Source organism: Nitrospira sp. MA-1, from assembly GCA_032139905.1.
Taxonomy (GTDB): Bacteria; Nitrospirota; Nitrospiria; order Nitrospirales; family UBA8639; genus Nitrospira_E.
Genome location: JAQJDB010000006.1, coordinates 519043 through 634385, shown reverse-complemented (window position 1 = coordinate 634385; position 115343 = coordinate 519043). Strand labels below are relative to the sequence as shown.

Genomic DNA, 115343 nt, shown 5'->3' with positions numbered 1-115343 from the left:
ACAACCCCTTGTTGCCTCATCCGTTGCACATGCCCGATTTCAAAGGCATCCCGGGTGACAGACGTGCATGAAATGATGGTTGCCATCATGGCTGGACCTTCCGGATGGAGCAAAAAATCATAGGCCACAAAAACTTGAAGAATCGCCAAAACCAAAAGGGATAATTGAATCCCATAGACTAGACCAATCCATCCCACCAACCAGACCCACTGCTTTACCCCGTCTTCGCGCCAGGATTCCATGAGAGAGACTCCACGTCCCTGTCGATAGGACCAGATGGCGGTAAGCATACAAATACAGCCGGTGAATGCCAGAAGCACCAACGGATCGGCAAACGGCAAGACAGGCTTGAGAAGGTGATAGATCCCAAAGGCCACTAAGCCGGGAGCCAGCATCACCAAACGTTTCCGCTTGCGAACGGGTTGATCCGTTACTAAGGCATTCAATTGCGGAAGAACACGAAGGGAAAGTCGATGCAACATATCGTTACTCGCTTTAAAGAGATTTCCAGAGATTAATCGTTTTCGCTAATTCGCTCACAAGGCGTTTCATCCGCGCCCTGCCGCCATACCAAAATAACGGGCTTTCACCTCTTCCATGAGTGCAACCGTGACCGCAGGCATCCCGCGATCCAAAGCTGTACGCTCCAATTCAATTCTCGCCATTGCCCGAATTCCTGACGGAACATTATTGATACGGCGCTCTGCGTCCGGGCTCCACTCTACCATCCCCTTATTCCGCGCCGACCCAACTCGGGAAACCGTCACAACCCTTTGCCCCCTGGTAGAGGCAAACTCCTCCACCTCTTCCCGAACAAGGGGAAGTAAATAGGGAGGAAGCCGGCTCAACTGATATAAAGCCTCATCTGACCATAAAGTGTGAGGGACCATAGAATCCAATTCCTTGGCACTTCCTTCGGCCCCGAGAGAAAATTCACACCGATCGCAATGAAATTTGGCAAACACAGAATCGGAGGGCAACTCTTCAATATCCATGAGCCGCAAGAAATAATCACAACCGCATTGCATGAACAGCCTACCCAATTTTTCCTGGATAGAGGATGTAGAGCATCGTGTAGGTGAACGTTCCCGTTACGAACAAGACACAGTAAATCACCATGGTGAATCGTCCAAGCACTCGATGCCGTCTGGCCCCATTTGGCCAAATCCGCTGGATAGATATTTCAATGCCAAACACCAATGCAATGAGAAGAATAAGACCAAGATACACACTGAATTTTCCCATGGAAAATCCAGAGGTCATGACCCGTGACAGGAAAAATAGGAGGACAATGGTGGTCACCCCTCCCAGGATCATCGCAATACGTCTCCCGGAAGTCTTTAATATCGCATCCTTCAAAACCCGCTTCCCTTCCACGAAAGTCTGTGACCGGAACCCCAACACCATCATATAAATGGCCATCACGAGGCCGATCACGACCAGGAGAATATGAAGGGTCAAGACAGGGACAAACACCTGGTCATATAACCATTGAGGTCCGCCAAAGCCTTCCTTTCCCTCAAAAGCCAGGACACCCAGACTGCGAAACAAATAATAGCTGATAAAGAAGGCGAGCATGGCAATCATCCCACCGAACATCAGCCAATGGTGCCGATCATTGTTGTGCTGCCTCGCCTGAATCCATCCGACAATAAACAATGCCGTAAAGAACGTCGCCATGAGTTGGCTCACATCCGCTCCAACCGTGGCATGGGTGCCGAAAAATCCGGGTTCTCTCAGCCATACCGCCATTTCATCCATAATTTTGTGCCATGCCCTTCTGTTATTTGGTGCCTTGAATCATGGCACGCGGTTCTAATTCTTCCACGATTCGAAACCCGGCTTGATCCATCCATTGGCGACTTTCCTGAATCGTAAAGCATTCGCCACATTCGGTATTCACCAGGATATGAACAGCAAAGGCTGTCGTCCAAGCAGGACTCGTTTTGGTCTGATCCAAAAACCGGTCTTTAATGATCAGTCTTCCACCCTCACTCAGACAGGCATAGACTTTTTTCACCAATTCCGCATTGGTTTTGCCATCCTGATAATGAAGAATATCCGACATGAGGGCAAGATCATACGATCCCTGAAATGCATCAACATGAAAGTTGCCGCTTTGCAAGTGAATACGATCCGCTAATCCCGCACGCTCGACATGTTGTTTAGTTACCTTCAGTGTTTGTGGAAGATCGAAAACCGTGGCGGACAATCCGGGATGTTCCAGGCAAAAGGCAATGGCATTGGTTCCTGCCCCACCGCCAACATCCAGCATTCGCACCGCTCCATGAATGGGGACACTTTTCGCCAATCCCTGCCCGCTTCCCTGCCCGATCCGATCCAAGACGGTAAGCACATGGGCCCCCAATTCCGGGTTGGTTTCAAACACATGTTGGGTTACCGGTGACCGTCCGGTTCTTACTGTCTGTTCTAGCTGTCCCCAATGACTCCACTCCGCATCATGCAACAGTAATAAATGCCCTACATACTCTGAGCTTGATTGCACCAAATGTCGTTCAGCCACAGGAGTATTGGCATACAACTTCTCTTCTTTCGTTAACACACGCATCGCCACTAAGGCGTTCATCACCAACTCCAAGGCCCGTGGATTGAGCTTCAGAGAATCGGCAACCTCATTAACCGTGAGCGACTGTCCCTTGAGTGCGGTAAAAAGATCCAGCTTCACAGCGGTAAGGAGAATTTTGGTTTCCCAGTAGTAGCCTATCTGAAAAATATCTGCGAGAGATGATTCACGAATCACATGGGGCCTCAAACTCAACTGGCAACATGAAAAATCATTTTCGATGTCGATCTTAACGGGGTCATTTTGCGAGGTCAAATGCTGCACGATCAGAAAAATCGTCTAAGGTTCTCACAAAAAACAAGGGCAACTAGCCCGTGGCTAGTTGCCCTTGACAGAAGAGCTATGCCTCAATCGAAAGAGACTTATTTAATCTCGAAATTCGCTTCGACGGTTCCCCCGTCCTTCACATCCACATCGGCTTCCACTTCCCCGGCAATAGGATGCCAGGCCTTCACTTTGTGCTTACCAGCAGGCACGTCCTTGATTTCAAAGGTTCCGTCGGCACCGGCCACACTATAATGCGCATTGGTCACCGGCAAATACCAGCCCTGCATAAATTCATGTTGGTCACATTGCAACCGCAACACAGACCCCTTTTTCGACATTTTTAATTTGACGCTTTTTTCTAAAGAATCACCTTTTTTGGCCAGACCGATATTGAACTCGGTGCTGGACTTGGCACCTAATTGATCAAAGCTATGAGGATTGTGCAACACACCTTCCGCCGACTTAGGGTCGCTGGGATCGGCATCATTATTGACTACCTTAAACAGTCCTTTACTGACGGCCACACCGGTATATGGCTTAAACTCACACAATTCAGCCTCCACCAATTGCGGAGCTTCCTTGTCGGCTTTGCCTAAGAATGCTTTGTCTTGAATATCCGTAACCGCCACCACCGCATTCTTTAAACCCTTGCTTCCATCTACTTCTACTTCCTTCAGCAATCGAGTCTCTCCATCCGCACTTTTGCTCTCATTTTTTTTGCAAAACTCCACATTGGGAAATTTTGAGAAGGCAAATTCTTTCGGTGGGGGTACTTCTCCGGCAAACGTGACTTTCCCTTTAATAGTTCCCCCCGCCTGGGCGACTAATGGGGCAGCAATAAGCATGCAGCCCACTAAAAAAGACATAGTTAAAGACTGACGGTTCCTCATGATTCTTCCTCCTAGTTAAGAATGAAATTGAGTTGACGTGGGAAAACAACCTAACTTGATGAGATCAACCCCTTTTACCCCGGCCAGGTATAAAAAAGCTGATCTTGAAATGGATCGTCCGACAGCACCCACTTCCGTATATATCAGGAATAAAAAAAACGTGTCAAGAAACCCAACAAGAACTAGGTCCTTTGTGCTAACCATTAGGCCTTTTAGTTCGCGGAAACTTGAAAAGTTTGAACAGACAATATTTTCCCTAAAAATCAATGGTATGGTAACCGGGCACCTGAACACACTCGCATCATTTTTGTACAGGGTCCCTGAGTAGGGCCACCATGTCGGCCACACTCTTTTTCATGTCCTCTGCATGAAAGACCGGAGCCGAACACATCCGGTCAGTACAGACAAACGCGACAGGTCGTTCCTCATAGGGAAAAATAATGTCACCCCATTTCGGCGGTCCCTCCTTGGAGTCAAAACTTTTCACAATTTTTCCAGGGCAAAACATTCGCTGACCTTCCACCAATAGGGTTTTGGTCATGGCATCGTCAAAATCTCCTACCACCGCAATATGAATAGGGATCCGAAACCATTGATCGATAGCCAATCCGGACAATGCGAGGGGGAGTGGCTCCCGGGACATGACCATGGCCTGCAAGGCATTCTCAGCCAGAAAACGATATGGTTGCTTCCCCGTCAGATGAAAAAGATCGAGGTACCAAATGGCGGCTTGAAGATTTCCCTTCACCGGTTTAGCTGGGAACTTCAGAAGACCTAATTTACCAGACGTCTGTGGATGATCAAAAAATCCCCCATTCTCCGAATCGTGCAATAACCGCCGGCTTACATCGGCGAGGGCTTCAGCCTTTTGTAAATACTGAGATTGCCCTGTCACTTTAAAGGCCTCAAGTAACGCTTGACCAAAGAGCACATGATCAGACAATAAACCGTAAAGGCTTGGAACCCCTCCCGTCTCAACATGAGCAAGCCCCTTTTCCATGTCAAAACGCTTCTCATACAATCGGCTCAACATCTGAAGAGCCATGTTCCCTATTTCGAATTTTTCCAATACCAATGAGGCATGCAAATAGGCCCAAGCCATCAATGCATTACTCCCCGTAAAAACTCGTTGGTCCACATATGGGATACCGACGGCCAATCGTTTGCTCTCATTGAGAGAATAGTACTCGGCTCCAGGCATGAAAGCTTCCCCTTCAGTTCCCAGAACGTCGGCATCTTGGCTTTCATACAATAACCCCGTTTGCGAATCGGTTAAAAACCGCGAAACATATTCAATGAGCGCCAGGGCGACGCGTTTAAATTGAAGATCCCCGGTGAGTTGGAAGGCTTCAACATAGTTGCGAAGATTCAGAGCTTGAATCGACAACATCTTTTCAAAATGCGGTTGACTCCAATCTGCTTGTTCGGCATAGCGGTAAAATCCTCCCCAAACCGGATCAAGTAAGCGCACTTGTCTTTTTAAGGTATCCAATCCTATCTTGAGTAGCTCAGGATCCTCCTCAAAGAAGCCATAGGCAAAAACCATTTGGATGGCTTCCGGTTCGAAGAATTTAGGGGCATCCCGAAACCCTCCATTGACAGCGTCAAATTGAGCTCTCATCATAGCCACACTTTGCTTTGCCATAGACGCCTGAAGCTCATTCCCTCTGGAAGAATCGTTCTTCACCTTCTCGTTTACCCGCTCCCATAAATGAGAGGCCTGCTTGAGCAACTCACCTTTGTCGGCGACATAAATAGACTGCACCTCAAGGAGCATGGTTTCCATTTCCTCAGAACCCAAGGCGTTCGCCTGAAAAAGAATTTCTCCGGTCGGCAGAAGGACGTTGGTCGTCGGCCACCCTCCCGCTCGATAACGAGCATCCAAATCTGGGCGCTGATCCGTATCGACCCGAACAGGAATAAATTTGGTGTTGAGCAACTGTACGATACGAGGGTTAGCGTAAGTCGTCTGATCCATCACATGGCAGGCATGACACCATACGGCGGTTAGATCCAAAATAATTAATTTGTCTTCGGCTTGCGCACGTTCGAACGCTTCATTTCCCCATTCATGCCATTGAATAATTGGATGGTCGATAGACTCACTATGAGGCCGTATTTCAGCATGAACGGGACTGACGAGAAGCCATGCACCGAATCCGGCCAGCATCCATAATCTGCAACCTCCCTGGATACGGCATAAGTCATTCCGCACCTCAGTCACCGAGACGAATGCGAACTTGATGATCGTGCGCCAGAATTGGCCCAAAGGGGTGCATTTCCCAATGAACCGCACAAGTTGGAGGAACATGTGAACACCCTTTATCTGGTCGTACCTGTCCATCTTCAGGAAGACCGCTTATAGGGCAACAACCAAACTGGTTAAATACCGATCTCCTTATCCAAAATCCTCACAATGGCGGCGGCGGCGGTCACCCGCACCGCTTCATCAGTATCTCGAAGTGTGCGCTTCAAAGTCGGTAAGAGAGTGCGGTCGCCAATACGACCCAGTGCGCGCGAAGCCCCAATTCTGGGACGAGGCAACGGATCATTGAGAGCCAACATGAGAGCATTGAGGACATCCTGACCTTTCCCATTTCCAAGCGCCTTGACTGCACCGGACCGTATGGCCGGATTTTGGTCATTGAGAAGATGCTGGACGGTATTCCTAACTACTGAATAAGGCGCTCCTGACTTTAGCAATGACGCCACGGCCGCCGCCTGCACACCGGAATTGGAATCGGCCAAGGCTCTGGTTAACGGTGTTAACACTTGATGTTGTTCGTAATACCCCATGCTAAAAGCCGCCACACTCCGTACCGCAGGAATACGATCAAACAACATTGCTTTCAAAGTCGGTAGGGATTCAGGAGCCTTCAATTTCCCTAGGGATGCAATAGCCGCGGCACGGATCGAAGGCTGTGAGTCAGAAATAGTTTTTTCCAATATTGGTATTGCCCGACGATCCCCTAATTCGCCAAAGGCACGGATAGCTGCCCCCCGTTCATACCCTTCCTCGCTTTTCGCACCTTGCTCCAAACGAGCCCAATATTGCTTGTGACCTAACTGATATAATGCTCTTGCTGCGGCAATTTGGACAAGATGCTGCTCATCGTTTAACGATGGTTCAATCAATGGCACCAGACTCACGTCTCCAGATTGTCCAAGTCCACCCAGAACGGTTGCCCGTACCAAACCGGCCTCGTCGTTCAATGCCTCACGAAACACCTTGGAACGCAGTCCGGCTTTTCTTTGCCCTAAAGCTTCTGCCACCAATGTTCTCACCATGCCGTTTTCATCAGTTAAGCCTTTTTCCAAATATTCCACGGCATTATCAGATTCGATTTCCTTTAACGCGGTATAGGCGGCCCCTCGCATTTGCTCCCGCATATCGGAACGGAGAGGCAATATACTGGCAATGGCCATCTGCCGTAGCAAAGGCTCATCTTCCCGCTTGGTTACGCCAACCTCTTTATCATAGGTTTCAATGGCTTCAGGAGTTTTTCCCAGGTTAGCCAAGGCAAGAATGTACAGGCGAGAAACTTGCGAGGGGGAAGAGAACTCTTTTTCTAATGGCTTAACGAGGTCAACGACCTGCTGAAAAAGACCCTGCTCATAGGCTTTTTGCACCTGAACAACCGTTTCCTCCTGTGCCTCTTCCGCCCAAACCGAACCTGAGAAAATCCACAGGACTCCCAGAAAAAACATTGCATTATAACGATTCATCCTTTTTTATTTACCCCCATCTGCTAGCCACATCATATGTCTACCCCCTCGGAATCGGGGCTTCCTGAGCCTCAATAATTCGATAGCCTAATGGTGCTTCAAAGTAATAATCTGGTTGCGAAGAAAGCACCACATGATGATATTCCACAAACCAGTCCCGATCCTGGCTTAAGAGTTTCAAGAGAACCTCCCGTTGAAGATCCACCCATTCGAAAAATCGTTCGAGTTGGCCAAAACGATCTTTGACCTCCACGTCATAGAGCAGGGCAGGTTGATCCCCTACCACGGATTCCCCAATAACCGTTCGATTCGTCTCTCCCTCCAACCGGATAGAAAATGGTAACAAATAATCCAAAATTAAGGGAACGCTTAAGATCATTCGCCGTTGCGACAACATATACCAGGTTTTTTGTTTATCCAATCGAATAATGAGAACGCCCGCATAGCCTAACCCTGTTCGTATTCCCCCTGCCGGCTCAATGCGATAGCGATCCTTTTTCGCAAACAACTGGGCTTTGGCGATATGGCCTCCCGTCTTCCAGATGAGTCTTGCGGAGAATTCCCTGGGTATGTGGTCAGAGATGTTGGGAGAGTCGGCGAAGGCCCAACCGGGCGGGAACCAAGCCACCATTCCAAAAATGGCACAACCCACCACGCCCGCCAATTTCTTATCACAAATTCGGGAGAAAAGAAGGAAAACGTCTATCCATTTCATGGTCTTTGGTGTTCAACCAAAGGCTCTATTAGAACAGGGTGGCCCAGAGCAGCGGCAGAAAATCGAGGCGGGGTCCTGATGGTATGTGCCGTCCAACGGCCTACGGGAGATTCCAAGGAAAAATCCCTTCTCACGGTTTGATTCGGTTCCACGGAAAATTCATAAACCTGCTCATGCTTCACACTTGGATGCCATGCACGAATGCGATAACTTCCAGGCGGGAGTGATGAAATAACATACTCTCCCCTTTCATTGGTAAAGTTGAAATAGGGATTATCCACCGCAATCCCCCAGCTTTCCATGTAGGCATGAAACCCGCACTGCATCACAAAGGTTTTACGTCCCTTGCTCAGTTGAAATTGATGGACCAAGGATTTCCCCGGCAGATGCTCATGTGTCGCATGAATATCTTCACGTTGATGCCGGGGATTAAAGGGCAGAGGAGAATTAAATAACACCCGTGTACCTTGGCTCAACGACGTCTCATAGGCTTGAATATCATGCATGACCGGATCCATATTCACCACTTCAATCCCATGCTCATCACGAACAACCGTCGTAAATGGGAGAAATTGACAGTCGCGAGCTTCCACCTTCGGAATAGAAAGGGAAAACGGTTTCCCGGCATTTACACCTTCAATTACAATCACGACCCCTTGAAGTTGATTGTGATCATTCACCACAAAGTCCTTAAGGAGTCGCCAACCCTGGCCATCAGAAATGCGGCCGCAATACTCTGGATCAGGGAACGTCACCAGGTTGTACGCTTTAGGAGAAGGCGGAATGCCCTTGAGAGTCACCGTGCCGACAATGGTGGCCCCATCCGTTACGTCAATCACTTCATAACCGAAAGCGGTCGAACTGGTGATCCAGAGCAAGCCTATTATCACGACAATTTCCATCACTCGCTTCTGTTTCATGCTCACCCCTTCTCTCAGGGAACTTGTCGTCGTAACGACGGGATAATCTCAACGCCCTCTCCAAGCATCTCCAGCCCAAAATGCGGATTTTCCTGCATTTCATGCACGCTTCGCCGTCCCTGGGGAGACTCATATTGAAAGTCTAATGTCAGCGTTTTTCCCGATTCCACCCGGACTGTTTTTTCTAAATAGGTTTTCATACCAGGATGCCAAACAGCCACCTCATATTCTCCTGCTGGAATATCGCTAATTTCGTAGGCTCCATCCTCTTTGGAAATCGAATAATAGGGATTTTCCACCACTAATCCCCAAGAAAACATATAGGGATGAAATCCACATTGCATAACAAACACATCACGGCCCTTTCGCAAATGAATTTTTTCAATCATCGGTTTTCCGGGAAGATGGGTATGGACATTTTCCCCAAACATACCAACTACATTGTGAAAGGGGTTCATGGGCAACGGACGATTAAACAAGACCCTGGCCCCTCGTTCTCTTGCCGTTTCATATCCCTGGATATCATGTTCTACCGGATCCATATTAATCACGGTGATTTCATCCTGGTCCTTTAAGACATTGACAAATGGCAAAAAATCGCAATCAATCGCCTCAACCTCGACCTTTGGCAAAGAAAACGGTTTGCCTTTGTCTACCCCTTTTACCATCACCACCGCATCCTTAAGCGATCCCTGAGGCCCAATAATAAAATCCTCAACAATGCGCCACCCAGTTCCGGTAGAAATTCTTCCACAATATACGGCATCCGGGATCGTGACGAGATTAAACGCCATCGGTCTTGGGGGTTCACCAAGTAAACGGACATGCCCTTGAATTGCCCCTCCATTGCTGACCTGGCTCTCTTGATAGGCCCACCCCATGGATGACACCATCATCAGGAAGATCACGACCACCAAAACTCTCATCATCATTCCAACGCCCTCCTTCTCATCACTGCCGGCCCAAAAATATCAATGTGTTATATCTGCCTTCTTCCCAAAAACCCAATAATCAGGAAGTACTCCCGGTCACATACGACAAGACACTCGAGCATTAAAATATCCTTGCGAGCATCTCATAGTGATTGGTAACTTTCTTTGGTGAGCCACTCCTCTCATATCACCCTATCACATTCGAATCACCAGAAATTCAGATTTAAACCTTTTGCGAACTCAAACCCTCTGAAATTAGGACCGTCCCCTGCGTTTAGTAAGAAGTATTGAAAAATACATCAATAATCTTTATGAGATGAAATGGAGAGCAACTCAGCAACGAGAACGCATCCATTTCTCACCATTAGGGAGTGGAAATCGAATGAGTGAGGTCATTCTTCAATCCAGCAGCACACCGAAAGCCCAGCCAGTTGGCCTGTGCCTCAGGAGCTTTTCCATTGCGCTGGGCTGTCCGCACAGTCGGAGTACTATCCATCCAGCCACCGCCACGAAATACCCGATGTTCACCGGTCGACGGGCCTTGCGGATTCCGGTCAGGAGCCGTCTGATAATATTCCGGATCGTACCAATCGTTCACCCATTCTGCGACATTCCCTGCCATTTGAAAAACGTTATAAGGACTGACCCCGATTTCATACTTATCAACGGAGATTATAGGTGGATAAAGAAGCAGCCGTTCAGGTCGATCACGAACTGGGCCGGAAATGCCCGATCTCCCAAAATTTGCTCGCGTAAGCCCTGCCGGGGTATTTCCCCATGGATAAATTCGTGCGTCCGTTCCTCTGGCAGCTTTTTCCCACTCCGCTTCCGTAGGCAGCCGCTTTCCTGCCCACCGGCAATAGGCATCGGCTTCAAACCACGAGACATGCATCACGGGATGATGGGCCATACTCTCCTGAAAGTTTCCTCCGTCGAACTTCCAATCCGGTAATGGCGGACGACCCGTGTCCACGACAAAACGCAAATACTCCAAAGCCGTGACTTCATAGGCATCAATCTCAAAGGCATCCAGGTACACCTGGCGTTGGGGCATCTCAGGCCGGTAGGCCTTCCGATCAATTTTTTTATTACTCCCCATCGTAAACCATCCGGCTGGAATTACCACTCTCTTTTCTTTAGTCGGCCATTGGGCTCGCTGTAAAGCCAATTTCTTACCAGCTTCAGTCCATTCCGGTCGTATGTCTGACACGTCCAACGCCCATGTCATCATCACCGATATCAAAGTAAACCCGATCACCAACAAACCGGTCGCAACAAGACGTTTCTTACTTTGTCTTCCACGCATAAACCCCTCCAAATTAATCCGATGACTAAGACGCCACTGATGGAAAAATTGGAGAATTCACCACCCCAAGGCCGAATTCGGATGACTTCATTTCGCCCGGAAAAGAAGGCATTCGCTGGGAACCCCAATATTTTTATGTCAGTATGGTCATTTAATTGAGCAAATCGTAGCTTCACCTTTCGACGAGGTCAAGGCATTTGCCAAAAGCCATAATTGGCTTAAAAAAAACCATTAGAATTAATAATCCGAGATTCGCTTAAATGAGGGATACTTCTTGTAGAAATATCATAACAGCTTACCTAACGGCATTTTCAATTTGGCTTAAATTAAAACTTTGATCCGTTTCGTTTCACAACCGATAAAAGAAATCCAATACAAATATAAAAAAATGGGGGATCCTTGCGAATCCCCCATTCTTAAAACCTTAATGATGAAGTTGGTTATTTGGCTGCCACCGGCAACACCCTTCCAGTCTCCACCGCGTCGATCGAAGCTTGCTTGATCTCACTCGCTCCTCTTTCCAGAGGCAGGATCCGTTGGTCATTTTTCGGGAGTACCCTTAAATAGCCCCACTGACCTGATTGCGAGTAAGGGAGCCGCTGATTATTCCAGACATAATCCGCGGGAAGCATATCACGTCCACCAGCGGACGGGATAAATACATCGATCGTTTCTGAACCGGCGAACTCCACCACACTGATTTCGTCGGCTCCCGGCATGAATGGTTCGATCGGCCATTCATGTTTTTCCACACTAAACATCCCGTTTTGCTCACTGCTGGCACCGAACACATGAATCCTCACGGGGTCGCCAGCATGCGCCTGGATAAGCGGTGTAACCGGATCTTGTGGATTTTCAACCTCACAAGGCTGAAACATGCGTCCAAGCGTACAACCAGCCTCTTCTCTGTGAAGATAAGGTTCGGATCGATAATTGACACCGGTGAGACCGGCTACATTCTGAACATATGGCATAAAGCTGGTGCCGATAATGTTGTCTTCATCTTGAAAGAGTAAAGCCACATCACGGTAATTTTTGCGGTTTTCTTGACCTGGAATGGTCTTATCGACAATCACATCCGCTTCCCAGCTATTTTTTAAGGAAATGTCCGCACCAGTCTTCGGATCACGGTATTGCGACCCTTTAGGCCCGATGATGACCGCCCCGAACAAACCGTTTCGTGGGTTTAACATCACATTTCCCCAGTCCCATACCAGGGAAGAAATCTCTCCGTTAAAAGGATCTGCATAATAGGTATAGGTCTTTGACTCTCCTGGGGCAATCGTTTGATCCCCTTTGTTATTACCGACATTTGCCCCCAATGAATCTTGGGGATTAAAGGCCAATGATATTGCCGAGAAGGAAGCCCGGCTCTCCTTCATTTTATTTTTGAGATTAACTTTAATGCAATCTCCCACGTTTGCTCGAATAGTCAATGGCATCGGGTGATAATCCCCTGCCACTTTAGTGACCTCATCCTCAAGGACGTAGATCTTGCCCTCAGGATTTCTCAGCTCAATGGTCCTCTCAAAGTCAATCTCAATGGATTCCGGAGCACTGGGATTAAAACTCATCCCTGGAAAGTCCATCGCGACCACATTAAATGATTTCACCGGAGCCTCTTCAGGACAAACAGGAAGGGGCTTGGGAATCTCATTTCGACCTGAATACCCGGCTGGGAGCGGCTTCAGGTCTGGCGTCTCCTTATCCAAGACCCTCAGGATTCCCCAACCTCCCTCGGAAAACTTTGAAGACCGTCCATTAAAATGAATATAGTCCCCAGGCTGCAGACGAGGACCCCCTGCCTTTGGAACCACTAAATCATATCGCTCAGCGATCCCAATATGCATGGAATTTTTCCTATTGGCATCACCGGCATATCGCTCACTCAAAAACGTATGCCCTGATATTGTCCAGGTCATCGTTTCATTCATGAGGGTATGCAAAAGACGGATCACCACAGTATCACCCAGGTACGCACGCAATAATGGCGTATCCGGATCACCATGCTCGGCACTACTGAATATTTTTGAGGCATCTGGATTAACGGCTAAACGTTGAGCGATAGGTTCCGCCCTGAAATTCAGACCGCTTCCCGTTGTATGTGTCCCTCCGTTGAGGAAGGGCATTGGGGTCATAAGAATTTTTTCCGGCATCATAAATGACACTGTTTTACCGGCTTCCAACGCTACCTCGACCGGCTGCCCTGGCGGGTTGCCAGCGGTCACAATATTGACCGTATGAGGAACCGTATCATGAACTTGGACCACCATTTCCCGGAAGCTATTATCTACACCATAGCCAACCGGTTCAACGGTATGGATATCCGCAATTGGACCGCTCCTGACCAGTTTCCCGGTCTTAGGATCATGATAGGTTGATCCAACTGGTTCCACGACTAAGGTGCCGAATCCACCATGAGGCCAAGTAGTGGCCCCGAAGGCATGATCATGCCAAAACACGGTTCCCACGTCAGCATCAGCCCAAAGGCGTGACCGCACAAATTCCACCGTCACGATATCCCCGACGGGATGATCATGCTTCAGGGGTCGAACAAAGGTAATGGTGTCGCCCTTAATAGATTTGATGCGACGAATCTCGTTGCCCTTGACATTATCGGCACCAACCAACAATTCCGTATTGACATGGTATTGCGCCGCATTTTTGACCTTAATGCTGGAATCGCCTTTTTTTGCCTTTGCCGTAAAGACTGTATTCATCGGCACAGGAAGACCCTTCTTGGTCTTTTTCTCCAGCATTGTAAACGGACGGACAGACTGTTCATATGAAAAACCGGTGATCACTCCATCCGATGCCTGGTTGTCGAATTGGAGAAAATGAGGATGAATATTAATTTTGGAGGATTGGAAGTTTGTAAAGTCGTCATCCAACCATTCGCTGGTCAACGTATAGTCAATACAATCATAAATGTTGGCACGAAACACCAACGGTAATTTTTTGTCGTTATTTTTTCGTGTTTCCTCCTCCTCTTCATGGAGGACATAAATTAACCCGTAGGGGTCAATGACAGGAGCTTCCTTACCCTGAGGGCCGGCCATTTCAATTGGAGTATTGATGAAATGAATATTGTAATACTTTCGTCCGGCATTCTCCGGACACAAACTCCATCGGCCGTTTTCTCCCGGTTGGGCTGGCTCAGAAGTTCGTAGACCATTTTCATCCTGATGAATCATTTCCAACCATGGGGCTGGATTGTGATTTGGTGGGAACATGACCCGTTTTCCGAAATGTGGCGTCAGATGCGGCCATGACACCTTTCCGGTTCTCGACTCAAACAGAATTGGTCGACGTTTCCCAGGTGTTGGAGAATGGTACTTGGGATTCTCAATTGTGCTTTCTTTCTCAGACATGGCTTTATTACCATCCCATGCCCAATCCAGTACCGTCGCATCATAAGAAATAATCTGACCCTTTTCGTCATCTTTATGACCAGGCTTCCCTTGGGCCGGCAACTGAATTTCCACCCATTCTTTAATATTGATGACCGCTGGGTTCGATTTCCAATCGCTCTTTCCTTTTTCCACGATGGTGAATTTTTTCCCAAACCAATCGACCGTTTTTCCAATCAATTGATCAGAAGTGACACCCGCCTTCATCCGACCTTTTCTATCGGGCAACTCTCTGAGGTTTGGCATGACATCCGTGCGGTTGTCATCTGTCTGCATGGTGTTATATACACGCCAATACCCCCACATTCCCGCAACGTAATGATGGGCCACATGGCAATGAAACAGAAAGTCCCCTGCCAATTGTTGGCATAAGCCTGACCCACATTCCGTCTCCAAATCCAAAGCTTCTGATGGTCCGATTACTTCCACATCAACCCTGTCGGTTTTAGTCCTGATGACCGGATATTTGACGGGACCGTTTTTCGCGGCATGCCATAGTGGCATTTCGTCAATGGCCCGCGGGCTTCTCGGCCATCGGATCGTCCCACCATGTGGATGGTGGGAATGGAATACCTCAGACCCTCCGTGAACTAGTCTGAACTTGGCAGGATCGCCGAGATAGGATCGAGGAATCGTCGTTGGTGCATCACCAAAAGTGTAAGAACTATAGCCCATCGATTCATCTTCAAAACCGAAATATTCGTGCTGCACATGCATGTTGTTAATGCCAAACGGCTCACTTCGATAATTGAGAGCTCGAGCCCCTGGCCGATAGGCATCGGTAAGAGGATCCCGTTGTGGCAAGAAATCACCATGTTTATTTACCGGACGAAACGCTTCGTCACCAACCTCATGGTAAATCAACACAAACTCACGAAAATCAGGCCCCGTTCCATTTTTGATAATGGCCTGCCATCCGCTGGCCATAGGTGTTGGGTCCCCGTTTCCTAACGGATCCAAATATTCGGAACCGTGTGGTTCAACCACAAAGGTCCCCATGAGACCCATAACCGTTAATTCGCGATCATTACTAAATGTATGAAATTGTCGGCCACCCTCCTGGGTGTCTGGATGGATATACCATTCCATCTCTACGACTTGCCCTTCTTCAGCCACGGTGTCACGATTGGTTGTCGTAGCAGGCTGTCCGGTTTTGCTGATAACCATATTCGAGCCATGAATGTGGAGACTGGCCTCCTCACCAAACTCGAGTTGATTCCGGAGAGTGAATTTCACACAATCGCCTTGATTTCCTCTGATCACAAGAGGTTGAATCCATTGGTTCTGAAGACCGTTTGTCACCGCGCCGGGGTCACCATGACCATCCACCTCTCTCGCTTCCGCATTCTTGGTTTCCTCTTCGCGTACCTTATCGATATTCTCCGTCAGGACATACATGTAGCCCGGATAGTAATCAAGCCATTGGTTGAGGGTAATCTCGGCATTGATGGCGGAAATGTCATATTCCCTGACAGGGGCAGTTGATGGACAATTTCCACCACTCGCCGCAACAGGTTCCACATTCCGATCGGATGCCAAAAGTAAATCCTGGCCTCCTGCGCCATATTGATGCATGTTGGTCATCGTATTATAAAAACCGGTCGCTGTATGGTCGGCATGTTGGGCACCGGATTCGTTTTCCATTCTCAACATGATCCGATCATGTTGGCGTTCTACCATGGCGGCCCGGTTCGGACGACCTTCCTGGGTGTCCTCCATGATTGTCTGCCCCTTTAACCGCTCTGCCCATCCAGGTGATTCTTGATGAACCATTCCCGTGCTGTGCATAACTTTATCCTGGATTTCTTCGGCCAGGAGCGTTCCCCCTGACAAAAAACTTGTTCCCCCGACTAACAATCCAATGGAAAGTGTGGTGATGGCTTTCCTAGATTTCACGTGAAACATGGACCGGCCTCCTTAATGTGAAATAAACTGACAAACCAAAGACTTTTCTTACAAATCAAACAGTCGATAATATTCCATCAAAATGTTGGGAAGGGCCAAAGGTAATCCAATCGATTCAGGCTGTCAAGTCCGAAAGATTTAAGTTTGATTTCATTCGCATTTATCATCAGAAATATTAAAATGGCATACCCGAAATGAAAATGTAAATCTAGGCAAACGGTCGCCGAATGGCTGCCAGTTTAATTCCCCTTCAGATTAAAAATTCTGACTTTTAGAAACTACGACATCGTGAGGCGGGAAACATGGGCAGTAAACTGCTGTTGCAGAATTGTGGTAATGGGACCAGGCTTTCCATCCCGTAGCGTTTCCCCATTAACTTGAATGACTGGCAGAATTTCAATTGTGGTACCCACAAGAAAGGCTTCGTCGGATTGCAGGAACTCTGAAATAGGAATAGGTCGAAATTGGACGTTTAAACCTTTTGCCTGAGCTAAGGTCACCACCTGCTGTTGCGTCACACCGGCGAGAACCAAATGATTGCGTTCCGGAGTGATAATTGTGCCATTTTTCACAGCAAAGATATTACTGGTAGCCCCTTCGGTCACCTGTCCGTCTCTCACAAAAATTCCCTCAAAGGCATTGGCCTCCCGGGCCTTTTGCTTAGCCAATACATTCGGAAGCAAATTCAGGCTTTTTATATCACAGCGGTGCCAACGTGTATCAGGTAGGGTAATGACATTGACTCCCCGTTGGCAGACTTCTGTCGGCAAGGCAACCATTTTCCGAAATGCCAAAAAGACCGTTGGTTCTCCAATTGGGGGGAAGATATGCTCCCGTGGAGCCACCCCTCTGGTCACCTGAATATAGATTTTCCCTTCCTGATACCCACTCTGCTGAAGGCCGTGAAGTAGGAGACGCTGAAATTCGGCTTGTTCTAAAGAAAAAGGGAGCTGGATTTCTTTGGCACTCCTAACGAGCCTCTTGAAATGCTCACCCAAAAAGGCGGGAACCCCATGATAAGCACGAATAACCTCATAGACACCATCCCCAAATAAGAACCCACGATCATCCGGAGAGATCTTCACCTCTCCTAATGGAGAAAAGTGTCCATTGAGATACCCGATATCCGGCATGATGAAAATTTATTCAGGAAGGTGACTGCAGGACAATGACCTTAAAAATCCGTCGATCCTCTGCTGTAAACTTCCAAGCCATCCTTTTACTAAATTCCAAATGATGGGTCCCTGGTTCCAACGCTTGAAATTCAAATGATCGCCGACCGGAATCTACCGCATTATTACTAACAGTTCGAAGAAATTCATCTCCCACCAATCCCAGCGCTTTAGGGTCATAACTTGGCACCCATTGTTCCCCGCGGGTCCGATCTTCCCATAAATGCACCATAAAGGTGGCCGATTTGAACACCTGAATAGTTTTTGTCTGCACCTGCTCTATGTTCATGCTTTCACCTTGACGAAACCTTGACTCCTTGTTACGCCTGTAAAATCTATCATTCTCCTGTCAGCCAATCACGTTTTTTCAGACAGACAAAAACATTTCCCTTATCAACCACCACATCATAATTGACCACACAATAACCTCCGCCATCTGGCCCGAATCCCGATCGAATGTCAAATTGTTGATGATGCCACGGACAAGAAACCACAAAACCTTTCAATCGGCCTTTCCCCAATGAGGCTCCCTGGTGCGGACAAATATCATTAATAGCAAAGCACCGATCATCAATGCGAAATACAGCCACACTTTTCCCGCCGACCTTGAATACACGCCCTTTTCCTTTGGGGATATCCTCCAGCTTCCCGACAAACACAAATCCCTCTTTGGGACTCAATGGTTCATGTATCCTGCAGTCCATATCACGCTCGGAACTGGAATCATTCATCATCCGTTCATCTTTACGAGACAAGCAATGTAAAGGTTACCTGCGCACCTATCTTAATTTTGGCTTGGTCCACAAACCCAGCATTGGCTTCAACAATATAACGCGCATCTTGAGGCGGGGGACCATACCAGGGACATTGCCTTTCACGGCATGGAAGAGCCCCTTCGACTATGTGCACGACAATTTTACTCTCATCGACCCAAATCACATCAACAGGAAATTGAAACTCTTTTGTCCAGACCCGATGGAGACCGGAATCTTCAAAAATATAAATCATTCCCTCATTGGGAGGAAGAGCATTTCTAAATGCCAATCCGAATAAAAGTTTTTCCGGTGTATCCGCAACCTCCGCTTTCAATACACCACCCTCGGGAAAATTTATATTGATAACCTGTGTCTGTTCCGGAGCATTAAACAATAATGCGCCGGAAATCAGGAACAAGGCCATTACCAGAAGAAAGATAATTCGCTTTTTACTTGGAGCCCCTTTACCTTTGAGAAAAGACAACATGATTTTACATATTTCCTTATTTTTCTTCCCTTGCCTCGGTCCATGGAAATTTCCCCAGGCAAGCTCAATTCAATCATTTCCCGATTTGCTCAAACAACAGACGAGGGATAAGATATTAAGATATCATGTAGATTGTTAATATTTCAGCCACAATGAAATATGGATAAAAAGCCCTCTCTCGACATTCAACACAAAGTAAACCTTTACCTCATACCATGGAGGCCTCGTATGCGCTACCTCCCAACTCTCCTGCTCGGAATCTCTTTGGTATTCATTTCCTTTACCAGCACCTCAGCTCACCCTTCGATTTCAACCGCCATCGACCGGTTTGTCTCTACCCTGTACCCAAAGGGTAGCCATTACTTCTGGGTGATTAATAACACCACAACCGAATCCCCCGAAGAAATAATTGTCGACCTCAACACCAGCGTCAGAAATTTACCTGATGAGGCACCGACAGAGAGTCGTTTTTTATTATTGGTTGTAGAAGGAGAACTGTTTGCGGCTCAGAAAATTCCGTTGAATGCTAATGTGGATTGTCGTAGCGATGAGGAAGTGTAGTTGATAAAGGCATTCATATATTAAATAAGCCCCATCCCTTATGAAAAGGATGGGGCTTATCTTTACAAAACTCTACGTCTGAATAATTTCTACTTGGTCAACACTAATAATTGTCCACCAAGGTGGGCTGAATGTAGTTGACACTTATAATTCAACAAACTGTTCGAAGTCACATAGGTGAGATCACTGATGGGTATCCCAATATACTTGGTCTCACCTGGAGCCAACTCAAGGTTGATTTCCATCGTAGTTGGACCAGTCTGTGTGGAAGCCGCGGAAAGAGAAAAACCGTGCGCCTCCTTCATAGTATTGGTGACCTTGACCAAAACCGGCCTTCCGGCTCTACCACCTGTCGCACTGGAAATAAGACTCAAAATTGATACCGGAGGATACCAGACTTTCTTGCCACCAATTTCCATGGCATTTAACTCAATATCCACATCCAACTTTTGGAATGGCTGGCCCACGACAGATCCTGTTTCAAGGTCGCCAATTTCCACACCACCGGACTGTAACGCAAATGCTGCTGAACTTCCGGCCACAACGAACACTACACTTAAAAGGACGGATAGAAGCACTCTGTGCATCGCCTACCTCCTCATTGAGAAGCTGTTGATAATGAAAGTTTTACCTGAAAAACGCAAGCCAAATTTCTTATTTATACCGTCTTAGTTTTCAACAAGAGGGTTGGTTATAGCATATGACATTCTTCGACGCAAGATGGTATTTATAATTGCAATTCTTGGAGATTAAAATAGGAAAGTGTGCCCTATTAAATCAATAAGAGTACTAAGAAATACTCAACCCTTTTTCATTTTTTTTAGGATTAAGATTCCTTTCCTCAATGAAGAATGGGTTTTTATAACGGGGCAATTATTTTTTTAAGACTATTTTTCTCTTATTTCTCAACATACCTAATAGCCAATCCCAAAAGTCCCATTATCTTTCAAACATTAATCCTCAATGCTTATCCATGCACAAACATATTATGCTCTCGTTCCCATCCAATGGATGATTCAGGCCCATGCCCTGGGATCACAAGCGTGCTTTCCTTGAGGGTGTACAAGCGTTCTCGAATAGATCGCTCGATTATCTGACCATCTCCACCCCAAAGATCAGTTCGGCCAATTCCGCCACGAAACAAGGTATCCCCTGAAAACACCAAACTTTGGCTTTCAAAGAAAAAACAAACCGAGCCAGGAGTGTGGCCAGGAGTATGGATCACGGTTCCCGTATAGGGACCAACTTGCACTTCTGACTCATCTTTAATCCATTTGTCCGGCGGAGGGACAGGCACATAAGGAATATTAAACATTCGACATTGAATTTCCAGCATGCCCCAAAGATCCTGATCTTGCGGATGCAAAAACAGGGAAGCCCCGGTCGCCTCCTTAATATGACCGGAGGCTAGGAAATGGTCAAAATGGGCATGCGTATGCAAAACGGCAGTGACCGTGAATCCCATGGCATCAATTTCCCCGAGTATGCGCTCAGGGTTTCCCCCTGGGTCCACCACAATGGCCTGTTTAGTTTCGTTATCACCGATGATCGAACAATTACATGAAAGTGGAGGGACGGGGAAAGTTATTCTAATAAACTGATCCATTCCAGATTCCTCATAATGTTTCAACACGACCTACCTTCCACCCTTAAGATGTCTTCAGATTTTCACGATTTCTCAAAGGAATAACAGATTATTCCCCATTCTTTATACCCCCCTCAATATGGAAGTTTGAAATAAGAACTGATTAGGAATAAAATACCTAATAAAAGGTACCCATTTGATCAAATCACAACACTATCCTCCATTCACGGATGCGCTGAGCCGGTGAAAACTCAAGCATTCTTCCAGCGCCCGCGAACATCCCGGCAGAGGCAAGATATACTCCCCTGCAGTGTGAGCAAGGCCTTTTACCTTTTGGCAGCCATACTCCTACTCTTTCTCACCGGGTGTCCCGAAGATCATTCTGCTTTTCAAGAAGAAAATAAAAAGCTGACCAAAAAGATCGACAAATTGGAGTCATTTATTCAATCTCTGCAGGAAGGCAATAAAGTCCTACAACAACAAATCGACCGGCTGAACCAAGATGCTAGAACAGCCGAAGCGACACACAAAGAACAACTTCGGGATGCACAGGCTCAAATGGCGGAACTGGCAAACAGCCCCAAAAAAGATGGAGCCAAAATTAAAATATTGGAAGAAGAACATCGAAAGTTGGAAGGAGAAAACAAATGGCTCAGGAGCCAAAGGGACCAGATGAGGAAGACCCTTACCCTTCATCAAATTGGTGGTCAAAGCCAGGAGTTGCCGTTTCCCTTTTCCTTAGCTTCAGAAATCATAGAAGGCGCACTCACAAAAAACGGCTATTCAATACTTTCCAGCATGCAAACAGATCAAAAAGCCGTCTATATTACTGATCGCAAAACGTCACTTCCTCCCTCACTGGAACTATCAGGTTTTCGGAACCAATACCTCCTCTCGATTGAGAAAGGGCCTTCCGATCATACCATCATTTGGGTCCGTGCCGAATTCGAAAAAATTTCCAAAAACGGCCAGATGTTCTCAGCTCAGCAATCTGAAGTCACCGATATTGAACTGCGCCTCATTCAGGAAATTCATCAAGCCCTGTCTACCGGAGCAGCAGCCCAGGCCAAGAACTTTTAAATCCCTGCCAAGCAGAAGTTCCCAATCCACTATTCACCTGATCAGGTCACTGACAGACAGAACCGATTTTCCTAGGAACCGTCGTGGTTACGTCGATGCCCCCTGAGATGCGAGGAGGTAGCCCTGAATAAGAAGTTCGGCTTCCTGTTTGACAAGGGAACTTGCCTCAGGAAACATCTGCCCAATAAATTTCACAAATAAATCAATTTTGAGCAAAAAGAAATCATACTCAATCCCACACTCAGATGTTCGAGGATGGGCAAACCAAAATTCCACAAATTGTTTCAATGAAATCCCGTATTGGGCCAAAAGATCACACGCATTGGGAAACATCACCCTCACATCTCCACCCCATGTGAGAATTTCATATGGTAAATACTGAGTCGCATACACATGAAGCCCCATATTCATTTCAGCATCCAAAGAACCAGGTACATCCAGCCGACCACTCAGGACTTCTCTGACCAGTGCCATGTACTCCCTGTATTGGAGGGTTAATCCATCACGGGTTTCCCTAGAAGGCTCGACGTTTTCCACTGGAAAGTTTGATTCCCTTTGCAATTCTGTGGCAGACGAACGCACCTGAGCAATCAAATGCCCCGGAGGCTCTACCATCTCCATCACCATTTTCATTTCCCGGCAGATAAGCGGTATGGGCTTATTGTCTACTTCTAAGGCGATTCCTTTGAGATTGAGAAGACGAGAATCCCCTAAAACCCGAGTCAGGAGCATAAGTAATTCGTCTGGGATGGGAGCCTCATGGGCATCAATCCAATTTTGGGGTCCGTGTGGCTCTGCATCAAGTCCGGTGTGGATGTTCGGATGGCAATCCAGACCGGCGATATGAATTTCAATGACTCTCTCCAGGGGAAATTGCTCAAGAAAGGCTTCGAAAAACGATTCCAGCCCCTGTTTTCGCCAAGCGCCGGAATATCGATAGGCCGTCCAGACGTGGCCCAGATCCAATACCAACCCGCAGGGTGACTTGGCTGAAATGTTCGCGAAAAATTCTGCATAAGGCATCTCACCCATCGAAAAATAGGTTAAGGGCGGAACCTCCAAAAGCAGCAATGGCGAGCTGACCTGCTGTCCCCAATCAAATTGATCGAGCTGCAGCTGAGCATTCCACGTCTGGTAAGCCGTAATTTCTGCAGAAGCTCTGGTAAATACGGGAGGCAAGTAGGTCCCGAACGAAAAGCCGCCTATTTCTTTGGCCGCACATTCTTGATTAACCCAATGAGGCTGTAACATTCGAAGATTGAAGGCAGTAGCCTGTAATCGCTCTTGAGAATTGTACGCGGTGTCCCAATCAGGTTGTGTGACCCAAATCCCCTCGGCATGGTAGGCCAGAGGAATGTCAGAAAGTCGGGCTCGAACCATCGCCAAAGCCTCCGAAGCCGCATGAAAGATTTCAAGATAGGCCATCGGGATTTGCTGACTTCGAAGTTCCTCGTATAGGTCAAATATATCAGGTGAATACACATCCACCGATAAACCAAGGCCCAGAAATGGAATCCTGCCTGCCCGCCGAAGGAACTCTTCGTAAATAGCCTCCCCACGTGACAAATCTGTATAGCGCAAAGGTTTCCTCATTCAGTGACTTAAGAAGCTAAGGGGATAATAATCCAGAGGAAAGACGTTCAAAAAATGCGCGTCAGCAAGCTCAATATTACCGGGACGAACAGAGCAGGGGAAGGAGGCATAGTCACAGCCACGTGACGGACGGACTGCTGTTGGTAGGACTCAACACCTTCTTGATGATCTGTGATGGACACACACCCACTTTACATTTCACAAGAGCTTTTGAAAAACCGACCTAAGCGGAAAACATCCAGGAATGGAAAGAAATCAGGACACCCGAAAGGATCGTCCAGCTTGTAGATACCGGTGAATCCCGGCCGCAGACTTTCTACCTTCTGCAATAGCCCAGACAATCAAAGACGCGCCACGCTTAGTGTCCCCTGTGGCAAACACCCCATCCATATTAGTCATGAAGTGTTCATCAACAGCCACATTCCCACGAGAATCATATTGAAGCCCAAGAGAATCCAGCAGGCCCCCTTTAACCGGCCCGACAAACCCCATCGCCAACAAGACCAGCTCAACATCCATCTTGATCTCGGCCCCGGGAACAGGAACCACCTTTCCATTCTCAAAATTCACACGGGTCGCATGCAATCTGGTGAGGTGCCCATTTTCCCCTGAAAACTTTGTGGTGGAGATACTCCATTCGCGATCACACCCTTCTTCGTGGGCATGCGACGTTCGTAATTGCATGGGCCATAAAGGCCATGGTGTCGATTGAGCCCGATTCGGTGGAGGTTCGGGTAACAACTCAAATTGATGAGCTTCAACACACCCTTGACGATGAGCCGTACCAAGACAATCCGATCCCGTATCACCACCACCGATAATCACCACCCGTTTGCCTTTAGCCGATATGTGCTCTCCCAGAAGGGTATCCCCGGCCACTTGCTTATTCTGTTGAGTAAGATAATCCATGGCGAGATGAACGCCCTTAAGATCTCTTCCTGGAACGGGCAATTCTCTTGGTTGCTCGGCCCCCATCGCCAGCAACACCGCATCATAGTCACGACGGAGTGCCTCGACAGTGGTGTCCACACCAACGCACACGCTAGTCTGAAAGGTCACCCCCTCTTTCCGCATCTGCTCCAATCGACGGTCTAATACCCACTTCTCCATTTTAAAATCTGGAATACCATAGCGAAGCAAGCCTCCAATCCGATCAGCCTTTTCCAAAACTGTCACTTCATGACCAGTCCGGGCTAATTGTTGGGCCGCCGCCAACCCTGCTGGACCCGACCCGACAATGGCAACCCGTTTCCCGGATGAGACAACCGGTAGCACCGGTTCAACCCACCCTTCTTCAAACCCTTTATCAATAATATTCCATTCAATGACTCGGATAGAGACCGGATCGCTATTAATGCCTAACACACATGCTGACTCGCATGGAGCCGGACAGAGACGTCCGGTAAACTCAGGAAAGTTATTGGTGGCATGAAGCGCCTTGAGGGCATCTTTCCATCGTCCCTTATGTACCAGATCGTTCCATTCCGGGATCAAATTCACCACAGGACAGCCAGAGGGGCTTTGACAAAATGGCACCCCGCAATCCATACAGCGTGCACCCTGCGTTTTGAGTTTGTCGTCGGAAAAGGGTTCATAAATTTCTTTCCAATCGAGAACCCGTAGCTCAACCGGCCGTCGTTGAGGTCCTTCCCGTTTATATTTCAAAAAACCACGAGGATCAGCCACGGCTCACCGCCTCCCGCTCCCGTTGAGCATGTTCTTTGGCCAAGGCCGTTTTCCTTTCCTGCAGCACTCGCTTGTAATCACTGGGCATGACTTTGACAAATTTCGGCAACATCATATCCCACGATTCAAGAACCCTCCTGGCATTGGCACTTTGGGTGTAACGAAGATGGGCCTCTATCATCCCACGAAGGGTCTGTTTATCTTCCGATGACACAACAGGTTCTAATTCCACCATGCCCATATTGCAACGTGCGGGGAATTGCCCATCCTCATCCAACACATAGGCATCGCCTCCGGACATCCCGGCCGCAAAATTACGTCCCGTTTTCCCAAGAACCACCACCACACCCCCGGTCATATATTCACACCCATGATCACCGGTTCCATCAATGACGGCCCGTGCGCCACTATTCCGGACAGCAAACCGTTCTCCCGCAATGCCATAAAAATACCCTTCACCACCTGTCGCCCCATAGAGGGACGTGTTCCCGATCAGAATCGTGTCTTCCGGCGAATACGTCACTCCCTTCGGTGGAATCACAATAATTTTCCCTCCAGAGAGACCTTTCCCCAAATAGTCATTCGACTCGCCTTCCAGAATGAGCGTAATACCCTTCGACAAAAAGGCACCAAAGGATTGTCCAGCCGATCCGGTAAACTTAATCCGAATCGTGTCAGAAGGGAGTCCATCCGGCCCGTACCTACGGGCAATATGGCTTGACAGAACAGTCCCGGTGGTCCGGTTTACATTTCGTATAGGCAGATCCAAGGAAACCGACTCTCCCCGCTCAATGGCTGGTTGACACCATTCCGCCAATTGATTATCCAAAATCTCCTTCAGACCGTGATCTTGTTTTTGCACACACGATGTGGCCACTTCAGGACCGACATCCGGCTTGATCAATAACGGAGACAAATCCAGCCCTTTGGCTTTCCAATGATCAACAGCTTTATGCACTTTGAGCTTATCCACACGTCCGATCATCTCCCGAATGGTCCTGAATCCGAGCTTTGCCATCAGAGAGCGAATTTCTTCCGCCACAAACATAAAGAAGTTCACAACATGCTCTGGTTTCCCCGTAAATTGTTTTCGCAACTCCCCATCTTGGGTGGCCACTCCTACCGGACAGGTATTGAGGTGGCATTTCCTCATCATGATGCACCCCTCAACGATCAATGGCGCCGTAGAAAAACCGAATTCTTCCGCCCCCAAGAGCGTGGCAATCACCACATCACGGCCCGTTTTAAGTTGGCCGTCGGTTTCCACTCGAATACGTCCACGCAGATCATTGAGCACGAGCGTCTGGTGCGTTTCGGCCAGACCCAATTCCCAGGGTACTCCCGCATACTTGATGGAGGATAAGGGAGAAGCCCCGGTTCCACCGGAATCACCGCTGATAAGGACTTTATCGGCATGAGCCTTTGCCACTCCTGCCGCCACGGTTCCGACCCCGACTTCGGCCACGAGTTTCACGGAAATCGCGGCTTCGGGATTGGAATTCTTCAGGTCAAAAATGAGTTGTTTGAGATCCTCGATAGAATAAATATCATGATGAGGAGGGGGCGAGATCAGTTGCACTCCTGGCGTGGAATACCGAAGCCTGGCAATAATTTCATCCACCTTGTGTCCCGGCAACTGTCCTCCTTCACCAGGCTTAGCCCCCTGGGCCATTTTGATCTGCAATTCCCGGGCATTCACCAGATAATGTGCCGTCACCCCAAAACGACCGGACGCCACCTGCTTTATATAGGAATTTTTGGAATCCCCGTTTGGCAAGGGGTTAAATCGTTCCGGGTCCTCGCCGCCCTCTCCGGTATTACTTTTGGCACCGATGCGATTCATGGCGATGGCCAATGTTTCATGCGCTTCTTTACTGATTGCCCCAAATGACATGGCACCCGTGGTAAATCGCTTCACAATTTCACTGGCAGGTTCCACGTCCTCAAGGGGGATGGGTTCGGCTGCCCAGTTAAACTCAAACAACCCACGAAGATTCGAGCGCCGTTGGTCTTCCTTATTCACGAGGGCTGAAAAATCGGCATAGGCTTTGGCATCATTCGCACGCGACGCATGCTGAAGTTTGTAAATCGTTTCAGGATTCCAATTATGATGCTCTCCCTGAATCCGATAATGGATTTCGCCACCAAAATCTAATTGGCGCATGGGGACGGGACGATAGGCCAGAGCATGCCGGCGCAAGGTCTCTTCACCCACCTCACTGAGACCAATGCCTTCGATCCGTGAAGCCGTTCCGGTAAAAAACCGATCAATCAACTGGTTATTCAGGCCAATAGCCTCAAAAATTTGAGCGCCACAATAGGACTGGACCGTAGAAATCCCCATCTTTGAGAAAATTTTCAGCAATCCTTTGTTAACTGCCTTGATAAACTTGGATTCGGCCGTCGCCGCATCGACACTTTCAGGAAAATACCCTTCCCGTTCCATATCCACGAGGGACTCAAACACCAAATACGGATTGATGGCCCCGACTCCGTATCCAATGAGGCAGGCAAAATGATGCACATCACGCGGTTCCCCTGTTTCCAGAATCAACCCGACCTCTGTTCGGGTTTCTTCTCGAACCAGATGATGATGAACGGCTGAGACCCCCAATAAACTGGGAATAGGTGCCCACTCGGCATTAATGCCTCGATCGCTCAGAATCAGAAACTTTTCCCCATCCTTAATTGCTCTCGAAGCTTGCTGACATAATTGATCAAGAGCTGCAGCCATGCCCTCAGGTCCCTCAGCCACGTTAAAGAGCAATGAAAGGGTCTTACTTTTAAAGTGAGGATCTCCAATCATGCGAATCTTTTGCAGGTCAAGATTGCTAAGGATCGGTTGCTGCAATTTAATCCTTCGACAGGCCTCAGGAATCTCCGCAATAACGTTCGGCTTAGGCCCTATGTTGGTGAAAAGGGACATCACCAGATGCTCCCGGATCGGATCGATAGGAGGATTCGTGACTTGAGCAAACAATTGTTTGAAATATTTGAAAAGAAGTTGCGGCCGTTCGGACAACACGGCTAAAGGCGTATCGGTTCCCATTGAAGAAATAGGCTCTTCACCGGTTACCGCCATAGGAATCAACACCATTTTCAATTCTTCCACCGTATACCCAAAGGCTTGCTGGCGTTGGCGCAACGTCGGATGATCGGGTTGCGGCACATTGAGTGGCTCAGGCAGTTCATCTAAAGACACCCGATATTGCGTTAACCATTGTCGATAGGGCTTCCGTTTGGTGATATCGGCTTTAATTTCTTCGTCGTCAAGAATACGCCCTTGGACGGTATCCACGACAAACATCCGACCCGGTTGCAGGCGTCCCTTCATGCGAATGGTCTTAGGATCTACCGGAAGCACTCCTGCTTCTGAAGCCAACACCACGACATCATCCTTGGTAATTTGATACCGGCAGGGACGCAGACCATTCCGATCCAAGGTCGCACCGACAAGTTTCCCATCGGTAAAGCACACGGCCGCTGGTCCATCCCACGGTTCCATCACGGCCGCGTGATATTCATAAAACCCTCGTCGGTCAAAATCCATTTGAGGATTTCCCACCCACGGTTCCGGAATCAACATCATCATGGCATGAGGCAGGGACCGGCCGGCCATCACCAAAAACTCAATGGCATTATCCAAACAGGCTGAATCGCTTTGCGTGGAATCATCGATAATCGGAAAGAGTTTTTTCAGATCCTCTCCAAATAGTTCAGAGGCCAGCCGCCCCTGTCGGGCCCGCATCCAATTGACATTCCCCTTCAGCGTATTAATTTCGCCATTATGGACCGAATAGCGATAGGGATGGGCTAAGGCCCAGGTTGGAAACGTGTTTGTACTAAAGCGGGAATGCACAAGGGCCAACGCCGAGGTAAATGTGGGATCCGCAAGATCGGGATAAAACAGTGAAACCTGTTCAGGCAACAACATTCCCTTATAGACAATCGTGTTGCCGGATAGACTGGATATATACACCCATTCTTTCCCCGGGAGAGCTGATTCCCGAACGGCCCGGGTTATGCGTTTACGAATGACATACAGTTTTCGTTCAAACTGCATCGGATTCAGTAATTCACGTGCGACAAAAAACTGTCGAATGGCGGGCATCGTTTTTCGAGCCTGTTCCCCGATTTGATCCTCTTTGGCTGGAACATCACGCCACCCTAAAAATCTTTGACCCTCTTCCCCTATGATCGCTTCAAAGACGGCTTCGCACTGTTGCCTGGTCTTGGCATCCTGGGGCAAAAACACCATGCCTACCCCATAGGCCCCGGCTACCGGAAGGTCGATACCAGATTCAGTGGCAACCCGATGAAAAAAATCATGGGGTATCTGGGAGAGAATTCCTGCCCCATCGCCGGTACATGGGTCAGATCCTTGTGCTCCCCGATGAGTCAGATTTTTGTTGACCTCCAGGCCCTTTTCTATGATGTCGTGTGATTTTTGCCCCTTTATATGGGCAACAAACCCGATTCCACAGCCATCATGCTCATTTCCAGGATGGTAGAGGCCTTGGGCTGAAGGCAATCCCGGGAGATTCCACACTGGTTGGTTATGCACCTGTTTCACGTTTCACCTAAAAAATGTTGTTGGCCATCGTCACGAGGGAGACACGCCACCCCTTAGCAGAGACTCAATGGGCCATGTATGCCTTTGTGTGGTCCCGGAGAGCGACGGAAGAATAAGGGAAGAACGAATCAAAATTAAGGAACAACATTAATGGATGGTCAAAAAATCTGTCAAGACGATCCCCTTTTCCCTATGGAAATTTTTCCATACAGCCATTTGGTTTTTAAAAATATGTTGATCGATTTCCAGCATGTGGTTCAGCTTGACAATCCACAGGCTACCCCCTAGTATCGCCGCCATGCATCAGGAACCAGCCCTCAGAGACCTGGAATCCATGGAGGATGTGTGGGAAGCCTTTCGGCCGGACCTAATTGAGGTTGAAAGCCAGATTACCAAACACCTTGAATCGCATGCCCCGCTCATAAATACCGTCGCTGGTCACATCTTTGCCAGTGGAGGGAAACGTATCCGTCCGCTGCTTCTGATTCTCTGCGCTCGTCTCTGTGGATATCTCCAAAAAGACTTTTTGTTGCTGGGCAGTCTCGTCGAGTTTATTCATACGGCCACGTTATTACATGATGACGTCTTAGACGAAGCCGACCTCCGACGGGGACAACCTACCGCAAGGAAACTCTGGGGAAACCAGGCCAGCATCCTTGTGGGCGATTATTTGTATTCTCAGGCCATGGCCCTGATTGCCACCTTCCACAATCATGGCATCAACGAAGCCTTAGCGGATGCCTGCCGAAAGATGGCTGAAGGGGAGGTTCTTCAACTCTGCGCCAATAGTCAACCACACCTATCGGAGGCCGCCTACCTCAAAATTGTTGAATATAAAACAGCAGCCCTTGTTGCTGCCTCCTGTAAGGTTGGGGCGATCGTTGGAGGTGCCTCAATCGAAGAACAAGCCGCTCTTTATCGGTTTGGCTATCATCTTGGCATGGCCTTTCAATTGGCTGATGATCGCTTGGATTATGCGGCAGACCGTGCAAAACTCGGTAAAGCCCTTGGTCAGGATATTCGCCAGGGCATGATTACCATCCCATTACTCCACCTTCTCCAGACTTGCTCTTCTCAAGACAACCAATGGATCACCGAAAAGATTTTGGCCCATGCCATTGAAGATGAGGACGTCACGAAAATCATCCAATTAATGCAGAAACAAGGATCACTGGCCTATTCCACCGCTCGAGCACGGGAGTTCGTCGAAGCCGCGGCCCTTGACCTTGAACCGTTCTCCGCCTGCACCGCCAAACGATCCCTCTCCATCACCGCCTGCTACATGGTCAACCGCGACCAATAACACTCCAAAATTCTTCGTAGTTCCTTTTTCGAAGTATAAGAATCGAGCATTGGCTCATTCTTCGCCTAAGCCCATCCTCCACCCCCTGTCATTCCCGCCAGTTTTTGGCGGAAATCCATCTTCGCTTTTGAAAGTCCCCAAAACGGTGTTTTAAGACAATGCGTCTTACTCGTTTATCAAATGACCATGTCTGAGCGATGTTCAATGTTGCCGGGTCTTGCCCCGGCAGGCAAGGTCCTTTTCTTTCGGGAAAAGGACCCAAAACCATTGACGCTCAGTCCGACCTCATTAGATAGGACGGCCGCGGAATACAAGAGGGCGGTCCAACTCGCGGAGGCTGTCCTGAGTCGGGGCGAAGGGCTCAAACAAGGCCCGCCAAGAAAAAAGAGCGCCCGTCCCCATGATCGGACAGCAGGCGTCGTAAGCAAATGAACAACACACCATGAAAAAAGTGGCTGACAGGCGCTGTACCGAAGGCGCGGCGAAAATGGAGAAATCGATTTTTTGCTTAACACATAGGCAGGAGTCATTTGTAACACAGGAGTTAAAGCCTAAAAACCGGAACGGGTGAATTGAAAGGTCAGGGGACTGCCTAATTACCCTGCCAACATGGGCACGTGCTAGACCAGCCCGCCGACGCGAGCGCTTCGGAGTTAGGCTCAGATACGACTATCGTAAACCGACTCAAACGCAAATGTTCGAAATTTCGCCCCATATGACGTAAGATTAAGAATGGCTGAACACTATCTAATTTCTCGCCGCCTAAGCCTGGCTTTCCCCTCGCTAAAAAAAATCGTGTGGAAAATTGAAGCATGGCTATTCGCTGGAGTTTTTCTGGTATTAAGGGCATTACCTATGCAGTTTTCGGGGGCGCTTAGTGGCGGGATTTTCAAAACATTCGCAGGTTTCACTCCAAGGATTAATACAGCCAAAAAAAATTTGCGACTGACCTTTCCCGATAAAACCGAACAAGAGATCCAGCAACTTAGCCGAGAAACCTTTCACAGCCTGGGGCTTGCTCTTTCAGAATTGATTCATATGCTTACAGTGTGGGAACAGCGTGACCAACGCCTTGAATTTTCCGTTGCCCCAGAGAGCGAAGAAGTTTTGTGCGGTGATCGACCCATCGTTTTTGTTACTGCACACACCCAAGCCTGGCAATTCACGAATTTTTTGGCAGCACAATTTAGTTTGCGTGTCTCTATCATCTATGCACCGGAGTCCAACCCCTATCTTAGAGAGTTTTTTTTCAAATTACGCAACGCCTTCCCCGTACGCCTGGTATCCCGTGATGGTGGTATTCGAACGCTGGCTCGCGAACTCAAGAATGGCCATTCCATTGGTTTGGCCATAGATACGCGGCTGGACGGTGCCGAAATGATCCCCTTCTTTGGTATTGAGGCACCCACGAATACCACGCCGGCTCGCCTTGCCTTGCGCAACCAATGCGCTTTTATCCCGGTTCATGTGGTGCGACTGCCGGACTATCGTTACCGAATCTGTGTGGACAAACCAATACTCCCCGACAACCCTTCAGCATCTTCCTCGGAACAGGCTATCGATATGACGTGTCAATTGAATCGAAAATTTGAACAGTGGATTAGAGAAGCACCGGGACAATGGATATGCCTGAAACGTCGCTGGCCTAAAAAGTCAAAGGTAGATAGAGTAGAAGTAGAGCACTAGCCCTCCCCTGTGACTACTCTCGAACCCTTCGACGCACGAGAATACGCCAAAACCGCCGTCTCGACCTCGAACCGTTCTCCGCCTGCATAGCCAAACGATTCCTCTCCATCACCGCCTTCTACATAGTCAACCGCGATCAATAGCCTCTCCTTCCAACAATAAATCCGGTATTGAATGTCCTAAGGAATAGCCTTCTTCCTTACACACCTACAAAGCCTGCATGTATTTTTTCCCGTCATTCCCCCAAGTTTTAGCGGAAATCCATCCTGTCATCAATCCGTGTGACCGCTTGAACGGTGGAAGCTCACGCCCTTGAGTTATATCCAAGCGATTTTTGATGTTGCCGGGTCTCGCCCCGGCAGGCGAGTTCCTTTTTTTCGGGAAAAGGACCCAAAACCATTGACGCCCAGTCCGACCTCCTTAAATAGGACGGCCGCGGAATACAGGAGGGCGGTTCAACTCGCTCTGCTCAGACAAGGCCCACCGAGAAATAAGAGCGCCCGTCCCCATGGTAGGACAGCAGGCGTCGGAAACAAATCCCCATCACACCAAGGGAGTAGGTGCCATCCGTTATACCGAAGGAGCGGAACAAAGGAGGTTCCGTTCTTGCTTAAAAAAGTGGTCAGGAAGGTTTCCAATTACCAATCCATGTAACAGAACTGCCTAGTCGGTTACACTTTCCTTCAACACCATGCATTAGGGGTGGCTTTGGACCAGAACCGAAGCCATAGAGAAAAAGGCGTTCCTTTCATACGTTTGTTGGGCGTCATCTGCCACTACGCTCGATGGTTCGACCATTTGGCATTCCGAAAGTATTTTAGTTCAGCCTGAATGTCGCAAACTTGCTGCTCATTTTCAGCCGTCCATTCGGGCATGTGCAGATTTACGATATCTTCAGAATAACCATTTTCGGAAGTGCCAGGGCGGTCAGTTGCTATACCTACTACAGTAGTGACATCAGGCGCTCTGCCTCTTATGACCAAACATCTTAGTTTCAACTCTTGAGCGCGATACTCTCTCATGCTGCTTTTCCCAATCAGGAAGACGAAGGCTGTGTTCGCATGTCCTAATGCGGCACGTGAAGTGATTTTTAGCTCGGAGTTCTTTAGAAATGCCATGAAAGCTTTGGTCTTCCCCCGAATTTACGGACACATCTAAAAAGCCTCATACTAGGCAAGGAGGTGTGTCATGGAGCAACGGAGAAAGTACAGCCAAGAGTTTAAGCAGGAAGCCGTTCAACTGACCAAACAGGCCGGTGGGGCGATTACCCAAGTGGCGAAGGCTTTAGGCCTTAATGCGGCCATGTTGGGGCGGTGGTGTCGGGAGGCCGGACGGCGAGGGGCGAAAGCTTTTCCAGGCACTGGGATGCCTCACGATCAAGAGTTGGCTCGCCTCAAACGTGAATTGGCCCTGGTCACTCGCGAGCGGGATTTTTTAAAAGAGGCGGCAGCGTTCTTCGCCAAGACCTCCCGATAAGGGATGCCATGATTCAACGTTGTCGCACCATGTTTCCTCTGCGTCTGATGTGTCGTCTCCTCCACGTCTCCCCGAGTGGGTTTTATGCCCGGCAGCGCCGCTCTCCGAGTCCCTGGGCTCAAGACTGTCAGCGCCTGACGGCCGCCATTCGCATCATCCATGCAGACAGTGATGGGGTCTATGGGAGCCCGAAGATCTGGCAGGTGTTACGCAGGCAAGGCGAGGGCTGTGGGAAACATCGTGTTGCCCGTTTAATGCAACGGGAGCGGTTGCGAGGGATTCCTGCTCCCACGCGTTGGAAACGGCGGAGATCTGGAGACCGACCGGCTGGAATCACGAATCAGTTGGCCCGGGATTTTTCAGCCCCAGGTCCGAATGCCAAATGGGTGACGGATATCACCTATATTCCCACGCAAGAAGGCTGGCTGTACTTGGCGGTGGTGCTCGATTTGTTCTCTCGGCAAGTGATTGGGTGGTCGATGCAGCCACAACTGGGACGGGACCTGGTCCTCCAAGCCGTGCTGATGGCCGTGTGGCAGCGGACGAGTGCGGCCCCTGTCATCCTGCATTCCGACCGAGGCACCCAGTATACCTCACAGGAGTTTCAAGCCTTTCTCCAGGCTCATGGGATTGTCAGCAGTATGAGTGGCGTGGGAAGTTGTTATGACAATGCCGTGGCAGAGAGTTTCTTTGGCCTCCTCAAACGAGAGCGAGTCCATCGGCGGCAGTACCAAACCCGGGCAGAGGCCCGCGCCGATATTTTTGACTACATTGAGCGGTTTTACAATCATCAGCGGAGCCACTCCTTTACTCAGGGACTGGCCCCGAAGAATTTTAGGGAGCAACACGATCCACAGTCTTCTTTAACCCGTCCGTGAAACTGGGGGAAGACCACTTCTGCAAGATTAGCTCGGTGCCCCCGTGGTTGTAACGCCATAGCCACGAGAGCCAACTCGTTGTCTGTGACTTTTTTACTGTGCATATCGAACATGCAGTTCGTGAGAAGGTCGGCCGTAAAATTCTCAATTAGCTGATCCCAATAGTATGAATTTTCCAATTCTTTCCGTTTAGCGTCGAATTTTGGGGAATTGGAGTAATACTCCCACAAATTATCATCCAGAATAAGCATATCGGGTTGCTGTGGTAAATCTACTGGCGCTTCAAAGGAATTACCCCAAGATAAATATAGGGCGACAAGGTCCTCTAATCCCCCACCGTCAAACATTAGGTAAACACCATCGTTAATGAGCTTTTCGCTCTTTGTTAGAAATTCAACAAGGTCTGTGATGGTATCTAACGCGCCTAACAGTACGTCGACGCTTTTCTCATTACAAACATGAACAAATCCATTCCCCAAATCACCCCATTTGAACGGGACTTTACCTGCTCCGCCTAGCGACACCGAGCCTCGGTGGACGATGCGTTCTTCCTTTGCGGGTAGCCTAACCATACGCCCATCGTTGCGTTCAAATTCGACAGTCGTTTCAAGCCACCGTTCAGCGCCCCAGATTTGTGCTGCGGATTTTTTAACTGCGTTTTTCATCCAACGATCCAAGCCGGTTTTGTCACCAGTATCTTTATAATTACATTCCTTTACAGAGATGATGACGATATGAGGGCCGCAAACAATGAGGCAATCGCAAAGCTCTTTATTCTTTTTGCCCTTTGGATTGGGATGTGTCCACAGCTTAAGAAATGATTGTTCGCACAGAGCGGTTACGAATCGTTCTGACGGAGTAAACCCATCATGCATTTCAAGTCCTTTTATAATGACGCCCTTTGTTTTGACAAACTCATGTAACACTATAAGGTATTCTGTTACATTTTCAGGCTATCCAGACTATGGTTGGTGGCTAAATTCTTCCTGTTTCAAAACCTTATTAAAACCCTCTGCTTATAGGGTATAGTCAAAAATGTAACAGTTCTTTAGTGGAAGTGTTAAATTTTTAGTATTTTTTGTCATCCCAGATGCTCATCCTTTTTAACCAATTCTTTCCTATCGCAAATCTCCCGCAACGGCTTAAACTTTTCTTGGCAACATTTGACCACAAGCACTAAAGAACAACGACGCCTGCTGTCCGGCTTTTGGAGGGACTCATTGTTTCAGGAGTCTCCCTGGCCTGGTGGTGTGGCTGAGCAGTGTAGCCGACACCGGGGAAAGGCGCGCACTGTTTGAGCGCAGCGAGTTTGCGCGCCGCCGGAGTCGCCGAACCGCGCAGGGGACCCGAAGGGCCACACCACGGCCAACATGGTTTTGGCTACTTTTGCCGAAACAAAAGTGGCTCGTCCGCCGGGGCGAAACCCGGCATCATTAATAACCACTTGAACATTCCCTTTGATTTAACAGAGACGTGTTCCACTTACCAACATTTTTTGAATAGGAAAAACTAAGATGGGTTCCCGATAAAAACTGTCGGGAATGAGCGCGTGGAAGAGAAGTTCTCGACAACCAATGTCAGACCGGCATCCAAATAGTAATACCAAGCATTTTGGGAAAGCAAGGAGTGTGGGTGCCATCATCTGGCCCATCATTTACTTACCGGAAGGCCCCTTTGCGATAGAGGCGCCAGAATGTCGTAAGTCCGGCCCAAATGGGATGCCGACGCTGGGTGGGGGTCAATTCGATTTTCACTCCGGAATGCCGCTCGATTTTCCAGATGAGGTAGTCCGCCCCTCCCTGAAACGTAAAGGCCGCTTTCATCAACCGCAAAATAGATAACACCTTCCCCTGCACTTTCCGAACAATCCAGGCTATGCGATTCTTCATGTGGTCCCACCTGGAATATTCCATCTCATACATGATTATGTCATTCCCCTGAATGACCTTGATCTTTGGGAAATTGGCTGAAAACGCCGCATGTGCGACTTGTTCATAATAGGCTTGGTTACTGTCCCACAATGTGGCGATTCGCCCTTTTGATTCGGCACGTAATTCGGCGCTATAACTGAGGGCCAACCCAATACTCCATGCATCTTTGGCAGAAAATTGTTGCGGCATTTGAGGAACAACATTCCCCAAAAATGTCAGGACCGCCCGTCCCAAGCCTGAAATAATCCGTTGACTTATCGTGTGGCTCGGACTGGCCATCACGGCCGTCGGTTGCGCAAAGCGTCCCCAAAAGTATGAATGAAACCATTTTGAAGTCACACTTCGCTCAAAATCCCCTAACGAGAGCACGGCATACTTCATTCGAACAATCCGTCCTTCCAGGTTCACTTCTCCATAGAACACGTTTGGTGGAAGCCAACGATTGAGGAGGGCCAACCAAACAGACTGGTAGACCGAAGCATACTGATCCACAATGACATAACAATCCACTAATCCGTCTTGATCCGTTCCCGCCCGCAGGCAGGAGCCATACAATAAGATTCCTTGGACAGCATTCCCGTATTTTTTAGCCAGGAAATTTCCCGCTGCTTGAATAGGCACAGGAATGGGTCGAGCGCTCGGCTGGCTCACGACCTCGAGGACTGTTGGGGAGCCATCCATCACAGTTATTCAGTCTTTAACCGCACAAATGACAACTCGCCAGGAGAATCCAGGGTTAAAGGCTCTTCAGGCAGGGAAGACGCATACACTTCACCATCCAAGACAAATCCGCTGTTAAACACTAAACGAAGCCTTGAGAGATTTTCACTGACATAGCCATGTTCTGTCGTGGCTAAAGGGTGGGTCTTCCCACGAAACAATGTTGGCAAGGCACGCCATAAATAGCGATACGGCACTCGAAGACTCGTGTATCGCAGAGGCTGGGATTGCTTGCCCCAGAACGGTTTCATCCCTAAAAATAAGCGATCCAGGGTGGTGACCAACAAGACTAAATACTCATGCTGGAGAGGTGCTGATTCTCCAGTTGCCACACGCACCGTGATCGGATTCAACCCTTTTCGGGACCCGGAGGCCAACGCCAATAAAAATTTCAGCAGAATCAGCCCGGCTCCCCATTCCCCTAACCGGCCTATCGATTGTTTGGTTTCAATGCCGAGTTGCGTGCCATGATAAATAGCCCCAGCCCCGAAAAACATCCCATGCAGGGGTTCGCGGCTTTCTGGAAATTGAATACGAAGAACTGGTCGTGTTTCAAAACATAATCCCGGAGTCATGGCTTCGGCTTGAACCAATAACTGTTCAAGCGTGTGTGACTCAAATCTCCCTAAACCCACATCTCCCGCAATCAGATTGGCCGTCCCTGCTGGCAACACAGCCAACCGGGGCATGAGGGCAAACGGACGATGATGAAACAAAGCCCCAATGGTGGCTTGAATGGTCCCATCCCCTCCATTGACGACCACACAATTCACCTGACGGTGGGCAAACGTCTTCAGAGCTTCCAGGATATCCGCAGGCGTGCTGACCTCAGCCCGTTGCACTTCGGGATATTTGAGGTAAATTCCCTGGAAAAGAGCTGGCTTCCGCCTATTACGACCACTCAGCGAATTATGAAGGATCCCCACATGCATCTTAGACCCGGTGCGACCGAGCTCAAGCGACGGCAAAGATGAGATAGGAAGCATTTACATTGGGGAGTTCGGGTAGACGTACAAATATGTCATATCTACATGAACGATCATTTGATGGTGACCGGAGGATTGGTAAACATTCTCACTGCCAAAGAATTTCGATTCACTGGATCGATCTCAGCCAACCAGGAAGTGAGGGAACCTACCCGAGCTTTTCCCCAGCCCGCCATTAGGAGTCTGCCCAGAAGAATCAAAGTCGAGCCCACCGTCCAAATGGCCACAGCCTCCAAACCCAAATCGGGACGTCCAACAAGAAGGCTAGCCGTTAAGAAGATGAGATTAGGATTACGCCGAGCCGTGACAAGCCTGAAATAGGAGTCCAACGGTTTCCAACAAAAGATGACAAATCCCCCCAACCACCATTGAAAAATTCCTTCAACCATGCGTCCCAACACATATCCGAGCAAAATGATTCCAAAGGTGATTTCCAGAGTTAACCAAGAGAGAAAAGGGGAAAACGCGGTGAGACCCAACCCCCAAGCTAAATACCAAAGAGGAGGGTGGATTAAATCAATGCCATGATCAAAAATATTGCCCCATTTACTGGAGGTCACCGTTACTCGAGCTAATTTTCCGTCCACCGTATCGAGGAACGTCATTATCCAGCCCAGGACAAGTCCCCAGAAAAACTGCCCAAACGCGAACAACACTCCCGCGGCAATCACAAGTAATAAGCTCAGCGAGGTCACCTGATTAGGCGAAATCCCCCAACCCGCACAAAGCCGAGTGGCCCATTTGGCCGGAACAGGCCAAAGAAACTTCGTCACCAGATCAGTGACGCCTTTATATGATCCCGTAAATAAATGTTCTTCCAAAGCCACCCGGTTATTTTCGCGAATGGGGAACACGTAGGGATGATCAGTTTTTCGCAATTCGTTTGAAAAAGAAATTGAAAGATCTTGCAATGTCACAGATTGTAAGTTTGCAACATCTCTGGTGTGTTCTCGTTGCATCCCTTCACACGTTGCGGAAGCTAAAGTGGAATCGACATGAGCCATAACCGGGCGCAACCCAGCTTGAACCTCAACTTCCAGGACAACATTGGTTTGTTTCAGGAGGAAGGAGAATATGCGCGCATCAAATAAAAAATCTCCTCTAATAACAAGAAGCGAATGATCGGATGGAAGATCGCTGAGATTATTGAGAAAATTCCCAACCCCCAATCGACTTAACATTCGTTCATACCGGATACGGGAGGTCAAATTCCACAAACGGACATTCGGATCATTGATAATATATGCAGACACAGTCATTGAACTACCACGCCTTATTTCCCTTACACATTAAATATTAATAGAGTCGACTGACTTTCCCTTACTAACTGACGGAGATAAATCTGATTGCGGTCTTAATCCGGTCTATGACTGCCATCGGAATTCATTCCAACAAATCCCTAGAGCATACGCCTGAATTCGCAAACAACATGGCTTATACCTCATCAATGGGATGCCGATAAATATCCCCCATGCCCCATCGACCGGGACCAGACACCCACATGGAACCAAAGAGTCGTTGATCATGCATGATCTCTATGTCCACTTTCCACTACTTTTCAATTGAGATAACGCCGCCACAAAACAAACGTGACAAGGGACAACAGTAGGAAGGGAGCGGCCGTCGTCAATAACGGAGAGGCTCCGAACAAAATTCCAACATGTTTAGAAATTTCCGTCATCAAATAATATGCCAGACCGACCAGGGATCCAATGAATACCCTCTTCCCAGCTGGAGACATTCGCAAGGGACCGAAGACAAACGGTATGGCCACTAAGATCATGAGACCGGTATTCAAGGGCATAAATATTTTGTCCCAAAAGCTTAACTCATATCTCAGAAAATTTTGTTTTTTACGTTTTAAGAATTCCATGTATTGGTAGAGCTCCGAAGGGGCCAATGTGGAAGAAGGAAGAGTCAATAACCGGACTTCATTCTGTTTGAGCGGAGAGTCCCATTCCAGGCTCGCCAACTGCTCCTGAGAAACACGATATCCGTGAATGACCTGCTTTTTAATATTTTTCAGAGTCCACTTCTGAGGATTGACAATTTCTGCCTCTTGAGCATGCATATAGAAGTCCAATTGGCCGCCATCATTAAATTCAAAAATATCAAGGCCTTGCGGACTCTCTCCGTAGCGAATTTGATGAATTCTGATGAAGCGCCTTCCTTCACGAAACCAGAAACCCTGCTTTCCCTTATAGGCCCCAGAATCCGACAGGGCCATTGATCGCTTAAAATACGCCTCCTGGTCCAGGGGAGGATTGACAACCTCTTCCAGAATTCCCACGAGTACAATAAAACATGCCCCAACCTTCATCACCGACCAGGCTATTTGATAGGGAGAAACTCCCCCGGCCTGCATTGCGATGAGTTCACAACCATTGGCAAGCCCCCCTAAGGCCATAATACTCCCTAATAAGGCTACAAACGGAGCCAAAAACACCAGTCGGCTTGGCATGGTCAGCAACAAATACTCACTCGCGCTCCAAAATGTATAACGGCCTTTGCCTACCTCATCCAGTTCTTCAACAAAAACAATTAAACTAAAAACCGCCAAAAAGATCGCCAGGACCGGAAGATATCCCTTTAGTAAACTACCCGCCAGGTACCGATTGAGAGTTTTCATGAAAATATCGTGAAGCCCATTGACGGGGGTTTATCTCTTACCAGGCATCCCGTCAGAATACCTGAGAATATTGGAAAACCATGGACTACTGCTTCTACGATAAAGACCTGGTGAAACGTTTGGGGGCCAGCCAATAGGCTAGTAAGGCTCCTAACCCAAGAATAATCCACCAAAGACCGGGAATGATGGGGAGGTTGCCTTGCTCCACCAACGTCTTCACCATCAACTGGGCAAAGTAATAGACTGAAAAAATTACGGTGGCTGTGAAGGTTTTGGCATATTTGCCTTGTCTTGGAGAAGCACGACTCAAGGGAACTCCTAGCAGACCCATGAGAATAGCCGAAAAAGGAGCGATAAACCTCCATTGAAGTTCTGCGATATCCTTGCGAGCATCAGATTTTAATAAATTTTGTGTGGATTCGGCCTTGCGTTTATACTCCGCTACAAGCTCCTGAGGATAAATTGCTAACCGTGAAAAACCAGAAATGTGCTTGATCTCCCCCTCCCTTGTCAGTTTATATTCGAATCCATCAAAGAGAACTGGAATCGAGATACCACTTTGGGGATCAATCTCCTCTTGAGCGGTCTTTGCCGAAAAGACTTGCAAATTATCTCCGTTTTCACTTTGAACAAAGACCCCACTTAATTTTTGATGGTCTTGATCGACACCCTCTGCAAAAAACACCAGGGATCCATTTCGTCGTTCATAAAAATGCCCGGCATCTAAATTGCTCAAACGAAATCCAGCCTCTCCTTCAGCCTTTAATCGATAACTTTCCTCATAGGCCAATGGACGAAGATACAAAGAAAAGATGCTGACAATCACGCCCACAAAACAGCTAAGAACAAAAATCGCCAAAAGGATCCGATACGGATTGACACCACACGCCATAAAGGCTTTCATTTCAGAATCGGTATACAAACGGCCAAAACCTAAAATAACCCCGAAATACAACGAAATAGGAATGAGGACCTCAAGCGCAATTCCCACTTTTAACGCAATGAGCGTGAGAATCATATTTGCCGGCAAAAGTGCATTGACGGCCTTGGCTAAAAATGTGACCCAACTGTATCCGGCAAACAAGGCCACCAAAAGGCCACAGACGACAGCTGTTGGCTTCAGGACCTCTCGAACTAGATATCTGACTAACATCGACCATACCTCAACACAGCAATAGACAGTGAACATCTCATGATAGGAGGCTTACCACGATGAAAGCCGTGATCTTAAGTGCTGGACAGGGAAAACGGTTACTCCCGCATACAGTCGACAAACCCAAATGTACCGTTCCGGTCAATGGACAACCAATTGTGAAATGGCAAATCCAGGAACTTCTTCGCCTGGGAATTGATTCCATTCACATTGTGGTAGGGTTCGGGGCCGAGAAGGTCGAAGCTCTTCTGGCTGACGATATCGCCTCCGGTTCTGTCCGTACGATCTATAATCCATTTTTTGCCATGGCAGATAATTTGATGAGTTGTTGGGCGGCCCGAAACGACATGACCCAGGATTTTATATTAATTAATGGGGACACCCTATTTGAATCGGCGGTGCTACAAGGTCTGCTGCAGGCCCCCCCTACGCCCATTACCTTAGTAACCGATGAGAAAGCTTGCTACGATGCTGACGACATGAAAGTCATCGTCCGTGGCACACAATTGGATCGAATCGGCAAAACCCTGCCAATCGAACAGGTGAACGGAGAGTCCATCGGCATGATCCGTTTTCAGGGCAATGGACCTAAAATCTTTCTATCAACACTAGACCAACGAATTCGTAAACCGGAGGCCCTCAAGCAATGGTACTTATCACTCCTCGACGAATTGGCCCAACAGGGTCATGTATCCACTTTTTGCATTAAGGGGTTGAACTGGGCTGAGATCGATAATCCATCCGACTTAGAACATGCTGAACGTCTGTTCAAAATTCATCCCTCGTGAAATGGGGCTCCAACGATTTTTTACGTTAGGTGATTGTCGAGGAAGACACCCATGCCCATTCCTCCATGATTAGCCAGGAGCCACGCCTTTCTCTATGTCTTCCTGTCGTTTCGCCAAGATGGCTTCCGCCAAGGCCAGATCTTCAGGAGTGTCTACATCAATAGCCGCTTCGGGAAACGGAAGCAGCACTTCTTGCACCTGAAGATTGAGCTTCCGCCCAAGTCGATTCAAGGCTTCCGCAAGCGACAACCAACCAAATAGATAACGGACCAGGGCCAGCCCTCCAAGAGTTCGAATCAGGCGAATGGGATGCTTGCGCTCACGCTCAACCTGGCTCCAAAATTCCACCATTCGCTTAGCCTTTGGGGTGCAGAGAACAAAGAGATTACACCCGCAAAACCCTCCGCCCGTGAGTCGGGTAACCGTTCGCTTAGATTGAGGGTATGACGCCACAACTGAGGAATACGGCACCAGCCCCACGGCCACATCCATCTGTTTTTCCTGCGCCGCATGGAGAAAATAATCAACCATTTCTGCCGTTAACAAGGCATGGTCCGCCGTCGTGACCAGAACAGGGAATTCCTGAGGGTGACCATCCAGAAACCTTGCAACACTAAGACTCGGACCTTGTTGAGGCTCCACCCACTGTACCCCTCCTGACTCAATCAATGTTCCTAGAAACGGATTATTTTGTATTGTTTCCCATGAAGGCCCGCATAATATTCTTTTCCCCACCGTGCGCGACTGGTCTAACGTCTGCAATACACGGGAAATCATGGGTTCCCCACCCACCTGTGCCAGGACCTTAGTTGATACCCCTGCCATCTGGGCAACCGGATCTCGCCCGGATCGGGCACCAGCAAGCACCAGGGCCGTCACAGGTGGATGGTCAAGCTCCATATGGCTTCACGAAACACATATCTGCATTCATTGAAGATGCTTCTCGTAAATTCTATACGTCTTGTATGGTTCGGCTCCGAGGGATTCTAGAATGTGACGCATGCGTTTATTATTTTCTAAAATCCAGGACATTTCGACATGCTGAATTTGTTTTCGAAGCCCTGCTTCCCTCACCGCTTCAATTAATCCATAGGCCATCGCCGCACCCATCGGACTTGATTGAAATCGTTTACGCACGCCCATTAAGGCAACCCGACCCGACCGGGGATAGGACGCTTTCAACCGCCATAAGATTTTCAGCCAACCCCATGGAAATAGATGCCCATTCAGATCTCGAATGACCTCATGCATATTGGGAAAGGCAACCAACATCGCCGTTGGTTCACCATCGATTTCAGCGATCTGGACAAAATCATCTTCAACCAATAGCTTAAGCTGCTGTCCGATCTCAGCAAATTCTGCATCGGTAAACGGAAGAAATCCCCAATTATCTGACCAGGCCTCTTCGAAAATATCCTTAATAATCGCTAAATCTTCATTCAGATGCTTCCGCCGTAACGGACGAATTCGCATCGAGGTTTTCGCTTTTTTGAGAAACAGAGAAACTCCAGGGGGAAAACTAAAATGTATTCCAATACGATAGGCCAGAAGATCTTGGGCCTTTTCATAGGCATTTTGTTCAACACCGTATGGGTAGTAAGGCATGGCGTGGCCCATCATAATCATGGGCGGTGAATCAAACCCATCAACCAACAGACCACATTCCTGATTGATCGACAGGTTAAACGGCCCACGAACGTTCGTCATCCCCTGAGTCTGAAGCCAGGTTTCCGCAGCCTGAAATAGCGCGTGAAAGATACTGGACTCCTCCTCTGCTTCAAGCAGGCCAAAAAACCCCGTCCGATCCTGATAACGACTGAGATGCAGGTCATCAATCTGGGCAGAAATTCGACCGACGGGTTCCTGTCCTCGATAAGCCAGCCAACATTGCCAACGAGCATGTTGAAAATAGGGATTTTTCTGGGAAAAGGTATGGAGCCGTTCGACCAATAAAGGCGGAATCCAATGAGGATCTGAGTGGTACAACTTCCAGGGAAGGCGAATAAACTCTTTGAGACCGGCGCGGTCGGTGACCGGTTCAATGCGAATCAAAACGCCTTTCCCCAGCCATCTTGGCGAACCCTTCGCCTACAGGAAGTGCGGCCTCGTGAGGCGATGCGAGGATCACTACTACGAATCTTCATGGGCCTTTTATGGCTTCTGTTCGGATAGTTGGGCCACCCAAGGGTAGTGGGATCGTTCCTCATCCGCATAACCCAGGTTGGAAACGGTCTGACTGAACGGCACATCCTCAGCACTCCCATACTCACTACCGAAAATCCGGTCACAAAACAGACTCGTGATCCCAAAGTTTCCTTGTTCGTTATGAAAATGATGCAGCAAATGATGTCGCTTGATCCGCCGTAAAAACTTAACTTTGGGATTCACGCGCAGATGCTGCATGCAATGACAGAGTTCATACACCATAAAACACGCCAATCCTGTCCCAAAAGAAAGGGCGGCCCCCACCCAGCCTCCAACACTCATCCCAATAGGGAAAGTGGCCACGACAATCGTAGGTAGGGTGGTCGAGCCCGCCCCGAACAACACCCGTAAATCATTGGAATCTTGGTGGTGATCATAGTGAATCCGTTTCCACAAGGCTGCCGTCCATGGCGACCGATACAGGTATCGCCCATGTAAAATAAACCGATGGACAGCATATTCTACGAAGGGATAAGCAAGCAGGGTCAGAACAATACTTCCTGCCATGTGAAGGGGAGAAACAGGAAAGTACTCGAAAATGACGATGGCACCGACGATACTACAGGCCAATAACACCCCATATAATTGAATACTTGGGTATAAAACGTACGCCCATATCAGATCGCGAAACGTCATGCGATCAAGGAGATACTTTTCACGATACCATTGACTGGTTAGCACCCTGGAACCTCCATCCCTTTCCTCATTTGCCTGTTGCCCTCAATCCATCCCACACCTGATTCTTCAGGATCATCCCCTATGACAATTATAGAAACCTTCGGAAGAAGCCACAAGAATAGACAACTGGAAACCGATACCTCCAATCGAAAAGCCTGAATGATTATAACGGAATGCATTAATTCCCACACTCAAAAACCTGGTTCAATCCATTACAGGATCAATGCCTAACATAGCTGCATAGTAATATTGAAACCGGGTTTTAGCATAAAACCCGTGATATATTTCGATGGGCCACTCGGGATGCCAATATAGGCCCATGGGGACAGAAGAGACTCTTTGCCTCATAGACACAAGAATATCTCTTTGGGTATAAGTGCAGGTCCATGAACACCACAATGAAAAAATTTGGGTATCCCGATACCTGTCTCAAAGATTTTTCCCAATGGGTTGTGCTCCTGCGCCCCCAACAAGTGACCCTTGGCTCCCTGGTATTAATTTGTCGAGAGGAGGCCACAGCGTTTTCCCAAATTAGTGCCGATGCATTTAAAGAACTGCCTGGGATCATACGTGAGATTGAGACAAGTGTCTCACGCACATTTGGCTATAGCAAAATAAATTACCTTATGTTGATGATGGTTGACCCCGAGGTTCATTTTCATGTCATTCCCCGGTATGACACGCCTCGATTATTTTCTCAGCAGCAATTTTTTGACCATGGATGGCCTGGGCCACCTCAACTCAAGAATTCAAATGACACCTCAGAAGAGGTGCACCAAACAATTTTCAGTCACCTCAAAAACAACTGGATTCGCTGAACTTTTATCTAGCTACAATTACCTATATACCGGAAACTGACTGTTGCAAAATAGACTCAAATTGCGGTTTTTTTACTACAATTTAAACCGAATAAGAAAATTCACTTTCACTTTTCCTTCGTTCTTAATCATTAATCAAAAAATCATGATGGCACTATAATTGCTTAATTAATAAAATGCTTTATAGCAAACCATTTGGAATAATATTGCCTTTAATCCTTGAGATAGAATGAACGCTACACCAACTCATCACCAACTCAGACTTAAACATGGGAACTTCTCCACCCTTTCAGAGGCCCTTGATTATGCGGCTTCAGGAGAAACCGGCTGTAATTTTTATTCAGGGAGAGGCAAACTCACCCACGTGTTGACATATGCCGGCCTGCAACAACAAGCTCAAAATCTAGCAAGAAGACTGAACGGATTAGGACTAGCTCGTGGCGCTCGGGTGGCCCTCATTGCTGACACCACCCCGGATTTCATTCGATTCTTTTTCGCCTGTCAGTATGCCGGACTTGTTCCGGTTCCTCTTCCTATTTCGCTGCATTTAGGGGGACATCAGGCATACGTCACCCAACTTAAACGGCTACTCGAGAGCTGCCAAGCCTCTATCGCCATGGCACCTGAAGGCTTTTTGCCATTTTTAGAGGAAGCAGCAGCCGAGATGGATCTGGCCCTCATCGGAGGCCCAGAAACATTCGCCTCATTGCAAGAAACTCATGATCCGCTCAGACCACTGGAGCCGCACGAATTAGCCTATATTCAATACACCTCTGGTAGCACACGTTGGCCTAGAGGCGTTGAAGTCACCCAATCGGCCGTGATGACCAATCTATCCGGAATCATTCAGCATGGCTTACAAGTTCAGACTGGCGACCGTTGTGTCTCCTGGCTTCCCTTTTACCATGATATGGGACTAGTCGGATTCGTTCTTGGTCCAATCGCTTCACAGCTTTCTGTTGATTATTTGAGCACACGCGATTTTGCCATGCGTCCTCGTCAGTGGCTGAGTTTAATGACCAAGAGTCGGGCAACAATTTCATTCAGCCCTTCCTTTGGATACGAGCTCTGCGTGCGAAGACTTGGGGAAGATTTCAATGAACAGTATGATCTCAGCTCCTGGCGAATCGCTGGCGCTGGAGCAGAAACAATTCGTGCCGATAGCCTCTCCCGTTTTGCCAAAACCCTGAAGGCCAGCGGGTTTAAATCTGAAGCATTTTTGGCTTGCTATGGGATGGCTGAATGTTCTTTGGCAGTTAGTTTCGCTCCATTGAACAAAGGCCTCGAGGTTGACAGGGTTGACGGAGATCAGCTCTCGAATAACCGGTTAGCCATGCCTTTTGTCCCATCCTCCACTGATGACAACCAGGCTCGATGCAGCAAATTTGTGAATTGCGGTGTTCCTCTCCCTGGATATGAAGTTCAAATACGTAATATGAACGGAGATGTCCTCGATGAGCGAGAAAGTGGAGTAATTTTTGTGCGTGGGGCAAGCACCATGACTGGATATTTCAATGATCCAATCATGACGGAAGAGGTCCTCTCCCACGATGGCTGGCTCAATACGGGCGACATCGGCTATTGGGTCAACAACAGTCTCGTCATTATTGGCCGGTCCAAAGATATGATCATCATTAATGGACGGAATATCTGGCCTCAAGATTTAGAATTCATGGCAGAACAACAGGCGGAAGTCCGACCTGGTGATTCATCCGCTTTTTCCGTTTCCTCCCCTGACGGTCATGAGATCGCCATCATGGTTGTGCAATGCCGTGAAATGGATTCTCAAAAACGGGAGGACTTGGTTCAGCGCCTACGATCCTTAGTTCACAAGGAGTTGTCTATTCCCTGCTATATTGAACTTATCCCCCCCAGGACACTCCCGCGAACATCATCTGGAAAACTTTCTCGATCTCGAGCCAAAGCAGACTTTCTCACTCGAATTCAGTGGGAAGAGGTCACTCCAATGCTGTCCATAGCCAGGTCTGCTTAAGACCGGACTATCCTTTCCTCACTCGTCCTCCACTATGGGAACTACCGTCGCCCTAACAGGGGCTTCCGGTTTTATTGGGGGAGTCATAGCTCAGCATTTAAAGAAAGCTGGGTGGCATGTCCGTGGTTTGGCCCGCTCTCCACGCCAAGTTCAAAAGCTCGAAAATCTCGGAATAGAACCTGTCCAATGCCGGTTGGAAAATCCTGCCAGCCTTTTAGCCCTGGTCAAAGACTCGTTTGCCGTCATTCATTGTGCAGGTGCGATTCGCGGAATTAGCCGAGAGGACTTCTATCCGACCAATGTGATGGGAGTCTCTAATATCATTCAAGCCTGTCTCGCGCATTCCTCTCCCCCACGATTTGTTCTTCTCTCATCCCTCGCCGCTCGTGAGCCATCACTTTCACCCTATGCCTGGAGCAAACATGAAGGTGAAGCAGTTTTAACCCGTGAGGCGGGGGACCTGAAGTGGAGTATTTTTCGTCCACCTGCCGTCTATGGACCGCAAGACCGTGCCCTGCTCCCACTTTTTACCATATTACGCAAAGGAATAGGGATTCAACTTGGTCCTTCCCAAGCCAGATTTTCCTTGATTCATGTTGACGATCTCTGCAACGCTATTCTTTATTGGCTGAAAATCCAGGCCCCACCCTCTCAAATTTTTGAGATTGATGATGGCTTCCCTGGTGGATATTCCTGGGAGGATGTCTTTCGTATTTCCAATCCTCGCCTCCGCCTGTGCTTGCAAATTCCACCAAGCCTCCTACAAATTGGAGGAAAAAGTAATGAAATATTTTCCCACCTCTTGAGATATACTCCTCTTTTCACCAGCGGGAAGGCGGCTGAACTTCTCCACCTTAATTGGGTCTGTGACAATACCCAGGTGGCTCAGACCCTCGGCTGGACTCCTCAAATCTCACTCAAAGAAGGCTTGCGTCGATTGTTCACATCGGATAGTCTCATGCCATCCCATAGGGATTAGTACAGATCCGTCCTCCTCCCTCATCAAGAAGGCTATTATGATAAGTTATTCTGACATTCTCCCCCAACTGTTCGACACCCTTAAGCCGTTTGCCAAAGAGAACTTTCGGTTAAAAGAACAAACAGAGCTGGTTGCCGAGTTGGGATTAGATTCCTTGCAGGTTATGCAAGTTCTCTTGAAAATCGAGGATCACTTTGATATTTCCATCCCTCTGAACAATCTTCCCAAAATCCGAACAGTGAAGGACCTAGGCGAAGAGATTGAGAAATTGCTGAAAGGGTAATCATGTCATTATTCGACAAATTTCTTCCTATTCAAGAAGCCAGAAATGAGTTGCTAAAAAGTGGAGTCAACCCCTTTCATATCACTGTCGACAAGATCCTTTCACCAACAGAGGCCATCATCAACGGGCGAACGACTATTCTAGTTGGCACGAATAACTACTTAGGTCTAACCTTTCACCCTGATGCCATTCTGGCCGGTCAACAGGCTCTTGCTCAGGAAGGGACCGGCACAACGGGATCGAGGATGGCGAATGGATCTTTTGCGAGCCACCGTGAGCTTGAGAAGGCCATCGCGGAATTCTATGGTGCGCCTTATGCAATCGTTTTTTCCACGGGGTACCAAGCTAATCTTGGCGTCCTTTCTGCTCTTGCAGGCGCGGGGGATACCATATTAATGGATGGGGACTCTCATGCCAGCATTTATGATGGATGCAGGCTTGGAGGGGCAGAAATCATCCGGTTTAAGCATAATGACGTGGCAGACTTAGAAAAACGTCTTCGTCGATTGGGGGACAGAAGCCAGCAGACCTTAATTGTTGTCGAGGGCATTTATAGCATGTTGGGAGATCGAGCTCCTCTGGCCGAGATCGTCGAAGTGAAGAAAAAGTATGGAGCCACACTGATCGTTGACGAAGCCCATTCGTTGGGCATACTCGGCCAACATGGACGAGGCTTGGCGGAAGAAACAGGCGTCGAACAGGACGTCGATTGCATCGTCGGGACATTCAGTAAAAGCCTGGGCTCAACAGGAGGATTCGGTATAAGTTCTCATCCAGAGTTCGAGTTAATCCGCTATGCCAGTCGTCCCTATATTTTTACGGCCTCCCCATGTCCATCTGTTGTCGCTTCCACACGGGCAACCATTCGCATTATCCAGTCTCACCCCGAACTTCGCCAACAGCTATGGACGAATTCACAGGATTTGTATAATGGATTAATAAAGAGTGGGTATACGCTTGGGGCAGAGGTCGGACCGATTATGGCAGCGATGATCCCTACCAGAGAATTGGCTCTTGCTATGTGGCAACAACTCTTGGAATATGGCATTTATGTCAACCTCATGATTCCTCCTGCCACACCAAACGGCGAATGCCTCCTTCGATTAAGTGTCAGTGCAGCCCATACGAAGAAACAAATTGAAAAAATTATTTCTGCATTTGCAGAGTTGTCTCATATCACTCCAACCCACACCAACCCTGCTCAGGTGCAACCGGATGCAATTCTCAATTAAAAAATGTTTCTGTTTCGATCACATGTCGAAATAACCACCTAAACCTATTTCCAAACCTCCCATGACACGCCACCGCTCTAGACCAAACGGCATTAGGGCAATTCCCGAAAAAATAACCTTGGAAGCCAGAGAAGGACATACCTCCTCCGGGAAATCTCCAGTCAGAATTTTTATTGGAAGTGAATCATCCCAATACAGGGCTGAACGCATCCTCGTGTGGTCCATTGAACAGGTTCGTGATCCAGGTCGAGTCTACGAAATTTTTCTCATGAAGGAATTATCAGGATTTGACAGACGGAAATGGCTCACAGGGTTTACGAATTATCGATTTGCGATTTCATCATTTGCAGGCCAGGTCGGACGAGCGATTTACAACGATGTGGACCAAATCTATCTGGCCGACCCTGGGGAATTATTCGACCACGATTTGAACGATCATGGCTTTCTCTCTATTGCTCAAAATGATTCCTCCGTCATGCTGATGGATTGCGCCAAAATGGCAAAGGTCTGGTCGCTTAACGCAGCCAAATTTGAGAGAAAAAATGCACTGTTGGAACGCGCCTTAAATGTACCCAACCTCTGGGGACAATTAGAACCCGAATGGAATGCCCGCGACGAGGAATATCAAACAGGGCGGTCAAAAGTCCTCCATTTTACAGCTCTTCATACGCAACCCTGGCAGCCTTTCCCCGAGGAATTTGTGTACCAGAAAAGCTCGGTTGGAGATGTGTGGTTCAACTTGGAATACAGCGCCAATCAAGAAGGGTTCCTGCCCTTCACCCAATCCAATCCATCTTCACTATTTACCAAATTCGCCACTCAAGCACGCGATATCCAGGCCAACATCCCTATCCAGGATACCGAGACCGTATCCGAGATAGAAGAAGCAATCCACATTCTCAAGCCCAAAACTCTTCTCTATTGTCATCTCGGGGAACCTGTTCACCGCATTCCGGAACATCTGAAGCCCGGCGGCCTTTCCCCCTTAGCCATGACGACTCTTGACCTTTGTCATCCAGAATCTAAGGATCTAGGATTTCAAAAATTCGACATTGTTCTTGCACCCAAAGGACTGCAACTCATTCCGGATGACGATATTCCATGGGTCATCGAAGCCCTGTTTCATCGCGCAAAATGTATGGTCTATGTGGGAATAGAAAGCACGTATCCACTCCAGTCCTTCACCGCCGCCCCTCTTCAATCAGATTTAACACGAGATTTCAACTGGTGGATCAGTCATATTGACTCAATCAGTGCCCGCTATCCGGCTATTCACTGGAAAGTCGTGTTCCACACCCACTCCTCAAAGGGAATAACACAGAGTCAAATCCGTTGTGGAGGCAATTGGATTGGAACGCTTCCGCGAATCTGGATACTCTCAGACGGCAAAACTGGACATACGACCCAATCAGAATTACTCGCAAAGTCGTTGGGGTGGCCTTATGATATTAAACAGTTACGATTCTACGGGTGGCATAAAATTCAAAAATTTCTGTGGGGGTTGGCCCCACCGAATATTATAGGGTTAGATCAACGTCACTCTTCCCCCCTCCAGGCCCCTTGGCCTGACGTGGTAATCTCGACAGGATGGCGACCGGCACCAATTGCCAGATGGATTCGTGACCAGAGCCAGGGAAGAACACGAATCATTCAATTAGGTCGGAAGGGAGGAGGTCCTGCTGATTTATTTGATGTCGTGATTACACCAACCTATTATGGATTTTCGCCGCATCCGAACCGTATTGAGACACTCGCCCCGTTGAACGGATTGACACAAGAAGACTTGGAGACAGTCAGCCAACGTTGGCCGGACCTCTTTGGCAACGCTCCCCATCCTCGCATAGTCTTTGTCGTGGGAGGTTCCACCGCACGGTTCAAATTTACTCCGGATATGGCTCGCATGATTGGGAACCAACTCAAAGACTTGGCCGAAACATGCCATGGGAAGATTTTTGCTGTCACATCCCCCAGAACGGGTAAGGATTTGAGTCAAGCCCTTGAGGAAACTCTGACTCCTGACCATGTTGTTCATACATGGCAACCAAACCAATCCGACAATCCGTATTTTGCGTATTTAGCTGGCGCAGACGTGCTAATTGTCACAGGAGAAAGCGAATCGATGTTGGCCGAAGCCGCATCTCTGGGCAAGCCCGTCTATATCGTCCCACTTCCTGAACATTCACCAACGTGGAAAGTGCGCCTCAGTGAAAAGATTGTACAACGTGCGCACTTCCAACCCCTCAATAAAAGGGGAACCGCCCGTCCCCAACAAGGGATTGAACGGCTTTGCGCCCGCCTGATTCGTTCGGGGTTGATTCAGCCTCGACGAAATCTCAGCATGTTGCATGATTCCCTTTTCAAAAATGGAGTGGCTCGACCATTTGGCGACCCCATAGAAAACGGGAAGCGCCCACAATTAAACGAAACCGGGGACGTGGCTAAAAAAGTCAAAAAGGCCTTGGGGTTTTTTGATCAGTCTTGAAAATCTACGGAAATTATATTGTCACGCATACCAAAACCCCGTCGACAACTGACTATCCCCGTTGAAGTTTTCAACAGGGAATTTGACGCCAAAGTTTTGCTTTCCTGCTTCGCCGCAGAACGGGGATTTTCCGTCATTATTGGCGAAAAGCATGAAATTCAACTCAATCTGGCCTCTTTACCCAGATCCATCTATCTCCCCACAAACCTTCATAACCGGAATGCTATTGTCTTCTCCCTTCTGGCTCAATTGGGGCACGCGCTGGTAGGAACGGACGAGGAGGCGATTGTGTACTGTTCTCCGGAAGTGTATGTGAAAGAAAAATTGGGCTCGACAGAATTTACCCGACCAAATTTCTTTTTAGCATGGGGAACAGAGAATGCCAGAATCTGGAAGTCACAGCCCCAATACAACGGGATGCCCATCCATATAACCGGAAATTCCCGTGTGGATTTATTACGACCGGAACTGCGCCAATATTGGAAACCGGAAGTCGAATCCATCCATAAAAAATTCGGAAAGGTCATCCTGATCAATACCAATTTCGGTAAATTGAACCACTTCAGGCCCAACAAGGGAGCTGAAAAAGAGGCGCTTGAACGAGCAACGGTCTCACCATCTGACGTGGACGAATCTGAACTTGGAATGGCCAGGCACCGCCTGGCGCTATTTCAGCATTTCCAGGACATGGTAGGCCAAATGGCCGCAGCCTTCCCCGCACACACTATATTGATCCGTCCCCACCCCTCTGAAAGCCATGAGACATGGAGACAGGCTGCAAAAGGATATCCAAATGTCCAGGTTCACATAGAAGGACATGTCATTCCCTGGTTATTGGCGGCCGATGCCATTATTCATAATAGTTGCACCACCGGCTTGGAAGGGTATGTTCTGAAACGTCCCGTTTTTGCCTTTCAGCCGATCATGTCCGACCGTTTTGACAAAAAACTTCCGAATGCCGTTAGCCGCCGTGCAACATCCTCTCCGGAATTAATTGAACTCGTCAAAACAACCCTTGCAGGTAACCAGACTGCACAGGAACATGACTCTGAAGCCCAAACCCGTTTAATTGAGCAATATCTCGCGGCCCTTCAAGGGCCTTTTGCCTCAGAAAACATCGTGAATACGCTCGAAACATTCGACACCACCTATTCACCCCCGACCCCGAAACTAGGCACGCTATTGGCCGCAAAATCCCAGGCGCTCGGCAGAAAATTACGGCGGCGATTCAACGCTCAATTTCGCATGAGCGATCAAAACCGATCGCAACGCTACAATTATCTGAACCACATTTTCCCTGACATCAACCTGGCGCAGATCGAAGACCGCATCAAGCGGTTACAACATGCATTAGGAAGATTTCATCACACACAAGTCAGGCCCCTGCACGACAATATTTTTGAAATATTTCCCAAATAAATTCTCAGGAATGAAGAATCCCTATACCCGCAATTATGCTGAGCATAAAGGTGCATCCATATACCGAGTAGTGAACATTCTAAGGAGGATACATGTATAACGTAAAAATTTTTGGAGCGGGCTCCATTGGTAACCATTTAGCTCACGCATCCCGCTCCCTCGGTTGGAACGTCACGATATGCGATGTGGACCAAGCAGCATTGGATCGGACAAAACAGACAATTTATCCCACTCGTTATGGAAAATGGGACGAGGCCGTCAAGCTTTCCCTGGTCAAAAACGCCCCGAGAGGAGGGTTTGACCTCATCGTCGTTGGAACGCCGCCAGATTCCCACCTCTCCCTGGCTCTCGGGGCTCTTGAGGAAAAGCCCAAAGCTATTCTTGTGGAAAAACCTCTTTGCTCCCCAGACCTGGAACAGGCCGAAACATTACAAAATATGGTAACCGAGTCTGGCACATTCGCATTCGTAGGATATGACCACGTCGTGGGAAAGGCCGCGCAGGAAACACTCCAAGCCGGTCGCCAATTATCGACCATTGAAACCATCGACGTGGAATTTCGTGAACATTGGGGCGGCATCTTCGCGGCTCATTCATGGTTACAGGGTCCACAGGACAGTTATCTGGGGTTTTGGAAACGGGGTGGAGGTGCCAGTGGAGAACATTCCCACGCGATAAACCTTTGGCAATTTTTGAGTGGGGGCCTGGGAAAAGGCCGTATCACCGAAGTCTCCGCAACACTGGATTATGTCCAGACAGATATGGTGGAGTACGATAAACTCTGCCTGCTTACCCTGAGGACTGAAACAGGCTTAATCGGGAGGGTGGTGCAAGACGTCATTACCTCCCCTTCCAGAAAGTGGGCAAGGATTCAAGGAAATGACGGTTTCGCGGAGCTCACCATCGGGCACCAACCAGGGGTCGACAGAGTCGATTGGAAAACCGGCAAAGAAGATGCTCAATTCCGCACCATTCAGAAAACGCGACCGGATGATTTCATCTGGGAATTACAGCATATCGAGGCCGTGATGACAGGCAAAATCAAAGATTCCGTCCTCTCACTGGAGCGAGGCCTGGAAACCATGCTGGTGGTGGCCGCCGCGCATCTCTCATCAGCCAAGAAACGAACTGTGCGCATCGATTACCGCAAAGGCTATACACCACAGGCACTAGAAGTGCTGTAGATCTTCAGAGGAAGGGAAAAAGCATGATAGACCAAGATTTCAATTTCCATGATTTATTCATATTGGATTTAGCCAACAACCACCAGGGAAGCGTGGAACACGGCCTGGGAATCATCCAATCAATGGCTGAGGTGGTCAAACGGCACCAGGTCCGGGCAGCAATCAAATTCCAATTCCGCCAACTCGACACCTTCATTCATACAGATCATCAATCAAACAGCGAACTCAAATACATTCAACGATTTCAATCCACCCGGTTGGACCAGGCACAATTTCAAACATTGCTCAATGAAGTCTGGGCTCAAGGGCTGCTAGCCATGTGCACCCCTTTCGATGAAGAGTCTGTCAATATTGCCGTCGACATGGGTTTTAATGTGTTAAAGGTCGCCAGTTGTTCAGCCAAGGATTGGCCGCTTCTTGAGGAAATTGCCGGCGCCGGGCCGCCCGTGGTGTGCTCAACCGGTGGTCTGACACTGGAGGACATCGATAATGTGGTGAGTTTCTTCCAACATCGGGCCGTGCAATTCGCACTCATGCACTGCGTGTCGGTGTATCCAACTCCTGACCCGCTAATGAATTTGAATCAAATACAGGTCTTGCGCAACCGGTATCCCAATATTCCCATTGGCTGGTCCACTCATGAAAATCCCGGTGACACGGTTCCTGTTCAAATTGCCGTCGCTCTTGGAGCCAGACTTTTCGAACGGCACATTGGACTGGAAACCGAATCCATCAAATTGAATGCCTACTCGTCCACCTCACAGCAAGTGGACACCTGGCTGGAAGCCTACCATCGGGCAAAAGAATTGTGTGGCTCAAAAACCCGTCCACCCGCCTCAGAAGTGGAACAGGCCTCATTGGATGGCCTTCGACGTGGAGTCTTTGCCAAACGGCTCATTAAAAAAGGCCGGGAACTCACACGGGATCTTGTGTATTTTGCCATGCCCTACGTCGAAGGGCAGATGGAAAGTGGAGCCTGGAAAGAGGGCTATACGGCCGTCCAGGACATGACGCCGGATCAACCGGTCATGCGGGACGCGGTCGAGATCACGGTCAACCAAGGTCTCGTGACCCTCAAGCAAGCGATTCACGAAGTCAAAGCCTTGCTCAACCAAGCCAATATTCAACTAGGCAGTGAGTTTAAAGTCGAATATTCGCATCATTACGGACTTGAAAATTTCCGACAAACCGGCGCAGTCCTTATTGAATGTATCAATCGGGAGTATTGCAAAAAACTCGTCATTCAATTGCCGGGACAGCGACACCCCTCACATTATCATGCGAGGAAAGAGGAAACCTTTCAAATACTGTTTGGCATCCTCCACGTGAATATCGACGGCTATCCCCGCATTTTACATCCCGGTGAAACCATTCTCATCCTACCTGGAGTGTGGCATTCCTTTTGGACAGACACCGGGGTGGTTTTTGAAGAAGTGTCCACCACCCATTACAACAACGACTCCTTCTATGCCGACAAACGAATCAATAAGCTGCAACGATCCGAGCGAAAAACCATGGTTGATCATTGGGGACGGTTTCAAATCGCCCAACAGCCATCCTCGGAGAAAGCTCCTGAAGTGCCTTTGCCCGATCCTCAGGCGCAATGATTGCTTGCGTCGCATTCGATTTTGACGGAACGCTGGTTGATTCAAACCAGGTGAAGGTTCAGTCCTTTTACAAGATTGTCGAGGAATACGATCCCAGCGGTTGCACTGTCACTGACGTTCTTCAGCGATGCTCTCAAAAAGATCGATACGGAATCACCCGTGAACTTGCCCGCGAGTTCAAGGCGAAAGGGCTAATCCCGCCACCCACAAGCACAGAAATCCTCGGCTTACAATGGGCGGAGACCTACACAGCTACCTGCGAAACAGCCATTGTCAGGTGCCAGGAAGTACCTGGGGCCTCAGGGATACTGACCTGGCTGTTGAATGAAGGGATTCCTCTATACCTCAACTCAAAAACGCCCACCAACGCCCTCAATCGACTTGTGACCCTACGAAACCTCACCCACTATTTCTCGGGGATATACGGAGCTCCCGCAAGTAAACTGGAAAACTTGCGTCACATCCAAGAGCTGACTCAGGCAAAACCAGATGAGATGCTTTTTGTTGGAGACAGTGAGGATGATCTGGAGGCTGCTGGTAAATTTGGCTGTCACTTTGCGGGAGTCATTCTTGGTGAGAACAGCCGCTTCAGACTGATCCCATCACTCCATGTGACAAGTCTGGATAATCTCAGAGGAATCGTGCAAAACCTTCAAGAAAACGGAAATGCACCTACCTAAAACCATTGAGCATCTACTCGCACCATTGCAGTTGAAAATTCTTTACACTTTTGCCACAGGAAGTTATGATTTACACCCAACCGATGGCTATATCAACAATGCGGTATATCCCTAAAAAAACCCAATGATAGGTACGCAACGGATTCTGGCTGTGTGTCCAGCCAGGGGCGGCAGCAAAGGGATTCCGCTCAAAAATCTGACTCCCTTTCTAGGAATCCCGTTAGTCGCCAGAGTTGGCCAGTTGGTTAAGGAGATCCCCTTCATCGACCGAGCCGTAGTCTCGACCGACCATCCTGAAATTGCCGAGTGTGCGAAAAAATCTGGCCTAGACGCCCCTTTTTTCCGGCCTCCCGACCTTTCAGGGGACCGAATATCCGACGCCCCGGTATTGATCCATGCATTAGAAGAAATGGAGCATCAAGACAATGTCCAATACGACATCGTGATCATGCTGCAGCCAACATCTCCTCTTCGCCGGCCGGAACACGTCATCCAGGCCATCGAAATGCTGGTGAATGAACAATGGGATGCCGTCTGGACGCTGTCCGAAACCGATTCCAAGTCACACCCTCTCAAACAACTGACTCTTGACTCAGGCAAGATCGACTATTATGACCCCAACGGGAGCCAAATCATTGCCCGGCAGCAACTCACTCCCGTCTATCACCGGAACGGGGTGGCCTATGTTATGACACGAAACTGCCTTCTGGAAGGAAGGAGCATCATGGGTCAACGAACTGGAGCCCTCCTTCTCGACGAGGATCTGGTCAGTATCGATACCATGTGGGATTTGGAACTTGCAGAATTCATCTATGCCAAGAAACAGGCATAACATCTGAATCCAGTCAAGATGAGGATGAACCATCTGCTAATCAGAGGTCATCTCGCAGGTCAAATGGCTCGGTTGGCTATGAACACCCCCTATGTTCAGCCCCTGACGAACCAACCAGTGCTTTCCCTTAAAGTTCCACTTTTACCCTTAGGATAAGGAATAATGGCTTGAGTAAACTTCTAGCCCAACCCGTTCAGAAAATGGACAGGGATCGCGTCGTAAAGGGAAACTGTGATCTCTGCCGTTCCACAGAAGCCTTTGTTGTGGCAGAACCATCGAAACTGAATTGCCGCATTGTGATATGCATCCATTGTCAATTGATGTACGCTTTTCCACAAATTGAACAGGAGGATTTGGACAAATTCTATGAAAGTAGCTTTGCCAACGACCCCGGTAGCCGCAGTAGGCCTGGGGAAGGAATCGAAGATGAAGATGACATTCAAAAACAGGATGCCGTCGCGGAGTGGGGTTTGAACATCATCAACCGTTTCATTCAGGTTAAAGACAAACGGATTCTCGATCTGAGATGCCAAACCGGTGCACTCTCGGCACAGCTCCAGGCGGGAGGGGCGAAAGTTTTCTGCGTAGAGCCGTTCGAAAAAAACAGATGGTACGCTAGCGAGCGACGTGGATTATCCGAGATCTTTCCTTTGCCATTTTCCCGGTTCTCCCAGTTACCGATTCCCTTTCAGGGTCCCTTCGATGCGGTCAATGTCCTGACACATCATGTCCTGGCCCACGTCCTGTCCCCCCGCACGCTCCTGGAAAATATTTTCAGCGTACTTAAACCAGGCGGCTATCTCTTTCTTGACGAGAAAGATGTGCTGAACCCGGCTCGATACAAAACCGGATCGGTGTTTCAGTCTGGTCCCGTCCATCAATATCATCTCACCGCACAGACCACTGCCAGATATCTTAAAGCCGCCGGCTTTGTATTGATTGAATGCACGATTGACAACCGCCGGACGAGCGATTTCCATCACATCCGGGCGGTAGCACGAAAGCCTGAGGCTCAAAACCATTCCGGGGTATCACCTCAGACCATTCAGCATGATTCATCCCTAGGACGAATCAGATGGCGATTATGGTGGCTCAAGCAGACATGGACACTTCGACAGGTCGGTTTCTTAGGAAAACGAAAAACCCATAAAATTCTACGCCGAATCCGTCGACGGATTGCATCAATCTAACCCGCATAGTCCTGCTAACCGGACGACTAAATCAGGAAAGCCCCCATCTTTCAGCTAGAAAGTCAATCGGCTTCAAGATCTTCAAGTTAAGAGATTGGACTGGCAATGACCATTGCCGGCCATAAGCGAATTTTGTGGGGAATGTCAGAAAACACAAGATAAATTCGGATTACTCAATTCTGCAGGTAGCGTTATTCTTCCATCCTTTGGCACTTCAGGCCCATTTGTTGCGGGCACGCCTGTCTCTGGAGCCTTATTGGGGGCAGGCAAAGGTGCGACGGAGGCCTATGCAGGAGGGAGAGGAAATTTCAAATCAATTATTGGTGGGGCTGCACAAAGCGCAATAACGGGATCAATTACATCTCCTTTCCCACCCTATGGCGGGACATTACTTTCTTGGCAATTTTTGGGTGGCGGGCAGATAGACACTCCCTATTCTAATTATTCTTTAACTTGGAATGCCCCGGATGGAAATGGGTTGGGTGAGCTCGCTCCTCTGGCAATAACACTGCCTCGCGGCTTGACGGATTCAGTCGGAGAAGCTGGGCTTGTAGTAGGTATTTCAGAATTACGCAGGTAGGGACGAAGTTGAGATTTGGCTAGGGGAATAATTTCTGGAACTCTTGAAGACAATGGGTCACAGCTTTATGAATTTGGGTTTGTAGTTTTTCGCCACGATTTTCGATTAATTCAGGAACGTGCATGGAATTTACCCAAGTTGGCCTTTCCAAAGAAAATGAGCCGTACTCTTTCGGTCGTAACCCTTCCCCATATATCGCCATTTCCGGTGGGTAATGACATAAATGCTGGTGGATGACAGACGGGCCGTCAAGGTCAATAAACCGGATATTCCCTGAGTATTGAAATTGATACGGCATTTTTTTGGGAGGAAGAAAATCACCGTTTTCAGATCCGGTAGGAACCAATTTCCAAAAATACGTTTGTATAGCGATGACTTTTCCTTCTCTCAAGTTTTTCCTCAGGTCCATCAGATTTTCATCCAGCGAACCCCCTTGGGGCAGAGCAAGATTGGTGAAGTGATAATTATCTTCTAACGTCGCCATGATTTGATTCCTGAGTGTGCGGGTGGGATCTATAAGTTCTAAGGGAGATGGGAGTTCCAGCCATTTTTCAACTTTTTCTAGATTGAGATTAACTACTCCGGTGAACGGCAGTGAATAAGGCATGATCCACCATGCAAACTCCGGTGATGGATAGTCCACGATATAAACGTGAGAGGCGCTTTTCAGTTGAGCCACGTCTTTAAGAGATAATTGGACTTTGGGGTTCCCTCCACCACATCCATAAAGTCCTAACAGGAAAGCCAACCATAAACCTATGTGCATTTTAACTCTGCGTTTGTAAATCATCTTGGCATCATATGAATGTTTAACTATTCATCTCAACTTCTGACTTTCCGACCCATACATTTTTTCTCGGAATTTTAAAGCAAGAAGATGCAAGGCAAGCGAAAATGGAGCAATTGTTGAAGCAGCGGTGGCTGGGGCTTTTACTACTATAGATGCTTTAGGAAGAATTCGAATTACATTTGGCGCCCCCCTCCAAAATCATCAGGCAGTAACTTTGATTTTGGGACCCGCTATACTATCTTGGGCGCCAAAACGTTCCAAGAATTGACTCAAAATCCCATTATCTCAAGCTTAGCGATTTCTGGAGCTTCGGGTTATGATGTGCTAACCAATGGCCGATTGTCAGATTTCATCCTTAGGAAAGCTGTAGAAAATGGTGGACATGAAAGCTGTTCAGGAACATTCAGTGATCCAGAGTGCAGAATTGGTTCTGGTAACCCTTAAAATTTATTTGTCTAGTTCAAAGAATGGAAAACAGCTTAATCACAAGATATCAGAAAAAATTTTTCTCTCAGTGAGTGTAGCCCTAGAATGAAAAAAAATCTTAGACATGTCATCTGGGGAGTTTCGGCTTTTGTTTTCTTGACAGGCTGTGCCACAAACCTACAAGTGGCAGCCTATAGAGGCAATGGTCAGGACGTTATGGAACTGTTGGAAAATGGAGAAAGTATCTCTGAAAGGGATATTCGGGGCTTAACGGCCCTACATTATGCTGCCCAAGGAGGTCAGGAAACCATTGTTGATTTGCTCCTAAACAAAGGAGCGGAGATCAATGCTCGAGGAAACAGAGGAGAAACGCCATTATATGTGGCCACGTATTATTGTCACGAAAATGTTGTCAGGGCACTGTTAGAAAGAGGGGCAAATTTTACGTTCAAATTTAAAAATGACAATGAATTTTCGATGACCCCTCTATTAATTGCCAGTGCAAGCGGATGTGATCCCACTATTCTCAAAGAATTACTCAAAGCCGGTGCAGATGCCAATGGAATTGATGACCAGTTCGGTTGGAGTCCTCTTATTTTCGCCGCAAATATTGGGAATCTTAAGACAGTGGGAATTTTACTCTGTGCAGGAGGAATTGTTAACCATCAAGCCTATGATGGGATAACAGCTTTAATAGCGGCCGCTGGCAAAGGAAGTAAGGAGGTAGTTCAAGGGCTACTGGCGGCTGGTGCAGATCAAAAAATCAGAGCAAACCAGGGAAGGGGACCATTGAATAGCGACCTGAAACCCACTGATACCGCATTATCAGTGGCTAAGCGACGCGGACATAGCGAAGTGGTCGCATTACTGGAGGCAGCAAAAAAAAACCAATTAAAGTAAAAGGCTTGGGACCAGATCTTGTTATGCAACATGTTTAAAATTTAGGCGATCAAAGATGAATGGCCCGTCCTGGCGATTCAATTTTTCCATCCTTTTCTTAGTGGAGTCCTTTCAACGCCTGACCTTTTCATTCTGCCCATCATGCTGCGGTTTGCCATTGCTTGGCAGTGCCGGAATTCGGCCCATAGAGGTTAATCTAAGCCGCTATCTAAACAGTTTTCTATCTCCGAAGATTGTGCCATCACAATTAAGGTTTCGATGTACTCCTAGGCAATAATGTAGGCACAGATGCCATACGGAAGTCGATCGGGTTCAAGATCGTGGAATTATGATATGGGACTGGCAATGACCATTGCAGGCCATAGGCGAATCTTGTGGGGAATATCGGAATACACAAGATGGGGCTCGAGACCATCCTGGCGCAATTCGTCAACTCTCCCACGAAAATATTGGTGGCTGGTATGATAGAGATATCGAATGCCTTTCTCATTGAAATCAGAAAAAGGTTCGATCATGATAACATATTTCCTGGCGACCTTGGCCAATTCCTGAAGAGCCTGATGGCGAATTTCCTCCATGGCTTCTAAGGCCAGCACGGTATAGACCACATCGAAACTGTTATCCGCAAACGGCAAATTCTTGGCACTTCCCTGATAAAAATTGATCCGCCTATTTGCACTTTGATCTATAATTTGATCAGGGGCAAAATCGACGATATCCTGAGAAAGACAGGACATTGTTCCGATCTTTTTTGCTGCCAAGGCCCCCTGTCGGGTCAATTCCAAACCGGAGAACCGTATGGCAGGAAAATACCCGGACAGAACAAATAGATTAATGCCATAGCCACTCCCAACCTCAAGAACGCTTTCGGGTTGCACGGCCTCAAGAGCCCGTTTCAACAAGAGAAGGTGTACACGTTTGGTCCCGATTCCTCTGGCTAACATCCGATCCTCTCCCCACAAACACGGGGTAGCCTTCCCCTTCGTGCTCAGGTGCGCGCCGGTCTCGGTAGAACCCCAAAAGTCCTCGTATGTACTTTTCACTTTATATTGCCGCCCCCCAAAGGAGGTGTTCAAACGCTTGAAAATTTTGTGTTGCCAAAATTCAAGAAATTTTTTCCGCCAAGATCGAAACACTCTACGCTTCCAACGCATATCGCTTCTGCGAAAACGTCGATGAACGAATGGTTCAAACGCGGAGTAAATTTCCTCACGTGACACACGAAAATTCAATGGTAAAGATTGAGCCATAAGCCGTCGCCTCTTCGTTATTCTAAAATGAGATCTATCATTCTTACGATATTGCTATCGCACGAGAGTTACTGATGGAGCATGAAATTTCTATTCGGAGTCCACCATCTATCAAGCCGATGACAATGCCCAGGTTCCATTTTCACACCGCCTTGTTCGGTGATAAATACCATCTGTGATGGCACGAATTACAGTAAAGTATATCCGCACGGATTTCACCTTCGACAGCTACCCCAGTGTTACGCGAGAGGATCAGTATGGTGATACCGGTTCTTCTGCCGATGCCGGTAAGGTAACACGCACCTTTTTACCTAACACCTCGGCCTGGGTATTGCGGCTTCACACTACGGAAACTATGGATGAGAGTTTGACACGGCCGTGGCGGCCCGTACGGGCCTTTATTACGCTGGCACGACAAGTTGCAGCGCCGCGGCCTCAAATCAACAACCCATTTAAGGGAAATTAACTCGTGTGATCCAATGGCTTTCGGGGGGAGTAGTCCGGAAAACCCGCATGGCCTATGATAGCTATGGCAACGTTATTTGCACCATGAATCAATCCCCGTGCCAATACAACGACCAAAGCCTATGATGGCAGCCAAACTTTTGCCATCACCGTCTCCAATCCACTCAGTCATGTAATTTCGAGCATATATTAGGGAGTAAATGGGGTGGCGATGGATATTGGGTTGAATGGACAAAATAAAAACATGCCACGATCCCAACGTGGTCGTGGACCATTACCACCAATAATAACTTTGGCACAGTCGACACGCAACATGTCTTCACCAGCACATTGCTGAGTTTGTCGACCTGGCCATATTTTGATGGATTGGTCCGCACCATGAAAACCCGAAACACCGGCCCCGACTCTAAGATCGCGCTCTCCGAGATCCGCTATGACAGTCGTGGCGCCACACCGACGGCTCGGTATCTGTGTGGCTCATGAGCGGCACCAGCGTGCAACAAACAGGTCAGCCTGGGGTCGCAGGGATGGAGTGGGTCATTAAGGGGGTTGGGGATGTGGATGGCGATGGAAAGAAGGATTTACTATGGCAGAATTCCACTGCCGGCCTCACAACCCCCACAACCTATGCCTGGTTGATGAATGGGGTCAGCATCCAGAGTGCCAACGGCCAAGGCGCCTGGTGGGTGCCAGGCCCCACCACCACGATTGTCTATGATGGAGATGGCGGGCGGGTCACAAAGACCGTCGGCACCCAAACCACAACGTATATCGGGAAGCTCTACGTGTGCGGTGGCACCGCCTGCGCCAAGATGATCTTTGCGGGCGGACAAAGGATCGCCATCAAACAGGTGGGTAGCGGGTCAACCAGTTACTTCCATCCCGATCATTTAGGTTCGACGAGCGTGCTCACCAATGGTGGGAGTGTTGAATAATGAGGATGTTCACGTGCAATTTTGCCCAGGATGAGGTGACCCATCAAAGGCTGCGGGTCGGTTCAAAAAAGTCCGTCCAGCAAGGCCGCAACCATTTTTACGCGCGGAGCGTATGCGGAATACGTGAGTACGGAAAAATGGCGAGAACGCCGCTGGCGGCTTTTTTCAACAGACCCATGGTAGCGGAGTAAAGGAAGAAGACCTGGTGTATTATCCCTATGGGGATACGTTCACGAACGCCGGTACGGCCAACGTGGCCTATAAATATACAGGTAAGGAATTGGATGGCAGCACAGGACTTTACTTCTACGAAGCCCGCTATTATGACGCTGTTCTCGGGCGATTTATATCAGCCGATACGATTGTGCCGAATCCGGGCAACCCTCAAGATTTCAATCGATACACCTATGGGAATAACAACCCCATTCTTTTTAATGATCCCACGGGACGATTCGGGATCAAATCCATCACAAACGCCTTTAAAAAGGCCATCCGAAAATTGAAAAACACACTAGGCAGTCCGGGATTCACCGCACTCAGCTTTGGCATTCAGGTTGGGATAGTTCCTGTCCCTTTCCTCTCACCTATTCAGTCCGGCATTCTTGGGACCGGATTATTAACGCAGTCGAAAAGCGGACGGTATGTTTTGGCGGGAGAAATAATTATTGGCACGGCCGCAGCAAGTATAGCCTGTGCACCATGCACAGCGGGCCCTGTCATTAATGGGGCCCTGGCTGGGGGGTTAAGCCTAGGAGCAGCTGGGGGTCTCAGTGCCGGCAGAAATGAGGGTGATATCAGTAAGGGGGTCTTGTTTGGAACTGCAACCGGGGCCATTGTTGGCGGTTTTTCCGGAGGAACACTCGATAAGTTCGGATTACTCAATCCTGCAGGCGGGGTTATTTTTCCATCCCTTGGTACGTTAGACGCATTTGCCGCAGGCACGGCTATCTCTGGAGCCATTCTTGGGGCAGGCAAAGGAGCGACGGAAGCTTATGCAGGAGGAAGAGGAAATTTCCGATCAATTATTGGTGGGGCATCAAAAGCAGGGATAGAAGGGGCAATCACATCTCCTTTCACAACCGCTTTTATCACTTCCCTTGGTTTGCCTTTTGGTGGAGGTATGCCAAAAACTCCCTATTCTAATTATTCTTCACCTTCTTGGAATGCTCCGGATGGAAATGGGTTGGGTGAGCTCGCTCCTCTAGCAATAACACTGCCTGGTGGCTTGACGGATTCAGTCGGAGAAGCTGGAATTAAGGTAGGTTTTTGGGAAATAACCAGATAGGGGAATAAACTGAAAGCTGGCTAGGGGAACAATTTCTGAAATTCTTGAAGACAATGAGTCACAGCTTTATGAATTTGGGCTTGTATTTTGGCGCCTTTTTGGTCAATTAATTCAGGGACATGCATGGAATTTACCCAAGTTGGCCTTTCCAAAGAAAATGAGCCGTATTCTTTCGGGCGTAACCATCCCCCCATATTTGTACTTTCTGGTGGATAATGGCATTCACGCTGACGAATGACATACGGGCCGTCAAGGTCAATAAACCGGATAATCCCTGAGTATTGAAATTGATACGGCATTTTTTTGGGAGGAAGGAAATCACCGTTTTCAGATCCGGTAGGAACAAGATCCCAAAAATACGTTTGTATAGCGATGACTTTTCCTTCTCTCAAGTTTTTCCTCAGGTCCATCAGATTTTCATCCAGCGAACCCCCTTGGGGCAGAGCAAGATTGGTGAAGTGATAATTATCTTCTAACGTCGCCATGATTTGATTCCTGAGTGTGCGGGTGGGATCTATAAGTTCTAAGGGAGATGGGAGTTCCAGCCATTTTTCAACTTTTTCTAGATTGAGATTAACTACTCCGGTGAACGGCAGTGAATAAGGCATGATCCACCATGCAAACTCCGGTGATGGATAGTCCACGATATAAACGTGAGAGGCGCTTTTCAGTTGAGCCACGTCTTTAAGAGATAATTGGACTTTGGGGTTCCCTCCACCACATCCATAAAGTCCTAACAGGAAAGCCAACCATAAACCTATGTGCATTTTAACTCTGCGTTTGAAAATCATCCTGGCATCATATGAATGTTTAACTATTCATCTCAACTTCTGACTTGCAGATCCATACATTTTTCCCGGAATTTTACAGAAAGAAAATGCAAGGTAAGAGAAAATGGAGCAATTGTCGTAGGAAACTGTAGCTGGGACATTGATAGGCGTTGGTGATATGGGAGGGCTTGGATATTGGGAAAAGGGGAAAATGTTGCCAATAAGTTTAAAACCAACAATGGGCTTTGGTTGGCCTCCATATTTAATGCTAGTGGAAATGGTTGTGATCCTACAATTTTGAAATACTTACTCAATGCCGGTGCCGATCCCAATGAAACCGAACCAGGGTACGGCTATAGGTCTCTTATGTTTTCTGCAATTATTAAGGATCCGCAAACAAGTGAATTATTGCTCTCCGCAGGGGCAAAGGTTAACCATCAAGCCAATGATGGGACGACGGCTTTAATTGTCGCCGCTTGGAATGGAAATAAAGAAGTCGTCCAGCTTTTATTGGCATCTGGTGCGGACCCAACAATACAAATAGGCCAATTGGGCGGATCATTGAATAAGGGGCTTGGGCCAATAGATACAGCGTTATCAGAGGCTAAGCAACGAGGACATAACAAAATGGTCGGAATACTGGAGGCAGCCGAGAAAAAGACCAATCAAAGTAAAAGGCTTGGGATCAGACCCTACCGTACAACATGCTTAAATTTCAGGCTTTCTGGGATGGTCCCTCCCTGCGCATCAAAATTCTCCATTGCCTCCTAACAGGATCCTTTCTCCGCGGGACCATTTCATTCTCCCTACAAGGGGGAGGTTTGTCCTTAGTGCTTGGCAGAACCGGATTAAGCCCATAGGTGTTAAGCTAAGCCATTATCTCAAAAATTTTTTATCTCTGAGAGTTGAGCCATCAAAATTAGGGTTCAGTTGTACTCCTAGGCAATGATGCAGCCGCATATGTCATACGGAAACCGATCTGATTAATGGATCCCTAAGGCCAGCTTCTGAACAAGGTCCGGCTTAAATCCAGGAAGGTCGGAAGGCACAGTGAATGGAGCCGTTGGTCGGAACGCGGAAAAGCAATTAAGAAATTGGATGATCAGGACCACGCGATCTCGTCGGTTACACCGGCTCCCATAGTGAAGACAGCGGGACGTGTCCAGGAACGCCCCTGAGCCTGGCGGTCCGATCAACTTCACCTCATGGTTTCTTCCCCCTCCCTCATAAATTCGTTCGTCCTGCACACGACCAAGCACACGCCCGATCGCTCTCTGCACCTGATGGGATATATCGGCGGGAAGAAAGGTCAGCGGCCCCTGGTCCTCCTTCGTTTCAAAGATATTCATAAATACTTTGACCTGTCTGAGATCTTCATAATCAAAGTGGAAGAGCTGGCTGGAGCGAGCCGTTTCATTTTCAGGTGACCAACAGAGCCGGGCTCCGGTTAACTTCGGTACCGTTCCCAGATACGCGGCTGCGGCATCAAGAATAGGGCGGGACACCATAAACCTGAGCAATTCCGGATGGCGGCAGAATTCGGCACCTTCAAGAATCGGGAACAGAAATTTCTTATGAGGATGTTTTTGAAAATATTCCGGGGGAAAATCCGCTCGTGATTGCTGATACACTGCTTCACAATACCTGACAATGCGATCGGTTCCTTCAATATCGTCAGGCCCAAACAGCCGGTATCCGGCTCTGTCTGGAATGGTCATCACGGGCTTAGTGATCGCAATAATTTCTCTGGCCAATCGATTTCTCAAACGATATTGAGTGGGGCTACCGGTGATTTTCAGCGCGCGGTAAAATGGTCGAACCACCCACGGGGGAATTCTCAGATTTTTATGCAGTACCTTATAAAGCCGATTCTGACGAATCGGCTGCCTGACCATATCCGTATTTTCAGAGGATAGAGGCATAAATACGATTCCGTGCGGAAAAATGGAGAATTTGGCTGTATAGCTTAGGCTTCATTCATCTTCCATGGATGCCAATGAACGACCCCTGCCCATGGGCATTAGGGAAAGCGACTCATGATTCCTGAAAATACCCGTTCTGTCAATCATTCCCATTAGCTCCCCGTGACACAGAATGCCCCTTTTTGAAAATCCTTATTCATTCTCGGGAAAACCTATGGTATTCTTAGGATTGCATCCGAAGATTGTATATTCAATGCCTTTCGCTATTAATCCTGCAAAGCGATTACCTGTCAATCAAAACATCAAGGAACAAACTTTCCTGCTAACGAAATGGGAACGCTCGTCCTTTTACGCCATGGGGAAAGCCTATGGAACCGCGAAAAACGGTTTACAGGCTGGACCGATATCGGGTTAAGCCCAAAAGGTGTCATTGAAGCTCAGCGGGCAGCCCACATTCTTAAGGGGAAAAGAATGATGTTTGACCTGTGTTTCTCCTCCGTTTTAAGCAGAGCGCATGAAACGGCAACCATTGTACTTAAGAATATGGATTTAACCTCTGTCCCGGTGCGGAAGAGTTGGCGACTGAATGAACGTCATTACGGCGCTCTCCAAGGAATGACCTGGTGGGAAGCATCAACACAGTTTGGTGCGAAACAAGTCCTGATATGGCAGCGACACTTTTCCGCGGTTCCACCGGCCCTTTCTCCTCAGGATCATCGATTTCCAGGCCTGGATCCCTTATATGCAGGTTTGAATTCTCAGGACCTTCCTTTGACAGAAAGCCTCCAGGACACCCAACGCCGGCTCATTCCTTGCTGGGAGAAAGACATTGCTCCCCTGCTTAAAGAGGAAAAAAGGATTCTGCTGGTTGCACACAACAATAGTATCCGAAGTTTGCTACAATTTCTTCTCCATCTCGATGAAGCCAGTATCAAACAAATCACGATTAGAACCGGAGAACCCTTGGTCTGTAAATTTGACGCCAAAGGCAATCTTGTCAGCTACTCCTATATGAGATGGAAGCCGAAATTGAAGGATTGCACACAAAAGTTGTTAAAATATTGCCTCCCCTAAGTTCATTATTGATCGTTTGTGGTTATGACGTATTTAAACTTTGCCGCCCTAGAAGCTATTTCAGCCCAATCCTTTCAGGAAGCCAAGCCCTATCCGTGGATGAATCCCGCGGATCTCCTGACGGATGCAGGTTATCAAGGCCTGGTTGAGACCCTTCCGAATGTCTCCATGTTTCAAAAGCGTTTTGGGGTCAAACGGGCTCATGGGCAACAAAGCCATGATCGCTACACATTAGAGTATCGCCCTGGCTTACCTCTCTCTCCTCATTGGAATCAATTTCTAGCCGAGCTTCAGGGAAAACCCTATTTGAATTTTTTAAAACGATTATTTGGGGTCAAGTCCCTTGAATTGAATTTCCATTGGCACTATACCCCCAATGGATGCTCTGTTTCTCCACATTGTGATGCCAAACATAAACTTGGGTCTCACATTTTCTACTTTAATACGAAAGAGGATTGGGACCCCGCCTGGGGTGGCGAGACCGTTATTCTCGACGATCAAGGGAAATTTAGCCGAAAAAGCGCTCCCAGCTTTGAAGATTTCCCACAATCGTTGGCTTCAACAGCCATTGGGAATTTCAGTCTGTTATTTCAACGATTGGATAAATCCTGGCATGGGGTCCGCCCCGTTCAATGCCCGGAAGGGCACATGCGAAAGGTGTTCATTGTCGTCATCAATCGGCTCTCGCTGGCTGACCGAATCCAGCGGGTCTTTGGAAAAGGCCCTAAGGGGTACTGATTTTCTCAATACGTTCCAACCCTCATTGCCGATACTCTTACAGTCCCCGATACCCTTCGAAATAGTCGGGCTTTATGGCTTTCCAATCTCGTTCAAAAAATGCCCGTTTCGTCCACTGGGCGAGAAAACACAATTCGATAAATCCATAATAGGCTTGAATATCCGGCGCGCCCTTACTCGCCAACAATCGGAGAAACTCGTTTTTGAAGGGATTCAGCCATCGCACCAAGGCTTTGGCAGCACCCATGCCTATGAGATGCTCGCTGACGAGGCCTTCCACATCGACAGCACACAGCAAATGGGTCTTGGGATTGAGGACAAAGTTTTTCTTAACGGGGTCGGTATAATCGAACCCGATCCAACAGTGTGTAGGCTGCAGGACATCCACGGATTTTCTGAGCTCCCCCAACAATCCATTCGAAAGAATCCCAATCTGATTGAGAAAATGCAGATCCCGATCCAGGCGATCAGGGAACATGGTCGTATTCGTTTCCACCAACCGGGGAGCTTCAGAGTATAAACGATTATAAAACATGGCCACTTTTTCAACGAGTGAGTCATCAACCTCTTTGATGAGAGGCCCTTGAACAAACTCCACCCAGATTTCCCGCTCATAACGAATCACCATATTTGGGAAGATCCCGGCCCCCCCGAAGCACTCAAGATTCCGCTCAATTTCAACAGCCAGGGAAGAATCACAAAAAACCAATCGCTTAAATTGCTGCCCATTGATTGTCACAAAATGCAGGCTTTTGTCCTTTTGCAAGCGAACTCCAAAAAGCCGAGATAAAAAATATCGGGCTCGCTTCAAGAAAAAGGGCGATCGTTGTTTGACCTGTAATTGAAAAGACATTGTGTTGAAGAGTGTCTGGGTTAAACCGGTGGTGTCAAAAAACCAAAAATTTGGAAAACAGGGGATACATCGGATATGATTTGATACCCCTAGAGAAGAATGCGTTACTACCGCCTGCCTGAGAAGCTCCGATTACCCTATCGGCACGTGAACTTTCAGGAGATGTGTTATGAACTTTTTTTAAAAAAGAGTCAATATCTTATCTAATTTTAGCTCCAATAGCGCATGAATTGAGAACTCCTCCGGGATAACTGAAACATTCCGGTCAGACGACGATGCTTAACAACCCAAAAGTTACCGTATTTATCCCGGCTTATAACCGCGAAAAATATATTGGAGACGCCATTGAAAGTATTTTGGCACAAACGTTTACCAATTTCGAAATACTCCTGATAGATGATGGTTCGAAAGACCGTACCAGTGAAATCATGCGTTCATATCACGATCCTCGTGTGCGCATCATCCAGAATGAACACAATCTCGGGATTCCCAAGACCCGCAATAAAGGCATTGAACAGGCTCGTGGTGAATTTATCGCCATGTTAGATAGCGACGATCAGGCGTTTCCCACACGACTGGAGAAACAGGTCAACTTTCTGGATGCCCATCCTGATTATGCCCAAGTAGGAAGCTGGTGCCGCATGATGGACGAACAAGGTCGGCCATTAAAACGGATCAAGCGACAGCCCATTTTACCCGAGGACGTCGACATTCAACTGTTGTTTCGATGTTCCCTGAGTAACCGATCGATAATGGCTCGCACTGAAATTTTGCGGGAATATGGGTATCGAAATGACTACCCACGCTGTCAGGATTATGACCTCCACGTGAGACTGGCCCAAAAATATAAACTCGCCAACCTCCCTGAGTGCCTGGTTTACGGCCGTATACACGCCGATCAAATTACCAGTCAAACAGTGGAGCTGGGTGATGAAAAAAAGCGGGCAATCATCCGCCATCAACTCAACGTCTTGGGGGTGCCTTTCACCGAGGAAGATCTCGGTCCGCATTTGACGTTGTCTCGCATGCGAAAATCCCAATTTACGCCGGACGATGATTACCTTCAATGGGCGGAAAATTGGTTACTAAAACTTCAAGAAGCCAATTTGCAGACACACCGGTATTCGCAGCGCGCAATTGCACAAGCGGTCCGCGAAAAGTGGATACGGACCTGTTGGGCGGCCTGGAACGGCATGGGGTGGAAAGCCCTGAAATATTATGTTCACTCCCCCCTGCGCAAAAGCCTCGGCAATACCATACGAGAACACGTTCTCACCTGATCAGCCCAGTATCTATTCAATTAAGTCTCAAGCGACCTTTAATCATATGATGACGACGAATTCCTCGGATTTCGCCCCACTCCCGAGTCAATCGATAAATATAGAAAGTGAACCACCAGACCGTAAACATCTTGCGATATTTTTACCATCTCTAGCCGGGGGCGGCGTCGCAAGGGCTATGGTCTATCTCTCAGAGGCCTTTGCCGATCGCAATCACAGAGTGGACCTGATCTTATGTCAGGTCTCAGGTCCCTATCTGGACAGCATTTCCCCGAAGGTTCAGGTCATCGGGCTCAAGGGGGGGACAAAATGGCGGGGATGCTTCCATGCCGTGTCAGCTGATTTTGGGGCTTTATGGTCAATGCTCCTCCCGATCTTGCTATCGTCTCATCCTCCCAAAACTATCGGATATCTCCCGGATCTGGTTGAATATTTACGGCATGAGAAACCAGATACGATGCTCACGGCCAAAACTCCTGCGAACCTCATAGCCTTGTTAGCCGCACGCCTTGCAGGTGGCAAAACTCGCATTGTGATCAACGAACAAACCAGCTTGTCTCCCATCATCAAGACATCAAAAAAGTGGCGTTGGCGTTTTCTTGCACCTCTCTTACAACGCGTATACCCATGGGCAGATGAAATCGCGACCGTGGCGGATGGCGTCGCGGAAGATGTGTCCTCGTTAACGGGAATCCAACGTGATCGTATTACGACGATTTTCAATCCGGTGGCCCTCACCCAGGTACAAGAAAAAGCCCGCATCCCGGTTGACCATCCGTGGTTTCCAGCAGATACTCTACCGGTCATCCTAGGTGTAGGGAGACATGTGCCACAAAAGGACTTCGCGTGTCTCATAAAGGCCTTTGGACGAGTTCGTTCTGTGCGTCCAGCCCGACTGGTGATCCTCGGGGAGGGAAGGATGCGGAATGAGCTTGAAGAGCTGGCTGAAACCTTGGCCCTAACCCAAGATATTTCCATGCCAGGATTTGTCGACAATCCCTTCGCCTTTATGGCCAGAGCTTCGGTATTTGTGCTCTCGTCAGCATGGGAAGGTTGTCCGAATGTGCTGATCGAAGCGCTAGCATGTGGATGCCCGATTGTCAGCACGGACTGCCCGAGCGGTCCTACCGAGATTCTTCAAAAGGGGGCCTTTGGACCATTGGTACCGGTCGGTGATGACAAAGCGCTGGCCGAAGCTATTCTCGAAGTCCTTGACCATCCACTTGGCCAGGAACAGTTGCGTGCCCGCGCTACGGAGTTCGAAGTAGGCAGGATCGCGGAAAAGTATCTCCGACTCATGTCGGCGCACTAATATCCCTTCAAATGGCTACGTTAAAAGAGGCGTGATATTCATAGGACCACGTGCGGAACACCTTTCGATATGCACCATCATCGTAACGGACTTGGACCCCCCTTTATAAAAGCGGTATGAGAAAAATAAGGCTTCTCGTCATATCCAGCCCCGCTCCTCATAGCAAATCAATATGGTTGCCGGAAACCAATCTCACGACACTTCTATCCGGTAAGAGAGCATCATCATGGCCAGGAAGGATATCCCCTTGAAGGTTCCAGCCAATAGGCAAAATAGCCAGCTGGCAGACAATCAAATGACGTCGAAGATTCTGTGACCACATCTCCAGTTTACCTGTCTATCCCTATAGCAACAATCCAAGTGGCTGAATGCGTTTACATGCCCAGGCAACGGTGATGATATGGCACTAATATTTCATGTCAACATCCACATGGGTCACTTCCCCAATCACCTCGAACGAGGATTCTTCAAAATTCGGAGCGGCTAAAAATAACGAGGGATTTTTCGACACGCCAAACCCTTCGGTAGGCAAGCCAATCAGATTACGGTCAAATTTATGATTGTCGTTTTCATCATGATAAACAACCACGGCATATTTTCCTTCTATCGGTGCAGCCAAACACATGGTCATAGAACCTTTTTGGGCAGGTTCCCGTTCTTTATCAGCCCTGGCTCCCTTGACTAAAAAACTCTCTGGATCTGGTCCATACAGGACTGCCTTTAGGGATCCTGCAGCGCTTTTGATTCCATGCACATGAATGTGAATGGGCTTCCCTTCAGAGGGGCAGGTATTAACCGGTAACTGCAACCCTTCACCGAAACTTGCCGAAACACTGAGCAACAACACTATCCAAAAAATAGACAGGCCAACCCCATTTGGTCGCGAATAGGCAGTGCTCGGAAACATCTTCACCCTCCATACTTACACATGAACATCATATGATGAGAGCAAAATAAGCGGGTACACACGTGACTCGCAACTGCAGATAATCCGGAAGATTAAAGAGGAGGATTTTCTTGAGGGGTCAAGTTGGGTTTCCGTTTTTCAAAGGCAAACAGCAGGAGAAGAGAGCACACCCCCACACTAATCGCCGAATCGGCCACATTGAAAGCGGGCCAATGGTAGCCATTGATATAGAAATCTAAAAAATCGATGACCTCTCCATATTGCAGGCGATCGATAAAATTTCCAATCGCACCCCCAAAAATAGACGCGATGGTCATTTGCCCCCACCAATCGTGAGGTTCCAGCCGTAAGAAGATGGTGATTAATAATCCCATGGCAAAGAGGGAAGTCAGGAAAAAGAAAATGAGCCTAAACCCGCTGCTGGTTGTGCCCATGATCCCAAATGCGGCGCCAGGATTCCTGATGTAGGTCAAAGAAAAATATCCCGGAATAATGGGGATGGATTCATGAAGATACATCGAACTGGCAATATAATACTTGGTAACCTGGTCAAGGCTTATGATGGACGCGACGACGAGGCCTAACAACACAAACCGATGAATGCCCCCGCTCATCGCAACGCCTCCACGCATCGACCGCAAAGCGTCGGATGTTGAGTCTGTGAACCCACATCCTGGCGGATATTCCAACATCGATCACATTTGGTACCTTCAGCTTTGACGATTTCTATCGTTAAACCCAGGCTCGCATCCACCAATTCCCCTCCAGGCAGTGACCCAACCGCTTCCACCTTCACACACGAGACAATAAATAATGCCGGCAGATCGGTGAGATACCCTTCGAGCAACGCAGAATTTGGTTGAGTCGCATGCAAGATTACGGTGGCATCCAGGGAAGAACCAATCACCTTGTCTCGTCTTGATTTTTCTAAAGCGAATTGCACCTTACTCCGGACTTGGAACAAGTAGGCCCACGTCGTATGGAGCTGTGGGTTTTGAAAGACTGTGGGGGATCTCGGGAAGTCGGCCAAATGCACACTCATCGGCTTAGATCCTTCTACCGTGAATTCTGGTAGAACCTGCCAGATTTCTTCAGCAGTAAAACTCAGGATCGGAGCCATGAGCGTTGCTAAGGAGGACACGATTTCAAACAAAACCGTCTGAGAACCACGCCGAAGTAGCGAATTTGCTGGAAAGGTATATAAACGGTCCTTCAAGATATCCAAATAGGTCGCGCTCATATCCGTAGAACAAAAATAATCCAATTCGTGCACGACCTGGCGAAACTGAAATTGGGCATATCCCTTTTTCACGTTGTCGATCAGTTGCCCTAGCCGCCAGAGGGCCCATTGATCCAGTTCCGGCAAATCGGCATGGGGCACGGAATGAACGCCCGGCTCAAAATCATACAGATTACTCAGGAGGAACCGGCAGGTATTGCGTACTTTTCTATACGCATCCGTCAATTGTTTTAAAATCTCTTTTGAGATACGCAGATCTTCCTGATAATCCTGCGAGGCCACCCATAGTCGCAGAATTTCCGCACCAGACTCTTTGATAATTTCCTGTGGGGTCACGACATTGCCTGCCGATTTCGACATTTTCTTGCCTTCCCCATCCAAAACAAACCCATGCGTCAAGACGGCCCGATAGGGTGCTTGCTCATCCGTCGTCACCGATGTCAAAAGCGAACTGTGGAACCATCCCCTATGTTGATCGGAACCTTCAAGGTATAAGTCTGCGGGATACCAGCCTTCACCTTGAGGCCTCAACACCGCCGCATGACTCACCCCCGATTCAAACCAGACATCTAAAATATCATGTTCTTTCTTAAACGACCCATGGCCGCATTGCACACATGTGGTTCCCTGGGGAAGTAATTCCTGGGCGGATCGACTAAACCAAATGTCGGCCCCACTCTCCTGCATTTGAACACTGATATGCTCGATCACTTTGGAATCAGTTAATGAGGTGGAACAGCCTTGGCAAGAAAACACAGGAATGGGCGTCCCCCACATTCGCTGACGAGATAAGCACCAATCCGGACGGTTCAAAATCATCCCGTAAATACGATCTCGTCCCCGCTCTGGAATCCATTGGACTTTATCAATTTCTTTCAGGGCTTTTTGGCGAAGATCGGCTTCCTCCATGGACACAAACCATTGGTGTGTAGCCCGAAAGATGACCGGTTGCTTACAGCGCCAACAATGAGGATAAGTATGTTCAAGCCTTTTTTCACCAACTAACAACTTCCTAGCATTCAAGACTTCCACAATCCCGGGATTCGCCTCCAAAACGGGTTGTCCTGCAAACTCAGGAAAATCATCCGTAAACCGTCCTGCATTGTTGACCGGCACCAGGATTTCCAATGGCTTCCGATCAGGAAGCATTTCGACATAAGGGGGTTTGTTATATTTCAGAACTAAAAGATAGTCGTCCATCCCATGTCCAGGAGCAATATGGACACACCCGGTCCCTTGCTCCAAGGTGACAAAATCTCCATTGAGGATAGGGATCTCCTTCTTGGCAAATGGAGGATGACACGTCCACCCTTCGAATTCTTTTCCTTTCTTTTTTCCTAATACCTCAAATTTCTCAATCTTACAGGCCTTGGCAAATGCGTCTACCAATCCAAGAGCCACGATAAAAGCCTCTTCTCCAGCTTGAAGAACGGCATAGTCAAAATCCGGATGGAGGCAAATGGCTTGGTTCGCGGGAAGGGTCCAAGGGGTCGTTGTCCAAATGACGGCCGAAACGGCTTTCAACTTTTTGACGGTTGGCAGACCCAATCGTTGGTCGGAACCCATTTCAGCCGGCAGGACCGTAAAGGGAAATTTCACATATACCGACGGTGAGAGATGATTCTCATATTCCACTTCGGCTTCAGCCAGCGCCGTTTGATCCACGGTACACCACAACACCGGCTTCAATCCCTTATAGACGCGACCCTTTTCCACAAACTTTCCAAACTCTCGAACAATCGCGGCCTCATAGGCATGATCCATCGTCAGATACGGATGCTCCCAATCCCCGAATACCCCTAACCGGCGAAACTCGTCTCGTTGGATCTCAACAAATTTCTCCGCATACTCGCGACAGAGCTTCCGGAGTTCCACCGCACTCAGATCTTTTTTCTTGGGACCGAGCTGCTTGGTCACCTGATGTTCAATCGGCAACCCGTGACAATCCCATCCAGGGATATAGGGAGCCTGGAACCCCGCCATGGTTTTCGATTTAATAATGATGTCTTTGAGAATTTTATTCAGCCCATGCCCGATATGAATATGCCCATTGGCATAGGGAGGGCCATCATGAAGGATATAACGGTGGCTGCCATTTCTGGCCTCCTGAATACGGTCGTACACCCGCTCCCGCTCCCACCAGGCTAATCGCTCCGGTTCCTTTTGTGGCAGATTGGCCTTCATCGGAAACTCAGTCCGGGGAAGGTTCAATGTCGCTTTGTAGTCCATGGGGAAATTCTCAAGAATAGTGGGATAAACTCAAGGCCATTCTAGCCATGCCTCCCAAACCCGTCAAACATAACCCTTCAGTCATATCGCGACAACACATCAATGGAAAACAACCGTGTTATTGATATGAAAGCGCAACAAATAAGGGAAGGGGGGGAACCACAGAAGAAAGGTATTCAGCTCAAATCCATCATGCGGTCCAAAGCCAACTTGGCAAACACTTTCTCCTCGTCAGGAACTTGGATGTGATTAACCACATGACCCTGCACGAGATTTTCCATGGCCCAACATAAATGAGGCCCATCAATTCTATACATCGTCGAACAGCGACACACCATTGGGGAAAGGAAAAAGACTTGCTTATCGGCTTGATCTTGTTTCAACCGATTCACCAGATTCAGTTCGGTTCCCACCGCCCAAATTGTTCCTGGATCGGCCTGAGTCACCGTCCGAATAATAAATTCCGTCGATCCCACCAGGTCTGCCTGATTGACCACATCCTCATGACATTCAGGATGCACAATAACCCGAACATTAGGATACTGCTTTCGGAAATAGCTAACGTGTGCCGGTTGGAACATCTGATGCACACTACAATGCCCCTTCCAGAGAATCAGACGAGCCTTGTGTATGGTTTCGCGAGTATGCCCGCCATTGGGTTGAAAGGGATCCCAGACGATCATCTCCTCAGGGGGAAATCCCATCGCATTCGCGGTGTTCCGCCCTAAATGCTCATCCGGGAAGAAAAGAATTTTCTCCCGTCTCTCCCAGGCCCAGTTCATAATGGCTTTGGCGTTTGAAGAAGTGCAGGTCACCCCACCATGTTCTCCGCAAAAGGCTTTGAGAGAAGCAGCTGAATTCACATACACGATGGGGGTCACGGTCTCCTCAACAGGCAACACCCGGGCGAGCCGCTCCCAACAATCATCCACCTGTTCCATGGAAGCCATATCCGCCATTGAGCAGCCAGCAGCCATATCGGGCAGAATGACCGTTTGATTGGAACGACTGAGAATGTCGGCTGTTTCAGCCATGAAATGCACCCCACAAAACACCACATGAGGAAATTCAGGGTGCTCAGCCGCATACTTGGCCAAGAGAAGAGAATCGCCTCGAAAATCGGCATGGATGATTACATCATCCCGTTGATAGTTGTGTCCCAATAGCAATACTTTCCGACCTAATATGGCTTTTGCGTCGACAATTCGATCAAACAATTCCTGATCCGGAAGAGTTTGGTAGTCAGTAATAGGAAATTCTGTAATAGTGGGCATAATTATTTCCAAAGACGTTTTCGAGTTTTTTTGTTCAAAGATGGCTGTATTTTCTGATACTAACTACCAATTTAACGAAATCAAGGAACAGAAATTAAGCTTACCAAATCTGTAGGCACCTATGAAAGGAATTCTCCTTAAATAGCTACTATATGAGCTGCTCCACAACAATCCACCTGCCGACAATCGACTTCCGTGCCTGCGGGGACTACAGAAGGCTCGACTTCCAGTGTTTTATTAAGCCCGATAAATCAAAAAGACGGTCTGTTAATCCTTTTCTAAATGCGTTTTCCCTTTGGTGCTATACACACAGATACCTCTCTGCCTTTTCCCTGGGGAATCGGTTTTGCCACCGAGACATATCAATCCCACTCTTCGCTATCCGAGCAATGGTGCACAAAAAGAGCCTGCACTGGAATCAATACAGAACAACTAAGTTCAAAATCCGCATGGGCCTGTTGATGAAGGAGCAGTCCAGGAGAATCTGTTATCTTCTATTAGCATAAATTGCCGGAATAGCCGACTGACAAAACGTTCATTACATTCCCCCACCTGTACAATTTCGGATTAAGGATGATGCCCAATTCAAGTTCAACCAATAGGCCTTTTCTTATATCGGGTATGTTTCCACCAGCCTTACTTCTACAGCCTAAGATTTCCGTCATTTTTTATTAACAAAGTCCCGTTAATAAGTTCTGAAACACCATTTACTCCACGGCTAAAAAATGTCCCGATGCGCCTACCACTCCCACTTCCAGCGCTCTGTATCTTCATGGCATTGCCTCATATTTAGGCTTGGCGTTATCCCTGGATTTGGAAACCCGAAAGAATTTGTCCATTGTTGAGGGAAAAACCCTGCAACCTTGGATCGGACAATAAGCTAATTGCCTCTGTCGAGGCTGATACAGGCCGAAATCAACAATATACCGGGTATATCGAATCTCCCAATGAAATCCTTGAGGTATTGGTATTGCCAGGGGATGAAGAAAAATTGGGAATTCCCATTAGTGTGCCTTTCAGGTAAACTTCAAGAAAAGAGCATGCTCCTTCCTCAGTGGTGGCCGATTTTTTTGACAACGATTAAGTACTTATTCTGTTTTTTTGAGGACAACGGGTAATTTGTCGGGTCCTTAGAAAAAGTTGGACCGAGTTGTTCGAGGGGGGACCATGGCACCGTTAGATTCCAGAATGGATGTTAAAATCTAATGCCCTGGGATGAAAATTTTTCCCGGAAGAAAGCCGTCACCGCCCCGCTCTCATTACACAATCCCAGATTCCCAGATTTATACCCTTTGGGTAATCAGGTAGCCAGAATTCCCGATAGCTAAAGCCTTCAGCCGTAAGGAGATGAGATATCCCTGCTGTGAGCCAACGACTTAGATCGGCAACAACCCTACATAGAAATGCTTGGTTGTGGGCTTGCCTGGCTTGATAGAGGTGCCAAAAATTCTCTGTAAAGGTAACCAAACTTTGTCGAAATCATGCAACTTAAGCAGGGTATGTACCGTAGGTGTTTCGAAGAGGTGAACCGGCAAAAAGGTTTGGGGCAACGACTCATTGGGAGTAACACCCTCCAAGGGTGATTACGCCAAGTATTTTCAGAACGGTGTGAGGCACGAAATTCTAATTTCAGGCAAGAGACCTCTGCCGTTGACGCATAGAAAGGTATTTTCCAACAAATGGAGAAAGAAAGATGGAAAAGATCATCCCCTTCAATAAACCGTTCATTGCGGGAAAGGAGCTTTATTATATTGCGCAGGCGGTGACGTTTGGAAATTTGGCTGGTGATGGGTATTTCACTAAAAAATGTTCTGAACTGTTTGAAAAACAGTTCGGCGTTCACAAAGTGCTTATGACACCTTCCTGCACGGCAGCCCTGGAAATGGCCGCAATGCTTTGTAACCTTGGACCCGGTGATGAGGTCATTCTCCCCTCCTATACTTTCGTCTCGACCGCCAATGCGATTGTTCGGTTGGGCGCCAAACCGGTATTTGTCGATATCAGGCCTGACACACTGAATCTGGATGAAAATCGAATAGAAGAAGCGATTACTCCAAAAACAAAAGCCATTTTGCCAGTTCATTATGCCGGAATCGCGTGCGAAATGGACCACATTATGGCGATTGCAAAGAAACATGCACTCTTGGTCATAGAAGATGCGGCGCAAGGAGTGGGGGCGTATTATAAAAACCGGGCACTCGGAACTATTGGGCATCTCGGAACCTATAGTTTCCATGAGACCAAAAATTATATCTGTGGTGAGGGGGGCGCACTTTGCATCAACGATCCCGGAATGATAAGGCGGGCAGAAATCATTCGAGACAAGGGAACCAACCGGAGCGAATTTTTTCGCGGGGAAGTTGATAAGTACACATGGGTCGACATTGGATCGTCATATGTGCCCAGTGAAATCGTCTGTGCATTCCTTTATGCCCAATTGGAGATGTTGGACTCGATTGCAGAGCGCAGAAGGGGAATTTTTAAACGGTACCGGATGCTCCTGCGACCCCTTGAAATTCAAGGTCTATTGAGTCTCCCTACCATACCAGGAGATTGCAAGAGTAATTTTCATATGTTTTACATTCTTCTTTCAGATATAGAAACAAGAGATGCCCTCATGGGGTACTTAAGGCAACAGAACATTTTGGCGGTTTTTCATTTTGTTCCACTGCACAGTTCGCCAATGGGGAAAAAGTTTGGATATATCGAGGGCGATTTCCCAATCACAGAACAATTGAGCGGTCGACTGCTTCGTTTGCCATTCTATTACGAAATGACTGAAAAAGAGCAGGAATACATCATAAAATGTATAACCGAAGGGCTAGAAACCGTGAAAGGGAAAATAAAGCTAAACCGAGAGGAACCTCCAGCGCTCAGATTTGTCCAATAGTGGCGAGGAGGTTCTACCTAGTAGAACACTTGCACAAAGAGAGAAGAGATAAATTAAGAATAATCTTTTAACGGTTCTTGTGCCACTACCCTGGGACTCTCAACATTTTGAGATTTCCGTTGGGCAGATTATTTCTCCAGCATTAACGAACTCTGAACTTGAGAACATTCTGTCTTATGCAAAAGAACAGGGCTACCACTTGATTTATTGGGCCACTTGCCCCGACAGAATGATCCCTTTGCCTCTTCTTCAAAGTTTTTCAGGTTCCCTGGTAGACAGAAAAGTTACCTATCAACGGAAGCTGAGTACCGAATTCACCTTCGGCGAGATTAAGAACCCAAGTCATTCGTTTGAAGTAATTGAATTCCCTCGATCGCAGGCCAATCAGCAGTTAAAAACTCTTGCGTTGATCGCAGGCGGCCATTCTAGATTTCACGACGATCCATGTATTTCGAAGGAAAAATTTGCAGGCATGTACCATATTTGGATTAACCGAAGCACTTTACATGAAATTGCCGATGTGGTGTTTATCGTGAAGAATTCCGCAAATATGGAAGATTGTCTTGGAATGGTGACCGGGTCTGTCAAAAATGGCATTGGAAAAGTTGGCTTGATGGGGGTTCAAAAAAAAGTTCAAGGTCAAGGAATCGGCTCATTGTTGATGAAGACTCTACATGAATGGCTGATATCAAATGGTATACATACTTCAGAAGTGGTTACCCAGAAAAACAATATACGAGCCTGTAAATTTTATGAAAGGTTTGGGTACAAACTGGAATCGCTTCAGCATTATTACCATTTCTGGGTTCAATTGTAGGTGTGGTCTACCTCTGCCTTGAGGGATAAATCTAAAAAACCCAATACTTGGCGAGCGGGGGGCATGGGGAACCGAAGGAATTACAGTTTAAAGGTACTCAAACATTGGGGAGCGGAATCCACATTTGGAAAAACTACCATTGATCAATTGCCAAAAAGCGGTGTCCGTTTACCAGTTACCGAAAGTTAGTGAGATCCATGGAGATTGCCTCTTGAAGCTGGGGTATTGGTGATGTCCAAGCAGAAACCTTCCACGAAGAAAAGTATATTTTTTCATATAGTTCTATTGCTTATCCCGATCACTACCCTCGTATTAACCTATCTTGCGTACACAACGTTTAGAACAGTCCAATTCTATAACTACGTTAAATCCGATCAGCGTGATTGGAGCGGACAAGTCCATCAAGCTCATAAAGAACTTGGATATGCACCTATTCCCAATTCCCATGGCTGGGAAATAATGCCTTTAGGCCCTGACATTCCGGTACGATATGACAAGGACGGATTTAGAATTCCAGTGGATGAAAAGTTAAAGACCACAAACAACCATCCATTTGCGCTCACCTTAGGATGCTCCTTCACGTATGGAGCTGCCACTCATGCTGAAAATACCTTTCCCTACCTGATTGGCGCCGATTTCGGCGTATCGACAAAGAATGCTGGTGTTTGTAGTTACGGCCTTTCACAAATGGTGTTAATGGCGAAACTATTGATTCCTCGCCATAAGCCTGACTATGTCATTGTTCAATATTCGCCCTGGCTTGTGAAACGAGCAATCCAACCCTTTGCGCCTTCGTATTACGGAAAGCTCCCTAACCCCTGCTATTTTGGAGAAAGCGCCCTAGGGATAGCACCCGCCGTCTTTCAAACCAAGGTATTTGACTTACCTATCGACAACTATCGAAATACCCAAAAAGGAGTTTCTGATTTTTTTCTTTTTTCGGTGAATATCGGCTTTCCTCTCCTACTTCACGATGATTTCAATATGACAAAATACACTCTCGCAAAATTTTTGAGATTGACAAATGGTCCCACAAAAAATCGCTCGGCGGTCATACAAGACGCATATAAAGAAATCGCCAACATGGCAGAACAAAATAACGCCAGGATGATCATAGTAATACTGGGAGAAAATCATCTTCCTGTCCCAATTTCAAAAGATCTTTTCCCGAGGAATGCGGTAGTAATAGATGCGCACAGTGAGTTACTAAACCGGCTGCCAACCATCGATGAAAAAAGTTTCCAACGACACTACAACCATTGGCGTGGTGAACCCCCGACTCTCGTTGATACACACCCAAATGAACTCGCCCATAAAATAATTGCTGAAATGATTACTTTGCAGATGGTTAAATTTTCCAAAAAAGAAATTTAACATGATGAAATACAGCGAGAGTCTAAGCCGTCGGTTTTACCCAATTACAGAGTCTCTTGGAATCTCGTACTTTGCTTGGGGTCTTAATGTACCAATTTTAATGTACCAATTTGGTCTAACCCTAATTTCATGGACCTATCTAACAAATTTCCATATCAGGCGAATAAGCATGCATTAAAAAACGAAGGCAGTAATTTAGTGCCCTATTTCAACGAGACCTCTTCGGAAGCAGACGGGGATGGAAAAGTGAACAAAAAGATCAAGGATGATACGCCGGTCCGAGTGCTCCATCTGATTGATAGAATAACCGGCTATGGCACAACAAGATTGCTCTGGGATATTGTGCGCTTGACCCCACCGGATAAGGTCAAACACTTAGTCATTAGCTTTTCGCCTGATAAAGGAAAATGGATAACGGCAGATCTTCTGCGAGAGAAGGGTGCCTATGGCCAAGTTCCTAAACGCCGTATCTTAAAACTTTTAGATCGTTGGTCCCTGACTTGGTTTCTTGGCCGGTACATTTCAACAATATGGCATGTCTGTAAAGCCTTAATCTGGTTTCGCCCGGACATTATTAATGTACATACAACTTATGCCTTAACCATTGGCGTGCCATTAAAAGTCCTGTTGCGGCGCCCAGTGGTTCATCTGGTTCCGTCACTCTTTTCCCAAATGGTGGATGAAGGAAAACCCTGGGTTCCAAGACTGTATGCCCGTTTTCATGGCTTATTCGATTGTTTCTTCACTGCTGCCTCCCGCTGTCAGGATGAACTGCATGCAGTAGGCATTCCCAATTCCAAAATTGTTCCTCTTCGCGGGATTCTTGACCTTGAAGAAATCAACAAGATTCGACATAAACGGGAACAATTCCATAAGACAATCAGAGAAAATTATCATTTGCCTTCAGATGCTTTTATTGCACTTTCTGTCGGTCGCCTGGACTCCTCTAAAGGGCACATATATGCCTTGGAAGCTCTTTCCAGCCTTGTACAACAGTTTCCTAAGCTCTATTGGCTTTTGGTTGGCGATGGGAAGCAACGTGCAGAACTAGAAAACCGTGCAAAAGATTTAGGCACTTATACCCATATGCATCTCGTTGGCTATCAGGATGACCTCCTACCTTATTACGCAGCCGCCACAATGTTTCTTCGTACCATGATTTTTGAGGAGACCAATCTTTCAACCTATAAAGCCATGGCTATGGGCTTACCCATCATAGGGTTTGATACGGGCTGTGAAACCGAGCTTTTAAAAACGGTTGGTCACGGGATTTTAGTACCCAATAAAAGTGTTGCTGGTTTATCTGCGGCAGTAGCACAGATCCTGACACTGCCTGACCATGGAAGAGAACTTGGTGGTCGTGGCATAGAGTTTTGTCAGGCCAATTTGGACATTCGATTGGGAATCGAGGATATAACCGCAGTGTACAAGAAACTTAGAGATGGAGGTTGACATTACTTCTCTTTGAGGGAATAGGGGACTGGCACTGTTTGACAAACAAACAGAACGAGACTTACCATGAGTTTGCTAGGGGTGCGACAAGCTGAGAGTCCCAAAAGCGGGGACGACCCTCACGACCTGACCTGGATAATACCAGCGTAGGGAAGCAGGAGACACGAAAGCCCGCACGAGCAGCCGCACTCTTTAGCAAAAAAAGGGGCGGCTTTTGTATTTTGGAGTCAGCTCCCTGGATCAATTCCTAACCCCAGAAAGAGAGGGTTTGCATGACACCACCCCAAGCCACAACCACTAGCCCACCAACACCCGCATTGCGCGTCGTTTCTGAGGAGCCCCGTATTCCTCTTTCCTCCTTATCGATTCAACCATTTCCGGGCTCACAAAAAATATATCGAACCGGCTCGAGGCCAGATGTACGAGTCCCTATGCGCGAGATTCATCAAACCCCAAGTCATAGTCCTCAAGACCACACTGAAGTTCAGAACCCTTCTGTCATCGTCTATGATACCTCAGGACCCTATACGGATCCTGCTCTCCACATTGATGTGCGCAAAGGTCTCCATCCCCTCAGAAAGGATTGGATTGCGGAACGGCAAGACGTAGAACCTTTAAAAGAGGTCAGTTCACAGTATGGACGAACCCGGGCCAACGATCCCGCCTTACAGGCCATCCGATTCCATTTGCAACGCCCACCCCTTCGGGCAAAATCAGGTCGAAATGTCACCCAATTGCATTATGCTCGGAAGGGAATCGTCACACCGGAAATGGAATTTATTGCCATACGGGAGAACCAGGCACGAGAGGAACACCAATCCGCCCAACAAGGGACCGGACAAACCTTTGGGGTGACTCAACATCCTGGCCAGAATTGGGGCGCGTCCACTCCTTCCTATATCACCCCGGAGTTTGTTCGTGATGAAATTGCCCGGGGACGGGCCATTATTCCTGCCAATATTAATCATCCGGAAATTGAGCCTATGATCATCGGGCGCAATTTTTTAGTTAAAATAAACGCCAACATCGGCAATTCTGCCGTGTCCTCTTCCATTGAAGAGGAAGTTGAAAAATTGATTTGGTCTATCCGATGGGGTGGCGACACCGTCATGGACCTCTCCACAGGGAAAAATATCCACGAAACTCGTGAGTGGATTATTCGAAATTCTCCAGTACCTATAGGGACCGTTCCCATCTACCAAGCATTAGAAAAAGTTGGAGGAAAACCTGAGGAACTTACCTGGGAAATCTTTCGAGATACTCTCGTGGAACAAGCCGAACAAGGCGTGGACTACTTCACCATTCACGCCGGTGTTCGCCTGGCCTATGTCCCACTGACCGCCTCTCGCATGACCGGCATCGTCTCACGAGGCGGATCTATCCATGCCAAATGGTGCCTCGCTCACCATCAGGAAAACTTCGCCTATACGCATTTTGAAGAAATCTGCGAGATTATGAAAAGCTATGATGTATCCTTCAGTTTAGGCGACGGACTGCGCCCTGGTTCTTTGGCAGACGCCAACGACGCGGCTCAATTCGCCGAACTGGAAACCTTGGGAGAACTCACCCATATTGCATGGAAGCATGATGTGCAGGTCATGATTGAAGGTCCGGGACACGTTCCCATGCAACTCATTAAAGAAAACATGGACAAGCAGCTTTCCGTCTGTGACGAAGCCCCCTTTTATACCCTGGGCCCCCTCACCACGGATATCGCTCCAGGCTACGACCACATCACCTCGGCGATCGGCGCGGCGATGATCGGCTGGTATGGATGCGCTATGCTGTGTTACGTCACGCCCAAGGAACATTTGGGCCTACCGGACAAAGAAGACGTGAAGGCCGGAGTCATGGCTTACAAAATCGCCGCACATGCGGCAGATTTGGCCAAAGGCCATCCCGGAGCCCAACACAGGGACAATGCCCTATCTCAGGCGCGCTTTGAATTTCGATGGCAGGACCAATTCAATTTATCCCTTGACCCGGAAACGGCGAAGGATTTCCATGATGCCACACTCCCCGCGCAAGGAGCGAAGCTAGCCCACTTTTGCTCCATGTGTGGCCCGCATTTTTGTTCCATGAAAATTACCCAGGACGTGCGAGAGTATGCTGCGGAAAAACAATTGGCAGATGAGGCCGCACTGAAACAAGGCATGCAGGAAAAATCCGAAGAGTTCCGGAAAACCGGTGGAGACTTATATCTGTAAAGCGGTAAAAGTTCATGGTGGAACAAGCAGGTGATCAACAGAGTTTTGGTAATAGGCAAAAACAAAACGTGATTGTACTTGATGTTCCATAAAAACGAAATATTATCTGGAGCTCCCCTATGAATCCTATCAACATCGCTCCTTTACGAGAACGGGATATCACCCGTCACATTGCCAGGGAGTACTACAAAGAATTCGACTCACTGATTGAAAGCGATATCATCATCGTCGGAGGAGGTCCGTCCGGACTCCTCTGCGCCAGAGACCTTGCCGCGACCGGTTTCCGGACACTGCTCATCGAACAATCACTAGCTCTTGGTGGCGGCTTTTGGTCTGGTGGTTTTCTCATGAATAAGGCCACGATTTGCGAACCAGCGGATCGGATTCTTGAAGAATTGGGCATTCCCTTTAAACCGATTAAAGACTGCCCGGGAATGACCATGGTTGATCCGCCTCATGTGACCAGCAGGCTCATCTCCGCTGCCTACGAAGCCGGCGTCAAGATTATGAATCTTACCAAAGTCGTCGATCTCATTCTTCGGCAAGATCAGCGAATCGAAGGTGTGGTGGTCAATAATTCCACCGTGGAAATGGCGGGGCATGGTACCATTCACGTAGACCCCATTGCCCTTGAAAGTCAAATTGTGGTTGATGCCACCGGTCATGATGCCGTCGTGGTTAATCTCCTCCACCAACGTAACTTATATCAGAAGGTGCCTGGAAACGGGGCTATGTGGGTGGCGCGTTCCGAAGTATTAGTGGTAGAAAATACCCGTGAAATCTATCCAAATTGCTTTGTCGCTGGCTTGGCCGTTGCTGCAGTTGATGGCAGTCCACGGATGGGACCGGCGTTTGGGTCGATGTTACTTTCCGGCCGACGTGCAGCTGAGTTGGTTCAGAGTAAACTCAAAGGCGAATAATCACCTTTTTTCCTAAGAGACACAAAAAGGACTGTTCTCAACACAATTTCCTATGGATATTCAAGATTTTCTCGACCAGGGTGAGGGCCACGAAGAAGATAAGGTGACGGCCTGGAACCTTTTCCAGCAGGCCTATGAACTCCAAATGAAAGGGCAACTGGAAGAAGCCGTGGATCTTTATAAACAATCCATCGACATTTTCCCGACTGCAGAAGCACATACGTTTTTAGGATGGGCCTATAGTTTCATGGGACAATTGCAGGAAGCCATTGAGGAATGCCAAGTGGCTATTCGTCAGGACCCTGAATTCGGAAATCCCTATAACGATATCGGGGCTTACCTTATTGAGCTCAACCAGCTGGACGAGGCTATTCCCTGGCTTGAAAAAGCGATGAAAGCCAAACGATATGAAAACCCTTCTTTTCCTCACATGAATCTCGGCCGTGTGTATGAACGACAAGGGGAATGGGACCAGGCAGTCGATTCCTACAAAAAATCCCTGGCTCTTAACCCTGAATACAAGACAGCAAAACAAGCGCTCATGCGCATTCTGACTCTTATGAACTAGAACGAATAAAGGCCTTACCAAATGTCAGACACCAAAACGATTCTTGTGGCGGTTAGTGATATCTTCTTCTACACCAAAATACGCGACGCCTTTTTACCGCAAGGCTATAAACTGGAACGTATCCGCACTGGAGATGACTGGCAGACGAAAGCTCTTGCCAGCCAGCCGATGGGCATTATCGTCAACATGAATGATGATCGGCTCAATGCATCCGATATTGTGAAATCGCTACGCACACTTCCTCAAACACAGGCATTACCCATCCTGGCCTTTGCCAATCATGAAGAAGTTCAAACATGGAAACTGGCGAAAGACCTTGGAATTCAAAAAATTGTCTCGCGCAATGAGTTTTCTGCGAGGACACTCGCGCTATTTGAGGAAATCACGACGGCAGCGACATCATGAAGACCCTTGCCCTTCATAAACAGCATGAAGCCCTAGGCGCCAGGTTTCAACCTTGTGGCGAATGGGAAGTCCCCCTTCATTACGGCAACCCTCTGTTAGAGTATGAGTCCATTCATCAGAGAGGCGGCCTCGCCGATCTATCATTACGAGGAAAAATCATGGTCACGGGTGATGACCGAGTCTCATGGCTCCAAAGCATCATCAGCAACGATATTCTTCCTCTTAAGCCTGGTCAGGGTCGGTACTCGGCCTTCATGAATCATAAAGGAAAAATGGTTTCCTATTTTCGAGTATTTCTGCAACCGGAGACGTTGATCATTGAGGATGTCGGAGAGGTGGATGACCTGACCTTTCAAGCCCTCCGAAAATTTCTGCTCTATGGGACAAAAGCCAAACTCCACAATGGCCTGGAAAGTTGGGGACTCCTCATGGTTACCGGGCCGAATGGTCCGGATATTCTCAAACAAGCCCTCGGTGTAGAAGTGAATTCCCTCCAGGTTTTAGATACCATTTCATTCACATTTGGTGACATGCAAGGGGTAATCGCTCGAACGGAAGAAACGGGTGGGCAGGACTTTGAATTATTTGTCCAGGCCGAAGGTCTTCCCGCGCTGTGGTCTCATCTCTTAACGATAGGGAAAGAGGCCGGCCTTCAGCCGGTCGGAAGGGAGGCACTCGAGACCGCCAGGATTGAAGGGGGATTGCCTCGCCTTGGGCCAGACTTGAATGAAAAAATCGTTCCGCCGGAAGCGAATTTGGAGGGTATCGCCTTTAGCTTATCGAAGGGATGCTATCCCGGGCAGGAAGTTGTAGCCAGAATGGATACCTACGGATCGGTCAAACGGCGAATGGTGGGGTTAGTTCTTGAAGTAGAACCCCCACAACTACCGGAAGCGGGGGCGAAACTTTTTAGTGGAACGCGGGAAGTGGGATGGGTATCAAGCTCAACCCACTCCCCTCGTATCAAAAGACCGATTGCACTGGGATTTCCCCTACGAGATTTCACCCAACCCCAGACAAAACTGGAAATCGAGATCCGAGACCAACGCTTTCCGGCCTCTGTCTGTGCCTTGCCGTTTACCGCCCTTTAAGCGGTTACGAGATTCAAGAACGATTATTCAGACCTCAGAAAAATCCATCAGACTTTTTCTGGATGTCGACTATGAGAGATTTTTTCGGCAAAAGACAACACGGCCGGACGTTGCTCGTCCTTGAGCGCGAGAAGAATATGTGCCTCATCCCCATGCATTAACCGTAGACTCAAAAATGATTCTTCCGTGCGTTTTTCTTTGTTATCCCATGTCCCGTCGATCAATTGAATCTTATCTAAATCACAGCAAGAAAAAATGTCGTATCGAAAATACGAATCCCCGATAACCATATCAAAGAGAACATTGCCAGCGGTCATGACCATAACGTTAAAACGCCCTTGATCTTCATACCCTTCCGGCAAAAATTCATTCACATACAAAAGGTTAATTTTTCGGCCTGTCAACGCCTGCTCAATCTTCTTTCCCAACGCCGGATAATCGATTTGAAGAGCCCGTTCTTCCTGACTCGTGGCGCGCAAGGCCATCTCTCTTGTTTGTTCAAATACATCTGTAGCAGTCAACACAGAACACGCTCCTTTCTTCAACAACACTGTCAATATATGTCAAATGGTTCGCTTACTGGGTGCCTACGATACCCGCCATTAAACAGAGAAAGCAAGGGAACACCCCCATCTCCTCTATAATGGCATTCACGTAAAATTCTTAATCGTCCTGGCGTGAATTGATTGCCTTCTCCCCTCGCGGTTGGGCATACTTCGACTGTTGAACACTGCCAGGCGAACTTAAAAGGAGGACCAGGATATGAATGCTGATACGTGTCTGATTGGGGGATGCACCGAACCCCTCTACGCCCCTGCCGGAACCCAATCGTTATGCAAGGACCACTTTTTACATTTCGTCACGTGGCGCAGAAAAAAAGGCGGACTGGGTATGTTTAAAAAATATTGCGCCCTGAACATGGAAGAACGAGATGTGATTGTTGAAGAATGGGCCAAGTCAACGTTCAGTAGCTCTTCCTCCTGATCAAAACTCCATTTTCCAAGCCACACCTGTTTGGCCATTATCCTGGCCTTGCACCTTCCCGATTGACCACAAAATGTAAGAAATTTACAAATAAATAGTGAATTGAATGCCTCAGAAGTAACCCACCGCCAAGGCACACTCAGATCTTATTCCATGAGCGGTGATCCGTGATGATGGATAATCTTCCATTCGTCTCCAATCCGCTCAAATAAATTGGTTGACACTACCTGGCTATTCTGTTCGTTCTCTCCCACCCGGCTGGTGATGTTTTCTGTACAAATAACCCAGGCAACATCAGCCGCAACTTGGACCTGGACTTCAGTCAATTCAAATTTCATCGAAAATGTATTATTGAAAATGACCACCCAGGAATCCCTAACCGCGGGCCACCCCACTCGGATACTCCACCCTGGATGAATACAGGTCACATACTCCTGATGAGCCCAGATAGAATCCATCAGCGCAACATCCAGCTGTTCAAACCCACGATAAAACAACTCATTCATCTGTGTGACTTCCTCAATCCGTTCCTTCAGCATAGTGCGCTCTCTTTCTTCGTTTCCGCCTATTTCCAGATCATGTAACTTTCACTAATACGGCACAGGATTGTCGATCAACCAACCAGACCCCGAGCAAGATCAATCCTATCCCACTTATTTCCCTCATGCCAACCGGCTCTCCCAAAATCACTAGGGAAAAAAACAAGGCGGACACCGGAATAAGATTGCCAAAAATTCCTGCTCTGGAAGGGCCAATGCCCTTGACGCCATACAACCAGGCCTGTTGACCCAACGCCGTGGCAAATACCATGACATACAGGAGTGCCAGCCAACCAGACACGGGAACCGTCGCCAACCCCGCACCCAATACTTTGTGATTCATGGCCAACAACGGGATTTCAAAGATCAAAGAAATCAGAAGAGTGGTCCACGTCACGGTCAGCGGAGAGAACCGTTCCATGGTTTTGCGACAGCCAATCGTATAGAGGGCCCAACTGACTAAGGCGCACACCACCAGACTCCCTCCGAGCCAGGGGTTGGTACCTAATCCCTCCACCGCCTCGCGCCCGGAAATACTCAATACTCCAAAAAACGAAACCAGGCAACCAAACCAAATTACCCGGAGAGGTACATCCTTCAGGATTAACGAGGACAGAAAGGCGGTAATTGCCGGACTCGCACCTATAATAATACCCGCTGCCCCTGCCCCAATAAATTGCAGGCCAAATAGCACGAACAGGTGATTTCCCAGGACTCCCAATCCCAACAGAAAAAAATTCCGCCAATCTCTTCGGGAAAAAGAAACAATTCCTTCCTTCCACAGCCAAAGAGGAATAAGGATCAGTAAGGCTCCTAATCCTCTGAAAACAGACGCCTCTACAGGCGAGAATGGACCTAAAGCGACTTTTTGCGCAACCACCGATCCTCCCCAGACCATCGCCGCCGTCGTGAGGGCAACATAGGCGGAAAACACTGAGGATCCTGAGCTATTTGTTTTCACAGGAAAGCAGGCAAGAAAAGGGAAGAAAAATACGGAAGGTGTCTAACCCCGATTGGACTACCAGGAAAAACAACCCCGATCACGAAAATACCCTGAGATGAGCCTACCAAGGGTTCATCCACACAGACATAATCCTTCGCTTCATATTACTCAAACACCCTCAAACCTCAAACGCGACTCTCAAAATGCGACGGAACCTCTCTCGTCCGTTATAAATGACGTATCGGTGCTATAACAATCGTCCAAAGGTTCGTCAAGGTCAGACCAAATTACTGCCTTTCCTCAAAATATTGACATGTGTCCATAATTTGTATGGTTATTGGCCCCAACAATTTCTTAAAATGGTTTTTGAGTCCACCTAATTTTACCGCAGGCCCGAATGGCTTATCAGATAGGTCTTCTGTCCGGTTGACGCAAATAAATTTACACCGTTAAAATCGCCAAAGAGTTGATACCGTGCGAGCCCTCATGCCAAGGGAATTTTCATTAAAAATCGTAGGCGTTGGCTTCCTACAATTGACATGACGGTTTACCTGTCCCCTAAGGAGGAATTATGTCGTTGCTAATCACAGAAGAGTGCATTAATTGTGGTGCCTGTCTCCCCGAATGTCCCAACGAAGCAATTTTTGAGACACGTAGCGCCGCAGAAGAAAAGGGCCATAAGGTCGGTGAAGGTCAGGGTGATGGAGACACGGTATACGTGATTACCTATGAGCGCTGCACAGAGTGCGTCGGTCATTTTGATGAGCCTCAATGTGCGGCAGTCTGTCCTGTGGATGATTGCTGTATACCTGATCCAGAAATCCCTGAGACAACTGATACGCTACTGGATAAGGCCAAAGAGCTGAATCCTGACAAAGAAATTGACCCAGCGAAAGTTTGGGCCGGCGTTCGAAACTAACCAAATACAAAACCTGGTTCGGCAAAAAAGCCCCTTCCGACATTCTACGGAAGGGGCTTTTTATTTGAGACTTCCCAAAAATGATGGGCCTCACTGTAAATGCTCAGCTCACCTCTTCTAATTCATGGAGCCGAACAGCTATCAACTTCGAAACACCAGGATCCTCCATCGTCACACCAAACAGAGAGTTGGCAGTCTCCATGGTGCGTTTATTGTGTGTGATCACAATAAATTGAGACCGGTCCGCCATTTGTCTCAAAAATTGACCAAACCGGACCACATTCGTTTCATCTAATGGCGCATCCACCTCATCCAATACACAAAATGGAGAAGGACGAATCAGAAAGCTCGCAAATAGAAGAGCCATCACGGTCATCGTCTTTTCCCCCCCAGAGAGCATATTGAGGTTTTTCAAGCGCTTCCCTGGTGGTTGGGCGACAATTTCCACACCTGGCTCAAGAGCTGGCGCTTCAGATTCCTGCCCTTCCTGAGTTTCTTCCACGAGAATCAACTCAGCACGTCCTCCAGCGAACAAGGCTGAAAAGACTTCACTAAATTTCACCTGCAGCTCTTTAAAGGTATCCACAAATAGCTTATTGGTTGTCTGATTTAATCGCTGAATAATTTCTTGAAGGGATTGGATTGAACCCGCTAAATCTTCTTCTTGCGCTAATAAAAATTGAAAGCGTTCTTCTAATTGAGCATGCTCCTCAATAGCGGCCAGGTTAATCGGACCGATCCGCTCTAATTTTTTTCTGATACCCTGCAACTGCTCTCTCCACTGCCCGGTTTTCTCCTCGTCAGATGCCTGTTCAGTCCCTTCCAGCACTTCAGGAGTCTGCTCCGCATCCTGGGAATATTTGAGGTCATCCGTCGAAATTTCATACGTCATGGTCAGCGTTTCTTGCACAGCATGGAACTTCGCCCGAACCTCTGCTAAACGCCCCTCAATTGGCACTCGGGATTTGAAGATATGGCTCAATGTTTCACGAGCCTTGGCAATCAGACCATCCAATCGTTTCACTCCCTCCATACATTCTGCATGCCGGTTCCCCAGCTCCAATAATGTTCCGGCAATAGCCTCTTTTTGAATGCTTAATTCTTCGACCAAATCTTCGTTGGTGAGTCGTTCCTCCTGGCTTTTTCGACTTTGGAGAAAGAGGTGTTCCAATTGTCCATCAATCTGTCGAATACGGCTGTTCCGATGCTCTTCTTCCCGTTCAATCCGTTCAACATTAGCTTGTTCATGGTCCCATTGGGACTTCAGAGACTGAAAATTCATTCGAGTATCATTGAGGCTTTCCAACATGTCTTGTCGCTCTTGGTCTAATGCATTGAGAGAGTCCAACAGTTGACGAAGAGCCTCATCTTCCTGAGCCCGTGTCTGATTAAGACGCTCAAGCCGGGTTCGAACCTCTACCTCTTCAACCTGGAGCTGGCCCCATTCCTCCTCTTCCGCTAATCGATCCTGCTGAAGTGCATCTAACCGACGAACGAGATCGGGAAGAGCCTTCTCTTTGGAAGAAGCCTCTTTTTGAATGGTCAACATCTGAAATTCCATCTCGCGAATAGACAACGTGGCTTCTTCAAGTTGTTGCGACAGGTCCTCAATTTCCTGTAGAAGCAATTTCCGGTTGGCTTTGGCTTCCTCCAATCCCACAGAGAGAGTATTCAACCTTTCTTCCAATGCGAGAATTTCTCTACGACGACGTAATAATCCACCTGCCTCTCCACCAGACCCACCACTGATAACCCCGGATGGAGACACAAGCTCCCCATCCAAAGCCACTAAAAGCGGACCGTTCCCTTGGAACCAGGAATGCCTGGTCATGAGATTCAACGCTCCAGCCAATGATTTGACAATGACCGTATTCCCCAACAAGGCCTCAACCACAGGCTTCAACTCGTCAGGAACCTGAACAAAATCCACAGCCAAGCCCAGCACCTCCGTGTCGTGCTGAACGATGCTCCACCAATCGGCTGGCCCCCCTCGACCCTGTCGCGGAATATTCAAGGGAATAAAGCTGCCTTTTCCCCATTCATGTTGCTTGAATTGCGCAATGGACATTTCTGCCTCTTGGGGCGATTGGACAATCCACGCCTGCAACCGCTCACCCAGAACTGCTTCCATGGCTTTTTCAACATCCTCTGGCACTCCCATCCGTTCGGCCAACGCCTCCTGAATGCACGAACACGCGACGCGAATTGAGGCTTCATCACCCTCACCATGATGGCCATACCCTATTTCTTCCCGAAAGACGCTTTGAATGGCCCGTAATTCAGATTCAGCACCAGCTGTTTGGGTTTGGAAGTCGAGAATTTTTCCATCAAGCTCTTCCCTGGTTTCTCGCTGACTTTGGAGGTTGACCTCTAAGCGATCCTGATTGTTTCGAAGTTCATCAAGCTGACTTTCGAGAGATGAGCATTCCCGTCGAAGGGCTTCGCTTTCCGATTGAAGTGTGGTTTGATCGGTTTGCGATTGAGCATATTCCACAGCCAATCGTTCAATCCGCCTGGCCATCGAACTCTGCCCTTCACCAATACTTCTCAAGCGGTTTTCCTGATTTGTTTTATCTACCGCTAAAGCCAGAATGGTTTCTCGCCCCTTGTCGACCTTCTCCGCAGTTTCCCGACGGCGAACGGCGAGATCCGCTATGGCCCCCTCTCCGTCTTTCACCGTGACAGAGAGAATTTCCATCTCACACCGAATTTGGGCCAGCCGCTCTCTCAGAGCTTCCAAGGAACCCGTGGCATCCTGCCCCTCCCCATTCAGTCGAGCCCGCTCCTCCATGACCTGCTCATGTTGCTGTTCATACTGATCAAGCCGGTTGCGTTCAATCTGAATCGCCGTATATGCATTGGACATTTGTTGCTCAATCTCTCGAAATCGGTCCTGCGCTTCCTTGAGAATTTCGCTAGAAGACGTCAACTCCAATTGCACCTCTTGGTGCTCGGCCACAAGCCTGGCCTCTTCAGCCACGCAGGAAAGCTCCTGATTTTCAGATTCGTGTAACTCGTTTTCAAACTGACACTGGTCTTGAAAAAACCGGCGAAAGTCATGGGTCAACAACCGCACCTCAAGCTCCCGAGCTTCACGGAGGAACGTCTGATACTCCTCTGCCTGTTTCGCCTGACGATTGAGTGTCCGAAGCTGGCTTCGAACTTCTCCTAGAATATCCCGAACCCGCAAAAGATTATTTTCTGTACTTTGTAATTTCCGTAACGCCTCCGCCTTTTGCTTTTTATATCGAATAATACCTGCCGTGCCCTCAATAAACTCACGCCGTTCCTGTGGGGAAGCACTGAGCAACTGTTCAATATTGCCCTGTTCAATGACAGACTGCCCTCGAGCTCCTGCCCGGGCATTCCAGAGAAATCCTCGAATATCCTTGAGTCGGCAGGGAATCTTATTAAAGTAATATTCACTGTCTCCCTCGCGGTAAAGCCGGCGGGTAATCATGACATCCGTTGCCTGGTCAAGCCCTTCCAGAAGGGCAGAGACAGGCTCCAACTCCCGAGGCGTCACCTCGGAAAAAATGAGTGAGGCTTCGACCATTCCCATGGGTTTACGTTGTTCAGTCCCATTAAAAATCACGTCTTCCATGCGCTCACTTCGTAAACTCTTCACGCTTTGCTCACCCATCGCCCACAGAATGGCATCCACGATATTACTCTTACCTGTCCCGTTGGGACCGACAACAGCGGTTATCCCATTCGGAAAATCTATTTTTGCCTCAGCAAAGGATTTAAACCCACTGACGACTAGAGTACGAAGATACATATTCCCTCCCAGAATGGAGTGGATGACAGGGCAGTAATTTGGCTCAAATCAGTACCATAAAGAAGAAAGAAAAATCAAAATTTTCCACAAAATACGGTAGGGCTGACTAGCAGCCTATTCAATATCTTGACATATTGCCAAAACCAAGGTTCCTGTCAACAGGATAAAACCATGAAACCTTTTACGGAGGTTTCTCTATTGCCATGAGGAGTCCCCAATCAAACAGATCCACCGGCTTCAGTATATTGGGAAAGATAATGAGGAAGGATAAATTCGGAAAAGATACGCTCGCCCTCCACCTGGAAAGCGGAAATCCAGAGGAACTTATCGCGGCACTTTTGCCATCAGTAATTCTTTGGGAAGAAGAAATTCAACATTCTCTTCCACCACCGTCAACTCCTCTACCGATGTCGCTCCTTGCTCTTTCAAAAACTTAATAACCTGAGCTACCAACACTTCTGGAGCCGAGGCCCCCGCCGCAATGCCAATTGCGTTCACACCTTCCAGCCATTGAGTTTGAATATCCTGATAAGAATCAATGAGATATGAAGGGATTCCACACCGCTCGCCCAATTCTCTCAATCGGTTGGAATTGGAGCTATTAGGAGACCCGATGACCAGAATGACGTCAACAAAACGTGACAGCTCTTTGACCGCATTTTGCCGATTTTGCGTGGCATAACAAATATCTTCCTGGTGTGGCCCCTTAATACCGGGAAATCGACGATGTAATGCGGCAACAATATCTCTGCACTCATCCACACTCAATGTCGTTTGGGTGACATACGACAAATGCAGAGGATTTTCCACTTCTAAGGAGTCAACATCCTCAACCGAGGAAACTAAATGAAATTTATCAGGCACCTGCCCCAGGGTTCCCACCACCTCAGGATGACCCGCGTGCCCAATCAGAATCAACTCATATTCGTTGGAGTAATCCCGATTGACTTCGTTATGGACCTTGATGACCAGGGGACATGTGGCATCAATGACTTTCAAATTTCGTCGGGTGGATTCTTCCCACACCTCTTTTGCCACACCATGTGCACTGAAAATGACAATGGCGCCATCAGGCACCTCATTCAGTTCTTCCACAAAAATAGCGCCCTTTCCACGAAGGGACTCAACCACATGACGGCTATGGACAATTTCATGCCGAACAAAAATTGGTGCCCCGTAGGTCTTTAAGGACAAATCGACGATTTCAATCGCTCGATCCACTCCCGCACAGAACCCTCTGGGATTGGCCAGGAAGATTTTCAACGCACCCCTCCTTCTTTTATCTATTCTTAATTATCTACCTCTATCCCACTCATGCCTATTGCTTGCGCACGATAGGCCAAATAGCAAGAGATCGTCAATACAACACAATGCCCAACCAGGTTTCTCCGGTAAGTGGACCTACGCCCAAAGGGCAATTTTATCCCCACCGAACCAAAGCCGTGCCCCACGTCAGCCCTCCACCAAAGGCCCCCAACATGACCTGATCGCCCTTCTTCAGTCTCTGCCCCCGATTCGCATGGTCTAAAGCCATCGGCAATGAAGCCGAGGAGGTATTTCCAACTTGCTCGATCATCGTGAGGCATCGCTCATGAGGGATCCCGATATTTTCACAAAACTGGGCAAGCATCCGTCCATTGGCTTGATGGAAAATGACTTGGTCGAGTTCCGAGACATCCCATTTCTCCTGCTCCAAATGGTTGCGGACCGCTTGACCTAAGCGCTTGATTGCAATGCGAAACAGCCTGGAACCCCGTATTCGCATGGTATGCTCATTGGAACCAAGGACAGATTGAGTCAAAGGCTGACGGGACCCCCCCCCGGCAATTTTGACCAGATCATGATATGCCCCGTCGGCGTGAAGTCGAATACTGACGACGCCCATGTCAGCATTTGATGATTTTTCGACAATGGCGGCACCGGCCCCGTCACCGAATAAAATGGTTGTACTCAAATCTTTGACATCCAAAGACCGGGATTTGATTTCCGAAGCCACGACGAGACATCTTCGAAACTGTCCGGCCCGAATAAAACAATCCGCCATGGAAAGGCCATAGAGAAATCCCGAGCAGGAGGCAGAGAGATCAAAGGCCGGGATGCCTTTGATACCCAATCGAGCCTGAAGCAAGCAGGCCGTGGAGGGGAAAATCATCTCTGGAGAGGTGGAGGAGACAAGAATGGCGTCAAGATTCTCCGGGACCAACCCGGCCTGATCCAATGCCCTTCGAGTAGCCTGCTCTGCCAAGAAAGAGCATTCCTCCTGTGGACCGGCCCAAAACCTGGTCCGGATACCTGAAACTCGAAAAATATACGAAGGCTCAATCCCTAGCAGATCTGCTACCTCCTGGTTATCTACCCGACGACTGGGGAGAAAGGATCCGGTTCCCACAATTCTAGAGAGTTTGCCATTCATGTACTCGTGGCCTATTCGTTAAATTCACAATAATACCGACTGTCGCATTTATTTTATGCCTACTCAATAATGTGGCAAAAAAGAGACGATTTTCGGTAAAAGATTTAACCTAATCGCAATATTAAAGACTTTCTTTTATTGGTCCGAATCTTGTATAGATTACAGGCTATTTCATACTCTCTGTATCGACATTCACCTCAGCCCATGATCATCTACTGCCCGGAGTGACTTACCTGTGACATTTCCTGTCAATTTTCGGATTCTTTCGACCACCTTCCTCGCTGCTCTTGTCATGATCGCTGGATGTTCCTCCACACCCAAACCAACCGACACCACATCGAAACAAGCAGTGTCCTCAACGGACGAACAAATTTTCGTCGGTGATTCCGTAGAAATGAATTACGATCCGAACGTGATCATGAAACGGGCCGAATCATTTTTTGACAAGGAATCCTATGCGGAATCCATCGTGGAATACAAACATTTCCTCGACCTCCACCGAAATCATGTATTGGCACCTTATGCCCAATACAAAATTGGGGTCAGCCATTTCAAACAATACCGGACAGTCGATCGTGACCCTGAGCCCCTGGATCTAGCCATTCAGAACTTCGACAAACTTCTTCAAGAATTTCCGGCAAGCCGCTATGAAACCGAAGCCAAGCAAACCATTCTGATTTGCAAAGAACAATTAGCCCAACGACATTTGATGGTTGGGCAATTCTACCTCAACCGGGATTCATATCTCGCTGCTGCCCATCGATTTGAAAAAATTATCAAGGAGTTTCCTGAATTAGAAACTGCCGGGGATGCCATGTTCCATCTGGCGAAAACCTACCAGGACCTGGGTATCGAAGAATGGTCACAGGAATGGTTACTTGCCCTGGTCAATGAACATCCTAACAACTCCTATCACTCAGACGGCCAAAAACTCTTGGCAAAGCTACAAAAAAAGAATCCGACTTTTCTAGCTTCCCTTCCCCACGATCCCGCGATGGATGAACAAACCGACCCAAAACCTTTAACCATAGAGCAAAAACCTGAGAATCAAACCCTCGTACGGACGGTATCCCATAGCCCGGAATCCCCATTGTTATCCTCAGTCGGCACCCCTTCACCTGCGTTGACACCGACCACGCTGAGCTACTCAATAGCATCAAAGCCGCCTGTCTCCGACGGAGCCTGCACAATTGGGACCTGGTGTGACTCACCATCCTCCACGATCACGACCCCACCTACCCAATTATCGAGTAACGTCAAATCCTGCAAAACCGGCGAATGGTGTTAACCCACGACCTTCCTGAACCTTGTTTTCGCGTAATCTTATAGAGGCCAATTGACTCCGTTGGCCACATTCTCTGACCAACACCAATTTGCCATCCAAAGGTACCTGCCCTGGGTGGCCTAATCCTTACAATCGATTGACCGAAGACCATCACCTTTCAAAAACGTTCCATGAGCAGGCTCCTGACCACTTTCGGGATGCTTTCTCAGAAAGACGAACCCCGCGAGAACTACCGCGAAATTCACGGACCCGTTTTTTTTAGATTGAACGTGGAATGTGGTTAAGTTGAGGAACCATGGTGGGACTGCCGCCTTCAGTGAGGCCCTAAATGACCACGCGAGGATTCCGACCACATGATCGCACCGAGAGAGTGTTTCACGGCAATGAAGCAACCATCCACCGGAATTCCCTGGCACCAGGCCGTCAACGGCTCCCCCCACAGAGGTGCCCGGATATCCAAGGAAAAAAAGTCAGCCTGCGTATCCCTGGGGGTTGTCACGTTGCCATCGCCAGGCATCCGCGCACATCTCACTGAGCCCGCGTTCCGCACGCCAACCCAGAAGGGTGAAAGCTTGATTCGGATCAGCATAGCAAGAGGCAATGTCACCGGAACGACGTGGGGCAACCTTGTAGGGAATCGGCTTGCCACTCGCGGCTTCAAATTCCCGCACAATCTCCAATACGCTGTACCCGTTGCCCGTACCAAGATTAACCGTTAAGCACTCTTTCGGGACATCCAATCGAGCCAGCGCTTCCAGCGCTTTGAGGTGCCCCAATGCTAAATCAACCACATGGATATAATCCCGCACTCCGGTCCCATCAGGAGTCGCATAATCGTCACCCCACACGTTCAAGTATTCCCGCCGTCCCACTGCAACCTGCGCAACGAAGGGCAGGAGATTATTCGGCATACCCTGGGGATCTTCCCCGATCAGACCACTGTCATGTGCCCCAACCGGATTAAAATACCGCAGGATGCCGATCCGCCAGGAGGAATCGCTACGATGTACGTCACGCAAGATCTCCTCCACCATCAGTTTCGTTCGACCATAAGGGTTGGTCGCAGATAGCGGGTGGTCCTCCGTGAGCGGAAGACGCTGGGGATCGCCATACACCGTGGCAGAAGAGCTGAAGACCAGTTGTTTTACGCCGCACTCGCCCATGGCTTCCAACAGGCGAAGGGATCCGACCACATTATTGTCATAGTAGGCCAAGGGTTGTTGGACTGATTCTCCCACCGCCTTGAGGCCAGCAAAGTGAATAACTGCGGTCGCCCTGCTCTCGCGCAGAGCCGTCACCACCGCAGCTCGATCACGGCAATCACCGCGTATCAGGCGAAGGGACTTCCCCGTAATACGCTGCACCCGTGCCAGGGACTCAGCGTGGCTATTGGAGAAGTTGTCAAAGACCGTCACATCACAGCCGGCACGGATGAGTTCAACGCAAGTATGTGACCCGATATAGCCGGCACCGCCTGTTACGAGAATCAATGAGAACGCTCCCGTTGAAATTGAGATAGCCCGCTGCCTTTTCTTTTCATGTTGACCCTTTTTACATGACTTGAAGGTTGCAGGGACACATCAATGCTGACAAGCCAACGATTCCATAATATAGAGTCTCAAAAAATGTGGTGGGACCCTACACTGAGAAGAAAGGTGCGTCAAGAAATAGATCGGTAAGGAATAGAAGTGAATTGAGGACCATTAGTACATATGAATGAGAGCCGGTGGCTCAAAGAAATAAGAGCCGTTCATGAATCCTCTGTCCAGTTTTTCCCGTGGCCCCTACCACTCCATAACCAAGAGAAGACCGTCGCTCCTCCATGAATATTGGTTGCTCCAATATACCCCTACATCTCTTAAGCCCACCATCATTGCAGAAACTATACAAGCGAGTGGAAAGACAAGGAAAGAAAAAAGAGGTGGATAGGCCAGGTCGTACAAGCCGGTTTATTGGCCGATGTACCATCCAATACCGTTGCGTTCAAGAAAGCTGGTGATGAGGGTCAAAGAATCCGCATAAATCATGACGCCCACCGCGACCAACAGCCCGCCGCTAACAAACGATACCCCGCCTAAATAGGACCGAAAGTTCTTGAAGTAGCTCAAAAACGTATCCATCCCAAATGCCGTCAGAAAAAACGGGAGACCCAAACCCAACGAATAGGCCGACAGGAGCATCACCCCGCTGGACATCGATTCCGTCGTACTGGCATAGGCCAGAATGGCCCCCAACACCGGTCCGACGCAAGGCGTCCAGCCGGCGGCAAACGCCGTACCGATGAGAAATGAACCCAGGTAGCCGACAGGACGCGTCTCAAAATGCATCAAACGTCGTTCGGTCATAAAAAAGTTTAATTTCAAAATTCCAAGCAAATATAGTCCGAAAATAATAATCAGGACACCCCCGACTTTCCGGATCACATCTTGATAGTCATACAACCATTGCCCCATCAGGCTGGCCGATGCCCCAAACGCGATGAAGACCGTAGAAAACCCGGCAATAAACAACAGGGCATTGAGAATAATCGCAGACTTAAAACGCTCTCGCTCCTCAACTTTCGCGAGATTTTCCACTGAGAGCCCGGTGATATAGGAGAGATAAGAAGGAACGAGCGGAAGGACGCACGGAGAAACAAAAGACAAAAGTCCGGCACTAAATGCGGCAAGCAAAGACACCTGGCTAATCGAATCGATCATAACTGTATTACATCCGTTGGGAAGACTCTGGAACCGGCTCTTGAAGGACCTCGGCAATTCCCCTGCGAGCTTCAGGGCTGTTCCAATCCCGGGATCCGAAGACCACCTGCCGGATAATGCCTTGACGATCGATCGCAAAGGTCATGGGGAGCGTACGTGCGCCATAGGTCAGCCCCACCTCATAATCCTGATCATGCAAAATAGGAAAACTCAACCCCATCGCTTCCTGAAAAGGCCTTGTCACGGCTGTGCCCTGTTGGTCAACGGAGACCGCGACAATTTCCAACCCTTTTGATTGCATACTGCGGTACAAGGCTTCCATGGCGGGCATTTCAACCCGGCATGGTCCACACCAGGTCGCCCAAAAATTCAGCAACACCACTTTTCCCTGAAAATCGGAAAGCGAGACAGCCTTTCCATGCATATCCATCAGACGGAAATCCGGCGCGGGGGATCCCTTTGAAGGACGGGAAGCTACAGTATGGGTAGATGGGGCATCGGTATAGGTACTTTCAGAATAGCCGGAATCGCAGCCTAGAAGAGCGCAAAAGATTCCTATCCCCCCCAAAAAAGGCCAGGATTTCGAGAGATAATGGTAGGTGGCCCTCAACCCAAGGATTGATTTCAACTCACTGCCTCCCCACAGAAAAATTCAAGCAATCCCCGATTCACGATACCGGAAATCTCCTTCAACCAACCGTCATCATAAGACCCGATAAATTTCATCGTCAACGCGATGCTCACTCTATATAAGGCAACCCACCAGGATTATTTGAGTTTTATGGTATTTGTTGTCTGCCAATTACCTATTTTTGAGGAGGCCCTGAAATATGACAGGGTCTCGACGAAAATCGGATTGCCAAAGATGTCTTTCAATTTACCCGACAAGGCCGCATCCCGCAACGAAACCCTATAACCTGCGAGACCTGGAAATCTATGAATAATGAAAGCCCATCGCTAGCGACTGTTTCCAACATCTTGTTACATTCCTAGACAACCTCCAATACATTTCGTAGACTGCAAGGCTAACTTTTCCAAGTCTCATACCATGACATGATCGCCATCCAGGTCAGCAACCTCTCCAAAGCTTACGGTTTCTATCGTATTTTTGAGGATCTGTCTTTTGACATTCATCCGGGAGAGTGCTTTGCCTTATTTGGCCCCAACGGGGCAGGGAAAACGACGTTACTCCGTATTTTAGCTACCCTCCAAGCGCCGTCTCATGGTCAGTTTACCATTTTTGGCCAGGATGGCGTGGCACAGAAGGATACCGTTCGAGAAATCATCATGCTCATCGCCCATGGGTCCCATTTATATGATGAACTTAGTGCCACCGAAAATCTGCAATTTGCCCTGGGCATGCGTGGTCAAGCCCCTTCCCCGCCTCAGATCAAACGGGCACTGGATCGAACAGGAATCGGGGCCTTTGCGGACCTCAAAATACGTCAATATTCGGCCGGGATGAAAAAACGATTGGATTTCGCCAAAACCATTCTGGCTCAGCCACAACTGCTGCTACTCGATGAGCCCTACAACGCCCTGGATCATGACGGGGTGGCGATCACCAACCAGCTCATCCAGGAAACGCTGGACCGTGCCGGCACCGTGTTCATGACCACGCATGACCGTGACAAGGCCACCCAAATCGCTACACGTGGCGGGATTCTCAAAGGCGGACACCTTCAACTTCTCTCCCCTGAGCAACTCACCACCGATGCCATTTTTTAACACAATTCGCTGGGTCGTCTGGAAGGACCTGATCAGTGAATGGCGGACACGGGAAACCATGTCGTCGATGCTATTCTTTGCCCTCATTGTCATTCTGGTGTTTAGCTTCAGCTTTTCCATGGACCAGGATGCGGCACGCCAACTGATTGCGGGAATCATCTGGGTTGCCTTTACCTTTACGGGCATTATCGGCTTAGGGAAATCCTTCACCTCGGAATTGCAAAACGATTGTCTGGAGTCCCTGCAAATGTGCCCCGCTCCCAAGGGCGCCATTTATCTCGGAAAAGTCGCGGCCAATTTCCTCTTCATGCTCTCAGTCGAAATCCTCTTATTTCCCTTGTTCGTCTTATTCTTTAATCTGGATGTCATTGAAGCCGTAGGAACCCTTTTGATAATATTTTTCCTGGCCACCTTGGGGTTATCCGCCGTCGGAACACTCTTTTCAGCCTTAACCGTTCAGATTCGAGCCCGGGAAGTCATGCTCCCCGTCCTGCTCCTTCCCCTGGCAGTTCCGGTCATGATCGCGGCCGTGGAAGCCACGCGAGGGGCATTAAGTGGAGATCCATTCTCCTTTTACTCGCAATGGATCCAACTTCTGATCATCTTTGACATTATTTTCACCGTCGTCTCATTCTGGCTATTTGAATTCATCCTCGACTCGTAAATGTTGAAAACGGCTTAAAAGTCTAGTTCCTACGGACCTTTCCCCCTGAGGAATCTCTCTTTACAATACAGCACATGATCAATCGCATAATTCGTCAGATTCAACGCTATAAAGGGTGGTTTGGCGGAGGGGCTGCTCTCTGCATTTTTTTAGGCTTGTATATCGGCCTGCTCGCCTCACCGCCTGATTATTATCAAGGGGAACTGGTCCGGATCATGTATGTCCATGTGCCCCTGGCTCACACAAGCACGCTGGCCTATTCCGTATTATTTTTCGGGAGCATCTGGTATTTGTGGAAACGGGATCCGCTTGTGGATAATATGTGCCAGGCCTCGGCGAGCATTTGTGCCCTCTTCACCTCACTGGCCCTCGTCACCGGTTCGATCTGGGCCAAGCCCACATGGAACACATGGTGGACCTGGGACCCACGCCTCGTCTCGTTTACGGTGCTTCTCCTGATTTTAGGGGGGTACATCATGCTTCGGCGCCTCGTGGATGACCGGGTTCAGGGCGGCCGCTATGCCGCAATTCTGGCTATTGTCGGAGGCATCGATCTGCCCATCATAAAATTTTCGGTGGAATGGTGGAGAACACTCCACCAACCCATGTCGTTCTCCACCAGAGGAGTCAGCATTTCAGAAGACATTCTGGTCCCCCTGACGTTAATGAGCATTGGCTGTTGGTTATTGTTTGCCTATATGGTAATGGTCCGCACTCAAATTTTGTACTTGACTGACTTATTGCATGCCAAAAAAGGTCGCTTTCTCAGTCAGACCCATTTTTCTCAGACGACTCCATGACCGGGTTATACACACGCTGGGCGTTAATTCTGGGGGCAACCCTCCTACTCGCCATCCTGACCTATCAGCATTACCAGCAACACTTATCCACATTGTCCATGGGAACGCTTTTGAGCAGTCCTCCGGTTACCCAACCGGTCAGGATACAAGGGATGGTCAAAAGTGGTACCTTGCAGGGTGACGTAGAACATGGGCAGGCCACATTTGAATTTGTGGATGGGGATACCAGTCTTGCAGTGGAATACCAAGGTCCTCCCCTGGAAAACATTCGCGAATTGAAAACCCTGGTTCTCATCGGGCGCTGGGACAGCCAGGCACAGATTTTTCGTGCGCAGGACACCGCGTTGATTAATAATTTTGGATTTGTTGCCGCCGCCTACCTGATTTCCGTCCTGGCCTTGGGGTGGATGGTATTTGCCATGAGCCAAAGAGTCATGGTTTTATTTAAAGAGATCAAAGAATCCAAACTTTACGAACCAGAGGCAGACTCCCTTGGGTACAAAGAATAAAAAAATCGCCATTATTGTCAGCATACTCCTGGTTGCCGGTTCGCTCGGCTATCTCGCGTTTGGGAATTTCGGGGAAAATATTGTGTACTTCGTGACTCCCTCTGAGGTAAAAGCCTTTACCGCCGAAGCCTACAGCAAAAAAGTTCGTGTGGGTGGCATGGTGGTCAAAGGCAGTCTCAAAACCCAACCCGAGCCGGTAGGGCTGACCTTTGAGCTCACAGATGGTGCCTCGACTATTCCTGTGGCATTTCAGGGTATTCCCCCGGATTTGTTTAAGGAGGGACAAGGGGCGGTGGTGGAAGGCCAATGGCGGGACGGCCGGACGTTTCATTCCACGATGATCATGGCCAAGCATTCCGAGGACTACATGCCCATGGAACTCAAACAAGCAGGTGTGGAACTTCCCAAAAAAGATTTCATGAAAACCCTCTCTCCCTAACCCTGTTCGCCATTCTCTATGATTATTGAAATTGGACATTTTTCGACCATTGTTGCCCTGGTGCTATCAGTCTTTGGCATGGCCAGCGCCGCGCTGGCCCTCAAAACACGCAATCCCGATTGGGCCCGTTCCGGGCGCATGGCTATCACCCTCATCTTTGTCTTGCTGGGTGTGGGTATGCTCTCATTGGTCTATGCTTTTATCATCCGGGACTTCTCGGTTCTCTATGTCGCCAACAATTCAAATTCGAAACTCCCGTTTTTCTATACGGTCGCGGCGGTGTGGGGCGGACATGAAGGCTCGCTCCTGCTCTGGGTCTTCATACTTTCCGTCTTCAGCACCTTGGCCGTCTGGCTGCATTGGCGCACTCAGCCCACCATTATGCCGTATTTGATTGCCGTGGAATCGGCCATCATCTTCGGTTTTTTATGTTTAATTGTTTTTCTCTCCAGTCCTTTTGAACGGCTTCTACCTGTTCCTCTCGATGGCAAAGACCTGAATCCGTTACTGCAAGACCCCGCGATGGTCATGCACCCACCCATGCTCTACATGGGCTATGTGGGATTTTCCATTCCCTTTTCCTTTGCCATGGCCGCATTATTTTCCGGACGGTTAGGAGAAGAATGGATCAAGGTAACACAGCGATGGAGCATGTTTGCCTGGATGTGCCTGACAACCGGCATCCTGCTCGGCGGCTATTGGGCCTATTACGAACTGGGTTGGGGCGGCTATTGGGGCTGGGATCCGGTCGAAAACGCGTCGTTTATGCCCTGGCTGGTGGGTACCGCCTACCTGCATTCCGTTCTGGTGCAGGAAAAGCGGAAGATGTTCAAAGTCTGGAATCTCTTCCTCATCATCGTCACCTTTTCTTTGTCTCTGATCGGGACCTTTCTTGTGCGGAGCGGCGTGCTCACTTCGGTCCATTCCTTTGCCACGGATCCTGAGCGCGGTCTGTATATTCTCATCTTCGTCGGCACCGTCATCGGGATCGCCTTCGGCGCATTAATCCTGAGATCCAATAAATTGAAATCACAAGTCGAGATGGATTCGTTGGTTTCCCGTGAATCGATCTTCCTCTTCAATAATCTATTCTTTCTGGTGGCTGCCGCCACGGTCTTTCTGGGCACCCTCTATCCATTAATCCTCGAAACACTGCAGGACGCCAAGGTGACCGTGGGTCCCCCCTATTACAATGCGGTGTTTATGCCCATTGCACTGGGATTGTTATTTCTCATGGGAATCGGTCCCTATATCCCCTGGCGCAAAGCGTCGGTGGCCAGCCTGAAAAAAAGTTTCTCCACACCCCTTCTCGCAGGAGCGGTCATTGTCGTCCTGTTATTTGTGACCGGCATTCATAACCTCTATGCCCTGGCAGGGGGATATGTGGTGACCTTCGCCGGCATGGCAATCGTCCTGGACTTTGGAAAAATTTCGCAACTGTATGCGCAGCGGAACGGGAGTAATATCTTCCAGGGCGGTCTAGCGGCCTTTACCGCCAACCAACGACGATATGCCAGCATGCTCACCCATATCGGGGTCCTCGTCCTAGTCGTCGGCATCATTGCCTCCACCGTGTATCAAACGGAAAAAGTCGTCTCGATGCGCGTGGGAGACGAATTCGCGATCGGGGACTATCGGATGAAACTGGCGAAAATTCACGAAGTGGCCGGCGGGAATTGGAATGCTCAGGAAGGCGTCTTTCAAGTCTTTAAGGGAGAGGATTTGATTACGGAGCTCCGGCCCCAAAAGCGAATCTATTCGGCCACTCAAACGCCTACCACGGAATCGGCCATTTATGCGACGAAAATGGGGCACGTCTTTCTGACCATGCCTGAGGTGTCCGAAGACGGGGTGGCCGTCGCCCGTGGCGTGCTCAATCCACTCGTTCTGTGGGTATGGGGAGGCGGTGTCATCATGGGGCTCGGCGTGATTTTGAATATCCTCCGCCCCCGAAAGAAGGAAGAATGAGTAAAGGCTGGCAATTGACACTCATCCTCTGCCTGTTAGGACTTTTCGCCTTGTTTTACCAGGGGCTTTGGGGAGATCCACGACACATTCCCACTGTCCTGATTGAAACCGATGCTCCCAACTTTGAAGGACCGGATGTGGAAACGGGACAAACGATCTCTTTGGAACAATTCAAGGGGAAAGTGGTCCTGCTCAATTTCTGGGCGTCATGGTGTTATGAATGCAAGGTGGAGCACGAAAGCATCTTACAGCTTCATCAACTCTTTAAAGATAATCCCGAATTCGTGATGCTGGGGGTGAATTATCAGGACGAATTACCGGATGCCCAAAAATATTTAAAAGAATACGGCTCAACGTTTTCCCATGTCCGTGACCTCAAAGGACAATTGGCCATTGATTACGGGGTCTATGGGGTACCCGAAACATTTGTGATTGATCAACAGGGGAAAATCCGCCATAAATGGGTCGGTCCGATCACCGGTGAGGTCTATACCAACATCACACAAAAAGTCATTGCCCCGTTGCTCAAGGCTCAACCCACCACAACGACGACGTCCTAATGCCCATTCGACTTACCTGGTGCCTTGTGGCTCTGTTGACGATTCCTCTTCCCCTGTTCGCTGCCGTGCAGGACGAAACGGACGTTGACATTCAGGTCAGGGAAATTGCCAAAACGCTCCGTTGCACCGTCTGCCAAACAGAAAATATTTGGGAATCTGGCGCACCGCTGGCCCAACAGATGAGGGGAGTGATTCGTGATCGCATCGCCCTGGGACACAGCACGGAAGAGATTCGCGCCTATTTCCTCAGCCGCTATGGGGACTATATTCTCATGGAACCCCCAAAGCATGGTGTCAATTGGCTCATCTGGGTGGCTCCGTTTCTCCTGCTCCTCGTCGGGGGATTCTTTCTCTATAAGGAAGTGACTCACTGGGTCCGTGATACACCCACTCCTCCCAGCCAACCTGAACCGCCATTGGACGATCAGGCTCGAAAACGTATCGAGCGTGAACTCGAGTCCTGAATAGTCTCAATCCCGTATGTCGACTTTCGCTATTTTCGTAATTCCGTTTGTGGTCATCCTGGGGATCGTGCTTGTCTCCCTTACCCTTCCGTTTTGGCGGCGGGATCCTTCACCCGTTTCCTTTGGCCTGGACGATGACCGGGCTCAGGAACTCCTTGACCTTCAAATCGAACGAGAAACTGTGGCCCGTTCTCTACAGGACCTCGAAATGGAACTATCACAGGGAAGGATGGACCCGTCCGACTACGAACGGTTGAAAGCCACGGACGAACGCCGTCTCCTCAGTCTGTTAGACCGGCTGGACACATTCAAGGACGTCGTTCACGACGAAACCAGCGAACAGCAATCTACAGCCTCGAAACGAATAAATTGGGTTCCAACCATCGCCTCGGGCTTGGTGGTCTTACTTGCCTCCATCGGCATTTACGGGGCGCTTCAGTTCAAAGCCGCACAAAAACTGATGGCCATTGAAGCGGAAATGGGAGGAGGCCCGAATCCGATGGAGATGGTCGCCAAACTGGAGAAACGCCTCAAAGAGAATCCTGATGACCTGCAAGGCCAAATTATGGCCGGACGATCCTATCAGGCCTTGAATCGTATCCCTGAAGCGAAAAAGGCCTGGGAAAAAGCCTTGGAGCTGGACCCGAAGCAGCATGAAGCCCACTACAATTTAGGCGTTATCCAAATCGAAACGCGTCAAATTGACGATCCGGAAATTTTCAAACAGGCTCTCACTCATTTCGACATTGTCCTGGCGGATCTACCTAATCAACCTGCCGTCAACTGGTATCGAGGTTTAGCCTTGTGGTATTTGAATCGCCGCCAGGAAACCGATGCCGCCTGGACGCTCGCCGCACAAAACATGGAGCCCGGCAGCAAAGACATGGAGTTCGTCAAAGACGCCCTCATCAAGCTCCGCGCCGGCGAAGTCCCGTTTTAATTATTCTTTTCGGTTCCTCGCACTTCCAAAAATCTTGTCCGTTGCTTACCACAAGTGGCCATCCAACCCTCGCTTCAAGAGTATCCTTTTTTTTTAAAAAAAGCGTGAACTCAGCACCTTTTCCCATAGGAGCAGGAAAAATTTCACGCTTCCCCCGGATGGGAAAATAGCGGAGCAGAAGAATTCCAATTAGTGAGTTCTCTGAAAGCAAACGAGATCACTGCTACTTCAACAGGAGTAAATATAAACCAGACAAAGGAACTAATGTAGGAGCTGAACATAGGGAATTCAGAGAGTCCGATGAAAGGCAAAACATGATTAAGATTCCCTACAATCAGTAGGAGAAAGCCAACTAAAAGTGCCATGCGCCAACCATTATGTTTCGTTTGCTTCCATGACCAACTTAAACTTGGTCGATGATCAATGGCAATGGCAGGAAACACTAAACTCCAGCGACCAAGAATGTAGAGGAAAG

At 48.4% G+C, this 115343-nt stretch carries 100 protein-coding genes and 1 riboswitch (2 of these 101 only partly in view); of the genes, 48 read left to right on the top strand and 52 right to left on the bottom strand.

Going from position 1 to position 115343, the window contains the following annotated elements; genetic code table 11:
- From PJI16_10340 to PJI16_10265, 16 genes are all read right to left on the bottom strand, one after another.
- Nucleotides 1–482, bottom strand: partial view of a hypothetical protein gene (locus PJI16_10340; GenBank protein ID MDT3777955.1) — the beginning only. Its footprint begins 592 nt before the window's first position; the window shows 482 of its 1074 coding nt (coding positions 1–482); its start codon is at nucleotides 480–482; the stop codon falls past the left edge of the window.
- A gap of 66 nt (nucleotides 483–548) precedes the next feature.
- Nucleotides 549–1028, bottom strand: coding sequence for a PCP reductase family protein (locus PJI16_10335; protein MDT3777954.1), 480 nt, complete (start codon nucleotides 1026–1028; stop codon nucleotides 549–551).
- A gap of 7 nt (nucleotides 1029–1035) precedes the next feature.
- On the bottom strand, nucleotides 1036–1761 hold the full coding sequence (locus PJI16_10330; GenBank protein MDT3777953.1) for a DUF420 domain-containing protein: 726 nt from the start codon (nucleotides 1759–1761) through the stop codon (nucleotides 1036–1038).
- Between the two features lie 22 nt (nucleotides 1762–1783).
- The gene (locus tag PJI16_10325; GenBank protein ID MDT3777952.1) at nucleotides 1784–2761 is read right to left on the bottom strand and encodes a methyltransferase; all 978 of its coding nucleotides are present in this window, start codon (nucleotides 2759–2761) and stop codon (nucleotides 1784–1786) included.
- A 185-nt stretch (nucleotides 2762–2946) separates the two neighbouring features.
- On the bottom strand, nucleotides 2947–3741 hold the full coding sequence (locus tag PJI16_10320) for a carboxypeptidase-like regulatory domain-containing protein (GenBank protein ID MDT3777951.1): 795 nt from the start codon (nucleotides 3739–3741) through the stop codon (nucleotides 2947–2949).
- 301 nt (nucleotides 3742–4042) lie between these two features.
- Nucleotides 4043–6052, bottom strand: coding sequence for a DUF255 domain-containing protein (locus PJI16_10315; GenBank protein ID MDT3777950.1), 2010 nt, complete (start codon nucleotides 6050–6052; stop codon nucleotides 4043–4045).
- 71 nt (nucleotides 6053–6123) lie between these two features.
- Nucleotides 6124–7467, bottom strand: coding sequence for a HEAT repeat domain-containing protein (locus tag PJI16_10310; GenBank protein MDT3777949.1), 1344 nt, complete (start codon nucleotides 7465–7467; stop codon nucleotides 6124–6126).
- A gap of 40 nt (nucleotides 7468–7507) precedes the next feature.
- Nucleotides 7508–8182: a hypothetical protein gene (locus tag PJI16_10305; protein ID MDT3777948.1), complete on the bottom strand. Its 675-nt coding sequence runs from the start codon at nucleotides 8180–8182 to the stop codon at nucleotides 7508–7510.
- A complete protein-coding gene (locus tag PJI16_10300; protein MDT3777947.1) occupies nucleotides 8179–9102 on the bottom strand; it encodes a carboxypeptidase-like regulatory domain-containing protein in 924 nt (307 codons plus the stop codon). The genes PJI16_10305 and PJI16_10300 overlap by 4 nt, the downstream gene beginning before the upstream one ends.
- 14 nt (nucleotides 9103–9116) lie before the next feature.
- Nucleotides 9117–10034, bottom strand: coding sequence for a carboxypeptidase-like regulatory domain-containing protein (locus tag PJI16_10295; GenBank protein MDT3777946.1), 918 nt, complete (start codon nucleotides 10032–10034; stop codon nucleotides 9117–9119).
- 364 nt (nucleotides 10035–10398) lie between these two features.
- Nucleotides 10399–11340, bottom strand: coding sequence for an SUMF1/EgtB/PvdO family nonheme iron enzyme (locus tag PJI16_10290; GenBank protein ID MDT3777945.1), 942 nt, complete (start codon nucleotides 11338–11340; stop codon nucleotides 10399–10401).
- Nucleotides 11341–11780: 440 nt separating this feature from the next.
- Complete coding sequence (locus tag PJI16_10285) at nucleotides 11781–16655, bottom strand: hypothetical protein (protein ID MDT3777944.1); 4875 nt, start codon at nucleotides 16653–16655, stop codon at nucleotides 11781–11783.
- Between the two features lie 278 nt (nucleotides 16656–16933).
- Complete coding sequence (gene dat, locus PJI16_10280) at nucleotides 16934–17788, bottom strand: D-amino-acid transaminase (GenBank protein MDT3777943.1); 855 nt, start codon at nucleotides 17786–17788, stop codon at nucleotides 16934–16936.
- 13 nt (nucleotides 17789–17801) lie between these two features.
- Nucleotides 17802–18116 (bottom strand): protease inhibitor I42 family protein, encoded by a 315-nt coding sequence (locus tag PJI16_10275; GenBank protein ID MDT3777942.1) that lies wholly within the window; start codon nucleotides 18114–18116, stop codon nucleotides 17802–17804.
- A gap of 49 nt (nucleotides 18117–18165) precedes the next feature.
- Nucleotides 18166–18561, bottom strand: coding sequence for a Rieske 2Fe-2S domain-containing protein (locus PJI16_10270; protein MDT3777941.1), 396 nt, complete (start codon nucleotides 18559–18561; stop codon nucleotides 18166–18168).
- A 10-nt stretch (nucleotides 18562–18571) separates the two neighbouring features.
- Nucleotides 18572–19069 (bottom strand): DUF192 domain-containing protein, encoded by a 498-nt coding sequence (locus PJI16_10265; GenBank protein MDT3777940.1) that lies wholly within the window; start codon nucleotides 19067–19069, stop codon nucleotides 18572–18574.
- Nucleotides 19070–19297: 228 nt separating this feature from the next.
- Here PJI16_10265 and PJI16_10260 point away from each other — a divergent pair, with 228 nt between their 5' ends.
- Nucleotides 19298–19630, top strand: coding sequence for a hypothetical protein (locus PJI16_10260; protein ID MDT3777939.1), 333 nt, complete (start codon nucleotides 19298–19300; stop codon nucleotides 19628–19630).
- An 89-nt stretch (nucleotides 19631–19719) separates the two neighbouring features.
- Here the strand turns inward: PJI16_10260 and PJI16_10255 are convergent, their stop codons facing one another.
- A complete protein-coding gene (locus PJI16_10255; GenBank protein MDT3777938.1) occupies nucleotides 19720–20217 on the bottom strand; it encodes a hypothetical protein in 498 nt (165 codons plus the stop codon).
- A 380-nt stretch (nucleotides 20218–20597) separates the two neighbouring features.
- The gene (locus tag PJI16_10250) at nucleotides 20598–21236 is read right to left on the bottom strand and encodes an MBL fold metallo-hydrolase (protein MDT3777937.1); all 639 of its coding nucleotides are present in this window, start codon (nucleotides 21234–21236) and stop codon (nucleotides 20598–20600) included.
- Nucleotides 21237–21527: 291 nt separating this feature from the next.
- On the opposite strand from PJI16_10250, the gene PJI16_10245 reads away from it, so the two are divergent.
- Complete coding sequence (locus tag PJI16_10245; GenBank protein MDT3777936.1) at nucleotides 21528–22295, top strand: hypothetical protein; 768 nt, start codon at nucleotides 21528–21530, stop codon at nucleotides 22293–22295.
- Nucleotides 22296–22382: 87 nt separating this feature from the next.
- On the opposite strand, the gene PJI16_10240 is transcribed toward PJI16_10245, so the two are convergent.
- The 3 genes from PJI16_10240 to gltB form a co-directional block, all read right to left on the bottom strand.
- Nucleotides 22383–23876 carry a DUF692 family protein gene (locus PJI16_10240; protein MDT3777935.1) on the bottom strand — a complete coding sequence of 498 codons (1494 nt, stop codon included), beginning with the start codon at nucleotides 23874–23876 and terminating at the stop codon, nucleotides 22383–22385.
- Between the two features lie 267 nt (nucleotides 23877–24143).
- Complete coding sequence (locus tag PJI16_10235) at nucleotides 24144–25574, bottom strand: glutamate synthase subunit beta (protein MDT3777934.1); 1431 nt, start codon at nucleotides 25572–25574, stop codon at nucleotides 24144–24146.
- A complete protein-coding gene (gltB, locus tag PJI16_10230) occupies nucleotides 25567–30138 on the bottom strand; it encodes a glutamate synthase large subunit (protein MDT3777933.1) in 4572 nt (1523 codons plus the stop codon). The genes PJI16_10235 and gltB overlap by 8 nt, the downstream gene beginning before the upstream one ends.
- Nucleotides 30139–30445: 307 nt before the next feature.
- Here gltB and PJI16_10225 point away from each other — a divergent pair, with 307 nt between their 5' ends.
- Together PJI16_10225 and PJI16_10220 are read left to right on the top strand one after the other, a co-directional pair.
- Nucleotides 30446–31450 (top strand): polyprenyl synthetase family protein, encoded by a 1005-nt coding sequence (locus PJI16_10225; GenBank protein MDT3777932.1) that lies wholly within the window; start codon nucleotides 30446–30448, stop codon nucleotides 31448–31450.
- Between the two features lie 732 nt (nucleotides 31451–32182).
- On the top strand, nucleotides 32183–33136 hold the full coding sequence (locus tag PJI16_10220; GenBank protein ID MDT3777931.1) for a lipid A biosynthesis acyltransferase: 954 nt from the start codon (nucleotides 32183–32185) through the stop codon (nucleotides 33134–33136).
- Here the strand turns inward: PJI16_10220 and PJI16_10215 are convergent.
- Together PJI16_10215 and PJI16_10210 are read right to left on the bottom strand one after the other, a co-directional pair.
- A complete protein-coding gene (locus PJI16_10215; protein MDT3777930.1) occupies nucleotides 33133–33276 on the bottom strand; it encodes a hypothetical protein in 144 nt (47 codons plus the stop codon). The genes PJI16_10220 and PJI16_10215 overlap by 4 nt on opposite strands.
- 636 nt (nucleotides 33277–33912) lie before the next feature.
- Nucleotides 33913–34254 carry a hypothetical protein gene (locus PJI16_10210; GenBank protein MDT3777929.1) on the bottom strand — a complete coding sequence of 114 codons (342 nt, stop codon included), beginning with the start codon at nucleotides 34252–34254 and terminating at the stop codon, nucleotides 33913–33915.
- Nucleotides 34255–34324: 70 nt separating this feature from the next.
- Between PJI16_10210 and PJI16_10205 the strand changes: the two genes are divergently transcribed.
- Both PJI16_10205 and PJI16_10200 read left to right on the top strand, forming a co-directional pair.
- Nucleotides 34325–34612: a transposase gene (locus tag PJI16_10205; GenBank protein ID MDT3777928.1), complete on the top strand. Its 288-nt coding sequence runs from the start codon at nucleotides 34325–34327 to the stop codon at nucleotides 34610–34612.
- Nucleotides 34613–34620: 8 nt separating this feature from the next.
- On the top strand, nucleotides 34621–35490 hold the full coding sequence (locus PJI16_10200) for an IS3 family transposase (protein MDT3777927.1): 870 nt from the start codon (nucleotides 34621–34623) through the stop codon (nucleotides 35488–35490).
- Here the strand turns inward: PJI16_10200 and PJI16_10195 are convergent.
- The 7 genes from PJI16_10195 to lptF all read right to left on the bottom strand — a co-directional run bounded on the left by PJI16_10195 (nucleotide 35424) and on the right by lptF (nucleotide 42909).
- The gene (locus PJI16_10195) at nucleotides 35424–36416 is read right to left on the bottom strand and encodes a hypothetical protein (protein MDT3777926.1); all 993 of its coding nucleotides are present in this window, start codon (nucleotides 36414–36416) and stop codon (nucleotides 35424–35426) included. The two genes, PJI16_10200 and PJI16_10195, sit on opposite strands and share 67 nt — an antisense overlap.
- Before the next feature lie 299 nt (nucleotides 36417–36715).
- A complete protein-coding gene (locus tag PJI16_10190; protein ID MDT3777925.1) occupies nucleotides 36716–36934 on the bottom strand; it encodes a hypothetical protein in 219 nt (72 codons plus the stop codon).
- 214 nt (nucleotides 36935–37148) lie between these two features.
- On the bottom strand, nucleotides 37149–38102 hold the full coding sequence (locus tag PJI16_10185) for a hypothetical protein (GenBank protein MDT3777924.1): 954 nt from the start codon (nucleotides 38100–38102) through the stop codon (nucleotides 37149–37151).
- A 5-nt stretch (nucleotides 38103–38107) separates the two neighbouring features.
- Entirely contained in the window at nucleotides 38108–39067 is a 960-nt protein-coding gene (locus PJI16_10180) for an acylglycerol kinase family protein (protein MDT3777923.1), read from the bottom strand.
- Between the two features lie 113 nt (nucleotides 39068–39180).
- Nucleotides 39181–40386, bottom strand: coding sequence for a CDP-alcohol phosphatidyltransferase family protein (locus PJI16_10175; GenBank protein MDT3777922.1), 1206 nt, complete (start codon nucleotides 40384–40386; stop codon nucleotides 39181–39183).
- A 299-nt stretch (nucleotides 40387–40685) separates the two neighbouring features.
- Nucleotides 40686–41756 (bottom strand): LPS export ABC transporter permease LptG, encoded by a 1071-nt coding sequence (lptG, locus tag PJI16_10170; GenBank protein MDT3777921.1) that lies wholly within the window; start codon nucleotides 41754–41756, stop codon nucleotides 40686–40688.
- Nucleotides 41757–41850: 94 nt separating this feature from the next.
- Nucleotides 41851–42909: an LPS export ABC transporter permease LptF gene (gene lptF, locus PJI16_10165; protein ID MDT3777920.1), complete on the bottom strand. Its 1059-nt coding sequence runs from the start codon at nucleotides 42907–42909 to the stop codon at nucleotides 41851–41853.
- 59 nt (nucleotides 42910–42968) lie between these two features.
- On the opposite strand from lptF, the gene PJI16_10160 reads away from it, so the two are divergent.
- Nucleotides 42969–43697: a phosphocholine cytidylyltransferase family protein gene (locus PJI16_10160; protein ID MDT3777919.1), complete on the top strand. Its 729-nt coding sequence runs from the start codon at nucleotides 42969–42971 to the stop codon at nucleotides 43695–43697.
- A 69-nt stretch (nucleotides 43698–43766) separates the two neighbouring features.
- On the opposite strand, the gene PJI16_10155 is transcribed toward PJI16_10160, so the two are convergent.
- From PJI16_10155 to PJI16_10145, 3 genes are all read right to left on the bottom strand, one after another.
- Nucleotides 43767–44597, bottom strand: a complete 831-nt coding sequence (locus PJI16_10155) for an NTP transferase domain-containing protein (GenBank protein ID MDT3777918.1) — start codon at nucleotides 44595–44597, stop codon at nucleotides 43767–43769.
- A gap of 27 nt (nucleotides 44598–44624) precedes the next feature.
- Nucleotides 44625–45749: an N-acetyltransferase gene (locus PJI16_10150; protein ID MDT3777917.1), complete on the bottom strand. Its 1125-nt coding sequence runs from the start codon at nucleotides 45747–45749 to the stop codon at nucleotides 44625–44627.
- A gap of 99 nt (nucleotides 45750–45848) precedes the next feature.
- Nucleotides 45849–46583, bottom strand: coding sequence for a sterol desaturase family protein (locus PJI16_10145; protein ID MDT3777916.1), 735 nt, complete (start codon nucleotides 46581–46583; stop codon nucleotides 45849–45851).
- 383 nt (nucleotides 46584–46966) lie between these two features.
- Here PJI16_10145 and PJI16_10140 point away from each other — a divergent pair, with 383 nt between their 5' ends.
- From PJI16_10140 to PJI16_10085, 12 genes are all read left to right on the top strand, one after another.
- The gene (locus tag PJI16_10140; protein ID MDT3777915.1) at nucleotides 46967–47398 is read left to right on the top strand and encodes an HIT family protein; all 432 of its coding nucleotides are present in this window, start codon (nucleotides 46967–46969) and stop codon (nucleotides 47396–47398) included.
- Nucleotides 47399–47627: 229 nt separating this feature from the next.
- Entirely contained in the window at nucleotides 47628–49391 is a 1764-nt protein-coding gene (locus tag PJI16_10135) for a fatty acyl-AMP ligase (GenBank protein ID MDT3777914.1), read from the top strand.
- Between the two features lie 34 nt (nucleotides 49392–49425).
- On the top strand, nucleotides 49426–50370 hold the full coding sequence (locus PJI16_10130; protein ID MDT3777913.1) for an NAD(P)-dependent oxidoreductase: 945 nt from the start codon (nucleotides 49426–49428) through the stop codon (nucleotides 50368–50370).
- A gap of 37 nt (nucleotides 50371–50407) precedes the next feature.
- On the top strand, nucleotides 50408–50653 hold the full coding sequence (locus PJI16_10125) for an acyl carrier protein (GenBank protein ID MDT3777912.1): 246 nt from the start codon (nucleotides 50408–50410) through the stop codon (nucleotides 50651–50653).
- 2 nt (nucleotides 50654–50655) lie between these two features.
- Nucleotides 50656–51885 carry an aminotransferase class I/II-fold pyridoxal phosphate-dependent enzyme gene (locus PJI16_10120; GenBank protein MDT3777911.1) on the top strand — a complete coding sequence of 410 codons (1230 nt, stop codon included), beginning with the start codon at nucleotides 50656–50658 and terminating at the stop codon, nucleotides 51883–51885.
- Between the two features lie 118 nt (nucleotides 51886–52003).
- On the top strand, nucleotides 52004–54367 hold the full coding sequence (locus PJI16_10115) for an ELM1/GtrOC1 family putative glycosyltransferase (protein MDT3777910.1): 2364 nt from the start codon (nucleotides 52004–52006) through the stop codon (nucleotides 54365–54367).
- An 18-nt stretch (nucleotides 54368–54385) separates the two neighbouring features.
- Nucleotides 54386–55786: a hypothetical protein gene (locus PJI16_10110; protein MDT3777909.1), complete on the top strand. Its 1401-nt coding sequence runs from the start codon at nucleotides 54386–54388 to the stop codon at nucleotides 55784–55786.
- 92 nt (nucleotides 55787–55878) lie between these two features.
- Nucleotides 55879–56970, top strand: a complete 1092-nt coding sequence (locus PJI16_10105; GenBank protein MDT3777908.1) for a Gfo/Idh/MocA family oxidoreductase — start codon at nucleotides 55879–55881, stop codon at nucleotides 56968–56970.
- A 23-nt stretch (nucleotides 56971–56993) separates the two neighbouring features.
- The gene (locus PJI16_10100) at nucleotides 56994–58577 is read left to right on the top strand and encodes an N-acetylneuraminate synthase family protein (protein MDT3777907.1); all 1584 of its coding nucleotides are present in this window, start codon (nucleotides 56994–56996) and stop codon (nucleotides 58575–58577) included.
- A complete protein-coding gene (locus PJI16_10095) occupies nucleotides 58574–59257 on the top strand; it encodes an HAD family hydrolase (GenBank protein ID MDT3777906.1) in 684 nt (227 codons plus the stop codon). Before PJI16_10100 ends, PJI16_10095 begins: the two co-directional genes overlap by 4 nt.
- A gap of 124 nt (nucleotides 59258–59381) precedes the next feature.
- The gene (locus tag PJI16_10090) at nucleotides 59382–60089 is read left to right on the top strand and encodes an acylneuraminate cytidylyltransferase family protein (GenBank protein MDT3777905.1); all 708 of its coding nucleotides are present in this window, start codon (nucleotides 59382–59384) and stop codon (nucleotides 60087–60089) included.
- A gap of 167 nt (nucleotides 60090–60256) precedes the next feature.
- Nucleotides 60257–61279: a class I SAM-dependent methyltransferase gene (locus tag PJI16_10085; GenBank protein MDT3777904.1), complete on the top strand. Its 1023-nt coding sequence runs from the start codon at nucleotides 60257–60259 to the stop codon at nucleotides 61277–61279.
- A gap of 599 nt (nucleotides 61280–61878) precedes the next feature.
- Here the strand turns inward: PJI16_10085 and PJI16_10080 are convergent.
- Complete coding sequence (locus PJI16_10080) at nucleotides 61879–62649, bottom strand: hypothetical protein (GenBank protein MDT3777903.1); 771 nt, start codon at nucleotides 62647–62649, stop codon at nucleotides 61879–61881.
- Between the two features lie 531 nt (nucleotides 62650–63180).
- Between PJI16_10080 and PJI16_10075 the strand changes: the two genes are divergently transcribed.
- Entirely contained in the window at nucleotides 63181–63975 is a 795-nt protein-coding gene (locus PJI16_10075) for an ankyrin repeat domain-containing protein (protein MDT3777902.1), read from the top strand.
- A gap of 326 nt (nucleotides 63976–64301) precedes the next feature.
- On the opposite strand, the gene PJI16_10070 is transcribed toward PJI16_10075, so the two are convergent.
- On the bottom strand, nucleotides 64302–65018 hold the full coding sequence (locus tag PJI16_10070) for a class I SAM-dependent methyltransferase (protein ID MDT3777901.1): 717 nt from the start codon (nucleotides 65016–65018) through the stop codon (nucleotides 64302–64304).
- Between the two features lie 1151 nt (nucleotides 65019–66169).
- On the opposite strand from PJI16_10070, the gene PJI16_10065 reads away from it, so the two are divergent.
- Together PJI16_10065 and PJI16_10060 are read left to right on the top strand one after the other, a co-directional pair.
- Entirely contained in the window at nucleotides 66170–66625 is a 456-nt protein-coding gene (locus PJI16_10065; protein ID MDT3777900.1) for a hypothetical protein, read from the top strand.
- A 205-nt stretch (nucleotides 66626–66830) separates the two neighbouring features.
- On the top strand, nucleotides 66831–67910 hold the full coding sequence (locus PJI16_10060) for an RHS repeat-associated core domain-containing protein (GenBank protein ID MDT3777899.1): 1080 nt from the start codon (nucleotides 66831–66833) through the stop codon (nucleotides 67908–67910).
- Nucleotides 67911–67930: 20 nt separating this feature from the next.
- Here the strand turns inward: PJI16_10060 and PJI16_10055 are convergent, their stop codons facing one another.
- Complete coding sequence (locus PJI16_10055; protein ID MDT3777898.1) at nucleotides 67931–68701, bottom strand: hypothetical protein; 771 nt, start codon at nucleotides 68699–68701, stop codon at nucleotides 67931–67933.
- A 174-nt stretch (nucleotides 68702–68875) separates the two neighbouring features.
- Between PJI16_10055 and PJI16_10050 the strand changes: the two genes are divergently transcribed.
- The gene (locus PJI16_10050) at nucleotides 68876–69451 is read left to right on the top strand and encodes an ankyrin repeat domain-containing protein (GenBank protein MDT3777897.1); all 576 of its coding nucleotides are present in this window, start codon (nucleotides 68876–68878) and stop codon (nucleotides 69449–69451) included.
- Between the two features lie 212 nt (nucleotides 69452–69663).
- On the opposite strand, the gene PJI16_10045 is transcribed toward PJI16_10050, so the two are convergent.
- Complete coding sequence (locus PJI16_10045; protein ID MDT3777896.1) at nucleotides 69664–70602, bottom strand: hypothetical protein; 939 nt, start codon at nucleotides 70600–70602, stop codon at nucleotides 69664–69666.
- A 330-nt stretch (nucleotides 70603–70932) separates the two neighbouring features.
- Here PJI16_10045 and PJI16_10040 point away from each other — a divergent pair, with 330 nt between their 5' ends.
- Together PJI16_10040 and PJI16_10035 are read left to right on the top strand one after the other, a co-directional pair.
- Complete coding sequence (locus PJI16_10040; protein ID MDT3777895.1) at nucleotides 70933–71676, top strand: 2,3-bisphosphoglycerate-dependent phosphoglycerate mutase; 744 nt, start codon at nucleotides 70933–70935, stop codon at nucleotides 71674–71676.
- A gap of 24 nt (nucleotides 71677–71700) precedes the next feature.
- Nucleotides 71701–72414 carry a 2OG-Fe(II) oxygenase gene (locus tag PJI16_10035; GenBank protein ID MDT3777894.1) on the top strand — a complete coding sequence of 238 codons (714 nt, stop codon included), beginning with the start codon at nucleotides 71701–71703 and terminating at the stop codon, nucleotides 72412–72414.
- Between the two features lie 37 nt (nucleotides 72415–72451).
- On the opposite strand, the gene PJI16_10030 is transcribed toward PJI16_10035, so the two are convergent.
- A complete protein-coding gene (locus PJI16_10030) occupies nucleotides 72452–73180 on the bottom strand; it encodes a hypothetical protein (protein MDT3777893.1) in 729 nt (242 codons plus the stop codon).
- A gap of 362 nt (nucleotides 73181–73542) precedes the next feature.
- Here PJI16_10030 and PJI16_10025 point away from each other — a divergent pair, with 362 nt between their 5' ends.
- Together PJI16_10025 and PJI16_10020 are read left to right on the top strand one after the other, a co-directional pair.
- The gene (locus PJI16_10025; protein MDT3777892.1) at nucleotides 73543–74547 is read left to right on the top strand and encodes a glycosyltransferase family A protein; all 1005 of its coding nucleotides are present in this window, start codon (nucleotides 73543–73545) and stop codon (nucleotides 74545–74547) included.
- Nucleotides 74548–74593: 46 nt separating this feature from the next.
- On the top strand, nucleotides 74594–75859 hold the full coding sequence (locus tag PJI16_10020) for a glycosyltransferase (protein ID MDT3777891.1): 1266 nt from the start codon (nucleotides 74594–74596) through the stop codon (nucleotides 75857–75859).
- A 406-nt stretch (nucleotides 75860–76265) separates the two neighbouring features.
- Here the strand turns inward: PJI16_10020 and PJI16_10015 are convergent, their stop codons facing one another.
- From PJI16_10015 to nadA, 4 genes are all read right to left on the bottom strand, one after another.
- Nucleotides 76266–76766: a DUF2141 domain-containing protein gene (locus tag PJI16_10015; protein MDT3777890.1), complete on the bottom strand. Its 501-nt coding sequence runs from the start codon at nucleotides 76764–76766 to the stop codon at nucleotides 76266–76268.
- 92 nt (nucleotides 76767–76858) lie between these two features.
- The gene (gene lspA, locus PJI16_10010; protein MDT3777889.1) at nucleotides 76859–77380 is read right to left on the bottom strand and encodes a signal peptidase II; all 522 of its coding nucleotides are present in this window, start codon (nucleotides 77378–77380) and stop codon (nucleotides 76859–76861) included.
- On the bottom strand, nucleotides 77377–80235 hold the full coding sequence (gene ileS / locus PJI16_10005) for an isoleucine--tRNA ligase (GenBank protein MDT3777888.1): 2859 nt from the start codon (nucleotides 80233–80235) through the stop codon (nucleotides 77377–77379). The genes lspA and ileS overlap by 4 nt, the downstream gene beginning before the upstream one ends.
- 176 nt (nucleotides 80236–80411) lie before the next feature.
- Nucleotides 80412–81509: a quinolinate synthase NadA gene (gene nadA, locus PJI16_10000; GenBank protein MDT3777887.1), complete on the bottom strand. Its 1098-nt coding sequence runs from the start codon at nucleotides 81507–81509 to the stop codon at nucleotides 80412–80414.
- Nucleotides 81510–83202: 1693 nt separating this feature from the next.
- Between nadA and rffA the strand changes: the two genes are divergently transcribed.
- The 9 genes from rffA to PJI16_09955 all read left to right on the top strand — a co-directional run bounded on the left by rffA (nucleotide 83203) and on the right by PJI16_09955 (nucleotide 93233).
- Entirely contained in the window at nucleotides 83203–84399 is a 1197-nt protein-coding gene (gene rffA, locus PJI16_09995) for a dTDP-4-amino-4,6-dideoxygalactose transaminase (GenBank protein ID MDT3777886.1), read from the top strand.
- Between the two features lie 79 nt (nucleotides 84400–84478).
- On the top strand, nucleotides 84479–85216 hold the full coding sequence (locus PJI16_09990; protein ID MDT3777885.1) for a GNAT family N-acetyltransferase: 738 nt from the start codon (nucleotides 84479–84481) through the stop codon (nucleotides 85214–85216).
- Between the two features lie 231 nt (nucleotides 85217–85447).
- The gene (locus tag PJI16_09985) at nucleotides 85448–86590 is read left to right on the top strand and encodes a hypothetical protein (protein MDT3777884.1); all 1143 of its coding nucleotides are present in this window, start codon (nucleotides 85448–85450) and stop codon (nucleotides 86588–86590) included.
- A gap of 129 nt (nucleotides 86591–86719) precedes the next feature.
- A complete protein-coding gene (locus tag PJI16_09980) occupies nucleotides 86720–88042 on the top strand; it encodes a glycosyltransferase family 4 protein (GenBank protein MDT3777883.1) in 1323 nt (440 codons plus the stop codon).
- Nucleotides 88043–88109: 67 nt separating this feature from the next.
- Nucleotides 88110–88212, top strand: a riboswitch (TPP riboswitch).
- A 102-nt stretch (nucleotides 88213–88314) separates the two neighbouring features.
- Nucleotides 88315–90249: a phosphomethylpyrimidine synthase ThiC gene (thiC, locus tag PJI16_09975; protein MDT3777882.1), complete on the top strand. Its 1935-nt coding sequence runs from the start codon at nucleotides 88315–88317 to the stop codon at nucleotides 90247–90249.
- Between the two features lie 119 nt (nucleotides 90250–90368).
- Complete coding sequence (locus PJI16_09970) at nucleotides 90369–91169, top strand: sulfide-dependent adenosine diphosphate thiazole synthase (protein ID MDT3777881.1); 801 nt, start codon at nucleotides 90369–90371, stop codon at nucleotides 91167–91169.
- 52 nt (nucleotides 91170–91221) lie between these two features.
- On the top strand, nucleotides 91222–91737 hold the full coding sequence (locus tag PJI16_09965) for a tetratricopeptide repeat protein (GenBank protein MDT3777880.1): 516 nt from the start codon (nucleotides 91222–91224) through the stop codon (nucleotides 91735–91737).
- A gap of 21 nt (nucleotides 91738–91758) precedes the next feature.
- A complete protein-coding gene (locus tag PJI16_09960; GenBank protein MDT3777879.1) occupies nucleotides 91759–92142 on the top strand; it encodes a histidine kinase in 384 nt (127 codons plus the stop codon).
- The gene (locus tag PJI16_09955; protein ID MDT3777878.1) at nucleotides 92139–93233 is read left to right on the top strand and encodes an aminomethyltransferase family protein; all 1095 of its coding nucleotides are present in this window, start codon (nucleotides 92139–92141) and stop codon (nucleotides 93231–93233) included. Before PJI16_09960 ends, PJI16_09955 begins: the two co-directional genes overlap by 4 nt.
- Nucleotides 93234–93280: 47 nt before the next feature.
- Here PJI16_09955 and PJI16_09950 read toward each other — a convergent pair whose 3' ends face one another.
- The gene (locus PJI16_09950) at nucleotides 93281–93757 is read right to left on the bottom strand and encodes a hypothetical protein (protein ID MDT3777877.1); all 477 of its coding nucleotides are present in this window, start codon (nucleotides 93755–93757) and stop codon (nucleotides 93281–93283) included.
- A 238-nt stretch (nucleotides 93758–93995) separates the two neighbouring features.
- Here PJI16_09950 and PJI16_09945 point away from each other — a divergent pair, with 238 nt between their 5' ends.
- Nucleotides 93996–94217: a hypothetical protein gene (locus PJI16_09945; GenBank protein MDT3777876.1), complete on the top strand. Its 222-nt coding sequence runs from the start codon at nucleotides 93996–93998 to the stop codon at nucleotides 94215–94217.
- Between the two features lie 146 nt (nucleotides 94218–94363).
- Here PJI16_09945 and PJI16_09940 read toward each other — a convergent pair whose 3' ends face one another.
- Nucleotides 94364–94756, bottom strand: a complete 393-nt coding sequence (locus tag PJI16_09940) for a nuclear transport factor 2 family protein (protein ID MDT3777875.1) — start codon at nucleotides 94754–94756, stop codon at nucleotides 94364–94366.
- A gap of 37 nt (nucleotides 94757–94793) precedes the next feature.
- A complete protein-coding gene (locus PJI16_09935) occupies nucleotides 94794–95690 on the bottom strand; it encodes a DMT family transporter (GenBank protein MDT3777874.1) in 897 nt (298 codons plus the stop codon).
- Between the two features lie 580 nt (nucleotides 95691–96270).
- On the opposite strand from PJI16_09935, the gene PJI16_09930 reads away from it, so the two are divergent.
- Nucleotides 96271–96618, top strand: a complete 348-nt coding sequence (locus PJI16_09930) for a YfhL family 4Fe-4S dicluster ferredoxin (protein ID MDT3777873.1) — start codon at nucleotides 96271–96273, stop codon at nucleotides 96616–96618.
- Between the two features lie 103 nt (nucleotides 96619–96721).
- On the opposite strand, the gene smc is transcribed toward PJI16_09930, so the two are convergent.
- From smc to PJI16_09915, 3 genes are all read right to left on the bottom strand, one after another.
- The gene (gene smc, locus PJI16_09925) at nucleotides 96722–100399 is read right to left on the bottom strand and encodes a chromosome segregation protein SMC (protein ID MDT3777872.1); all 3678 of its coding nucleotides are present in this window, start codon (nucleotides 100397–100399) and stop codon (nucleotides 96722–96724) included.
- Between the two features lie 324 nt (nucleotides 100400–100723).
- On the bottom strand, nucleotides 100724–101662 hold the full coding sequence (gene ispH, locus PJI16_09920; GenBank protein ID MDT3777871.1) for a 4-hydroxy-3-methylbut-2-enyl diphosphate reductase: 939 nt from the start codon (nucleotides 101660–101662) through the stop codon (nucleotides 100724–100726).
- Nucleotides 101663–101819: 157 nt separating this feature from the next.
- Nucleotides 101820–102812 carry a ketoacyl-ACP synthase III gene (locus PJI16_09915; protein MDT3777870.1) on the bottom strand — a complete coding sequence of 331 codons (993 nt, stop codon included), beginning with the start codon at nucleotides 102810–102812 and terminating at the stop codon, nucleotides 101820–101822.
- 235 nt (nucleotides 102813–103047) lie between these two features.
- On the opposite strand from PJI16_09915, the gene bamD reads away from it, so the two are divergent.
- Nucleotides 103048–104100: an outer membrane protein assembly factor BamD gene (gene bamD / locus PJI16_09910; GenBank protein MDT3777869.1), complete on the top strand. Its 1053-nt coding sequence runs from the start codon at nucleotides 103048–103050 to the stop codon at nucleotides 104098–104100.
- A gap of 467 nt (nucleotides 104101–104567) precedes the next feature.
- Here bamD and galE read toward each other — a convergent pair whose 3' ends face one another.
- The 3 genes from galE to PJI16_09895 all read right to left on the bottom strand — a co-directional run bounded on the left by galE (nucleotide 104568) and on the right by PJI16_09895 (nucleotide 107424).
- Nucleotides 104568–105587, bottom strand: coding sequence for a UDP-glucose 4-epimerase GalE (gene galE / locus PJI16_09905; protein MDT3777868.1), 1020 nt, complete (start codon nucleotides 105585–105587; stop codon nucleotides 104568–104570).
- Between the two features lie 459 nt (nucleotides 105588–106046).
- Nucleotides 106047–106796 (bottom strand): cytochrome c biogenesis protein CcdA, encoded by a 750-nt coding sequence (locus tag PJI16_09900; GenBank protein MDT3777867.1) that lies wholly within the window; start codon nucleotides 106794–106796, stop codon nucleotides 106047–106049.
- A 7-nt stretch (nucleotides 106797–106803) separates the two neighbouring features.
- The gene (locus tag PJI16_09895) at nucleotides 106804–107424 is read right to left on the bottom strand and encodes a TlpA disulfide reductase family protein (protein MDT3777866.1); all 621 of its coding nucleotides are present in this window, start codon (nucleotides 107422–107424) and stop codon (nucleotides 106804–106806) included.
- Between the two features lie 425 nt (nucleotides 107425–107849).
- On the opposite strand from PJI16_09895, the gene ccmA reads away from it, so the two are divergent.
- The 9 genes from ccmA to PJI16_09850 all read left to right on the top strand — a co-directional run bounded on the left by ccmA (nucleotide 107850) and on the right by PJI16_09850 (nucleotide 114868).
- Nucleotides 107850–108524: a heme ABC exporter ATP-binding protein CcmA gene (ccmA, locus tag PJI16_09890; GenBank protein MDT3777865.1), complete on the top strand. Its 675-nt coding sequence runs from the start codon at nucleotides 107850–107852 to the stop codon at nucleotides 108522–108524.
- Nucleotides 108511–109188 carry a heme exporter protein CcmB gene (locus PJI16_09885; protein MDT3777864.1) on the top strand — a complete coding sequence of 226 codons (678 nt, stop codon included), beginning with the start codon at nucleotides 108511–108513 and terminating at the stop codon, nucleotides 109186–109188. The genes ccmA and PJI16_09885 overlap by 14 nt, the downstream gene beginning before the upstream one ends.
- A 74-nt stretch (nucleotides 109189–109262) precedes the next feature.
- On the top strand, nucleotides 109263–109988 hold the full coding sequence (ccmC, locus tag PJI16_09880; GenBank protein ID MDT3777863.1) for a heme ABC transporter permease CcmC: 726 nt from the start codon (nucleotides 109263–109265) through the stop codon (nucleotides 109986–109988).
- Nucleotides 109985–110497 carry a cytochrome c maturation protein CcmE gene (locus PJI16_09875; GenBank protein ID MDT3777862.1) on the top strand — a complete coding sequence of 171 codons (513 nt, stop codon included), beginning with the start codon at nucleotides 109985–109987 and terminating at the stop codon, nucleotides 110495–110497. Before ccmC ends, PJI16_09875 begins: the two co-directional genes overlap by 4 nt.
- Nucleotides 110481–110936 carry a cytochrome c maturation protein CcmE gene (gene ccmE / locus PJI16_09870; protein ID MDT3777861.1) on the top strand — a complete coding sequence of 152 codons (456 nt, stop codon included), beginning with the start codon at nucleotides 110481–110483 and terminating at the stop codon, nucleotides 110934–110936. The genes PJI16_09875 and ccmE overlap by 17 nt, the downstream gene beginning before the upstream one ends.
- A gap of 18 nt (nucleotides 110937–110954) precedes the next feature.
- The gene (locus PJI16_09865) at nucleotides 110955–112904 is read left to right on the top strand and encodes a heme lyase CcmF/NrfE family subunit (GenBank protein ID MDT3777860.1); all 1950 of its coding nucleotides are present in this window, start codon (nucleotides 110955–110957) and stop codon (nucleotides 112902–112904) included.
- Nucleotides 112901–113464: a redoxin domain-containing protein gene (locus PJI16_09860; protein ID MDT3777859.1), complete on the top strand. Its 564-nt coding sequence runs from the start codon at nucleotides 112901–112903 to the stop codon at nucleotides 113462–113464. Before PJI16_09865 ends, PJI16_09860 begins: the two co-directional genes overlap by 4 nt.
- Entirely contained in the window at nucleotides 113464–113928 is a 465-nt protein-coding gene (locus PJI16_09855; protein MDT3777858.1) for a cytochrome c-type biogenesis protein CcmH, read from the top strand. Before PJI16_09860 ends, PJI16_09855 begins: the two co-directional genes overlap by 1 nt.
- A gap of 16 nt (nucleotides 113929–113944) precedes the next feature.
- Nucleotides 113945–114868: a tetratricopeptide repeat protein gene (locus tag PJI16_09850; protein ID MDT3777857.1), complete on the top strand. Its 924-nt coding sequence runs from the start codon at nucleotides 113945–113947 to the stop codon at nucleotides 114866–114868.
- 143 nt (nucleotides 114869–115011) lie between these two features.
- On the opposite strand, the gene PJI16_09845 is transcribed toward PJI16_09850, so the two are convergent.
- Nucleotides 115012–115343 carry the final stretch of a hypothetical protein gene (locus PJI16_09845; GenBank protein ID MDT3777856.1) on the bottom strand. The gene runs 547 nt beyond the window's last position, so only the last 332 of its 879 coding nucleotides appear in the window; the start codon falls outside the window, past its right edge; the stop codon is at nucleotides 115012–115014.

Bases quoted from the DNA above. Each gene is read 5' to 3' on its own strand.
- PJI16_10335 (MDT3777954.1), bottom strand. From the start codon at position 1,028: ATGCAATGCGGTTGTGATTATTTCTTGCGGCTCATGGATATTGAAGAG.
- PJI16_10330 (MDT3777953.1), bottom strand. From the start codon at position 1,761: ATGGATGAAATGGCGGTATGGCTGAGAGAACCCGGATTTTTCGGCACC.
- PJI16_10320 (MDT3777951.1), bottom strand. From the start codon at position 3,741: ATGAGGAACCGTCAGTCTTTAACTATGTCTTTTTTAGTGGGCTGCATG.
- PJI16_10315 (MDT3777950.1), bottom strand. From the start codon at position 6,052: ATGTTCCTCCAACTTGTGCGGTTCATTGGGAAATGCACCCCTTTGGGC.
- PJI16_10310 (MDT3777949.1), bottom strand. From the start codon at position 7,467: ATGAATCGTTATAATGCAATGTTTTTTCTGGGAGTCCTGTGGATTTTC.
- PJI16_10305 (MDT3777948.1), bottom strand. From the start codon at position 8,182: ATGAAATGGATAGACGTTTTCCTTCTTTTCTCCCGAATTTGTGATAAG.
- PJI16_10300 (MDT3777947.1), bottom strand. From the start codon at position 9,102: ATGAAACAGAAGCGAGTGATGGAAATTGTCGTGATAATAGGCTTGCTC.
- PJI16_10295 (MDT3777946.1), bottom strand. From the start codon at position 10,034: ATGATGATGAGAGTTTTGGTGGTCGTGATCTTCCTGATGATGGTGTCA.
- PJI16_10290 (MDT3777945.1), bottom strand. From the start codon at position 11,340: ATGCGTGGAAGACAAAGTAAGAAACGTCTTGTTGCGACCGGTTTGTTG.
- PJI16_10285 (MDT3777944.1), bottom strand. From the start codon at position 16,655: ATGTTTCACGTGAAATCTAGGAAAGCCATCACCACACTTTCCATTGGA.
- dat (MDT3777943.1), bottom strand. From the start codon at position 17,788: ATGCCGGATATCGGGTATCTCAATGGACACTTTTCTCCATTAGGAGAG.
- PJI16_10275 (MDT3777942.1), bottom strand. From the start codon at position 18,116: ATGAACATAGAGCAGGTGCAGACAAAAACTATTCAGGTGTTCAAATCG.
- PJI16_10270 (MDT3777941.1), bottom strand. From the start codon at position 18,561: ATGATGAATGATTCCAGTTCCGAGCGTGATATGGACTGCAGGATACAT.
- PJI16_10265 (MDT3777940.1), bottom strand. From the start codon at position 19,069: ATGTTGTCTTTTCTCAAAGGTAAAGGGGCTCCAAGTAAAAAGCGAATT.
- PJI16_10260 (MDT3777939.1), top strand. From the start codon at position 19,298: ATGCGCTACCTCCCAACTCTCCTGCTCGGAATCTCTTTGGTATTCATT.
- PJI16_10255 (MDT3777938.1), bottom strand. From the start codon at position 20,217: ATGCACAGAGTGCTTCTATCCGTCCTTTTAAGTGTAGTGTTCGTTGTG.
- PJI16_10250 (MDT3777937.1), bottom strand. From the start codon at position 21,236: ATGGATCAGTTTATTAGAATAACTTTCCCCGTCCCTCCACTTTCATGT.
- PJI16_10225 (MDT3777932.1), top strand. From the start codon at position 30,446: ATGCATCAGGAACCAGCCCTCAGAGACCTGGAATCCATGGAGGATGTG.
- PJI16_10220 (MDT3777931.1), top strand. From the start codon at position 32,183: ATGGCTGAACACTATCTAATTTCTCGCCGCCTAAGCCTGGCTTTCCCC.
- PJI16_10210 (MDT3777929.1), bottom strand. From the start codon at position 34,254: ATGGCATTTCTAAAGAACTCCGAGCTAAAAATCACTTCACGTGCCGCA.
- PJI16_10205 (MDT3777928.1), top strand. From the start codon at position 34,325: ATGGAGCAACGGAGAAAGTACAGCCAAGAGTTTAAGCAGGAAGCCGTT.
- PJI16_10200 (MDT3777927.1), top strand. From the start codon at position 34,621: ATGATTCAACGTTGTCGCACCATGTTTCCTCTGCGTCTGATGTGTCGT.
- PJI16_10185 (MDT3777924.1), bottom strand. From the start codon at position 38,102: ATGGATGGCTCCCCAACAGTCCTCGAGGTCGTGAGCCAGCCGAGCGCT.
- PJI16_10175 (MDT3777922.1), bottom strand. From the start codon at position 40,386: ATGACTGTGTCTGCATATATTATCAATGATCCGAATGTCCGTTTGTGG.
- lptG (MDT3777921.1), bottom strand. From the start codon at position 41,756: ATGAAAACTCTCAATCGGTACCTGGCGGGTAGTTTACTAAAGGGATAT.
- lptF (MDT3777920.1), bottom strand. From the start codon at position 42,909: ATGTTAGTCAGATATCTAGTTCGAGAGGTCCTGAAGCCAACAGCTGTC.
- PJI16_10160 (MDT3777919.1), top strand. From the start codon at position 42,969: ATGAAAGCCGTGATCTTAAGTGCTGGACAGGGAAAACGGTTACTCCCG.
- PJI16_10155 (MDT3777918.1), bottom strand. From the start codon at position 44,597: ATGGAGCTTGACCATCCACCTGTGACGGCCCTGGTGCTTGCTGGTGCC.
- PJI16_10140 (MDT3777915.1), top strand. From the start codon at position 46,967: ATGAACACCACAATGAAAAAATTTGGGTATCCCGATACCTGTCTCAAA.
- PJI16_10135 (MDT3777914.1), top strand. From the start codon at position 47,628: ATGAACGCTACACCAACTCATCACCAACTCAGACTTAAACATGGGAAC.
- PJI16_10130 (MDT3777913.1), top strand. From the start codon at position 49,426: ATGGGAACTACCGTCGCCCTAACAGGGGCTTCCGGTTTTATTGGGGGA.
- PJI16_10125 (MDT3777912.1), top strand. From the start codon at position 50,408: ATGATAAGTTATTCTGACATTCTCCCCCAACTGTTCGACACCCTTAAG.
- PJI16_10120 (MDT3777911.1), top strand. From the start codon at position 50,656: ATGTCATTATTCGACAAATTTCTTCCTATTCAAGAAGCCAGAAATGAG.
- PJI16_10105 (MDT3777908.1), top strand. From the start codon at position 55,879: ATGTATAACGTAAAAATTTTTGGAGCGGGCTCCATTGGTAACCATTTA.
- PJI16_10100 (MDT3777907.1), top strand. From the start codon at position 56,994: ATGATAGACCAAGATTTCAATTTCCATGATTTATTCATATTGGATTTA.
- PJI16_10095 (MDT3777906.1), top strand. From the start codon at position 58,574: ATGATTGCTTGCGTCGCATTCGATTTTGACGGAACGCTGGTTGATTCA.
- PJI16_10090 (MDT3777905.1), top strand. From the start codon at position 59,382: ATGATAGGTACGCAACGGATTCTGGCTGTGTGTCCAGCCAGGGGCGGC.
- PJI16_10080 (MDT3777903.1), bottom strand. From the start codon at position 62,649: ATGATTTACAAACGCAGAGTTAAAATGCACATAGGTTTATGGTTGGCT.
- PJI16_10075 (MDT3777902.1), top strand. From the start codon at position 63,181: ATGAAAAAAAATCTTAGACATGTCATCTGGGGAGTTTCGGCTTTTGTT.
- PJI16_10065 (MDT3777900.1), top strand. From the start codon at position 66,170: ATGAGCGGCACCAGCGTGCAACAAACAGGTCAGCCTGGGGTCGCAGGG.
- PJI16_10055 (MDT3777898.1), bottom strand. From the start codon at position 68,701: ATGATTTTCAAACGCAGAGTTAAAATGCACATAGGTTTATGGTTGGCT.
- PJI16_10045 (MDT3777896.1), bottom strand. From the start codon at position 70,602: ATGCCTCTATCCTCTGAAAATACGGATATGGTCAGGCAGCCGATTCGT.
- PJI16_10040 (MDT3777895.1), top strand. From the start codon at position 70,933: ATGGGAACGCTCGTCCTTTTACGCCATGGGGAAAGCCTATGGAACCGC.
- PJI16_10035 (MDT3777894.1), top strand. From the start codon at position 71,701: ATGACGTATTTAAACTTTGCCGCCCTAGAAGCTATTTCAGCCCAATCC.
- PJI16_10025 (MDT3777892.1), top strand. From the start codon at position 73,543: ATGCTTAACAACCCAAAAGTTACCGTATTTATCCCGGCTTATAACCGC.
- PJI16_10020 (MDT3777891.1), top strand. From the start codon at position 74,594: ATGATGACGACGAATTCCTCGGATTTCGCCCCACTCCCGAGTCAATCG.
- PJI16_10015 (MDT3777890.1), bottom strand. From the start codon at position 76,766: ATGTTTCCGAGCACTGCCTATTCGCGACCAAATGGGGTTGGCCTGTCT.
- lspA (MDT3777889.1), bottom strand. From the start codon at position 77,380: ATGAGCGGGGGCATTCATCGGTTTGTGTTGTTAGGCCTCGTCGTCGCG.
- ileS (MDT3777888.1), bottom strand. From the start codon at position 80,235: ATGGACTACAAAGCGACATTGAACCTTCCCCGGACTGAGTTTCCGATG.
- nadA (MDT3777887.1), bottom strand. From the start codon at position 81,509: ATGCCCACTATTACAGAATTTCCTATTACTGACTACCAAACTCTTCCG.
- rffA (MDT3777886.1), top strand. From the start codon at position 83,203: ATGGAAAAGATCATCCCCTTCAATAAACCGTTCATTGCGGGAAAGGAG.
- PJI16_09985 (MDT3777884.1), top strand. From the start codon at position 85,448: ATGTCCAAGCAGAAACCTTCCACGAAGAAAAGTATATTTTTTCATATA.
- PJI16_09980 (MDT3777883.1), top strand. From the start codon at position 86,720: ATGGACCTATCTAACAAATTTCCATATCAGGCGAATAAGCATGCATTA.
- thiC (MDT3777882.1), top strand. From the start codon at position 88,315: ATGACACCACCCCAAGCCACAACCACTAGCCCACCAACACCCGCATTG.
- PJI16_09970 (MDT3777881.1), top strand. From the start codon at position 90,369: ATGAATCCTATCAACATCGCTCCTTTACGAGAACGGGATATCACCCGT.
- PJI16_09965 (MDT3777880.1), top strand. From the start codon at position 91,222: ATGGATATTCAAGATTTTCTCGACCAGGGTGAGGGCCACGAAGAAGAT.
- PJI16_09960 (MDT3777879.1), top strand. From the start codon at position 91,759: ATGTCAGACACCAAAACGATTCTTGTGGCGGTTAGTGATATCTTCTTC.
- PJI16_09955 (MDT3777878.1), top strand. From the start codon at position 92,139: ATGAAGACCCTTGCCCTTCATAAACAGCATGAAGCCCTAGGCGCCAGG.
- PJI16_09945 (MDT3777876.1), top strand. From the start codon at position 93,996: ATGAATGCTGATACGTGTCTGATTGGGGGATGCACCGAACCCCTCTAC.
- PJI16_09940 (MDT3777875.1), bottom strand. From the start codon at position 94,756: ATGCTGAAGGAACGGATTGAGGAAGTCACACAGATGAATGAGTTGTTT.
- PJI16_09930 (MDT3777873.1), top strand. From the start codon at position 96,271: ATGTCGTTGCTAATCACAGAAGAGTGCATTAATTGTGGTGCCTGTCTC.
- smc (MDT3777872.1), bottom strand. From the start codon at position 100,399: ATGTATCTTCGTACTCTAGTCGTCAGTGGGTTTAAATCCTTTGCTGAG.
- PJI16_09915 (MDT3777870.1), bottom strand. From the start codon at position 102,812: ATGAATGGCAAACTCTCTAGAATTGTGGGAACCGGATCCTTTCTCCCC.
- PJI16_09900 (MDT3777867.1), bottom strand. From the start codon at position 106,796: ATGATCGATTCGATTAGCCAGGTGTCTTTGCTTGCCGCATTTAGTGCC.
- ccmA (MDT3777865.1), top strand. From the start codon at position 107,850: ATGATCGCCATCCAGGTCAGCAACCTCTCCAAAGCTTACGGTTTCTAT.
- PJI16_09885 (MDT3777864.1), top strand. From the start codon at position 108,511: ATGCCATTTTTTAACACAATTCGCTGGGTCGTCTGGAAGGACCTGATC.
- ccmC (MDT3777863.1), top strand. From the start codon at position 109,263: ATGATCAATCGCATAATTCGTCAGATTCAACGCTATAAAGGGTGGTTT.
- PJI16_09875 (MDT3777862.1), top strand. From the start codon at position 109,985: ATGACCGGGTTATACACACGCTGGGCGTTAATTCTGGGGGCAACCCTC.
- PJI16_09865 (MDT3777860.1), top strand. From the start codon at position 110,955: ATGATTATTGAAATTGGACATTTTTCGACCATTGTTGCCCTGGTGCTA.
- PJI16_09860 (MDT3777859.1), top strand. From the start codon at position 112,901: ATGAGTAAAGGCTGGCAATTGACACTCATCCTCTGCCTGTTAGGACTT.
- PJI16_09855 (MDT3777858.1), top strand. From the start codon at position 113,464: ATGCCCATTCGACTTACCTGGTGCCTTGTGGCTCTGTTGACGATTCCT.
- PJI16_09850 (MDT3777857.1), top strand. From the start codon at position 113,945: ATGTCGACTTTCGCTATTTTCGTAATTCCGTTTGTGGTCATCCTGGGG.